Origin of the sequence: Zobellia sp. OII3, assembly GCF_002211465.1 — a bacterium.
GTDB lineage: Bacteria > Bacteroidota > Bacteroidia > Flavobacteriales > Flavobacteriaceae > Zobellia > Zobellia galactanivorans.
The window spans coordinates 519,041-634,383 of sequence record NZ_MWRZ01000002.1; the positions used below are offsets into that span (position 1 = coordinate 519,041).

The 115,343-nt window shown below is 42.0% G+C and carries 110 protein-coding genes (2 of these 110 running past the window's edge); 56 read left to right on the forward strand and 54 right to left on the reverse strand.

The window, feature by feature from the left end:
- The 5 genes from B4Q04_RS09445 to B4Q04_RS09465 form a co-directional block, all read left to right on the forward strand.
- A protein-coding gene (locus B4Q04_RS09445; RefSeq protein WP_088696651.1) for a WG repeat-containing protein crosses the window boundary here: on the forward strand, positions 1-1,507 show its 3' portion. The gene continues 80 nt to the left of window position 1, outside the view; the window shows 1,507 of its 1,587 coding nt (coding positions 81-1,587); the start codon falls outside the window, past its left edge; its stop codon occupies positions 1,505-1,507.
- Between the two features lie 198 nt (positions 1,508-1,705).
- Positions 1,706-3,022, forward strand: coding sequence for an IPT/TIG domain-containing protein (locus B4Q04_RS09450; protein ID WP_161496061.1), 1,317 nt, complete (start codon positions 1,706-1,708; stop codon positions 3,020-3,022).
- 377 nt (positions 3,023-3,399) lie between these two features.
- Complete coding sequence (locus tag B4Q04_RS09455) at positions 3,400-5,508, forward strand: Ig-like domain-containing protein (RefSeq protein WP_088696653.1); 2,109 nt, start codon at positions 3,400-3,402, stop codon at positions 5,506-5,508.
- Positions 5,509-5,539: 31 nt separating this feature from the next.
- Positions 5,540-6,712, forward strand: a complete 1,173-nt coding sequence (locus B4Q04_RS09460; RefSeq protein WP_088696654.1) for a polysaccharide lyase — start codon at positions 5,540-5,542, stop codon at positions 6,710-6,712.
- Positions 6,713-6,915: 203 nt separating this feature from the next.
- On the forward strand, positions 6,916-7,656 hold the full coding sequence (locus tag B4Q04_RS09465) for a hypothetical protein (protein ID WP_088696655.1): 741 nt from the start codon (positions 6,916-6,918) through the stop codon (positions 7,654-7,656).
- Positions 7,657-8,056: 400 nt separating this feature from the next.
- Here the strand turns inward: B4Q04_RS09465 and B4Q04_RS09470 are convergent, their stop codons facing one another.
- On the reverse strand, positions 8,057-10,147 hold the full coding sequence (locus B4Q04_RS09470) for a helix-turn-helix domain-containing protein (RefSeq protein ID WP_088696804.1): 2,091 nt from the start codon (positions 10,145-10,147) through the stop codon (positions 8,057-8,059).
- A 219-nt stretch (positions 10,148-10,366) separates the two neighbouring features.
- Between B4Q04_RS09470 and B4Q04_RS09475 the strand changes: the two genes are divergently transcribed.
- The 5 genes from B4Q04_RS09475 (at position 10,367) to B4Q04_RS09495 (ending at position 14,764) form a co-directional block, all read left to right on the forward strand.
- Positions 10,367-10,954 (forward strand): ankyrin repeat domain-containing protein, encoded by a 588-nt coding sequence (locus B4Q04_RS09475; RefSeq protein ID WP_236630994.1) that lies wholly within the window; start codon positions 10,367-10,369, stop codon positions 10,952-10,954.
- Positions 10,955-10,981: 27 nt separating this feature from the next.
- Positions 10,982-12,046 carry an acyltransferase family protein gene (locus tag B4Q04_RS09480; protein ID WP_088696656.1) on the forward strand — a complete coding sequence of 355 codons (1,065 nt, stop codon included), beginning with the start codon at positions 10,982-10,984 and terminating at the stop codon, positions 12,044-12,046.
- Between the two features lie 312 nt (positions 12,047-12,358).
- Positions 12,359-12,766 (forward strand): dual specificity protein phosphatase family protein, encoded by a 408-nt coding sequence (locus B4Q04_RS09485; protein WP_088696657.1) that lies wholly within the window; start codon positions 12,359-12,361, stop codon positions 12,764-12,766.
- 127 nt (positions 12,767-12,893) lie between these two features.
- Positions 12,894-13,892: a hypothetical protein gene (locus B4Q04_RS09490; protein ID WP_088696658.1), complete on the forward strand. Its 999-nt coding sequence runs from the start codon at positions 12,894-12,896 to the stop codon at positions 13,890-13,892.
- 104 nt (positions 13,893-13,996) lie between these two features.
- Positions 13,997-14,764 carry a hypothetical protein gene (locus tag B4Q04_RS09495; protein WP_013995663.1) on the forward strand — a complete coding sequence of 256 codons (768 nt, stop codon included), beginning with the start codon at positions 13,997-13,999 and terminating at the stop codon, positions 14,762-14,764.
- An 18-nt stretch (positions 14,765-14,782) separates the two neighbouring features.
- On the opposite strand, the gene B4Q04_RS09500 is transcribed toward B4Q04_RS09495, so the two are convergent.
- From B4Q04_RS09500 to B4Q04_RS09530, 7 genes are read right to left on the reverse strand one after another with little or no spacing between them, the layout of a single operon-like run.
- Positions 14,783-15,904 (reverse strand): ABC transporter permease, encoded by a 1,122-nt coding sequence (locus B4Q04_RS09500; protein WP_088696659.1) that lies wholly within the window; start codon positions 15,902-15,904, stop codon positions 14,783-14,785.
- Entirely contained in the window at positions 15,904-17,010 is a 1,107-nt protein-coding gene (locus B4Q04_RS09505; RefSeq protein ID WP_088696660.1) for an ABC transporter permease, read from the reverse strand. Before B4Q04_RS09505 ends, B4Q04_RS09500 begins: the two co-directional genes overlap by 1 nt.
- Positions 17,007-17,735, reverse strand: coding sequence for an ABC transporter ATP-binding protein (locus tag B4Q04_RS09510; protein WP_013995666.1), 729 nt, complete (start codon positions 17,733-17,735; stop codon positions 17,007-17,009). Before B4Q04_RS09510 ends, B4Q04_RS09505 begins: the two co-directional genes overlap by 4 nt.
- Positions 17,732-18,634, reverse strand: a complete 903-nt coding sequence (locus B4Q04_RS09515; protein ID WP_088696661.1) for an ABC transporter ATP-binding protein — start codon at positions 18,632-18,634, stop codon at positions 17,732-17,734. Before B4Q04_RS09515 ends, B4Q04_RS09510 begins: the two co-directional genes overlap by 4 nt.
- Positions 18,631-19,527, reverse strand: coding sequence for an HlyD family secretion protein (locus B4Q04_RS09520; RefSeq protein WP_088696662.1), 897 nt, complete (start codon positions 19,525-19,527; stop codon positions 18,631-18,633). Before B4Q04_RS09520 ends, B4Q04_RS09515 begins: the two co-directional genes overlap by 4 nt.
- Positions 19,528-19,538: 11 nt before the next feature.
- On the reverse strand, positions 19,539-20,786 hold the full coding sequence (locus B4Q04_RS09525; RefSeq protein WP_088696663.1) for a TolC family protein: 1,248 nt from the start codon (positions 20,784-20,786) through the stop codon (positions 19,539-19,541).
- Between the two features lies 1 nt (position 20,787).
- Positions 20,788-21,402: a TetR/AcrR family transcriptional regulator gene (locus B4Q04_RS09530; RefSeq protein WP_088696664.1), complete on the reverse strand. Its 615-nt coding sequence runs from the start codon at positions 21,400-21,402 to the stop codon at positions 20,788-20,790.
- A gap of 304 nt (positions 21,403-21,706) precedes the next feature.
- On the opposite strand from B4Q04_RS09530, the gene B4Q04_RS09535 reads away from it, so the two are divergent.
- The 3 genes from B4Q04_RS09535 to B4Q04_RS09545 all read left to right on the forward strand — a co-directional run bounded on the left by B4Q04_RS09535 (position 21,707) and on the right by B4Q04_RS09545 (position 24,820).
- Positions 21,707-22,633 carry a hypothetical protein gene (locus B4Q04_RS09535; protein ID WP_013995671.1) on the forward strand — a complete coding sequence of 309 codons (927 nt, stop codon included), beginning with the start codon at positions 21,707-21,709 and terminating at the stop codon, positions 22,631-22,633.
- Positions 22,634-22,691: 58 nt separating this feature from the next.
- The gene (locus B4Q04_RS09540; protein WP_013995672.1) at positions 22,692-23,387 is read left to right on the forward strand and encodes a hypothetical protein; all 696 of its coding nucleotides are present in this window, start codon (positions 22,692-22,694) and stop codon (positions 23,385-23,387) included.
- A gap of 158 nt (positions 23,388-23,545) precedes the next feature.
- Complete coding sequence (locus B4Q04_RS09545; protein WP_088696665.1) at positions 23,546-24,820, forward strand: hypothetical protein; 1,275 nt, start codon at positions 23,546-23,548, stop codon at positions 24,818-24,820.
- Between the two features lie 144 nt (positions 24,821-24,964).
- Here B4Q04_RS09545 and B4Q04_RS09550 read toward each other — a convergent pair whose 3' ends face one another.
- The 7 genes from B4Q04_RS09550 to B4Q04_RS09580 form a co-directional block, all read right to left on the reverse strand.
- Positions 24,965-25,645 (reverse strand): hypothetical protein, encoded by a 681-nt coding sequence (locus tag B4Q04_RS09550; protein ID WP_123772353.1) that lies wholly within the window; start codon positions 25,643-25,645, stop codon positions 24,965-24,967.
- A 125-nt stretch (positions 25,646-25,770) separates the two neighbouring features.
- Entirely contained in the window at positions 25,771-26,388 is a 618-nt protein-coding gene (locus B4Q04_RS09555) for a hypothetical protein (RefSeq protein WP_088696667.1), read from the reverse strand.
- Positions 26,385-27,488 (reverse strand): glycosyltransferase family 4 protein, encoded by a 1,104-nt coding sequence (locus B4Q04_RS09560; RefSeq protein WP_088696668.1) that lies wholly within the window; start codon positions 27,486-27,488, stop codon positions 26,385-26,387. Before B4Q04_RS09560 ends, B4Q04_RS09555 begins: the two co-directional genes overlap by 4 nt.
- Complete coding sequence (locus B4Q04_RS09565) at positions 27,488-27,793, reverse strand: hypothetical protein (protein ID WP_123772354.1); 306 nt, start codon at positions 27,791-27,793, stop codon at positions 27,488-27,490. Before B4Q04_RS09565 ends, B4Q04_RS09560 begins: the two co-directional genes overlap by 1 nt.
- 107 nt (positions 27,794-27,900) lie before the next feature.
- Positions 27,901-28,854 (reverse strand): hypothetical protein, encoded by a 954-nt coding sequence (locus B4Q04_RS09570; protein WP_088696669.1) that lies wholly within the window; start codon positions 28,852-28,854, stop codon positions 27,901-27,903.
- 1 nt (position 28,855) lies between these two features.
- Complete coding sequence (locus tag B4Q04_RS09575; protein ID WP_088696670.1) at positions 28,856-30,010, reverse strand: glycosyltransferase; 1,155 nt, start codon at positions 30,008-30,010, stop codon at positions 28,856-28,858.
- 2 nt (positions 30,011-30,012) lie between these two features.
- Entirely contained in the window at positions 30,013-30,567 is a 555-nt protein-coding gene (locus B4Q04_RS09580) for a LemA family protein (RefSeq protein ID WP_013995680.1), read from the reverse strand.
- A gap of 241 nt (positions 30,568-30,808) precedes the next feature.
- Here B4Q04_RS09580 and B4Q04_RS09585 point away from each other — a divergent pair, with 241 nt between their 5' ends.
- Positions 30,809-31,408, forward strand: a complete 600-nt coding sequence (locus tag B4Q04_RS09585; protein WP_013995681.1) for a DUF6642 family protein — start codon at positions 30,809-30,811, stop codon at positions 31,406-31,408.
- 48 nt (positions 31,409-31,456) lie between these two features.
- On the opposite strand, the gene B4Q04_RS22705 is transcribed toward B4Q04_RS09585, so the two are convergent.
- Together B4Q04_RS22705 and B4Q04_RS09595 are read right to left on the reverse strand one after the other, a co-directional pair.
- Entirely contained in the window at positions 31,457-31,603 is a 147-nt protein-coding gene (locus B4Q04_RS22705; protein ID WP_161496062.1) for a hypothetical protein, read from the reverse strand.
- Between the two features lie 40 nt (positions 31,604-31,643).
- On the reverse strand, positions 31,644-32,084 hold the full coding sequence (locus B4Q04_RS09595) for a DsrE family protein (protein ID WP_088696672.1): 441 nt from the start codon (positions 32,082-32,084) through the stop codon (positions 31,644-31,646).
- A gap of 610 nt (positions 32,085-32,694) precedes the next feature.
- Between B4Q04_RS09595 and B4Q04_RS09605 the strand changes: the two genes are divergently transcribed.
- Complete coding sequence (locus B4Q04_RS09605) at positions 32,695-33,582, forward strand: ABC transporter ATP-binding protein (protein WP_013995684.1); 888 nt, start codon at positions 32,695-32,697, stop codon at positions 33,580-33,582.
- 32 nt (positions 33,583-33,614) lie between these two features.
- Positions 33,615-37,259 carry an ABC transporter permease/M1 family aminopeptidase gene (locus B4Q04_RS09610; RefSeq protein ID WP_088696674.1) on the forward strand — a complete coding sequence of 1,215 codons (3,645 nt, stop codon included), beginning with the start codon at positions 33,615-33,617 and terminating at the stop codon, positions 37,257-37,259.
- Positions 37,260-37,479: 220 nt separating this feature from the next.
- Here B4Q04_RS09610 and B4Q04_RS09620 read toward each other — a convergent pair whose 3' ends face one another.
- On the reverse strand, positions 37,480-38,787 hold the full coding sequence (locus tag B4Q04_RS09620) for an FAD/NAD(P)-binding oxidoreductase (protein ID WP_088696806.1): 1,308 nt from the start codon (positions 38,785-38,787) through the stop codon (positions 37,480-37,482).
- A 299-nt stretch (positions 38,788-39,086) separates the two neighbouring features.
- Here B4Q04_RS09620 and B4Q04_RS09625 point away from each other — a divergent pair, with 299 nt between their 5' ends.
- From B4Q04_RS09625 to B4Q04_RS09635, 4 genes are all read left to right on the forward strand, one after another.
- The gene (locus tag B4Q04_RS09625; protein ID WP_088696676.1) at positions 39,087-39,596 is read left to right on the forward strand and encodes a hypothetical protein; all 510 of its coding nucleotides are present in this window, start codon (positions 39,087-39,089) and stop codon (positions 39,594-39,596) included.
- Between the two features lie 299 nt (positions 39,597-39,895).
- The gene (locus B4Q04_RS22835; protein WP_201723388.1) at positions 39,896-40,033 is read left to right on the forward strand and encodes a hypothetical protein; all 138 of its coding nucleotides are present in this window, start codon (positions 39,896-39,898) and stop codon (positions 40,031-40,033) included.
- Positions 40,034-40,423: 390 nt separating this feature from the next.
- Positions 40,424-43,705, forward strand: a complete 3,282-nt coding sequence (locus B4Q04_RS09630; RefSeq protein WP_088696677.1) for a P-loop NTPase fold protein — start codon at positions 40,424-40,426, stop codon at positions 43,703-43,705.
- 139 nt (positions 43,706-43,844) lie between these two features.
- On the forward strand, positions 43,845-44,108 hold the full coding sequence (locus tag B4Q04_RS09635; RefSeq protein WP_088696678.1) for a hypothetical protein: 264 nt from the start codon (positions 43,845-43,847) through the stop codon (positions 44,106-44,108).
- A gap of 866 nt (positions 44,109-44,974) precedes the next feature.
- Here B4Q04_RS09635 and B4Q04_RS09640 read toward each other — a convergent pair.
- The gene (locus B4Q04_RS09640; RefSeq protein WP_088696679.1) at positions 44,975-45,349 is read right to left on the reverse strand and encodes a winged helix-turn-helix transcriptional regulator; all 375 of its coding nucleotides are present in this window, start codon (positions 45,347-45,349) and stop codon (positions 44,975-44,977) included.
- 123 nt (positions 45,350-45,472) lie between these two features.
- Between B4Q04_RS09640 and B4Q04_RS09645 the strand changes: the two genes are divergently transcribed.
- The 9 genes from B4Q04_RS09645 (at position 45,473) to B4Q04_RS09685 (ending at position 53,267) form a co-directional block, all read left to right on the forward strand.
- Positions 45,473-46,558: an alkene reductase gene (locus B4Q04_RS09645; protein WP_088696680.1), complete on the forward strand. Its 1,086-nt coding sequence runs from the start codon at positions 45,473-45,475 to the stop codon at positions 46,556-46,558.
- A 26-nt stretch (positions 46,559-46,584) separates the two neighbouring features.
- Positions 46,585-46,983, forward strand: coding sequence for a DoxX family protein (locus B4Q04_RS09650; RefSeq protein ID WP_088696681.1), 399 nt, complete (start codon positions 46,585-46,587; stop codon positions 46,981-46,983).
- Positions 46,984-47,006: 23 nt separating this feature from the next.
- Positions 47,007-48,083: an L-dopachrome tautomerase-related protein gene (locus tag B4Q04_RS09655; protein ID WP_161496063.1), complete on the forward strand. Its 1,077-nt coding sequence runs from the start codon at positions 47,007-47,009 to the stop codon at positions 48,081-48,083.
- Positions 48,084-48,197: 114 nt separating this feature from the next.
- Positions 48,198-48,650, forward strand: a complete 453-nt coding sequence (locus B4Q04_RS09660) for a nuclear transport factor 2 family protein (RefSeq protein WP_088696683.1) — start codon at positions 48,198-48,200, stop codon at positions 48,648-48,650.
- 46 nt (positions 48,651-48,696) lie between these two features.
- Positions 48,697-49,791, forward strand: a complete 1,095-nt coding sequence (locus B4Q04_RS09665) for an L-dopachrome tautomerase-related protein (protein WP_088696684.1) — start codon at positions 48,697-48,699, stop codon at positions 49,789-49,791.
- Between the two features lies 1 nt (position 49,792).
- Complete coding sequence (locus B4Q04_RS09670; protein WP_088696685.1) at positions 49,793-50,854, forward strand: L-dopachrome tautomerase-related protein; 1,062 nt, start codon at positions 49,793-49,795, stop codon at positions 50,852-50,854.
- Between the two features lie 5 nt (positions 50,855-50,859).
- Positions 50,860-51,579, forward strand: a complete 720-nt coding sequence (locus tag B4Q04_RS09675; protein ID WP_088696686.1) for a 3-ketoacyl-ACP reductase — start codon at positions 50,860-50,862, stop codon at positions 51,577-51,579.
- A 36-nt stretch (positions 51,580-51,615) separates the two neighbouring features.
- The gene (locus B4Q04_RS09680; protein ID WP_088696687.1) at positions 51,616-52,620 is read left to right on the forward strand and encodes an NAD(P)-dependent alcohol dehydrogenase; all 1,005 of its coding nucleotides are present in this window, start codon (positions 51,616-51,618) and stop codon (positions 52,618-52,620) included.
- A gap of 140 nt (positions 52,621-52,760) precedes the next feature.
- Positions 52,761-53,267 carry a peroxiredoxin-like family protein gene (locus B4Q04_RS09685; protein WP_088696688.1) on the forward strand — a complete coding sequence of 169 codons (507 nt, stop codon included), beginning with the start codon at positions 52,761-52,763 and terminating at the stop codon, positions 53,265-53,267.
- An 892-nt stretch (positions 53,268-54,159) separates the two neighbouring features.
- Here the strand turns inward: B4Q04_RS09685 and B4Q04_RS09690 are convergent.
- On the reverse strand, positions 54,160-54,996 hold the full coding sequence (locus B4Q04_RS09690; RefSeq protein WP_236630995.1) for an AraC family transcriptional regulator: 837 nt from the start codon (positions 54,994-54,996) through the stop codon (positions 54,160-54,162).
- 228 nt (positions 54,997-55,224) lie between these two features.
- Between B4Q04_RS09690 and B4Q04_RS09695 the strand changes: the two genes are divergently transcribed.
- The 6 genes from B4Q04_RS09695 (at position 55,225) to B4Q04_RS09720 (ending at position 60,075) form a co-directional block, all read left to right on the forward strand.
- Positions 55,225-56,286, forward strand: coding sequence for an L-dopachrome tautomerase-related protein (locus B4Q04_RS09695; protein WP_088696689.1), 1,062 nt, complete (start codon positions 55,225-55,227; stop codon positions 56,284-56,286).
- Between the two features lie 27 nt (positions 56,287-56,313).
- Positions 56,314-56,604: a putative quinol monooxygenase gene (locus B4Q04_RS09700; protein ID WP_088696690.1), complete on the forward strand. Its 291-nt coding sequence runs from the start codon at positions 56,314-56,316 to the stop codon at positions 56,602-56,604.
- Between the two features lie 56 nt (positions 56,605-56,660).
- On the forward strand, positions 56,661-57,446 hold the full coding sequence (locus tag B4Q04_RS09705; RefSeq protein WP_088696691.1) for a glycine betaine ABC transporter substrate-binding protein: 786 nt from the start codon (positions 56,661-56,663) through the stop codon (positions 57,444-57,446).
- 17 nt (positions 57,447-57,463) lie between these two features.
- Complete coding sequence (locus B4Q04_RS09710; RefSeq protein ID WP_088696692.1) at positions 57,464-58,477, forward strand: zinc-binding alcohol dehydrogenase family protein; 1,014 nt, start codon at positions 57,464-57,466, stop codon at positions 58,475-58,477.
- 145 nt (positions 58,478-58,622) lie between these two features.
- A complete protein-coding gene (locus B4Q04_RS09715) occupies positions 58,623-58,967 on the forward strand; it encodes a cupin domain-containing protein (protein WP_236630996.1) in 345 nt (114 codons plus the stop codon).
- A gap of 1 nt (position 58,968) precedes the next feature.
- On the forward strand, positions 58,969-60,075 hold the full coding sequence (locus tag B4Q04_RS09720) for a major royal jelly family protein (protein WP_236630997.1): 1,107 nt from the start codon (positions 58,969-58,971) through the stop codon (positions 60,073-60,075).
- A gap of 951 nt (positions 60,076-61,026) precedes the next feature.
- Here B4Q04_RS09720 and B4Q04_RS09725 read toward each other — a convergent pair.
- Together B4Q04_RS09725 and B4Q04_RS09730 are read right to left on the reverse strand one after the other, a co-directional pair.
- Entirely contained in the window at positions 61,027-61,365 is a 339-nt protein-coding gene (locus tag B4Q04_RS09725; RefSeq protein WP_013995701.1) for a hypothetical protein, read from the reverse strand.
- Positions 61,366-61,811: 446 nt separating this feature from the next.
- Positions 61,812-62,129 carry a hypothetical protein gene (locus B4Q04_RS09730; protein ID WP_013995702.1) on the reverse strand — a complete coding sequence of 106 codons (318 nt, stop codon included), beginning with the start codon at positions 62,127-62,129 and terminating at the stop codon, positions 61,812-61,814.
- A 149-nt stretch (positions 62,130-62,278) separates the two neighbouring features.
- On the opposite strand from B4Q04_RS09730, the gene B4Q04_RS09735 reads away from it, so the two are divergent.
- The gene (locus B4Q04_RS09735; protein ID WP_088696694.1) at positions 62,279-62,791 is read left to right on the forward strand and encodes a YceI family protein; all 513 of its coding nucleotides are present in this window, start codon (positions 62,279-62,281) and stop codon (positions 62,789-62,791) included.
- A gap of 118 nt (positions 62,792-62,909) precedes the next feature.
- Positions 62,910-63,866 carry a TerC family protein gene (locus tag B4Q04_RS09740; protein WP_088696695.1) on the forward strand — a complete coding sequence of 319 codons (957 nt, stop codon included), beginning with the start codon at positions 62,910-62,912 and terminating at the stop codon, positions 63,864-63,866.
- A gap of 42 nt (positions 63,867-63,908) precedes the next feature.
- Here the strand turns inward: B4Q04_RS09740 and B4Q04_RS09745 are convergent, their stop codons facing one another.
- The 11 genes from B4Q04_RS09745 to B4Q04_RS09795 form a co-directional block, all read right to left on the reverse strand.
- Positions 63,909-64,337, reverse strand: coding sequence for a hypothetical protein (locus tag B4Q04_RS09745; protein WP_236630998.1), 429 nt, complete (start codon positions 64,335-64,337; stop codon positions 63,909-63,911).
- Between the two features lies 1 nt (position 64,338).
- Positions 64,339-64,593 carry a phosphopantetheine-binding protein gene (locus B4Q04_RS09750; protein WP_013995706.1) on the reverse strand — a complete coding sequence of 85 codons (255 nt, stop codon included), beginning with the start codon at positions 64,591-64,593 and terminating at the stop codon, positions 64,339-64,341.
- A gap of 36 nt (positions 64,594-64,629) precedes the next feature.
- The gene (locus B4Q04_RS09755) at positions 64,630-65,904 is read right to left on the reverse strand and encodes a beta-ketoacyl-[acyl-carrier-protein] synthase family protein (RefSeq protein WP_088696696.1); all 1,275 of its coding nucleotides are present in this window, start codon (positions 65,902-65,904) and stop codon (positions 64,630-64,632) included.
- On the reverse strand, positions 65,897-66,337 hold the full coding sequence (locus B4Q04_RS09760) for a 3-hydroxyacyl-ACP dehydratase FabZ family protein (protein WP_088696697.1): 441 nt from the start codon (positions 66,335-66,337) through the stop codon (positions 65,897-65,899). The genes B4Q04_RS09755 and B4Q04_RS09760 overlap by 8 nt, the downstream gene beginning before the upstream one ends.
- A 53-nt stretch (positions 66,338-66,390) precedes the next feature.
- A complete protein-coding gene (locus tag B4Q04_RS09765) occupies positions 66,391-67,167 on the reverse strand; it encodes an enoyl-ACP reductase (RefSeq protein WP_013995709.1) in 777 nt (258 codons plus the stop codon).
- Positions 67,168-67,200: 33 nt separating this feature from the next.
- Complete coding sequence (locus B4Q04_RS09770) at positions 67,201-68,256, reverse strand: type III polyketide synthase (RefSeq protein WP_088696698.1); 1,056 nt, start codon at positions 68,254-68,256, stop codon at positions 67,201-67,203.
- Positions 68,257-68,272: 16 nt separating this feature from the next.
- Positions 68,273-68,977 (reverse strand): methyltransferase domain-containing protein, encoded by a 705-nt coding sequence (locus B4Q04_RS09775; protein ID WP_013995711.1) that lies wholly within the window; start codon positions 68,975-68,977, stop codon positions 68,273-68,275.
- Positions 68,978-70,099 carry an NAD(P)/FAD-dependent oxidoreductase gene (locus B4Q04_RS09780; protein WP_088696699.1) on the reverse strand — a complete coding sequence of 374 codons (1,122 nt, stop codon included), beginning with the start codon at positions 70,097-70,099 and terminating at the stop codon, positions 68,978-68,980. It lies immediately after the preceding gene.
- 90 nt (positions 70,100-70,189) lie between these two features.
- Positions 70,190-70,885, reverse strand: a complete 696-nt coding sequence (locus tag B4Q04_RS09785) for an OmpA family protein (protein WP_013995713.1) — start codon at positions 70,883-70,885, stop codon at positions 70,190-70,192.
- Positions 70,886-70,895: 10 nt separating this feature from the next.
- Entirely contained in the window at positions 70,896-71,378 is a 483-nt protein-coding gene (locus tag B4Q04_RS09790; RefSeq protein ID WP_013995714.1) for a lipocalin family protein, read from the reverse strand.
- A gap of 140 nt (positions 71,379-71,518) precedes the next feature.
- Complete coding sequence (locus B4Q04_RS09795; RefSeq protein WP_088696700.1) at positions 71,519-73,495, reverse strand: thiamine pyrophosphate-dependent enzyme; 1,977 nt, start codon at positions 73,493-73,495, stop codon at positions 71,519-71,521.
- A gap of 129 nt (positions 73,496-73,624) precedes the next feature.
- On the opposite strand from B4Q04_RS09795, the gene B4Q04_RS09800 reads away from it, so the two are divergent.
- From B4Q04_RS09800 to B4Q04_RS09825, 6 genes are all read left to right on the forward strand, one after another.
- Complete coding sequence (locus tag B4Q04_RS09800; protein WP_013995716.1) at positions 73,625-74,575, forward strand: isopenicillin N synthase family dioxygenase; 951 nt, start codon at positions 73,625-73,627, stop codon at positions 74,573-74,575.
- Between the two features lie 2 nt (positions 74,576-74,577).
- A complete protein-coding gene (locus B4Q04_RS09805) occupies positions 74,578-74,907 on the forward strand; it encodes a translation initiation factor (RefSeq protein ID WP_013995717.1) in 330 nt (109 codons plus the stop codon).
- Positions 74,908-75,025: 118 nt separating this feature from the next.
- Entirely contained in the window at positions 75,026-75,958 is a 933-nt protein-coding gene (locus tag B4Q04_RS09810; protein WP_088696701.1) for a DUF1835 domain-containing protein, read from the forward strand.
- Positions 75,959-75,962: 4 nt separating this feature from the next.
- Positions 75,963-76,835 (forward strand): nucleoside phosphorylase, encoded by an 873-nt coding sequence (locus tag B4Q04_RS09815; protein ID WP_088696702.1) that lies wholly within the window; start codon positions 75,963-75,965, stop codon positions 76,833-76,835.
- Positions 76,836-76,960: 125 nt separating this feature from the next.
- Positions 76,961-77,818 (forward strand): substrate-binding domain-containing protein, encoded by an 858-nt coding sequence (locus tag B4Q04_RS09820; RefSeq protein ID WP_088696703.1) that lies wholly within the window; start codon positions 76,961-76,963, stop codon positions 77,816-77,818.
- A gap of 74 nt (positions 77,819-77,892) precedes the next feature.
- Complete coding sequence (locus B4Q04_RS09825) at positions 77,893-78,324, forward strand: hypothetical protein (protein WP_013995721.1); 432 nt, start codon at positions 77,893-77,895, stop codon at positions 78,322-78,324.
- Here B4Q04_RS09825 and B4Q04_RS09830 read toward each other — a convergent pair.
- Positions 78,314-78,979: a uracil-DNA glycosylase gene (locus tag B4Q04_RS09830; RefSeq protein ID WP_013995722.1), complete on the reverse strand. Its 666-nt coding sequence runs from the start codon at positions 78,977-78,979 to the stop codon at positions 78,314-78,316. The genes B4Q04_RS09825 and B4Q04_RS09830 overlap by 11 nt on opposite strands.
- Positions 78,980-79,118: 139 nt before the next feature.
- Here B4Q04_RS09830 and B4Q04_RS09835 point away from each other — a divergent pair, with 139 nt between their 5' ends.
- The 3 genes from B4Q04_RS09835 to B4Q04_RS09845 all read left to right on the forward strand — a co-directional run bounded on the left by B4Q04_RS09835 (position 79,119) and on the right by B4Q04_RS09845 (position 82,397).
- Positions 79,119-79,628: a DUF3124 domain-containing protein gene (locus B4Q04_RS09835; RefSeq protein WP_013995723.1), complete on the forward strand. Its 510-nt coding sequence runs from the start codon at positions 79,119-79,121 to the stop codon at positions 79,626-79,628.
- Between the two features lie 78 nt (positions 79,629-79,706).
- Entirely contained in the window at positions 79,707-81,881 is a 2,175-nt protein-coding gene (locus B4Q04_RS09840) for an endonuclease MutS2 (RefSeq protein ID WP_088696704.1), read from the forward strand.
- Positions 81,882-81,989: 108 nt separating this feature from the next.
- A complete protein-coding gene (locus tag B4Q04_RS09845) occupies positions 81,990-82,397 on the forward strand; it encodes a thiol-disulfide oxidoreductase DCC family protein (protein WP_236630999.1) in 408 nt (135 codons plus the stop codon).
- Between the two features lie 45 nt (positions 82,398-82,442).
- Here the strand turns inward: B4Q04_RS09845 and B4Q04_RS09850 are convergent, their stop codons facing one another.
- The gene (locus B4Q04_RS09850; protein WP_046287630.1) at positions 82,443-83,768 is read right to left on the reverse strand and encodes a dicarboxylate/amino acid:cation symporter; all 1,326 of its coding nucleotides are present in this window, start codon (positions 83,766-83,768) and stop codon (positions 82,443-82,445) included.
- 98 nt (positions 83,769-83,866) lie between these two features.
- A complete protein-coding gene (gene aroC / locus B4Q04_RS09855; RefSeq protein ID WP_013995727.1) occupies positions 83,867-84,937 on the reverse strand; it encodes a chorismate synthase in 1,071 nt (356 codons plus the stop codon).
- A gap of 354 nt (positions 84,938-85,291) precedes the next feature.
- Between aroC and B4Q04_RS09860 the strand changes: the two genes are divergently transcribed.
- Positions 85,292-86,152 (forward strand): UDP-2,3-diacylglucosamine diphosphatase, encoded by an 861-nt coding sequence (locus B4Q04_RS09860; RefSeq protein WP_013995728.1) that lies wholly within the window; start codon positions 85,292-85,294, stop codon positions 86,150-86,152.
- Between the two features lie 5 nt (positions 86,153-86,157).
- On the opposite strand, the gene B4Q04_RS09865 is transcribed toward B4Q04_RS09860, so the two are convergent.
- Positions 86,158-89,067 (reverse strand): FAD-binding and (Fe-S)-binding domain-containing protein, encoded by a 2,910-nt coding sequence (locus tag B4Q04_RS09865; protein WP_088696706.1) that lies wholly within the window; start codon positions 89,065-89,067, stop codon positions 86,158-86,160.
- 129 nt (positions 89,068-89,196) lie between these two features.
- On the opposite strand from B4Q04_RS09865, the gene B4Q04_RS09870 reads away from it, so the two are divergent.
- Positions 89,197-89,673, forward strand: a complete 477-nt coding sequence (locus tag B4Q04_RS09870; protein ID WP_236631000.1) for a hypothetical protein — start codon at positions 89,197-89,199, stop codon at positions 89,671-89,673.
- 100 nt (positions 89,674-89,773) lie between these two features.
- Positions 89,774-90,892, forward strand: a complete 1,119-nt coding sequence (locus tag B4Q04_RS09875) for a TlpA disulfide reductase family protein (protein ID WP_013995731.1) — start codon at positions 89,774-89,776, stop codon at positions 90,890-90,892.
- Between the two features lie 76 nt (positions 90,893-90,968).
- Here the strand turns inward: B4Q04_RS09875 and B4Q04_RS09880 are convergent, their stop codons facing one another.
- Complete coding sequence (locus tag B4Q04_RS09880) at positions 90,969-92,609, reverse strand: hypothetical protein (protein WP_013995732.1); 1,641 nt, start codon at positions 92,607-92,609, stop codon at positions 90,969-90,971.
- Between the two features lie 179 nt (positions 92,610-92,788).
- Positions 92,789-93,439, reverse strand: coding sequence for a rhomboid family intramembrane serine protease (locus B4Q04_RS09885; protein ID WP_013995733.1), 651 nt, complete (start codon positions 93,437-93,439; stop codon positions 92,789-92,791).
- Positions 93,440-93,495: 56 nt separating this feature from the next.
- On the opposite strand from B4Q04_RS09885, the gene B4Q04_RS09890 reads away from it, so the two are divergent.
- Positions 93,496-94,383, forward strand: coding sequence for a lysophospholipid acyltransferase family protein (locus tag B4Q04_RS09890; protein WP_013995734.1), 888 nt, complete (start codon positions 93,496-93,498; stop codon positions 94,381-94,383).
- 172 nt (positions 94,384-94,555) lie between these two features.
- On the opposite strand, the gene glmM is transcribed toward B4Q04_RS09890, so the two are convergent.
- Positions 94,556-95,944, reverse strand: a complete 1,389-nt coding sequence (glmM, locus tag B4Q04_RS09895; RefSeq protein WP_013995735.1) for a phosphoglucosamine mutase — start codon at positions 95,942-95,944, stop codon at positions 94,556-94,558.
- 75 nt (positions 95,945-96,019) lie between these two features.
- Between glmM and B4Q04_RS09900 the strand changes: the two genes are divergently transcribed.
- From B4Q04_RS09900 to B4Q04_RS09920, 5 genes are all read left to right on the forward strand, one after another.
- Positions 96,020-96,604, forward strand: coding sequence for an ACP phosphodiesterase (locus B4Q04_RS09900; protein WP_013995736.1), 585 nt, complete (start codon positions 96,020-96,022; stop codon positions 96,602-96,604).
- A gap of 61 nt (positions 96,605-96,665) precedes the next feature.
- Positions 96,666-98,369 (forward strand): gamma-glutamyltransferase, encoded by a 1,704-nt coding sequence (gene ggt, locus B4Q04_RS09905; RefSeq protein ID WP_088696707.1) that lies wholly within the window; start codon positions 96,666-96,668, stop codon positions 98,367-98,369.
- A 10-nt stretch (positions 98,370-98,379) separates the two neighbouring features.
- Positions 98,380-99,096: a hypothetical protein gene (locus B4Q04_RS09910; protein ID WP_088696708.1), complete on the forward strand. Its 717-nt coding sequence runs from the start codon at positions 98,380-98,382 to the stop codon at positions 99,094-99,096.
- A 342-nt stretch (positions 99,097-99,438) separates the two neighbouring features.
- Complete coding sequence (locus tag B4Q04_RS09915; protein ID WP_088696709.1) at positions 99,439-100,179, forward strand: DUF2185 domain-containing protein; 741 nt, start codon at positions 99,439-99,441, stop codon at positions 100,177-100,179.
- 119 nt (positions 100,180-100,298) lie between these two features.
- The gene (locus B4Q04_RS09920; RefSeq protein ID WP_088696710.1) at positions 100,299-100,859 is read left to right on the forward strand and encodes a hypothetical protein; all 561 of its coding nucleotides are present in this window, start codon (positions 100,299-100,301) and stop codon (positions 100,857-100,859) included.
- Between the two features lie 118 nt (positions 100,860-100,977).
- On the opposite strand, the gene B4Q04_RS09925 is transcribed toward B4Q04_RS09920, so the two are convergent.
- From B4Q04_RS09925 to B4Q04_RS09965, 7 genes are all read right to left on the reverse strand, one after another.
- Complete coding sequence (locus B4Q04_RS09925) at positions 100,978-102,111, reverse strand: MBL fold metallo-hydrolase (protein WP_088696711.1); 1,134 nt, start codon at positions 102,109-102,111, stop codon at positions 100,978-100,980.
- A gap of 4 nt (positions 102,112-102,115) precedes the next feature.
- Positions 102,116-102,934, reverse strand: coding sequence for an oxidoreductase (locus B4Q04_RS09930; RefSeq protein WP_088696712.1), 819 nt, complete (start codon positions 102,932-102,934; stop codon positions 102,116-102,118).
- A 201-nt stretch (positions 102,935-103,135) separates the two neighbouring features.
- Positions 103,136-103,780, reverse strand: coding sequence for a hypothetical protein (locus B4Q04_RS09935; protein WP_088696713.1), 645 nt, complete (start codon positions 103,778-103,780; stop codon positions 103,136-103,138).
- A gap of 505 nt (positions 103,781-104,285) precedes the next feature.
- Complete coding sequence (locus B4Q04_RS09945; RefSeq protein WP_201723389.1) at positions 104,286-104,687, reverse strand: DinB family protein; 402 nt, start codon at positions 104,685-104,687, stop codon at positions 104,286-104,288.
- A 676-nt stretch (positions 104,688-105,363) separates the two neighbouring features.
- Positions 105,364-105,813: a hypothetical protein gene (locus tag B4Q04_RS09955; protein WP_013995755.1), complete on the reverse strand. Its 450-nt coding sequence runs from the start codon at positions 105,811-105,813 to the stop codon at positions 105,364-105,366.
- A 54-nt stretch (positions 105,814-105,867) separates the two neighbouring features.
- Positions 105,868-106,401: a dihydrofolate reductase family protein gene (locus B4Q04_RS09960; RefSeq protein ID WP_088696715.1), complete on the reverse strand. Its 534-nt coding sequence runs from the start codon at positions 106,399-106,401 to the stop codon at positions 105,868-105,870.
- Between the two features lie 152 nt (positions 106,402-106,553).
- Positions 106,554-107,672, reverse strand: a complete 1,119-nt coding sequence (locus tag B4Q04_RS09965) for a histidine decarboxylase (protein ID WP_088696716.1) — start codon at positions 107,670-107,672, stop codon at positions 106,554-106,556.
- 158 nt (positions 107,673-107,830) lie between these two features.
- Here B4Q04_RS09965 and B4Q04_RS09970 point away from each other — a divergent pair, with 158 nt between their 5' ends.
- On the forward strand, positions 107,831-108,283 hold the full coding sequence (locus B4Q04_RS09970; RefSeq protein ID WP_013995758.1) for an Lrp/AsnC family transcriptional regulator: 453 nt from the start codon (positions 107,831-107,833) through the stop codon (positions 108,281-108,283).
- Between the two features lie 68 nt (positions 108,284-108,351).
- On the opposite strand, the gene B4Q04_RS09975 is transcribed toward B4Q04_RS09970, so the two are convergent.
- The 7 genes from B4Q04_RS09975 to B4Q04_RS10005 all read right to left on the reverse strand — a co-directional run.
- Entirely contained in the window at positions 108,352-109,152 is an 801-nt protein-coding gene (locus B4Q04_RS09975; RefSeq protein WP_013995759.1) for a DUF695 domain-containing protein, read from the reverse strand.
- Between the two features lie 223 nt (positions 109,153-109,375).
- Positions 109,376-110,260 (reverse strand): DUF4261 domain-containing protein, encoded by an 885-nt coding sequence (locus B4Q04_RS09980; RefSeq protein WP_088696717.1) that lies wholly within the window; start codon positions 110,258-110,260, stop codon positions 109,376-109,378.
- Between the two features lie 188 nt (positions 110,261-110,448).
- Entirely contained in the window at positions 110,449-111,000 is a 552-nt protein-coding gene (locus B4Q04_RS09985) for a hypothetical protein (protein ID WP_013995761.1), read from the reverse strand.
- Positions 111,001-111,145: 145 nt separating this feature from the next.
- Positions 111,146-111,922: a LuxR C-terminal-related transcriptional regulator gene (locus B4Q04_RS09990; RefSeq protein WP_013995762.1), complete on the reverse strand. Its 777-nt coding sequence runs from the start codon at positions 111,920-111,922 to the stop codon at positions 111,146-111,148.
- Between the two features lie 115 nt (positions 111,923-112,037).
- Positions 112,038-112,955, reverse strand: coding sequence for an NAD(P)-dependent alcohol dehydrogenase (locus B4Q04_RS09995; RefSeq protein WP_088696718.1), 918 nt, complete (start codon positions 112,953-112,955; stop codon positions 112,038-112,040).
- A 280-nt stretch (positions 112,956-113,235) separates the two neighbouring features.
- On the reverse strand, positions 113,236-113,952 hold the full coding sequence (locus B4Q04_RS10000; RefSeq protein WP_088696719.1) for a peroxiredoxin: 717 nt from the start codon (positions 113,950-113,952) through the stop codon (positions 113,236-113,238).
- Between the two features lie 430 nt (positions 113,953-114,382).
- On the reverse strand, positions 114,383-115,343 hold the 3' portion of the coding sequence (locus tag B4Q04_RS10005; RefSeq protein WP_013995765.1) for a zinc-dependent alcohol dehydrogenase family protein. The gene runs 77 nt beyond the window's last position; only the last 961 of its 1,038 coding nucleotides appear in the window; its start codon lies beyond the right edge, outside the window — the gene reads right to left on this strand; its stop codon occupies positions 114,383-114,385.

Here is a 115,343-nt window from a genome sequence, read left to right on the forward strand (position 1 = left end):
AACGTACGATAGAGTACCAGATGAATTGCTTCAAAAAGTCAAGGACAATGGTTTTGAAAGCTCCGGAATCTATTTTATAAATGGCTATTTGAACGTCAATAAAAATGACCAGTCTACCTTCATGGACACCTCTGGGAATATACTGAATCAGCTATACGATTTTAAAACCGATATGTCTTCGGCCAAAATATTCTTTACAGGCCAACCCGTGACCGGTATAAACGATATCGGTAAAAAAGAAGAACAAAGGTATATCAACATTAAGGCCTTTAATGCCATGGGTGAGCCCGTACAAACAGAAATCGGCGCCACGGGCGATTACTACTTTTCTTCGAACATGGCCAGTGTCTACGATCACTACCTAAGTGCCGATACGGACTATTTTACCGTTCATTACGACAAGCCCGATGCCAGTAAAAGTGGCGGATACTCCTTACAAGAAGGTTTGATTAACGGAAAGGGAGCAATTGTGCTCAAAGCGAAATATAAGAGCGTAAGACAAATAGCAAACGATTATTTCCTTCTTAAAACGGAGGATGGGGCTTCTGAAATAATGAATGTGATGGATAGGGTTACCTTGCCCGTAAAAATTGGTCGTATTTTACTTTTTAACGAAGTGCCCAATGTACAACAGGTAAACACCTTTGTCTCTTTTAACGATAAAATCATTGCTACCGATGGCGATACCGACAAATGGGGAGTTTACGATATGGCAAACAAAAAATGGAGTATACCCGCAACGTATGAAGAGCTAAAACCATTCAACACCTTCAGGCAATTGGGAGAACACATGAAACACATCTTGTTTACCGATACTTTCTTTGTTAAAAAAGAAGGGAAATGGGGCGCCGTAGATTCCAATAACACCACCGTTATTCCCTTTAAGTATTCTAAAATGGATTACAATGGCGCCAGCTTTATCGTATATGACGAAAATGGCCATATGAATCTTTTTGATATAGCCACACAAACAGAACTTTTTGACCATTTCTACGATCAAATAAACTTTGATAACGACCATCCTGAATTGGCCGTATTGGTTTCCAACGGGTCGGTCGGAATATATGATTATGCCAATAAATCATTTATTGTAGATCCATCGGAAGGATACAAAACCTATAACAGCGTCAATAGAAACCAGAATCATTTGCTAAAACGTAAAGATGCCGAAGGCAAAGACGATATGGCGCTATTCTCTATTAAGTATAAAAAAGTGATTGCCTCCGGTTTTAGGGATTATTACGTATTGCACGAGACTAAATTCGGAAAGATACGTCATGTCGACGGCACCAATTCTATCATAGATATGGAAGGAAAAACAATTATACCTCCAGGAAAATATATGGGCAAGGCCGGATACCAAAAGGGAATCTTGTTTTTCTACGATAGCTATGGAAAGCGCAAGAAACCCGTTCATTGCTACAAACCTAGCGGGGAAAAGGTAGATACCGCCCTTTGCCAAGAAACCTTAAGCCCAGACAATAAAAAGAAAAAAAAGAAAAAATAACAGCCGTCTGTAGATTCTACCTAAAAAAGCAACTACTGGAGGGGTAATTGCTTTTTTATTTGAAAACCAAGTCTGTTCAAAAAAACCTATATCAAAATCTTAGCGCGCCCTCCCTTTAGTTTTAAGGCAGGCTGCAATTTCGAATGTGAAGGCATACAATCATTCGATATGACGTTAAGCCCTCTTAAACACCGTACTATGAATTATAATTCTTTCAAATTATTCTTTTCCGTAAGCCTGTTTTTTTCACTTGTAGCTTGCTCTGAAAACGAGTCGCCAACAAATGAACCGACTACCGATACCGAGCTAGAAGTAGCCAATGTTCAATCTTATTCCCAAGACTTTGGTTATAACGGCGACATCGTAGAGATCACCGGAAGCAATTTTGTTGAAAGCAGTAGTGATGTCGAAGTTCTTTTTGATGGTGTAGCTTCAGAAATCATATCCGCCGGTAAAACCTCCATTCAGGTCAAATTGCCTTTGGTCGAAAATGGCATTCCCAAGCTAGAGATCAACATGAAAGACCGCAAGGTCGTTTCGGAAGTAGCCAATGCCTATGAAGGGAATATTGGCGTACTGGCCAAAGTGCCCGGAGAATGGGCCCTGACCAAATTAGAAGGAGCCTTGCCAAATGCAACCATATGGACCTCACAATTGGTTTCTCCCGAAAGATTGTATTACGGACTCGTTAGTGGCTCTAACGGCAATACAAGAACCACATGGCGAAGTCTTGATGGGGGACTCACATTTAAACGCTGGGCCTACCAAGGGTTTTCCAATGTCTTTCAAGCGACCTCAACCGATGAAGGATGGGCCGAAAGTCTACGCCTGTTGAAAATACCCGCTGGCGGAAGTGTCAATGAAAAGGAAGAGATCCTCTTTACCACTACCGACAAATCAAACAGCAATATAGCGGCAATCAGCGTGAGCGACGACCTAAAGACCGGAATGCTTATTACAGGCTCGAAAACAGTATATAAAACTACCGATGGGGAGAACTTTGATGTTATCTATGATCCCGATTATGAGTACCTGACCATCCGTACCGGTTTTCGCTTAGACGATGACCATTTCTGGGCCGGTGGCGGCAATACTACGTACGGATTAAAACCTTCGTTGTTGTTTACCCACGATGGTGGTGCCACATGGAACGACCTTGAACTTACTTTCGATGAAGACGGTAAAACCACCGTAGGTAAAATTCAATTTGTCGATTCTAAAAATGGTTTTATGCTAACCTATTACGATATCTATTCCCCCTTCCGTTTGCGAAAAACAACCGATGGCGGATTCACTTGGGATACCGTAGAGACTTTACTGCCCAACACAAACTTTGTGTTTTTAGACACTAAAACCGGATGGTCATTTTCAGGCAATACCATTTATAAGACCACTGACGGTGGACTTACCTGGAATGAAGACCTAAAAGCCGAAAGCCGTGTAGACCGTATAGATATTAAAGACAACGTGGTCGTTGCCAAAATCGAAAACGGCATCTTACGCTATTTTCTGTAATGTAATGAAATAGAAGCGCACCCTATTTTAAGATAACTTCAAAAAAAACTCCAAAGGCACATTATTGTGCCTTTTTTCGTTGGTAGCAAACACAGATAGTTCAAGCGTTTTCCCTGCTTTTTACTACATACTGGTCCTTTCCCCTAAAACCGAATTTCCACGCTTCCTAAGGCGGATATCAAGAAAAAGCCTTTAGATGTTTTTTAGGATGTCTTGGTACGGATGGATAAAGTAGCAACTCCTTTAGATTTTCCTACTGGGACACCCCTAAACAAAAAATAACTTTTATATTTGTAGGTTTTATATTACGTATTAATTTAATTTAACACTCCTATTGTAAAAATTCACTACTAGTTTTTATCCCAAATCTACATTCTATGAACACTTATGTATATTATTCCAATATTTTTAAAGCACTTTGCCTTTTAACGGCATTCTTTACTCAAACAAGCTACTCCTTTAACACGCCTGAAACGGCCTCTAAAGTGATAAACTGTAATACGGTCGACTGTATTCTAAATGCGATGATAAACGCCTCGCCCGGAGATGAAATTGTCATAGCCGCAGGTACTTATACCGCCTTAGAGAAACTCGACTTAAATAGCGATGGAAGGGCCGCAAGGTTTTCATCGAATCGCAACGGTACCGCTTCGCAACCTATAATCATTCGAGGGGCAAGTACCAGCAATAGGCCGGTGCTCAAAGGACCTAACGGTATTTACGATGGCTATGTCATGCGGATTTTAGGCGACCATTGGATTATCAAGGATTTGGAACTTGAAGAGGGTTCCAAGGGATTGGTCCTCGATCACTCAAGCCATAGCAGAATCGAAAACGTATCGGTGCACGATATCGGGGAAGAAGGTATTCACCTGAGGGACGGCTCGAGCAATAATTTGGTCACGGGCTGTCAAGTCTATAATACCGGACTTAACAAACCGGGCTTCGGGGAAGGCCTTTATGTCGGTTCGGACAAAAGCCAACATCAAACCGAGGACCAACCCAACAACCCCTATAGTCCCGATTGTAACAACAATACCATAGAATTCTGTACCGTAGGCCCAAACGTAGCGGCAGAAGGGGTAGACGTAAAAGAAGGCACAAAAAACACCATCATTCGAAACAACACCTTTTCTGCGGAAGGAATAGCAGGGGAGGACAGTAATAGTGCCGATGCCTTTATCGATTTAAAAGGCGCTTATGCCTTTGTATATAACAACACCTTCAACCTAGACGGCTCCGAGCTTATCAATGCCTGTATTGATTTTTTAGATCGAGGTACAGGCTACAACACAGGTTTTAGAAACGCCGTTTTTAATAATACTTTTAATTTAGGAAGTAGGGGCAACAGTATCAATACCGTTAGAAAGAAACAAGGCGCCCCTTCGGAAATCCATGTATGGAATAATACCCGAAACCCCAACACGGATGATTTTCCCGTTTCGGATGGTACGCTCGCATTTGTAAGCCAATCTTGTCCGAGCTGGAATATTCTTCCCTGTTCTGATGATGGAGGCAATACCTCTCCTTCCGTAAGCATCACTTCTCCCAATAATAATTCCCAAGTAAATGCGGAAAGTAATCTACAGATCAGCGCGTCGGCAAATGACCCCGATGGCTCCATTAGCAAGGTGGAGTTTTACAACGGTAGCGTTAAACTAGGGGAAGCCCCTTCCTTTCCCTACAACTACACCATAAACCAAATAGCCGTGGGAACCTATGATCTTACGGCCGTGGCGATCGATAACGAGAACAATAGCACAAGATCGTCAATGGTACGGCTCGTGGTGATTGACGGTGATACCGACGGTCCTGCCGACTGCGCTTTTGGAACCCCAAGTAGCAATGCCCTGCCCCAATACGATGGAGTGACCTTTAACAAGGTTTATGTTCTAGGCTCGGGCGGCCCCGACGCCTCGAACATTAAAAAACTTAAGATCAAATGGATCCCCAGTGCCAACGGGCTCTATGTTTTTTCAATCAATACCCATAACGGGCAGCCATCCTCTTACATCGACCTTAGGGGCAAGAGCAAGGCAAGCTTTAACAGCGAGCGGCCCGAGCTTAGCATTTCAGGCTCCGGCTTTCCCGGACTCGACGGGGAATACTGGGTAGCCGATGACCAGGGCAATTTTGTGATGGTCTCAAAATCCGGAAGCTATACCGTATACTGTAGCAATGAAGACCAGGCCCCAAGTTGTGATGCGGCAAATCAGGTTGACGCCAATAAGACCGAACATATAGCGCATAGCATAAAGCTCTATCCCAACCCCGTTACCCATGGGGAATTGACGCTTGCCAATCTATACTCCGAGCAAACGGTAATATCGGTAATGGACCTCCAAGGCACTATCCTTAAAAGGGAAGAGGTTAGCATCGAGGGAAGTACCTTTAAATTTATTGTGGACGGTATCGACCAAGGTATCTATTTCTTACGTGTAGAGAATGGGTCGACCGTAAAAACGATTCCCTTCAGTATTAAATAAACCCCAATCTTAAAATAATAACGACATTCTTATGAAAAGAAAATTATCGATAGTATCACTATGCTTTGTTCTTGTGCTATTCACCGTAACAAAAACAAAGGCCCAAACAGCAGATGTATATCATTTCAATTTTGACGAACTGCCCACCGGGCCATATGACAAAGACCAAATTAAGGATGCCTTAGGGGTTTCATTTTGCAAAGGTGCAGATGAAGGCCGTGTTTCCATAGAAAGTTTTCCCGGTCAGGGCAAAACGCTAAAGGTCAAATATCCTAAAGGACAGGTGAAAACCGGTGAAAGCGGTATCCATACCAAGGTCTATTTTAACGACGGACAGTTTCACGATGAACTATATATGAGTTACAAGGTCTATTTTCCGTCGGATTTTGAATTTAGGGCCGGGGGGAAATTACCGGGACTATCGTATCAGACAAGTGACAGGAATATGTCATTACGGCTAATGTGGCGAAAAAACGGACTCGTTGAAACCTATGTGCACTACAATACAAAACCGACGCGACCTGATTACAAGGCTTCCATCAACTGGAGCCTAACAGACCCTATAGAGGAAGCCAATGGAGGGCCGCAAGCCGATCAGGTCAAGTTTACGAAGGGCACTTGGCAGCATATAGAAATGTATTACAAATTAAATACGCCCGGAAAGCAAGATGGTATTATGCGAGGCTGGTTAAACGGACAGTTAGCTTTAGAGATAACCAATGTTGAAGATTTCCGACAAGTAGGGGAAGGCGATATAGGCTTAAATTCCTTCTATTTGTCTTCTTTCTTTGGGGGCTCTGACGAAAGCTTTCAGCCCACAAAGGATGTCTACGCCTATTTTGACGATTTTAAAGTATCGACCCACCGAATAGGTCCGCCATCCCGAACAGGAAATGAGCTACAGATCGGCGCGTCGGCAAACGAAGCACAGCAAAGCCTTCAAAACCCTAGTGATACTAGCGATACTGAGGTTAAAATATATCCAAATCCGGTACTAGACGGCATTTTATACCTCGAAGGAATTGATGCGGACACCAAGAACATTTCCATATACAGTATGATGGGGTATCGGGTTAAAAGTTGGGTGCCGGATACCAGTACAAAAACACCGAGCATTGACCTAGGCCAACTCGATACGGGAACATACATCATGGTCATTGAATCGAATAAGAGGAAGATTACCAAAATGATTTATAAAGTTTGACCATATCTTTTGATTCACTTCGTCCTGGACTTTAAAGGGAATCATGGTGAATAAGGCCTAAATCATCATGATTTCCTTTGTTCAAAAGTGTCGCACTAGACTTATCATCCTAAAAAAACAAAGAATATTCTTACAAATCAACGTTAACCTTTCTTCTTTCCTCCCATAAAACCTCTAAATAATGTTTAACTAAATCATATGTTATGGGAATTGGAATCAGATTAAGCGAATTACGATGTGAGGAAGAAAGTACTTCCGGATTTTCAAAAAGGAGGCGAAGGCTAAGAAGAAAGCGTCACTCAGACGAAATTCAATTATTGATTGCGGTGATAGATAATGCTTCCGGAGAATTAATCGACACCTTCAATTACGTAAGGGGAGAGGTAGACAGTGGAGATGTATTCCGTCCTGATGAGTTGTTTTTAAGTACCACGGAAAACAGTTCCCTAGAGGTAAAACTCCGAATAATGCTTTTAGAAATTGATGGAGTCCGTCAATTAAAAAAAATCACGGATAAAAATTACAAGACGTGGGAAGGCAATCAATCCATTGCTTTTCACAGTGAAGGCAACCAAGACAACACTGCGATTGGCTTAGGTTTTGGATCTCCTTTTTTGATTGCGGCCTTTAGGCATATCGCCGATGCCGATCTTTTGGCCTACGATGAGGTTATCGTAAATCGAGAGCAGATATCGGGGTCTAGGCCTATTGATAATGTAGGCGAGGAGGCCTCCCCATTTGCAAGGGTCTTTTCTGAAGGTGGAACCACTATATCGGCATCAGGCGGGACCGTTCCCGTAACGGGAGTCCGTAGAGTCCCTATCAAATTGACCCGTCGTGTTGACTTCAGTAGACCTGCAGCAAACCGTTTATTGGCTTCGATGACCTATAATTCAGAAGAAGCCCTAAGTAGATACAACATTAGGGTAACTTTTTCCATCTAAGCTAAAGTATATTAAAAAACAGAGCCCCATCAGGGGCTCTACGTTTATCCCAAAATGAGTAGTCATATAAAAAAACTATGTTGACTTACCCAACAGTTTTATCCCACTTTAAAAAGTTCCTATTTACTAAACACAAAGAAGCATCCCAAATAAAAACCCTCCGTCTTGCCTATCTCTGTATTTATAGTACGGCTCAATGTGTAGAGTACCCGTTTTGATCCTTCTTTCATCGGTCTCATTGTTTTTTTTCTTCCTTACCTAGCAATTTAAGATCTCCGTAGAAAAAAATATCGGCTAAAAGCAAACAAGGGCGGATTGAGAGACCAAGTTGCCATCCTTTTTTGCGATATTTTTTCATTAAAGGTTAATGATTGGCACAATGGGAAACCCTAATTATGGTTTAAAGCAATTCCTTCGTTTTTAGGGAGCTTTTTAGTCGCTCATGGTTTTCCCAGAACCGATCTTCGATTTTTTGCATCACCCCTTCAAATTCCGGATGCTTTTTTAGCGGCGCAATGGCCGGATCCAATTGCATGAACAAGAGGATCCAGTACTGAAAATGGTTTTTGGCAGCAAATTCCTTGAGTTGTTCGATGGCCAGATCCAATTTTCCCTCATGGGCGTACTTTACCGCCATACTGGCCGGTTTATATATGGATTGATCGTGTTCGCAATAATCCGCATACGACGCGAACAAGCGGTCCGCCTCTTTAAAAAATCCCTTCTTTTCGTATACGAAGGCAAGTTTGATATCTTCTTGGGGATAGACCTCCAAGCCTTTCACCCTTCTAATTTCATCAAATTGTCTGTAATAGTGGTAGGCACTGTCGTATTCCCTTTTAAAGTAATGCAATTTGGCGGTTTCCTGTAGGATATCAAGACGGGCAGTATCTTTTTGCAATTCCCTTTTAATTCGGGTCAACGTCTGTCGCAAATCCTTATCCCTTGCATATAGAATATAGGCCTTTAAGTACGGGGCATAGTAATTCTGTGGATCAAATTCAAGGGACTTGTCAATATAGTCCAAGGCTTCATCCACAAAACCCGATTGAACAAAGGCATTGCCCAAATTTAAATAGATATAACTCTTGGCTACGGAGTCATTGGCGGCAATATCCAATTGAATTCCCTTTAAGGCATACTCCAGGTATTTGCCGGTATCGGGAATGAAATTGGAATATAGGAGGGCCAGCATTTGTACAACCGATGAAGAATTCGGATTGTATTCCAAGGCTTTTTGAAGGTGGGGCACGGCCAATCGATAATCGCCCGTATGCTGGTAGTAAAGGGCTTTAGCCATAAGGCTCTCGGCAAGCTTAGGGTCGTAGAGTAGGGCCTTGTCGGCATAATTGTTAATTTGTTCCGTGTATTTTTTCTCCTTTTTGAACAGGTCCAAATAATAATAGGCAATGGCCAGATCGGCATAGACCAAGGCAAATTCGGCATCCTCTTCCAGGGCTTTTTCAAATAAGGGAATAGCTTCTTGCAATCCTTCTTCCGTTCTCGACAAAAATGGCCCTTGTGCCTTGAGGTAGTAATCATAGGCCACTAGGTTATCGGTAGGTTTTTTGTCTATCCGCTCCAATTCGGAGGGAGTCACATTGGCCTCAACGGCATGGGCTATCTTTTTTGCCACTTCGTTTTGTAGGGCAAAGATATCCAACACCTCGTGGGTATATTGCTGTCCCCAAATACGCGAATCGGTGGCGGCATCTATCAACTGTATGTTCAACAGCACTTGGTCGCCCACTTTCTGTCCGCTTCCCTCCACAATATAATTGACACCTAGGTCGTGGGCTATCTCTCCAATGTTCTTGTCGGAGTTCCTGTATTTTTCTACAGAAGTACGGCTGATAACCCTTAAATCCTCAATTTTTTGAAGGTTGCCCAAGGCCGCTTCCATCAAACCGTTTACAAAATATAGGTTGGTGGCGTCATTGCTTTCATTTTTAAAAGGAAGCACGGCTATAGACTTTTCTATATCGGTTTTCACGGGAGCCTTTGAAGTAGGGGAGAAGGGCTTCCAAATAAAACCCCCTATTAGCAACAACAAGAACACCACCGCCAAGGGCCATTGGTAGCGTTTTGGAAAAGGAAGGGTTTCTACTGTGGCTTCCTTGGGAACAATGGGCTTATTTTCCTCCATCTCCTTCTCAACCTGTTTTCCCGTTTCGCCGGGCGGATGGCCGTAATGCTCCCTAAAACATTTAATAAAATAGGAGGTACTACCAAAACCTACCTGATGGGAAACCTCCGAAACCGTAAGATCGGAATCCTTTAAAAGCTCCATGGCCTGCTTTAGGCGAACCTGCCGAATAAACTGACTGGCGGAAAGTTGGGTCTGCTTTTTACATTTTCGCAAAAGGTTGGAGCGACTCATGTGCATGGCCCCGGCCAGTTCCGATACCCCAAAATGCTCATCGCTTAAATGGGCTAGAATCAAGGCTTCGGCCTGGTCGGTAAACGGACTTCCTTTTGACGGGTTCGGCATGATATTTTTTTGGTGGCTGGCCACTGGTTTTAACAAATATAATGAATACTCCCCAAGATAAAAATAAGGGGGGTGCGTCATAATTTATATGTCTGCGCCATAATTTTTATCACTTCCGCAAGGCTTATATACATTGCCCCATAGGTAATTAGTGCTGCGTCAACGTTCGGGGGACCTTTGGAATATCAAATAAATTATAAATCACTAAAAATTGAAATCATGAAAACATCAATGAACAAACCCGAAAAACAAATGAGCTATATACTACTTATTATAGCTTTGTGCTTTTCCGCCTGTGGACAACAAAAGCAGAAGACCAACGACAAAGCCATGGGCAAGACCGAAATAAGTGCACCCGAGATTCCCCTAACACAGGCCGTGGTAACCGGCAACCTCGAAGCCGTTAAACAACATATCGAAGCCGGCACCGATCTTGATGAAAAGGATGCCCTAAGTGGTGCCACCCCATTGATGTCGGCCATTACTTTTGATAAGACCGAAATCGCCACGGTTCTTATCGATGCCGGTGCCGATCTGGAAATAAAAAATAATGACGGCTCCACCGCCCTTCACGTAGCCGCATTTTTCGGCAGGGTAGAACTAGTACAATTACTTATAGATGCCAAGGCCGACAAAACGGTAAAGAACAACTATGGGGCCACCGCCCGGGAATCCGTCTCGGGACCTTTTGAGGACATGAAGCCCATCTATGAAATGATGCAACAGCAACTGGGGCCTATTGGATTGGATTTAAACTTGGCCGAGGTTGAAAAGGCACGTCCCGTTATCGCTATAATGCTACAATAAGAAATAACAATTCAAAAAACGACAGTCATGAAAACCCTTCGACGTTACGATATAGACTGGCTACGGGTCATCGCCATAGCCTTGCTATTGATCTACCATATCGCCATCGTTTTTCAGCCCTGGGCCATGTTCGTTGGCTTCGTGCGCAGCGAAAATGCACTTGAGGGATTGTGGATTCCCATGACCATGCTCAATGTGTGGCGCATTCCGATTCTGTTTTTTGTATCGGGAATGGGACTCTTTTTCGCCATGCGGAAGCGCAACTGGAAACAACTGATCGGGGAACGTAGCCAACGAATCCTTGTGCCCTTCCTGTTCGGCATTATCGCCATTTCGCCCCTGCACATGTATCTTTTTCAAACCTTCTACAAGCAGCCTTTGAGTTACTATCCCCATACGGGCCACCTGTGGTTTTTGGGCCATATTTTTGTCTATGTCCTTATTTTTCTACCTGTTTTTCTTGTATTGAAACATCGTGGGGCAAGACTTAAAAAACTATTGGAAAAATTGATGGGTACCGCGGTCGGACCTTTGACCGTTTCCCTTTTCTTTGTGCTGGAGGCTATTTGGGTAAAGCCGCAGATTTACTCCCTCTATGCCGAAACCTGGCACGGTTTCTTTTTAGGGGCTCTGGCCTTCTTTTTCGGGTACCTGTTCGTTTATATCGGCAGTCCGTTCTGGACTACCTTGAAAAAATGGAAATGGACCTATTTGGCCATCGCGACCGCACTCTATGCCCTACGCTATATCGAATATGCTATGGAAGCCCCAAGCTATTTAATGGCCTTGGAATCGATCTGTTGGATATTCGGCATTTTCGGACTCTTCTTCCACTACCTTAACAGGCCCGGCCGACTGTTGGCCTATTTGGGCCCGGCGGCCTACCCGGTATATATCATCCATATGTTCGTGCTGTATATGGGGGCTTGGTTGATACTGCCCTTGGATATACATCCGATAGTACAGTTCATTGCCGTTACCGTCTTTACGTTTACGGTCTGCTTTGTCCTCTACGAGTTTTTGATCCGGAGAATTGCGGTTTTACGCCCCTTGTTCGGACTACGGATGGAAAAGTCCAAAAAGGCCATATAATAGGCATATTGAAATCCGGCCCTAAAGAAATATTGGAACTGGATTTTTTATAAAACACCATGGGAGCATCAAAAATAGGCGGGTGGGTTTAAATAAAATTCTCCTAGCTTGCCTATCTTTGTTATTCTTGTAGTACAGTACAATGCATAAAGTATCCGCTTTTATCTTCCTTTCACTGATATCCTTGGCATTTTCCTTGCCCAACAAAGCACTTCAAGAGGGAGTGTCAGAAAAAATAGCTTCCAATCACTTTCATAACTTATACCAAGTAAGTGATGGTTTATACCGCTCGGAGCAACCCTAAAAAAAGGGATGAAGGAGGTGGAGGCCCTGGGCATAAAATCAATACTGAACCTCAGGCGCCACAAAACGGACGAAAAGAAACTAAAGGACAGCGACCTGCATTTAGACCGTATCCCCTTAAAGGCCGCCCTCTTGAACGAAGAAGATGTCTTTACGGCCTTATCCCTCATAGACCAAGCGGAGAAACCCCTTCTTGTCCATTGCTGGCACGGTTCCGATAGAACCGGGGCCATCGTTGCGGCCTATAGGATGGTTTTCGACAACTGGAGCAAGGAGCGGGCCATTGCCGAATTTACCGAAGACCGCTTCGGCTACCACAAGTCCCGATTTCCCAACTTGATCACCCTGCTCAAGGACTTGAACGTTAAGGCACTACAAAAGAAACTGGGGCAGGAAAGCAGGTCTGGCCGAGAATAACAAGGTTTGGACGAAAACAAGTAAAGGGTACCGTCGAAAAGAGACGGTGCAGGTTTTCGCAGGTATTGCCGAATAGAGCTTTTTTCAAGGTAATCGATTTAAATTATGATTATCCTTTCCAAGGCAAATGTGGTACCTTTACAGTGGGAATGACAGGACAGAAAATCCCTTTCTTGACCAAGGGGAGGAAGTGCTCGATACGGTGATTGCCAACGTGAACAGAAGCTTGAAAATGAAGGAAATACCCAGAAAGACCTTAGGGAATAATTTCAGTGTTCGCCTGATAGGTTTAATGTGTGCCGGCCTTGTGGGATGGGGCTGTACATCGACCAAACGGCATGGGCAAGAGCCCGCCCCCCAAGAGCCCATGGAAAAAACCGTGCAGGTGCATGCCAATCCCGGGGCGGATGTGGCACAAGACTATGGCTTTCATGTTCACGAGTATATTAACTTAGGAACAAGGCCAACACCCTCCGAGCTCGATTCCCTGCTCCCAAAGGACAACATTACCGAAAAATTAAAGGAGGCCGCCTGGAAGGCTTTTTTTGAAAGTGCGAGTCCCGTTGCCCAAAAAATCGTGGAAAATTACCTGGCCAGCAAGAACAAGGAGCCCGGAGGGCATTGCCTTGCCATCAGCAAGCGACGTATTGAAGAAGCCTATAGGCAAGTCCACGGCCATTCCCTTTACCAAGACCTGCCCGAGCGTATGGCTACAAAAATGTATCGTCCGAAACAGGTATTCGACCTACTGTACGTCTCGGCCTCGGATACCGATAGGGATTGGAAAAGCCTTCCGGAAGCCTATCGGGGCAAGGGCAACGCAGGGGCCCTTGCCTATGCGGGCATGGGAACTTTGGTCGATTCGACCGGTATCTGGGGCGGGGAGTTAAGACCCGGGGCGCCCATGCAGGTATGGCGGTACAAGGAAGACTACGAGCAAGTGGTCAAAGGTACGGACGTGAAAAAACTGGACCCCTACGGCCATTCCTTTATCTTTATCGACTATGTACGGGACGAAAACAATAAAATTGTCGGACTTAAAATAGCCGATCAGGGCTTTCAAAGCTATCGACCCTTGATCCCCAGCGATTACGATGTTTGGTGGGCCGTAAACCTCAATGTCTAAGTATTCCGCATCATAGGGGGAAAAAATTAACACCCCAGGTGTAATGTACTACCGATTAATACGTTATCTTAATAAGCCCCGACACCTAAAAACGATATAAGAACATGTTCCTTTTTTCCCTACTTCTTGGTTTAGGACTTGCCTCCGAAATGCCCCCTACGGCGGAAAAGGTGTCGAGCTACGGATTTACCGTCGAAACGGTCTTGTCCACTGCGAATACAAAGAATTTTAGGAAGCTTGATAAAACAGCTTCGGACAGTATCGTCGCCTCGTATACCCATACCAAGATAAGTGCAGGCCAACTTCGTCTGCGTTTAAAGGAAGGACTTCGTCAGGGCACGGTTTCCCTAGAAACCATAAAAACCGCCTTTACCGATCAGTTGGTAGACAAGATCATTCCCCATTGGTACGGCACGCCCTGGAGTTTTGGGGGACATACGACCATACCCAAGGAAGGAAAGATTGCCTGTGGTTATTTTATATCCACCACCTTACGCGATATGGGCCTAAACCTCGATCGCTATAAACTGGCCCAAAAATCACCTATTGACGAGGCCAAAATGATCAGTTGTGGCTCGGCGATCAACAAGGTGGTACAGAATACCCCGGAAAAAGCCCATGAAGAGATCGATAGGCTGACCCAAGAGGGACTCTATTTTATAGGTTTTGATGAGGGACACGTAGGCTACCTCTTAAAAAGGGAGGGCGAATTGTTTCTGATCCATTCCAACTATCTGGCCCCGGTATCGGTTTGTATGGAGACCCTCCAAGAATCACGGGTCTTTAAAAAATTCGACACCTTTTACCTTGTGCCTATTTCCCATAACGAAAGCCTTTTGCAACGTTGGCTGGACCAAGAGACAGTGCTCTAGATTAGATATACGGCCCAATCACGATGTTTTCCTATAACTCCAAACCGCCAATCCGTTCATAATTACGGCATAGAGCAGGGTTTTTAATAGCTGGGGAAGAATATCCATAAATCCCGAGCCCTTCAGCATCACCATACGCATGACTTCCACAAAGTATTTTATGGGATTGAATTCGGTAAGGGCCTGGGCCCATTTCGGCATGCTTTCAATGGGGGTAAACAATCCGCTCATCAAAATAAAGATCACCGTAAAGAACCAAGCGATGAACATGGCCTGTTGTTGGGTATCCGTAAAATTTGAAATGAAAAGGCCGATGCCCAGCACCACCAAAATATAAATGGAGGTGTAGAGGTACATAAGGGGCAAACTCCCCAACATGGGCACATCAAAAATGAGTTTGGCAATAAGCAAGCCTACGGTCAGCAGGCCCATGCCTATCACCCAAAAGGGAAAGAGTTTACCAACGATAAACTGTCTTTTTTTGATCGGGGTTACATTGATCTGCTCCAAAGTGCCGATTTCCTTTTCCCGTACAATGTTCATTCCCGAGAGAAAGAGGGTAATCATAGTGACCAGCAAAACCAATATGCCCGGTACCATAAAGGTTTTGTAGTTCAAGGTCTCGTTATACCAGAACAGGGGAATGGTTTCTATCGCCATAGCCTGCACCTGTTGGTCCGTAATTTGCCGCAAATCGACCCTTAGCCCTTGATTAAAGGTTTGGATGACCTGGGTAAGGTATACGTTCTCGACACCGGCCGCGGCACCGTCGATGGCATTTATAGTGACGCCCAGTGCCTTGTACTTTTCGTCTTGCAGATCCCGTTCGAAATGTGGGGGAATGTTTAGCACGACATCGACCTCTCCCTTTAGCATGGCGGCACTGGCCCGGGCTTCCGAAGGAAAATCGGTCAACACCTCAAAATAGGTAGATGCATTGAACTTTTCGACCAAGGCCCGGGATGTGATACTGTGGTCGCCATCGATATACCCGAATTTGATGTTCTTGACTTCAAAAGTGGCGGCATTCGATAAAATGACGAGTTGTAATACGGGCATTACAAAAATAATCGGAAGCATCCCCTTGTTTCTAAAGATCTGCTTGAACTCCTTTTGTATGATGTATAGGATGGTCTTCATTATTCTAGCCTGATTTTATATTTCCTTACGCTCAAGGCGATGAAGAACACCGTCATCCCCAATAAGATCAAGGTTTCCTTCCATATAAACTCAAGGCCGACCCCTTTGAGCATGATGCCCTTAATGATGATGATGAACCATTTGGCGGGAATGATATTGCTGATGATTTGAAGGGGCACGGGCATACTGGAAATGGGAAAGATAAAGCCCGAAAGCAGGATTACCGGAAGCATGAGTCCCATTAAGGAAATCATCATGGCCGTCTGTTGGGTGGCCGAAATCGTTGAGATCAATATGCCCAGGGCCAGGGCCGAAATAATGAACAGGATGCTCTCCATGGCCAATAAAAACAGGCTTCCCTGTACCGGCATGTTAAAAATAAAAATGCTCAGTACCACGATTACGACCGCGTTGATTACGGAAAGGAAAATATAGGGAAACACCTTGCCCACAATCACCTGAATGGGCTTGAGGGGGGAAACGAGGAGGATTTCCATAGTGCCCAATTCCTTTTCCCTGGTGATGGAAATCGATGTCATCATCGCCGAGACCAGCATCAAGATAATGGTCATGACCCCGGGCACGAACATGTACACGCTTTTTAATTCGGGGTTATAGACCATGCGTGACCGAGGTACGATCTGATAGGCGATCACCGCATCCTTGTTCAAGGATTTTTGGTACTTCTGAAGAATGGCATTTACAAAATTAGTAATGGTGTTTGCCGTATTGGGGTCGGTGGCGTCGGTTATGATCTGTATCGTAGCCTTATGGTCTTTGATCAGGTTCTTGCTAAAATCCTTTTCAAAATTTAAAACCGCTTTTACCTTTCCTTTTTTGAATATGGATTCGATATCCGATTCCTTTTCAATAAGCTGTTTGATGCTAAAGTATTTTGAAGCGGATATCTTATTAATGATCTCTTCCGTAACGGCATCTTTTGAATGATCGAGAATGGCGATGTCGACATTGTTGATCTCATTGGTGATGGCGAAACCGAACAGTAAAATCTGGGCAATGGGCATACCGAAAAGGATGAACAGGGAGCGCCTATCCCTGAAAATATGGTAGAATTCCTTTTTTATAAAGCCTATGAACCGTTTCATCCCCTGGCCAGTTTTAAAAATACATCGTTCATGTTCGCCGCCTGAAACTGTTTCTTTAGTTGCTTCGGACTGTCCAAGGCCTCTATTTTTCCATTGACCATAATCGACACCCGATCGCAGTATTCGGCCTCGTCCATATAATGCGTGGTCACAAAAACGGTGGTTCCTTCATGGGCCGCCTTGTAGATCATTTCCCAAAACTGGCGCCGGGTTATGGGGTCTACGCCTCCGGTAGGTTCGTCCAAGAACACGATTTTGGGGTCGTGGATCAAGGCCACCGAAAAGGATAGTTTTTGCTTCCATCCCAAGGGCAGGGCACCCACCAACTTATTGGCCGCCCCTTGCAATCCCAATTCCTCGATCAGGGCATTTGATTTTTGTTTGATCCGCTCTCTCGACAAGCCGTAAATGCCCCCGAAAAACCGAATGTTTTCCCTAACCGTCAAATCGTCGTACAAAGCAAACTTTTGGCTCATATAGCCGATGTTCTTCTTGATGTCCTCGGCATGGGTAAACACGTCGAATCCCGCCACCTTGGCCTGGCCCGATGTGGGATTTGAAATACCGATCAACATCTTCATGGCCGTGGTCTTTCCCGCGCCGTTCGCCCCCAGAAAACCGAATATCTCCCCCTTGTACACGTCAAAACTGATGGCGTCTACGGCGGCAAAATCGCCGAACATCTTGGTCAAGTCCGTTACTTGTATGACTTTTTCCTGCTTCATTTCGCTAGTTCCATAAAGGTGTCCTCAATCGTGGCCTCGGTCTTTTCTATGACCACGTCCGATAAGGATTTGGATTCCAGGTATTCCTTCAATTCCGAGGGATTGAAATCGTCCCGTTTGTCCGTGTAATGCACAAACTCCCCAAAAGGGTAGACGCTGTGCTTGTTTTCATAGGCCTTTAAGGCCTTTATAAGTTGATAGGTCTTGTTCGCCTTAACGTTATAAATGGGTTTGGGGTAGTGCCTTACAATGGCCCGGGGCGTGTCGATCTGCAAAATTTTCCCGCCTTGGATCAATGCGATCCGATCGCAAAGGGCGGCCTCGTCCATATACGGGGTCGACACCAAAATGGTAATGCCTTTTTGCTGCAGTCGCTTTAGCATCTCCCAAAACTCCTTTCTCGAAACCGGGTCCACCCCCGTAGTGGGTTCATCCAAGAACAACACCTCGGGTTTGTGGATCAGCGCACAGCACAGGGCCAATTTTTGTTTCATTCCCCCGGAAAGCTTTCCGGCCCTACGGGCTTTAAAAGGTTCTATTTGCACGTAGATTTCCTTGATCAGGTCGTAGTTCTCCGCTATGGTCGTTCCGAATATGGTAGCGAAGAAAGTCAGGTTTTCCTCGACCGTTAAATCTTGGTAAAGCGAAAACTTCCCCGGCATATAGCCGACGCTGTTCCGGATCTTTTTATAATCTGAAACCACGTCAAAGCCGGCGACCCTTGCCCTGCCTTCATCGGCGAGCAAAAGCGTGGTCAGGATTCTAAACAAGGTCGTCTTTCCGGCGCCGTCGGGACCAATGAGTCCGAACAACTCGCCCGCCTTCACTTCAAAGGAAATGGCCTCCAAGGCCTTTAGTCCCTTGTACGATTTTGATATGTGGGAAAGGCTAATGCTCATGGTTTATCGGATATCCACATTTCGGCAGGCATGCCTATTTTTAGGCTACCGTCATTGGCGACGTCTACTTTAACGGCATAGACCAAGGCCACCCGTTCTTCCTTGGTCTGGATGATCTTGGGGGTAAATTCCGCTTCCGAGGCGATCCAGCTAATGGTACCGTCGTAGGACTTCATGGTATCTTCGGCATCAATTTTAACGGTCACCTGCTGTCCTATCCTTACGCTTCCCAATTGGGGCTCGCCGATATAGACCCGCAATTGCATGGTGCTTAGGTCCGCAATTTTATAGAGGGGCTTGCCGAATGCCGTAATTTCATTGGGTTCGGCATATTTGGTCAAGACCGTGCCGTTGATGGGGTTGACGATCTTGCTTTTCTCAATTTGGTCATCGATTTGCTTTAACTGTACGTCAATGGACTTCAGTTCGTTGACCACGGGGGCGTTCTGGATCTCGATGCTTCTGATCTGGTTTTGGATCACGTCGATTTCCCCGGTAACATCGTCCAACTGCTTTTGGGTACCCGCGTTGTCCTTGATCAGGTTTTCAATTCGTGCCTTGTTGGTGTGTGCCGTTTTTAATCGGGAACGCAAAACCGCTATTTGCGAGAGTACGCCCTTCGACTTTGAGGCGACCACGGCCTTGGACACTTCCAGTTGCTCCCGCTTTAAGGCAAGCGGAATGGTATCGATATAACCGATCAACTGTCCTTTTTGAAGCAGGTCGCCCTCATCGATATCAAAGGCCATCAGTTTGCCGTTGTTTTCGGCCGAAATGGTGATTTCGGTAGCCTCAAAATTTCCGTAACCGTCTGCTTTTCCGTTGGAATCGCCACAGGAGAATAGGGTAGTGGCCGCAAGGCCCAGGCCGAGTATGTAATTGAACTTTTTCATTTCTGTATGTATTATCCTTTAATGACCTTGTAATTGGCCTTGGCCAGTTCCAATTGGATCTTATGCCGTATCAAGGTGTTTTCGTCTTCGTATAGATGGGTTAGCTCCGTGATGTATGCCGATGCGGTGATCACCCCGTTTTTAAGTTGCGAATCGGCCGATTCAAGCACTTCCTTTCTAAGCTGTATGATCTCTTGATCCGAGGCTATAAAACTTTCGATTTTTTCAATTTCCCTTTGTTGTCGGTTCAGTTCGATGGAGGTGTTCAGTTTAAAGGTTTCGCTTTCCGTTTCTACAATATCCCTATTAATGGCCAAGGCCACGCGTTGCCTTTTGTTGGCATTCCAATCGAAGACCTTCCAATTCAATTTAACGCCGACCGTATAAAATTCCTGAAAGGAATTATCGAGCATGTTCAGTCCGGGATTACCATAGCCACCAGTGGCAAAGCCCAATAGTTTAGGCGCATTTTGCTTGGAAAGCACGTTTTCGGAAGTTTCGATCTCCTTCTTTTTAAGTTCGAACAATTCGAGTTCCGGCCGGTTTACATCGGTTTGTAGGTCCGTTTTTACAAGGGGACTTTCAAATACCGTTTCCCTATTCAAGGGCTTCCCGATGAGGCTCGAAAGGGTTTCGACCAAGGCCCTTTTATTGCTTTCCGTCTCTTGAAACTGCTGCTTCAGCTTTAACAGTTCGGCTTCCAACACCTTGTCCGAGGCCGGTAAGAGCACTCCGTATTTGATACCCGATCGCACTTCCTTGAGTTTGGCCCGTAATTGCTTTTCCTTTGCCTGTAACAAGGCCTTGGACTCCTGCGCCAACAAAACGGAAAAGTAAAGCTGGTTGATTTGTTTTTTGAGTTGGTACAGGCCGACTTCCACTTCTTTCTGTTTGGCCTTTAGCTGTACCGACTTGAGGTCGAGCGAAGCCTTTGTGGCCCCACCGTTGTAGATCAATTGGTTGACCGAAACCGTAGCCCGGTATTGGTCCTTGTTCAGGGGTTCTATGCCCGACATGGCCAAGGGAAACTCGATTACGTCCGACAGGTAGGTCGCATAGGCATCCAGGGCGATCTGGGGCAATTGGGCCGTAGCCACTGCCTCCGATTCCAATTGATTTTGCGCCTCGAGCAAGCCGGTTTGTTGGGCCAAGGGATAATTGCGGTCTACCAACCGATAACATTCCTCGAGCGATATGCTTTGTTGCGCCACGCTGGGCACGGCGGTTAAAATGGCGAAGAGGATTATAAGGTGTCTCATGTTAGGAAGTCTTAATGGAATGGATGATAAAGTCCGCCACCTCGGTCTTTCGGGCTTCCAAAAGTTGCCGGTAGGCCTCTTCCCCCGTATTGGTAAAAGCCTTGAGCAAGGGTTTGGCCACAAAGGGAAAGACGTTTAAAGCCATTATATTGATGAACAATTGTTCGGCATTAATGGGCTTTAGGAGGCCTTGTTTGACCTCCTCATCCACCTGTTTTTTAAATTTATCGATGTTGGGAAAGCTCGGGTTGTCCTTGAGTTTGAGGATAAAATCCGGATTCCTATTGAGTTCCTGAATGATAAAGTTGGGGATGTAGGGATAGTCGACGATAAAGGAAATATAGTTGGAGGTAAAGTGCCTGATCTTCTTCTCGATGGGGGAATCATCGTTAAGGATGGCCTTCAATTGTGGGGCCAATAAGGAGAAGGCATGGGTAAAGACGGCCTCGAACAGCAGTTGCTTATTTCTGTAGTAGTAATGGAGCATCGCCTTGTTGATTCCCGCCTTATCGGCTATTTCCTGCATGCGGGCGCCGTCCATTCCCTTGGCCTGGAACACAGCTTTTGCAGCTTCTAAAATTGTAGCTTCGGTATTTTCGTCTTTCTTTTTCGCCATTTTAAACCGTATAGTTTAACCATTTGGTTAACAAAGTTACACTTTTATTCAATAGGCAACCAATTGAAGTGCCTAAAACTTTGGTTCAGACAGGGGAGAGTGGGCATAAAGGAATAAAATTCAATAGACTAAGATAGCATACTGAACTAGGTCGAAGTTATCTCCTAGAAGCATTTTAGGGAATTTCTTACAACATATTTACCCTGTTTAACCTCCATTTATTACCAAATCGCAACAAAAAATACTACGCGGTCGGTTTTGTTTTTACCTTCACTTTATATAACTCCCTAGAACACTTCCATTTATGAAATATGTCATTTTCATAGCCCTGGTATTTTATACGTTCCTCACGTTTGGGCAGGTGAAAATAGGCGATAATATTAGCACCATTGATGAAGCATCTATATTAGAATTGGATAGCCAGACCAAGGCATTCGTTCCTACACGCATTACCGATGCCCAAATGAATGCAATGGCCCCACTGAAAGGGGCTTTGGTCTATAATACCGATCATGATTGCATATTTGCTTTCGACGGAGTCATATGGAAGAACCTTTGTAATTCAGGAGTGCTTGTAACTACCGCTTCCTCAAGCCCCATAAATAATTTTGCGGGAGATATTTGGATCGAGGAATTGTCACATAAAGTACACATATGGAACGGTTTAGAGTGGATTTTAACCAATACGAACCCCACAAGCGGGGATGGGCCACCAAGTAGTGTCTCTATGAACACCCCTATAGCGGGGGATATTTACGTAGACCGTATCTCTGGAAATATATTTGCATATAACGGTAGCCTGTGGAAAGAAAATGGTATCTACAGCGTTGAAAATGGCCTTACCCTTTCTTCTTCAAATAGTATAGAACTGGGCGGAACCTTAACGCGACCGACGGTCATCACAACCAATACGGGCAACACCTTGGCTATTGAAGGGCTTTCTGAGGCGGCCCACAACAACGTAAAAATTCTTACCGTAGACGAGACAACGGGAGTATTGCATAGCACTGCGTCCAATACATTTCTACAAAGGGAAGAGCTAACGATCATCGCAGTCGATGGGCAACAAGAGTTTACCACTCCACTTGCGATTACCGATTCAAAAAAGATTGCCGTTTACCGAAACGGGATCAAAATCGATTTTGACGCCTTAGGAGTCAATCTTATAAAACTGGAAGCTAATGTTATATGCTATGAAAACGACGAAATTAGAATCGTTCAATTCTTTTAGATAATTATTTACACACGTATAATTCAATAGTAATATTCACTTTTTAAAAATCAACATTATGAAAAACGCTACGTATCGCAAGGCCTTGAAAACAGGGGTGTTTGCACTTATTTTAATGACCTTCGGGCTAACTAACGCACAACAAACTACCGGAGACACGGCCAAACAGGGAGATATTGTTCCCGGAACTACGGTTACCGGCGGTGCCGTACGGGTAGTGGACAATAAGGGAACCATTAAGTACCTACAATCCAAAAACGGTATAACCATGCTTTCCAATACTACAGATGACGTAACTACAACAACCTGGCAATTGGGCGGAACACTTACGGATGATACTTTTATAGACGCCAACGGAACTATTTTTGGCATTGACGGCATAGAATTGATCACCACGGAAACCGCTTCCACGGACGCCACTACAGAATCTGACCATGGCACAGGTACGGGGTATACTATTTTGGTAAGGGACGAAGCTACAGGGGCAACCAAAAAATTATTGGCTTCAGATTTACTTCAAAGCGGACAAGAGAGTTTTACGGCTACAGCTGCCCAAGTAGCGTATCCTTTAACCGGCAGTCCCGTTTTGCCTGCTTTCAGTCAAGTGTGGGTATACAGAAACGGAGCCAAATTAATTGCCAATGTAGATTACACCATTGCGGCATCTACCGTTACATTGGTACCAAACACTACAGTTCCAAACGATTGGTCTGTTTACGCAGGTGATATTGTAGAGGTACAGTTCGTTCGATAAGATCAGGGTCTTACCATCTGATTTAAGGCTCTAAAAACAATAACTCGTCATCAACCTATACGGATAAATAAATCGGTATCATATCGCGTATCACATATCGTTGGAGTACACTTATCATCATTTTGGTTCTACAAACCACAGTGTATGCCCAAGAAACTATGGCCATTAATCATAAGGGAACTCAAGTAAGCGTAAGAAATACCGTTGTTACTACCGCCGATAGTGCTCCAAGCGACCCATTGCAAAACGATATTTGGTTCGATACGGTGGCCGACGTAACAAAAGTATATAATGGTACGATTTGGTTAACGATAAACCTTGATGCCTTGGCAAAAAAGGAAGATAGCACCAATAAATCCACGGATATCAATTTGGCGGATGTAACGAATACCAAGTTTCCAACAGAACTGGCCGTAAAAACCTATGTTGATACGGAATTAGCAGCACTGGTCGACGATGATATTACCAATGTTTCCTTTGATGGCACCCTTTTGAGAGTGGATGAAGGAACAACGAACTTCTCCGCCAACCTGTCCGCATTGGAAGAGTCTGCCGATATCACCGCGAACACCGCCCTGATCAACAACCATATTGCTGCCGACGACGATTTGAGCGCTACCAACGAGTTACAGAATGCAGCTGAGGTGAGCATTGAGGATACGGCCGGAAATTACACCGCTACAAATGTAGAAGCCGCTTTGACGGAACTGGCAACTGCCCCCGGTAAAAACATATATTCCGATAACGGAACATTAAATGACAATAGAGATATTACCCAGAGTAATTTCGACCTCAATTTCGATTCCAATACGTTAGTGATCAGCGGAGACGATGACAGAATTGGTATTGGAACGGCCTCACCATCTACAAAATTAGATGTAAACGGCACGACAAGAATACGGACCCTGCCCGCAGGTGCCGGATCAGATGAATTGGTGACGGTAGATACCAATGGTAATTTAAAAAAATTACCGATCAGCAGTATGGAAACAAAAACGTCAATAGCCCAGAATACAGGCACAGGGGTTATTACCCACAATAGTGAAGACGGCACCTCACAAGCCGTAAACCTGGTGAGCACCAACACCAATAACAGTATTTCGGTAGGTTCAGATGGAGGGGCATACTACAATAGCCCGATTAAAGCATATGGAATACTGATTCCCGCTTCAAACACATATAACGCAAGTGGTATTTCCAGTGCCGTTAAAAATGGCACGGGCAGATATACTTTTACGATGTCTACCCCCAGATCAAGCGCAGACTATCCTATCCAATTAAGTCTTTTAGAAACAGGATCCGATCGTATTAACATCTACGTAACGGCCCAGACAACAACAACATTTAGCTTTTCAATAATTAAGGAAGGAAGTACATTTTTGACGTATAGCTATGTAGACCGAACGTGTTATTTTACCATACTCGATTTTTGATGTGCCTTGGTTTACTGCTTATTAAAAAAGGCCATTGACCCTGTACCGGAAGAAAGAAAAACTCCTTTGTTGTCAATGACCGATACCGTAAGGGTAGGCCAAAAAATAAAACATGGTTTCAACGGGACGGCAAATGCCCGTTTTTTAAAGCAGTTGTTTTCTCTTAAACTGATTGTCATACCTTCTTTTAAAAGGGAGGATATGCTGTTTTTTTCTATACTTTTTAGTTTCTAGGATAGTGTTAAAACCACAGCCCGTAAAAATTTTGGCAGCGTTTTCCAAAGTCTTTTCATCAATACCCACGCCATTTATACTACTGGTGTTTTCACCCATCCGATCTTTTGGGATTTCCGCAAATGAATGGATATAAATATATTCATCGGTGCGATATAACAAGGCCTGTTTGTACAATAGCAAAACCTCTTCGAGGGGTGAAGAATGCATGACCAAAAAAAACGGCCGTTTAAGCTTTAAGGCTTCTGAGCCTTCTCTCGGCCGTATCTGCAAAGTAAACGGAATTACCTCTTTGTAACGATAATCCGCTAAGGCAATTCCGTTTTCAAGTGTGTATACAATTTCATAAACCGGACACGAATATTTTTCAAAGTAACCCTCGTTTAAAATTCGGGCCAGTAATATGGTCTGTATTGAATTAAGAAGGGGAATGCTTTTTTCAAGTTCTCCGTAAAAACCTGCGGGAAAAACATCAACCACCAATGTGTTTATCTTATACGATTTTATACAGTCAAGTAAAAAAAGGGTGAAATTCACCTGGTCTTTAAAAAAACCATCTTCCTTGTGTAGGGTTTGTATGGCTTTTGGCACCTGATCATTAAAAACAGAATTAGTCAATAGCACACATTTCCTCAAGGGTATTTCTTGCGTGTATATAAAATTAAGGACCCTGTTTATATGCCCGAAGCCGGCACCGTACACATAAAATAAATACACTATATCTTATTTAATAATTCGGCTATGATGAACAATTTATGCTCAGCAGGTATCTCTTCTATGGCCAAAATAGCATAGACATAACTCTCTTGGGCCGAAGAAAGTTGATAAGCTTCCTTGTCATTTACTTTAATAATATTTCCTTCTAGGTTCACCCTATACAATTCCTCATCATCACGCTTTATCTTGATCTTATCATCATAAGGTCTTACTTCAAAGGCATTTTCATTCTCCTCATTATCTGAAATTTTCACCTTGTCCGGGTATATTTTAACCTTCCACAGCAATTCGGAATCCTCGTCGCGTAATTTTAAACTTTCTTCCTTGAATTTTACCTCATACTTCATTCTTCCATTGGCATAGAACTTATGCTTGTCAGGTTTACTTTTAAAAGTATAGTTTGTGTTGTTTGCAACGATTTTTATGGGAGACAGGTCAAATCCGCCCAATACAGCTCCGTCAGCGGTTGTAATAGTAATATCAAGCTTATCTGTGCTTGCGCTGACAGACGTGCTTGTAGTGCTGTCTATGGTCGCTTCGGTTGGGTTCTTGGTTTCTGTTTTACAACTTACCAGCAAAAATAGGGTCAGTACAAAAAGTAGGTGTGTTTTTCTCATGGTTTTAAAATGTTTATGTAGTTTGATATTTCTATTTCTTCGGTGTAGTCAGTATTAATCTTCTGGAACAATGCCTCACACATCCGTTCTTTTTCGGAAGGGGACATTTTATGTATTTGCAATAAAACGTCTAACAGTTCATTTGACTGCAAAGGATTGTATAAGAACCCGTCTTTCTTATGGCTGATTACATCTTTTATCCCCCCGACATTGGCACCGATCACAATATTTTTAGTGGCGGCAGCTTCCAATAATACGTTCGGCATTCCATCATAAAAAGAGGGTACGGCCACGATATTGATGGCATTGTAAAACAATATCAGTTCATTCTGGTTCGCGAAAGAAAAAAACCGAACGTTGATGTCTAAATTAAGGATATAGGTTTTGGTTTCTTCGCTTACGTCACCTATTAAACACAGTACAAAATCATTTTTATAAGGGAATTTCGCGAAGGTTTCTACAAAATTGACAATTCCCTTTTTGGCTTTCAATTGCCCTATAAAAGCAATCGGGATTTTAGAATTGAACGACTTTTTTAAACCTTCAATACCTTCTAAGTGGCTTTTAGCGGGTTTCCAATACGCGGTATTGATTCCGTTTTGAGTAAAATAGGTGTTGTTATGCGATACAAGGCTGTCTATCTTTTCCCTTTTCTCCCTAGTTACCGTAAATATATACCTAGAGTTTTCAAGGGCATATAATAAATGACTTCTCTTTTTCGAAAAAATACCTTCATCAAAATCATTGCCCCTAATAAAGGTAATCAAAGGTTTATGTATCCATTTAGATAAAACAGGCCCTAAATTAATAGGCAGGTTTCCCCCAAATATGCCAATATAGCTAAGCGTGTCTAAAAAGGGGAGTTGCTGAATAAATTCGGCAGCTAAGGATAAGGTAAACTCCTCCGAGCTTTCAATCGGTACGGCGGAATAGGTGCCGTTAACAACGGTTTGTGTGCTGAATTTCTTCTTTCTGTTCGTAAAATGGATGATATGCACCCTTATTCCGTTTCTTTTGAAGTTGCGCACCAATCGATCACAGGAAACGGCCATACCACCTTTATTCGGTGGGTAATTTTGAGTGATAAGCAGTACATTCATTAACTGTCAAAATAAGATCCATCATCAGAATCATCATGTAAAAATATAGTAGAGCTCCTATCGAATAAACTACCGTAATCTTCGGCCAAAAATACCATGTATGGGTATTCGGCATGGAATCGATGTATCATTTTTCTTCTCCAAACCGACCTGTCCTTGGAATAGAGTTCTATATCATTGGTAAGTCGTGCATCGAACTCTACAAAACAACTAATGCATAAAATGGAATTATTTTTTTTATAGACCGCGTGTTCTTTTCCCGGGTTGACAATTTGGTTGGCTTTAAAGGCATGTGTATTACACACATTTTTTTTGCATTTATCACAGACTATGGTTGCGTAACTTTCACAGTTTCGAACCACAAAAAGCCCTGTAAATTCTTCGCAACGTGTTGTTTTTTCTTCCATAAAAATTAAGCGCTAGGGGTTACACAACTGTAGCAAGTATTAATGAGGTTAATGACTTCCAAGGAAAAATAATCTACCGCAAAAGCAGTAATACTACTTTGCTTATAGGGATTGTATTGCTCAGGGTTTTCCTTTTTAACATCGAATTTTCGGCTTACTTTAAAAACATAATAGGCATCATCTTCAACAAAACTTATTTCTTTCGTATCGATAGACGGGTTCAATTGGTATTTGTGTTTAGGTATCTTCATTTTAATGGTAAACGGATATGCCGCCCTATACTTGTGTTTGGTTTTTCTTTTACCGCTACTACCTCTTTTTAGGATAATCCGTTTTCTCGTTCTTTCGGTAAATTGAAAGAAGACTAACGATTCGTCATACAACAAACACGACCCTTTACTTATTACCCGTTCATAATGCTCTTCTTCCCCTTTAATAAATCCCCTAGTTTCGCTAGTATAGGCCTCGTTTTTAATAAGGTTTTCCTTTGTTATCGTATGTTTTAAGTTGGCCTCTAAGGCTATTTTTGATTCTACCTGCAAATCTTCTTCGATTAAGGTAAACAGGGCCGAAAAGTAATCGGCAAAAAAGTCAAAACCTTCCGCGAAATTCCTTTTGAATTTTTTGTTCGTTCTATAGGTCATGATAATCGCCACTATCAAACCGGGAAACACCAGCATACCCAGCGTGACGGGTAGTATTTTAAAAGCAGGGGAAATGTTCGTTAGCGGAGAGGTTATAAAAGTACCTATGAAAACGCCCAAAAAGATAAACCATATCTTTTTTATTTTTTTCTTCTTTTTCTCTTGGGCTATTTCCCTTTGCAATACACAAGCCCTAAAAAACCGAATCCATTTAACAGGTGTTTTTTTAGAATTAAAACCTCTGTGCAAATGGGCTCTTTCTATAGGGGCTCCTATATATTGTTCCTTGTTTAATTCATTGCCTTGTCTGTCCATATCAGAGCATTAAATCTTGGTAAACTTTTTTCAATTTAGCTTTTTGATCCTCCCATAAAAAATCACCTTGAACCTTTTTAAAGGCACTGGCTATATAGCTTTCCTTTCTTTCCGGCTCATCCAATATAAACCGGATACACCGGGCCAGATCTTGTTCTCTATCGGGCTCAAAAAGTAGGGCTTCTTCTTCGGTGACCAACTCGGAAACCACAGGTAATTCCGAAGCGATTACCATTGTTTTACAAGCCATACTCTCTAATATCTTAAGCGGACAACAACCTTGTGTAATGTTTCTGTCACATGCTTTTAATGGGGCTATGGAGGCCTCTGCGTAATGAATATAGTTGTACAACTCCTTTTTAGGCAATCGAGACTTTAGAATAACGCGGTTTTGCAAACCTAGTTTTTCCAATAGTTTTCTATAAGGTTTAAAGGCTTTTTCCTTTACGGCCAAACAAATGACCAGTTTTAGGTCTTTAAAATCTTCTAAGTAAGTCATTGCCTTAAGCAAAACCTCTAAACCTTGCCAAGGTTGTATGGCCCCAAAATAAATGAGGTATTGATCTGGGGCATCGATTGGCCTTTCAAAGGAATCGGGTATATGTGCCCCGTTCGGTATCACTTTTATCTTATCGGCATCGACCGAAAAATTGGTTTCCAAATAAGTTTTGGTAACCTCGGAAGGGGTAATGATTACGGTCGATCTGTGTAAACATTGCAACTCCAGCTCCTTTAATTTCCGTAGAAAGGAAGGGGTTAGATCAGGATACCTATAAGGGAGTTCCACCGATGTTAGGGCATTGACCTCAAAGATGGTTTTTATACTCGGTTCGGCGATTAATCCCATGCCGCTCCAAACATCCCTAAAATGACCTATTTGAATAGATTCCTTATGCTTTTGGATATCGATAAATAGTTGCTGGGAAAAAAGGGAAGCCTTTTCTAGATAGTTCAGCTTTTCTTCGTTGTAATAACGCTTTATAAAAATATTGCCCTCCGTCTGTACGGCAGGGTAGGAGCTATTGCCCCGTAAACAGAATAGTTGTAATTGATCACATTGCCCTGACGAAACCAAGATCATCTCCCTGATATGGGTAGAAGCACCTTTTGCGCTTGGAAACACATCGTAGGTAGCGTAGATATTTCTTTTCTCCAAAATTAGAAAGAGAATTTAACCGGTTCTTTTTCTGCCGCGTTTTCAACTTCAAAAAACTCACCCTTTTTAAAAGTGAACATATTGGCAATGATATTTGACGGAAAACTATCTATGGCGATATTGTTTTCTTTTACCGTGGCATTGTAATACCTACGTGCCATTTCAATATCATCTTCCAATGAGGTCAGCTCGTTTTGTAGTTCTCGGAAATTTCGATCGGCCTTTAAATCCGGATAATTTTCGGCGATGGCAAAAAGATTGACCATAGAATTTTTCAAAACACTTTCCGCCTTACCCAGCTCATCGACCGAAGAAGCGCTTTGAGCTAGATTTCGAGCCTTGGTTATGTTTTCAAAGGTTTCTTTTTCATGACTGGCATAGCCTTTTACGGTTTCTATCAAACCCGGAATCAAATCATATCGTTTTTTTAGAAAAACATCGATACTGCTCCAGCCTTCTTCCATTTCTACTTTCTTCCGAACCAATCCATTATACACCGAAATGACATAGAAAACCAAGATACATACAATACCAATTAGCACAATAGATATAACCATAAGGATAGTTTTTATGCTAATTTAACAGAAAAATCTGATTATTATTATAGGAATTAAAATGATAATGTAAACTAAGTTTATGCTTTAGATGGTGGTTTTTACCGAATATCAGAATCTTAGGCACAAGGAATCGCTTTAAAGGTTTAACCATAATTAGCATGTATTTTATCTGAAAACGCTAAAGGGAATAAAAGAGTTCCCTTAATTTTGTGCCTCATACACTTTACATAATTAAAGAGACTTGCTAGAGAAAAGACGACAATTACCCCAAGAACAAAATATAGATACCGATTATTTCATCTATTGTTTGGAAGCGGTTCAAGAGATAGAAACGGACAAGCTTACCGAAACACAGGAAAACTTGGGGCAATTGGCCATGAAATACGGGGTAGCCAGCATTTATAAAACATGTGACACCATTGAAGGGCTCGAATCGAGCTTAAATGCCCTGGTCTTGGATGACCATAATTTTAAAGACTACGAAATTATTTATTTGGTCATGGCGGGGGAAGCCAATAGTATTTGCCTGAATGGCTACTACTACAGTTTACAGGAAATCGCAGAGCTGTTTGAAGGCCGATTAAAAGGTAAGATTCTACATTTCTCCAATGAAAAAATCCTAGACCTGGACGAAGACGAAGCTCAGTATTTCTTGGATATCACCAACGCCAAAGCGATTTCTGGCTATGGCAATGCTTATAAGGGAATAAGCAGTGTCAATCTAGACAAGGCCTTCTTCAACTTGTTTAAGGAAGACGATAATATGTTCGATGTGGTAGAAGAGCTCCACCAAAGGCATTACACTACCTGTAAATTACTTGATTTTAGGTTGTATTATTAAACCGAGACAAATCGGTCGATGATTGCTTTTTTTGGCGAAAATGTGCGTTTAGACACCGGCGTATCTACCGCAACCCAGGATCACCAACTGCAATTTCCGGCCTTCCTGCTGTTCGTGGGCCTTTTTTATGATAAATCGGGCCGCCTCGGAGTCTTGGGGAGTGTCTTTGGCCTTTATTGGACGGTTACTGCCCAAGGGAAAGGGGACTTAAAAAAACGTTTTCCCGGCACTTGTTTTATAGGCTTATCGTTTTAAACCCATTTTCCTGTAAGCCGAAGAAATAGGTAAATCCATTGGAAGTGGTTTCCACATAGGAAGGATAGTCCGATTTTTTGACGCCCAATTTATTCATGGCAAATTCACAGACTACAATACGGATCCCTAGTTTTTGGGCTTTTTCGACCAAAGGCGCCAACTCCTTGTTGGTAGCCAGGTCCTTTACGACCTTTCCGATCAATACAATTTCAAATTGAATAGCCTTGCTCTTGTTCTTATATTCCTCGCCCGTCATTACCGATGCCATAAAATGATTGGAATTTTGGACTAACAAGGCATATTTACCATCGTTTTTGATCGAGTTTTCTATCTCTTGTACACTTTGCACTTGGGCCATGACCGACACTGAAGTCGTTAAACTTAAGGCGAATAAGGCGATGATTAAAAATTGCTTTTTCATTTTTTAAAATTTTTTAGTGTTGTTCAAAAAGAGTGATTTTGCAAAAAGTACCAAATTTTAGGCAAAGGTATCGTCCAACTTTTTTTTGGAGCGTAACTTTTGTTACAAGGGGCAAACAAGGCATTACGCCAACTATCGACATGTGTCCTTGCAAAATACGGGTGTGGCTTTTTTGTGAACAAAATGCTAACAGGCGAAGCCGTGGTAGGCGGGAAGGGCAAGTTATGTGGATCGGGTTTATAGTCAAACCCACGCTAAAGGAATGATTAATAATCTTTAACTTCATGGTAAAAACCTACAATTGACCTAAAATATCGATATGGATATTCGATGCTCCTCAAGTAAATCATTCTTGTGGAGCGAAAAACTTAACTCCATTTGCTTTTATTGTAATTAAAATATTTATTTTAATCGAATAGAAAAAGTAACTATTCGATCAGTCGCGTTAACATCGGTTAAAAGCACTGATGGTAAACGTAGTTTTAGCTCCCCCTTTATAGTTTTTTTCGTGCATACTAGAAAAATCATTCCGTAATCGAAGAATGAATTTTTCAACCCCCTGAAACCAATGCATCGAGTACCCATAATAAACCAACCAATATTGAAAAACATGGAGTTAGAAATCAAGAATTTAAGTAAAACGTATTCCAATGGCGTTCAAGCCTTAAAAGATGTTACCTTGACCATTCCCCAAGGAATGTTTGGTCTACTAGGCCCAAATGGTGCAGGTAAATCGTCTTTAATGCGCACCTTGGCAACATTACAACAAGCCGATTCCGGCTCCGTTACACTTGGCGAAATAGATATTTTAAATGATAAGTCCGAGGTGCGAAAAATTCTTGGATACCTTCCCCAAGAGTTCGGGGTATACCCAAAAGTGAGTTCGTACAACATGTTAAACCATATTGCCTCCTTAAAAGGGGTGTCAAGTAAAGGTGAGCGTAAGGACTTGGTAGAATCCTTACTGACAAAAACCAATCTTTGGCATGTGCGGAACAAAAGCTTAGGCACCTATTCCGGGGGTATGAAACAGCGGTTTGGTATTGCCCAGGCCCTAATCGGTGATCCCCGTTTAATTATTGTAGATGAACCCACGGCCGGTCTCGACCCTGCCGAACGTGTTCGATTCCATAACCTATTAAGTGAAATTGGTGAAAATACCATTGTAATTCTATCTACACATATCGTTGAGGACATTTCCAATTTATGCAACAATATGGCCATTATTTGTCTTGGTGAAGTTGTTGCAAAGGGCAATCCGGCTGTTTTGACCGAAGCCGTTAAAGGTCGCGTTTGGAAAAAAGCTATTGAGAAAGTAGAACTGGAAAGCTACCAGTCTGGGATGCAGGTCATTTCTACGCATCTAAAAGCGGGGCAAACTATAATCCATGTTTTAAGTGATGATAAGCCAGATGCTTCCTTTGAAGCTAGTCCGGCCAATTTAGAGGACGTTTACTTTGCTGAAATTACATCTCGTATGGAGACTGTTTCTGCATAATTGCTTCATTCATTCACTTAAATCATTCAATTATGCTTAAAGAAATTTTTCTATTCGAAATCAAATATAGATTAGGTCGGCCGGCAACTTGGGCCTATTTTGGAATCCTGATAATTTTCGGACTTTTTGTGGCTATCGGGGGTAATGGCCCTGCATCGGAAAAGGTTTTTGTAAACTCCCCAGTGGCCATTGCAACCGTGCTGTCCACTATTAGTGTTTTTGGTATTATGCTTTCAAGTGCGATTATGGGAGTCCCCGTTTATAGGGATATTGAGCACAAAACGGAAAATTATTATTTCTCTTTTCCCGTAAGCGAAAAGGGGTACTTGCTAGGTCGTTTTTTAGGCTCTATGTCCGTACTTTTTTTCGTCAGTCTCGGGCTGCACCTAGGCTTGATCATCGGTTTTTTTATCGGCCCGTATGCGGGCTATGAGGAAGCGGAGCGATTTACCGATTTTAATCTGTGGCATTATGTGCAACCTACCTTGATCTTGTACTGGACGAACTTTTTCTTCGCAGGCTGTATTTTTTTCGCCTTGGTGAGTCTAACCAAAAAGGTAATGTTAGCCTATGCGGGTGGCGCTATTCTTTTTATTGTCTACCTCGTTACCATAACCCTTACGCAAGACATAGAAAACAAGGATTTGGTAAGTTTAATAGATCCATTTGGCCTTGGAACTTACGAAAATACCATTCAATATTGGACGCCTGAGGAACAAAATACCCAGACGGTTCCTTTTAATGGAATGTTGTTATGGAATCGCATCATTTGGGTCGGGGTAGGATTAATGACCCTTTTCTACACCTTGTTTAGATTCGACTTTCAGCGATTCTTGAACAAGAATTATACCTCCAAAAAGAAAGACGACAATTTAGATACGCCCAAAGCCTCAGCTGCATTAACGAAAATACCTCGTGTGGCAAAGGTATTTTCCGGAGCATTGAACTTCAAATTGTTGTTTCGGTTGGCGGGAATAGAGTTTAAAAATATCATTAGGGATAATTTTTTCAGGGCCATACTTATTGCCGCGGTTTTATTCTTGTTTTTTGATGCTTGGTTTGGCTTCCCTACCTACGGAACTCCCTCTTTGCCGCTTACTTATTATATGTTGGAAGTCAAGGACTTCACCTATATCATTCTCATATTCATCCTTATCGTGTTTATGACCGGCGAAGTGTTGCATCGGGAACGCAATGTCAACTACGATCAAATTTTCGGCTCATTACCTATACCCAATCGCATTGTTTATGGTTCAAAATTCTTGGCATTGGTGATGGTGAGTTTTATTCTTGTAAATATGGTTTTGGTCAGTGGAATGCTCAACCAGGTTATAAAGGGCTACTTCAATTTTGAATTTGACAAGTACTTCACCGACTTGTATTTAATAGAATTTCCAAAGTACATCATATTTGTTATGCTGGCCTTTTTTGTGCATTCATTGGTCACAAAAAAGTTTATGGGCCATGTCATTGCCATTGCCATATGGGCCCTGCTTTTTGGTTTAAATAGTTTGGCCGAAGTTGATAATAATCTATACCTCTATAGTTACGCCCCACGTTATATCGTCTCCGATATGAACGGTTTTGGGCATTTTGGAGAAGCCTTGTTATGGTTTAGGATGTATTGGTTGGCCTGTGGGGGCGTTTTAACGGTCATTGGTTACCTCTTTTGGAAACGGGGCACGGATTCAGGCATAAAAGCAAGGTGGCAATTGGTAAAGGAACGCCTAAACCTAAGGACTATGGGTATGGGCCTGGCCCTGTTGGCCGTATTTATTGGTTCGGGCGCATTTATAAATTACAATACCAAAACGCTCAATAAGTACAGAACGGATAAGGCAGGCACCATCAAATCAGCCGATTATGAAAAAAACCTAAGTAAATATGACAAAATAGCGCAACCCAAAGTTATCGATGTTACGGTTGATGCGGATTTAGTGCCCGAAGAACGTTCTGCCACCATCAAAGCCAGGTATGTAATGGTAAATAAAACGGAGGAAGTAATTGACTCCCTCCACTTAAACTGGGGGGCGGAAGGCTTGCTTAAGAAAGAAGTGAAGTCATTTACCATAGACGGCAAGGTCCCCAAACTGGGAAAGCGTTATGACGATTACGGCTATGAAATCTATGCCTTTGACACCCCCTTGCAACCTAAGGACACCCTTACATTGACATTAGAGGTAGTGGCCTCTTACCAAGGTTTTCCCAATGAAGGTTACGGTTCGGATATTGTCTATAATGGTACATTTTTAAATAATGACTATTTTCCATCTTTCGGGTACAGTCCGGACGGGGAATTAACCAGTGACCAAGATCGTAAAAAGTATGGTTTGCCCATAAAAGACTATCAGTATCCGGAACAAACGGATGCATGGGGAACAAGCAATTTGCTCTTTACCGATGATGCGGATTATGTGACTTTTGAAGGCACTGTGAGTACCGCTCCCGATCAAATTGCCATAATGCCCGGCCAGTTACAAAAAGAATGGAAAGAAAACGGTCGTAACTATTACCGGTATAAAATGACGGGAGAACTGGATTTTTTCTATAATATTTCCTCTGCAGCGTATAAGGTACATCGCGAAGTTTGGACAGGTAAAGGCGGAGAAAAAGTGACTATTGAAATATTCCACCATCCAACGCATACCTACAATATTGATCGCTTCGTAAAGAGCGTAAAACACTCCTTGGATTATTTTTCAGAAAATTTTGGAGCTTATCAATATAAACAACTTCGTATCCTGGAGTTTCCCCGCTATCAATTTTTTGCCCAATCGTTTCCCAATACCGTTCCTTTTTCAGAGAGTTTCGCCTGGGTGGGCGATTTTAATGATCCCAATGATGTCGATTACCTTTATTTCGTCACCTCCCATGAGGTGGCACACCAATGGTGGGGGCATCAAATCTCTCCATCGGCGACGCGAGGTGCAAATCAAATTTCAGAATCCATGGCGGAATATGCGGCACTGATGGTAATGAAGGAAGCATATGGTGATGATGCCATGCAAAAATTTCTTAAAGATGAATTGGATACCTATTTAAGAGGCAGGGCCAATGAAAGTAAATTTGAAAAAACGCTTTTGGACAATGACAGTCAAGCCTATGTCTGGTATCAAAAAGGAGGTTTGATACTGTACGGACTTCAAGATTTAATAGGTGAGGCCAACTTAAACAAAGGGTTCAAAGCCTATACCGAAGCAGCGCGTTTTAGGGCTGAAGCCCCGTTTACAACGACCATGGAATGGTATGGGTATATGAAATCGGTGACTCCGGATTCGCTCAACTATTATTTGGAGGACAGTTTTGAAAAGATAACATTGTATTCCAATAAGGTGACCGGGGCGAACTATAAAAAACTAGCCGATGATAAGTATGAAGTGACTATAAACGTAGAAAGCGTAAAGAATTATTTTGACGGAAATGGTAAATTGTTAGCCGCAGGGGACCGGCCCAATTTGCTCGATATAGCAGTGTTTGAAAATGACATTGAGAACAATCAGGGCATGACCGTTAAATCGCCTTTGGTAGTAGCACAAACATGGGTGAAACCCGGAAAATCAACGCATACCTTTATAACCGATAAGGAACCCCTTAAAGCGGGGATCGATCCATATAATAAAATGATCGACCGTGTTCCTGATGACAATATCATGACGATAGATGAAATTTTGGACTAGTATTTTTCATCGGGTATAGTACAGCCCGCCCGAACCTTCCCTTCATGCCGGAACGATTTATCGGGCTGCTTCGGTACGGGCCGGCTTATGGTGCGAACAAGGTAGGAGGGGAGAGCCCAACCCAACCCGGGCATCCATAAATCCCTATGGAGGGCTTCGTCAATGCCCCCAAGGGATTTTTTAACCCAGTCCGTTCTTTTTCCCAAAAAATGGGGTACCGTTAGACATCCTTGCCTTTCATCATCTTGTTCCAATACAGATAGGGCAAACCGTATTTTTTGAGCATCCAAAGCCTCCAATGTTCCTTTGAGCTGTCCTTGATCAACAGGTTTTTGAGTTTTGGATCTGGAGTAAAATTGTTATTGTAATCAAATTCCGCCAAGACCATTTTTCCATAGTCGGTTACCAAGGGACATGAAGAATACCCATTGTAAGACTTAGTGCCCTTGTGCTTGGTCTTGATCAAGGTATCGATATTGTCGACGACTATCGGTGCCTGTTTGCGAATGGCGGCACCCGTTTTGGCCGTTGGTAGGGAAGAAACATCCCCCAAACTGAAAATATTGGGGTATTTCTTGTGCTGCATGGTCTTGGGATCGACGTCGACCCAGCCCGCTTCGTTTACCAAAGGGGACTCCCTAACGAATTGGGGCGCCACGGAGGGAGGGGCGGTATGCAGCATATCGTAGTGAATGCCATACCGATCGCCGTCTTGGCTTACCTCTACATCCTTGTAATTGTATTGAAACGATTCGTCCAGGCATTCGCTGTCGTCTTCTCCGGACATGACAACACATCCGCCCGCGGTAATATCCTTTCCCATTTCGTACCAAGCAATTTGCTTTTCGCCATCTACGGCAACCAGTTTATGGTAGAACCTTAAATTGATGTCCTTTCTATCCACCACCTTCATTAAGGTTTTGGCCACCTGCTTGACCCCGAAAATTACCGTACCTGAGGTGGCAAATAGCACATCCGTTTTCGGGCGTACACTGCTCTTTCGAAAATAGCTTTCTGCCAGGTACATGATCTTTTGGGGCGCCCCGCCACATTTAATGGGGGTTGTTGGCTGCGTAAAAAGCGCGGTACCCCCTTTAAAGTTTTTAATGACCTCCCAGGTGTGTTTTGGATCGGTGTAATTGCTGCAGACCACCCCTTTGTCGATGGCGTCCCCCAATCCGGGGACGAGACTGAAATCATAGGCCAGTCCCGGGGCCACCACCAGATAATCATAGGTAAAATCACCTTGCTTCGCTGTATGTACCGTATTGTTTTCGGGGTCGAAACCCGTGGCCCTGTCCTTGATCCAAGTGGCCTTTTTCGGCATGACGGACGACATGGGCCGGGCCGTTTTGTCATAATCATAGGTCCCGGCACCTACCAAAGTCCAAGCGGGCTGATAATAGTGGGTGTCCGACGGTTCGATAATGGCGACATCCTTGGCCTTTTTTTGTTCTATTAACTGTGCGGCTACCATAATTCCGGCGGTACCGCCACCAATGATAAGAATTTGATGATGTATGCTCATTTGTAGTATGATTTTAGGAATTTCATAAATATAAGCGTAATTGTGTATCATTTCGGTAACATTGGTTACACAAGCGGCATTCCAAACCACTTGACGAAGCCATACGGCAAAAGGCCTTACCATGTTGTGCTTTACAGCCGTACAAGTCGCGCCGTCTATGGCCCGTTACGAATGTGTTTTGGGATAAGTCGGGCTTTGATTGGTGGGGCAAATCAGGTAAATGCGCGTATAGGTAGCCCTCGGTCGTTAACCTTCTTCCTTCATTTTCATAAAAGGATATATCATCAAAAAAAATAGGTATGGGAACCAAAAATATGTTCATTTTGTTAGTAATTGCCTTTGTAGTATCTAGTTGTTGGAAAGACAATTGTGACCAGTTTGGCGACACCTTTATTTCGATAAATATCGACAAAGTGGAAAAAGACGCGGCTGGAAACCTGATTATAGAATTTGCCACGAATACTATGAACGACTTACCTGCAAGTTATTTTGAGGAGGTAGTCTTATGGAATACTTTAAGGGATCCGAGTACAGGGGAAGCCATGGAAGTTACCGAAAGTGTCGAGGCGACCAAGACGACCCTAAGGCTGGTAGTACGATCGGCATTTGTTCCCGGCCCCGGAGAGTTTTTTACTTATGCCCCTGTACTGAACTTTCCGGATCGGGAAGGCTACGTAGATTGCAGCCATCCCGGCAAAAGTGATGACTATCTACTTTATTTAGAAATGAATATTCAAACCATTGACGGTAGCGAATACGAATTAGATGATTTTGTTTGGCACGAAGCGGTCCGTAAAGGGGCCTTTTAAACCAAAAAGAAAGAGAGTGCCTCTTTTTTTATGAGTATCCCCATAGCCGCTATTGGGACTATATCCATTGTTCTAATGCCTGCGAGAAATGCCTGGTATTCATGGGCACCTATAAGAATCTTGCGAATAACCCCTTGTCAACTGACCGACGAGCTTGTCGTGGGCCAAGTCGAAGGATAGGAGGGGAGTATATCCTATGTTAAGCACTTAAATTTTAATCAATTACAGGATCCCGTAAAATACCCTCCGTAGTTTCAATTATTTTTGAGTAACAGATGAATAATTAAAATTTACATGAAATGAAAATTGAAGCAATTAAACCCGGACCCAAGCCCAAAAAGAAAGATGGCACCCTTGATAAACGAAGAAGGGACAATAAGAATATCCCTGGTAACAAACCTTCTTTAAAACCCAGTAAGTCAACCAAAGAGAAATAGTTGACTTACACCGAAAAACAACAGAAGAGAACCCTATTAGCAATTTGGAATCATAGCACATTGTTCCGCGTTATTGTCTGTCCCGCATTTAGTTCGGGATTCCTTGAGCTTTGATTAAAAGCGAAAGTTTAATACCGTATTTTCTTTATTTTTTTCTTCTAAGAAAGTTTCTTTAAAAATGTAATGAAATCGAAAAGCAATTTCGCTTTGAGATTCATGAATACCGTTAAAAAACAATAAACTAGCAATGAATAAACACTTTTTACACGACGACGTAGGAGGGAAGTGTAATGTGTGTGGAATAATATTTTTGTAATATTTATATTGTTAACATTTCGTAATTTTAAAGACCCCCGTAAACTTAATAACCATCTAACCAATAACTTTTAAATGAATACGGAATACCCTAAGTTTTTATCTAAAATTGCTAAAGGTGAAGACAAAATTGAAGGTGAAGCGCAGGATTCTCTTGCAAAAGTAATTGCCAAAATCATAAAAAAGGACGACCTCGAAAAAAAAGTAATCGGTCTAGAAGGTGATTGGGGTTCAGGCAAATCAAACTTAATTAAAATTATCCAATCGAAATTAGGTGAAGAATACCACACTTTTATTTTTGATGCATGGGGAAGTCAAGAGGATTTAACTAGAAAATCCTTTTTGGAGCAACTTTTAAATGAGTTGTTTAACGAAGAGTTTTTGACGAATAAGGAAGAGTGGAAATCCCTTAAAAATAGGCTCTTATCTAAAACTTCCACCACGCACACACAAAAATTTCCTCAAATAAAACCTCATTGGTTGATTCTTTCTTTATCCTTTTTGGTATTAACTGTTCTTGCTGGAACTTATGAATACATAGGTAAGGAATTTGATATAATTAACTCGATTTATTTTGGCTTTTGGAAACCAATTCTATGGATTTACCTTATTCCAATCGCCATAATGATTTGGGGAATGAATTTAACTAGAATAGAGTATCTATCTGAAAGAAGTAGAAATGCTGAAAAAGATCCAATCGATCAAGATACCAAATGGGTGACGATAGGTAAGTTATTTTATTGGTTTAATGGTAGCGAAATAGACTCAGAAGAAGTTCAAAATATCATTGAAAATGATCCATCGGTTAAACAATTTCGAGAATATTTTAAAAAAATTGAAGATGAAATTGAGGGAGGGGGTAAGTTAATTATTGTGTTTGATAATCTTGATCGATTAGATAATGATAAGATTAAATCCTTGTGGTCATCAATACATACATTTTTTGCAGAAGATAACAATTCGTTTAAATCCTGGGTTATTGTTCCCTATGATAAAAAGAAACTTGGTGAGCATTTGAAAGATGATGGTTTAGAGGGGTTTATAAGCAAAACTTTTTCTCTCAATTTTAGAATAACTCCACCTGTTGTAACACAATGGGAAGGGTTTCTTAATGATTCGTTAGATGAATCGTTTGGTAAAAGTATAATTGACAAGGAGGAACATGAGTATCTGGTCAAGCTATTTGATGTATTTTCTTCAAGTAACTCAATAAAACCAAGACAAATAATCAATTATGTAAATGACATTGTTGCTCTGTATGAACTTTGGAGAGAGGATATAAATCAAGGCAATCTAAAACTTAGATATGTTGCCTTGTTTGTTCTGATTAAAGATAATCTTGCCAATAATATTCATAAATCAATTTTAGATAGGGAATATTTAGCAAAAGGTTCGATATTTTTTGAGAATGATGAAGACTTGGATACTAGTATTTCGATGCTGGCATTCGGTGTGAAAAAACATCTTGCAGATGAAGTTCTTCTAGCAAGACAATTGGAATCTGCGCTTCGTGAAGGGAAAAAAGAAATTATTGAATCCTCAACAAAACATAAGGCGTTTCAAAATCATTTTTTCAAAGCTCATTCAGCTATTCCCTTAAAAGAACGAATTAATGGTTTGATTGAAATTTATGACATCATTAAAAGTAAACTTCCAAAATTTGTAATGGAGACATTTTGGGAGAATTTCGGGAAAGAAATAATGGCAATTGAGAATCAATTTCAAGAATTTAATATGAATCATCAAGCAATTTTAACGAATTGCGAACCAAGAATTGGTAAATCAGTCCTTTCAAAACTCTTGAATGAAATGAGAGAAAATATTGATATAGATGATAAACAAGAAAAGTATTATTTTGAAGTATTGAAAATTGAAAAATATATTAATGAGGAAGACATAAATATTGATTTGAAATCGATGTTGACTAAAACAGAATTCAATGCGATACCATATTTTGGTTATGTGAATAAAGTTCAGAAAAACTTCAAAAATCATAAAATAACTTGTAGTAGCGAAACTATTGATAAATGGTTTTTTGACGAAAATCAAAATCTTGACATAGACAAAGTTGATACGCATTTAAGCGAGTTGACAATACTTAAAAAGGAATACAACGCGAATAAGATTATTGATAATATTATTCTTCAACTTAAAGGCCTGTCTTATAATCAAAAAGATAAGTTTTCAAAGTTCTTAAGAATTTTAAAAGGTCTCAAATCAAAACCGTTGGAGCTAGAACTTTCAAACCAATTCTATGCACAATTAACTTCTGCTAGGCTTCAAGAAGATAATATTTACGTTGATGCATATTGTATTGCTATATCAAATTTTACTACCGCCCATTCTCAATCCGCTAATTTCCAAAGTTCTCTGAGAAGTTTAACAGATGAACAAATAAAGAATATTTCCAGGAGCATTGAATGGTACTTTTCTTATGGTGACTTATTAAAACTACTTACTACGAATGTAACTGCAAATGGTTTCTCTAAGCTTAACGAGATTGCCTACGATCTTACTACCAATAATTATGGAACTCAAAGATTAAATGTAAACTGGACTACCAAAGAGTTTGACAAAATAGTAGAGAAAGTCTTTGGGAATGACGAAAAACGTAGCAAAGATTTTATAGAGAAGATAAGTATTTGGCACATGTATTTTGATGCTGAAGTATCAACAGTTTCAGACGGTGTATTTGGATTTTTGGATCGAAATGATTTAAAACTGGTTGAACTAATAATTAATAAATCAAAAGAGCATTTTAATGAAATGTCAAAAGAGGACATAATGATATCCTTTAGGGAAAAGAACAAAAACTATCTGATTCTAAAAGCTTTAGTAGAAAATAATCACTTAGATAAATTTTCTAATGCATTTTACAGTGCTTATGATGATTTCATTAAAGGCGTTGCAATGGAAAAAGAGGAAGTTCCAGAAATAGGGTTTTGGGATGATTTAATAGACGTAATGAATGGAAACAAGCTAAGAAGTACCTATACATCTGTAAGAGATATTTTTATTAATGAAAGAGGAGAGTTAAGAGATGACGAACTTTATTTTCTAGAAAAAGGCCTTATAAATTTTGGTAATCTAGCTAAAAAACCAGAGAGTGCTACCCTTAAAATAATAATACCGTTGATTGAATCAGATGATAACTTCGAAAGTGTCTTTTTGAGCAATCGAAAAGTTCTTATAGATGTAATAAATAGTTCAAAGGAACATAAAGAAACAGCAGTCGGAGAACTTCAATTAAAATATAATTCAGAAAAATATGGTAGTAATGACAAATTGGAAGAAGTGGCAAAATCTCTAGGGCTGAAGAAAGAAAAAGAAAGTAAGGATGAGGAAAGCTTAAAGTGATGGGGCGAAGAAAATGCGGGCGAGTAGGGGAGTGAATTTATTCATGTAGTTGTTTATTGTTATTTAAAGGTATTCATGAATGCTTCGCATTTGTGGCTAAAAGGAATATAATTTCGACTACTAATTAAAAACTGGTTAAATGGACGATTCTACTATAGTTAAAATGGGTTATGCTATCCAGAATTACTTGGAAAAATCAGGTATAAAATCAGCTAAACCTGCTGAATTAATGGAACCGTTGATAGAACTTGGTTTTTTTGAAAAAGACCAGAGTAAAGGACTTCCCCTTCGTAATATATTGAGAGATTTGAACAAAGCCAATAAATTATACTTATTACCACAAGTAAAAAAGGAATTGAAAACTCAAAACATTTGGTGGAGTTTTGAACCTCTTAAATTCTAACTACTTACCAGTCAACATATCCTAACATTATGTCAAATAGGAACAGAAAAGAGATTTCTTTGGAATACGTAGGGGTAGCAAGTGCACAGAAATTTTATTTCGGAAATTTTGAGCTTTTGCGGGATTCTGACGAGAATCCTCTGAAAAATTTACTAACGAGCAGTTTCTCATAAATCGCAAAATTCAAAATATCTAAAAGGTTTTGCTTTCCCGCCCGTACCGAAAAGGCACGTTCGGGCGGGTTTCGGCGAGATGGCGCGTTGGCAATCCCGATGCAAGATCGGGACGGCGATTGGCTGATGCGTTGCTATCCAATTCTAAGAAGTATTCCAGTAAAACGGCTTTTACATACGCGAGAAAAAGTGATTACCCGGTGGGTGATCGCTTTTTTCGGCGAGAAGATGCGGCTGCAATGATATAGAACACTGGCGTGTCACTATATCCGCAATTATGTAAAATGCAAGCATGCGCTGTTTTACGCATTCCCAGCCGCACAGGTCTCGCCGCCAATCTAAAAAGTCTACTAGACTTTCTAGATTGTCACGTGTACTATAATGTTCCGCGTTATTGCCTGTCCCGAATTTATTTCGGGATAACTTGAGCTTTGGTTACGGCATAATAATAAAGATTGAGAATCTTTATTATTTGAGCGAGATGGTGCGTAGGCAAAGTTGTTACAATCTTCCTTGTTTTTTTCTTTCTAAAAACTTTCTTCTCAAAAAGTAATGGAATACGCTTTGCCCAAGCGACGATAGGAGCGAAGTGATAATGTGTATGAAGTGGGATTCTCCACTTAATTTTTTTAATGGAAAAAGAATTTTGTAATAATCACATATTAAAACCTAACCACAAACAGCAATTTGCTTCTACAATTCTACATCCTCAATACACTTTTTATCATACTGTTCTTCTACGTGTTTATCAATTACAAAATTACCCCAACCCACAATAGAATTTATAAGAGGAATGAGTGTTTTTCCATATTCGGTCAATGAATATTCAACCTTTAACGGTGGCTTTGTATTATAAGCTTTTCGGCTAATCAGGCCATCGTCTTCCATACTTTTTAACTGAATACTTAACGTTCGTTCAGTAACTCCGTCCATTTTTTTTCTTAACTCATTATATCTTAATGGCCCTTTAATCAAGTGAAATAACATTACCACTTTCCATTTACCGCCAATGATTCCCATGGTTACGCTTGCCGGACAAGGGTATTCCTTATTGTTTATTGTGTACATCTTTTTCCTTAAATATTTCTTAAAAGTTAAACTATCCAATTGGATCGTTATTGTGCAGCTCCTATACAACCCATAATTTTGGGCACTATAAAAATTATAGTACAAATATAAAAAAATAATTTAATGAAACTATTAGAAACATATCAACTAGGAAAAATCACTCTAAAAAACAGGGTGGTAATGGCACCTATGACAAGGTGCAGAGCCATCAATAATATACCCAACGACCTTATGAAAGAATATTATGCGCAAAGAGCTGGCGCAGGTTTAATCATAGCAGAAGGAATAGCTCCATCTCCAAATGCACTTGGTTATGCAAGAATACCGGGAATATTTAATCAAGATCAAATACAAGGCTGGAAGAAAATAACAGAAGCGGTTCATGAGCAAGGCTCAAGAATATTTGCGCAGTTCATGCATACGGGTAGAGCATCACATCCTGATAATATGCCTGATGACGCAGTGGTATTAGCACCTTCTGCCGTATACCATAAAGGAACCATGTGGACAGACCAACATGGTAATCAGCCCTTTCCTTTAGCTAAAGAAATGACCGCTGATGATATTCAAAATACAATTGAAGAATTTGTACAAGCCGCCAAAAATGCAATAACCTCTGGGTTTGATGGTGTAGAAATTCATGCGGGCACGGGATTTCTTATAGATGAATTTATCAATCCGCATACCAACCTTCGTACTGATGAATACGGCGGCTCTTTGGAAGGAAGAATGAAGTTTGCCTTGGAAGTAACACAAAAAATAGCAAACGCTATCGGTAAAGAAAAGGTAGGAATTAGAATTTCCCCTAATGGCATCTACAATGATATGATACCATTTGAAGGAACAGACGAAGCTTTCCTGTATTTGGCATCGTCACTTAAAGATATGGGAATCGCTTACCTACATATGGTAGATCACGAAGCTATGGGAGCTCCTCATGTTTCATCAACTCTTAAAGAAAAAGTAAAAAATGCATTTGGGGGAACCTATATAGCTAGCGGTGGATTCAATGGTGAAACAGCTGAAGATGCCATAAATAATGAACACGGAGATTTAGTAGCATTTGGCAGACCATTTATTGCTAACCCTGATCTTGTGGAAAGAATCAGAGATGGAAAAGATTTTGCGATTTCTGATCCGCAGACGCATTATTCAGCTACTGAAGTGGGATTTACAGATTATCCAACACTTGAAAAAGTAACGGCTTAAAACAAAAGAATTTTTAAAAAGAAATCATGAAAAAAAACAATGACTTAGGATTATTGATTGTCCGAATTTCGGTAGGACTTTTAATGCTATTACACGGAATAGGTAAAATGCAAAGTATAGATTTTGTGCAGCAAAAACTTCTAGAAGGAGGCTTGCCCAACTTTTTATCTTACGGCGTTTATGTTACCCAAGTTATAGCGCCCATACTACTACTTATAGGTTACAGAACCCGTATAGGAGCTGCCCTTTTTATTTTCGGAACACTGTTCGCCATGTTTTTAGTACACTCAACAGAGATTTTTACATTGACCCAACATGGTGGTTGGAGTGTGGAGTTATTAGGATTGTACACTTTTGGAGCTGTGGCACTACTATTTACAGGTAGTGGTAAATACGCAGTATCATCTACACATCAATGGGATTAATTAAAATCAAAAAAATATATCTAATGAAAAATTATAGAATTAAAAATAAGGGAATCGTATTATGGCTGGCATTTTCGCTGTTTTTATACAATAGCGTACAGGTAGCAGCCCAAGAGATAGCAATTGGCACACTTGAAATTGTAGCCGAAATGGATGTAAACCCAGGGAATGTAGCGGTTTCAAAAGAAGGTCGAGTGTTCTCTACCATACACCCCTTAAGACCATACAAATTTCAATTGGTAGAGATTACCGGTAAAACTAGCTATGTTCCTTTTCCTAATAAGGAGCTACAATCTACAGAAGACACCAAATCAGATTCCAAGTTTGATGCACCTCTAGGTGTGTTATTTGATAACAAAAATCGTCTTTGGGTGGTGGATCTGGGCTTCAAAATAGGGTACACCAGACTCTTCGCTTATGATATTGACACCAAGGAAGAATTAATGCGTTTTGATATTCCTAAAGAGTTAGCGCCAAACGACAGTTTTCTCCAAGATTTTGCCGTTGATGAAATAAACGAATTTGTATACCTGGCAGACCCTGTTAAAGCTGTAATTATAGTAATTGACATCAAGAAAAAGGAATACAGAAAAATTGTAGACGTACCCAGTATGCAATCCGAAGATATCGATATTGTTATAGATGGTAAAGTACAAACCTGGATGGGCAATCCTGCCCGAATTTCTGTAGACCCCATAACACTTTCGGCAGATAGGGAGACCTTGTATTACGGCCCTATGAATGGTTATACATGGTATCAATTACCCACCAAAAATATCAGGGAAGGAGAATCGAATGATGAACTCGTAAAACGTGTTTCCCTCGTTGGCGAAAAACCGTTTTCCGATGGTGCTGCTACAGATGATAATGGCAATCATTATTTTACCAATATTCAGAACTATAGCATAGACATGCTTTCTAAAGATGGGCAGCTTACTACATTAATTAAAGACCCTCTTTTAGATTGGCCGGATAGCATAAGAATACATGGAGATTGGATGTTTATTGCTGCCAATCAGATAAATAAATCACCTGCCTTTACTACAGGTGTAGAATTGTCTACCGCACCTTTTCTAGTGTTAAAATTAAAGTACAGATAACACAAAGTACAAACATACAAAGCATCAATAGTTCCACTTTACCTAAAATAAATTTAACAAGTCTTTCTTTTCAAATCACTAAAAGCAGGGCATAACATTAAAAATTAAAAACAGATGAAAAATTTTAGTATCCTATTAATAATCACACTTACAGCATTTTCTTGTTACAGCCAAAAGCGTACGGTTAACCATAGTTCAAATCTCGAAATCGTAAAAAGCACGTACGAAGAAAATAGCAATACACTTCAAAAATATTTAGCGGAAGATGCCACTTGGACGGAGGCCAAAGGATTTCCTTATGGAGGCACCTATACAGGCTATGATGAAGTCGTTAGCAATATATTTTCCAAAATAGGGGCAGAATGGACCGGCTTTAAATTCAATGTAGAAGATTATGTGGCTAGTGATGATAAGGTCATTGCCTTTGGAACCTATTCGGGAACGTATAAAAAAACGAACAAATCATTTACCGCCCGCGTCTCTCACATATGGAAACTAAAGGACGGAAAAATAATAAATTTTGAACAGATTGTGGATAGCAAACCCGTGGTAGATGCCATGCAATAGTTCTGTGAAACGCTATGCACATATTAATTAATCACAAATATAGATTATGAAAAATATAAAATATAAAAGTATAGGTCTCCTATTATCAATCAGCTTTTCACTGTGCTTCTTTATAGGGTCTAGTCAACAAAACAAATTGGCGAAAGCAGAAAAAGATAAACCAATAGGTACACTAGAAATAGTAGCCGAAATGGATATTAACCCAGGTAACGTGGCGGTTTCAAAAGAAGGCAGGGTGTTTTCTACAATTCACCCTATGAGACCTAATAGTATAAAATTGGTTGAGATTACCAGCAAGACCACTTATGTTCCTTTTCCAAGTGAAAAATTACAACCTAAAACTGCGTCTGCATCTGATGATACATTTGATACACCACAAGGGTTAATCTTTGATAATCAAAACCGACTTTGGGTTCTTGATGCAGGTTTCAGTATTGGGCGTACTCGATTATATGCTTTTGATATTGACTCTAAAAAAGAACTCATGCGGTTCAATATTCCTAAGGAATTGGCTCCAAGCAACAGTTTTGTTCAAGATTTAGCGGTCGATGATAAAAACGGATTTGTGTATCTGGCCTGTGTAACTAATCCTGGAATCATTGTGGTGGATATCAATAAAAATGAATTCCGTAAAATTATTGACCTACCCACTATGCAATCTGAAGATGCCGATATGGTCATAGATGGTAAAGTGCAATACCTAAATGGTGAACCTGCCAGAATCGCTTTAGACCCCATTACCATTTCTGCGGATAAAGAAACCTTGTATTATGGTGCTATGAATGGTACAAAATGGTATCAATTACCCACAAAAAACATTCGTAATGGAGCAACTGATGCTGTAATAATTAAACAGATTTCCGTCTTGGCAGACAAGCCATTTTCTGATGGTGCCGATACCGATGAGCATGGTAATCATTATTTTACCAATATTCAAAACTATAGTATTGATATCCTTTCAAAAGAGGGCAAATTAAGTGTCTTGAAAAAAGACCCATTACTAGATTGGCCGGATAGCGTTAGAATACAAGGAGATTGGTTATATATCGCAGCTAGTCAAGTGCATAAAACACCGGCTTTTGCTAATGGCAAGGAGTTGTCAGATGGACTTTTTAGAATTCTGAAATTAAAATTCAAATAGTATGAAGAGTATATGCCTAAAATTATCCATACTATTTTCATTGTTTTTCTTAAAAAGCATCGCTATAGTAGCGCAAGAAAAAGCAATAGGAACCCTTGAAGTGGTAGCGGAACTAGAAGTTACCCCAGGAAATGTAGCGGTTTCTAAGGAAGGACGAATATTTTCTAGTATTCATCCCTTTAGACCTAGCAACTATCAATTAGTAGAAATTACGGGTAAGTCAACTTATGTACCTTTTCCTAATGAGCAGGTACAATCCACTTCAGATAACAAATCAGACAATAAATTAGATGCTCCCCTAGGTATTATTTTTGATAACAAAAACCGACTTTGGGTGCTTGATGTAGGTCTAAATATTGGGCATACAAGGTTGTTTGCCTATGATATTGATACCAGAAAAGAAGTGCTTCGTTTTGATATTCCTTTAGAATTTGCACCCAGTACTAGTTTTGTACAAGATTTGGTGGTGGATGAAATAAATGGCTTTGTATACTTAGCCGATGTTAGAAACCCCGGAATTATTGTCATTGATATTCGTAAAAATGAATTTTCAAAAATTATTGATATCCCAAGCATGCAACCGGAAGATATTGACATCATCATAGACAATAAGGTGCACTATAGAAAAGGGAAACCTGTGCGTATTGCTTTAGATGCAATTACTATTTCTGTTGACAGGGACACGCTGTATTATGGTCCAATGAATGGCACCAAATGGTATAAAGTACCCACGAAGCAGATAAGGGAAGGTGCAGAAAATGAGGAAATCATAAAACATATTGCTGTGGTAGGCAAAAAACCAATTTGTGATGGTGCTGCTACAGATGAAAACTACAATCATTATTTCACCAATATTCAAAATAATAGCATTGATGTGCTTTCAAAAGACGGGACCTTGAGCACACTTAAAAAGAGTCCTTTTTTTGATTGGCCAGATAGTGTAAGAATCCAGGGAGACTGGCTATATATTGCAACCAATCAGATACACAAGTCACCTGCTTTTGGAGAGGGTATTGAAAGGTCCACGGGACTATTTAGAATATTGAAACTAAAATTTAAATAAAAAAGATGAAAGATTTAAAAGGTAAGAAAGCCATAATTACAGGTGGCAGTAGAGGTTTAGGTAGAGCTACCGCCATAGCACTGGCTAAAGAAGGTGTAGAAATAGCCATTACGGGTAGAAATGAAGAAACCTTGCAACAGACCGTTGCCGAGTTAGAGGCAATCGGCGTTAAAGCGATGTATTCCGTTTTTGATATTAGTAAGTATGAGGAAGTAAAAAATAGTATTAAGGAAATTTTGAATACCCTTGGTGATGTAGATATTTTAATCAACAATGCTGGTATTGCTACTTTGGGATCCTTTAATGATATGGAGGTTGATGTATGGACACAAATGATTGAAACAAATGTGCTGGGCACCTATTTTGTAACCAAAGAAGTGCTACCGTTTTTATTGAAAAAGAATGAAGGAGATATCATAAATGTTGCATCTACTGCAGGATTAAATGGTAATGCAAACGTATCTGCCTATTCCGCATCAAAATTCGCGGTTATTGGTATGTCAGAATCTTTAATGAAAGAGGTTCGTAAAAACAACATTAGGGTGTGTACACTTACACCTAGTACCATTGTAACCGATATGGCTATAGAAGCTGGTATTGTAGATGAAGAAGACAACGACCAGGTTTTAAAACCAGAAGATTTTGCCGCCCTAATAGTTGCTGGTTTGAAGCTTCCGGGAAGAGCCATGTTGGTCAATGCATCTTTATGGTCTACAAATCCTTAAATCAATTAAAAAAATGGTAATTATTAAAACACATATATGAAAGTAAATGCATATGCAGTTTCAGAGCCCAAGGGAAAATTAAAGCCTTACACCTATGAATTAGGTATGTTAGGCTCAGAGGAGGTAGATATAAAAGTGTCCTATTGTGGGGTTTGTCATTCAGATTTAAGTATGATGAACAATGAATGGGGAATGACGCAATATCCCCTTGTTCCTGGACATGAAATTATTGGTGAAGTAGTAGCGGCAGGTAATGCTGTAAAAAATATTAAAGTTGGAGATAAAGTCGGTTTAGGGTGGCTATCTGCCTCCTGCATGAGTTGCCAACAGTGTATGGAAGGTTCACATCATCTATGTGAAAATTCCCAATCTACCATAGTAGGAAGACATGGAGGTTTTGCAGATTATGTTCGTGGTCATTGGTCATGGGCAATTCCTCTTCCCCAAGCAATAGATTTAGGTAAAGCCGGACCTTTGTTATGTGGTGGCATTACCGTATTCAACCCCATTATACTTGCAGATGTGAAACCTACGGATACGGTAGGTGTCATTGGAATAGGAGGTTTGGGACATATGGCTATTAAATTCTTAAAACACTGGGGCTGCGAGGTTATCGCATTTAGTTCAAACCCTGCTAAAAAAGAAGAGATTTTAGCTATGGGTGCCACCAAAGTGATTAACTCCAGAGACCCTAAGGAATTAGAAACTATTGCAGGAAGTCTAAATTTCATTCTAAACACCACCAATGTAAGTTTAGATTGGAATTCTTACCTAACAACTCTAGCTCCTAAAGGTAGATTGCATACTGTTGGTGCAGTATTGGAACCCATGGCTATTCCAGCATTTGGCTTAATTGGAGGAGAAAAAACAGTAGGAGGGAGCCCTATAGGAAGTCCGGCTCTAACCAAAACAATGTTAGAGTTTTGTGTACGACATACTATCTACCCAACGGTAGAGGAGTTTCCTATGGAAAAAGTTAATGAAGCAATAGAACATCTAGAAAAAGGAAATGCACGATTTAGAATCGTCTTAAAAAATTAGACGAAATTAACTTTAGTGTATAAATCTAATTAGCGCAAGTATAAAGGAAAGAATCTAGTAGACTTTATCGGAACATTTGTGTCAACCATAATTCATTTTTACGCCTAAATTAAGTTCAAATAAAATATAATAATAGAAGCATGATAAAACCGAGACAAAAAGCACCCGAGTTAGCAATTAAATTAGTGAATGATACCACGTGGGAATTGAGTGATCAATCACCTGAAAATTTTACCATGATATTGTTTTACAGGGGTAAACATTGCCCTGTATGTAAAATGCAGTTAGAAGAGCTACAGAAAAAGTTAGATAAGTTTATACAACGTGGCGTTTCTGTAATAGCCATTAGTACAGACACTGAAGAAGTTGCCAAAGCCACGTATGGCGAATGGGACATTTCAGATATTCCATTAGGTTATGGCTTACCTATAGAAGAAGCCAGAGAATGGGGTTTATTCATTTCTGAAGGTATTAACAACGAGCCTAAACATTTTGCCGAACCTGGATTGTTTTTGTTAACTCCAGAACAAACAGTTTATTGGGAATCTATACAGTCTATGCCATTTGGCAGACCTAGTTTTAACGATGTTTTAGGTGGTATCGACTATATCTTAAAAGCAGATTATCCTGCTAGAGGGGAAGCATAGTTTTTTTATTAAATAGCTAACAAAACTAAAAGGTTGATGAAACTCATGTTTACATCAACTTTTTAGTTTATAATAAATAGCGGTTTAAAATTATGGGCAGTTTGTTACTGTAAGAAAGTGTTTTAAAACATTTCAGTAGAAACTAAACCCGTTGACAAGCGTCTGGAAATTGTGTTTAAAATACGAGTGAATAAATTGATTGAGAATCAAATTTATATAGCTGCGAGTAGATGCAGCTGGCAAAGAAATTTGATTTTAAAAAGCAATCAAGCGCTTGGCAGCGGCAAATGCGTAGCATTCACGAATACCTTAAAAAACAATAGAAATTACATGAGTAACTTTACATAACGACAAATTATAGATACAGCTACAAGGTTTCTCGCTGGGTTCTGAGAATTTGAAATTTTCTAAAAAGTTTTTTTTGTGTACGAATATTGAAGCTACGTAAATTAAAAAGGTTGATGACCCTGTTGGTAATTCTCTTATAAGCGATAAACTTAAGGGATATTTTACATAATAGAATTATAGCTACTGATATTTTAAACATTCCAGTAAAACTGCTTTTACATACGCGAGAAAAAGTGATTACCCGGTGGGTGATCGCTTTTTTCGGCGAGAAGATGCGGCTGCAATGATATAGAACACTGGCGTGTCACTATATCTGCAATTATGTAAAATGCAAGCATGCGCCGTTTTACAATTTAAACATAAGTGTACTATAATGTTCTGCGTTATGTAACTTGAGCTTTGGTTAAAAGCGAAAGTTGTTACTACAGTTTATTGAAAAAATTTATTCTAAAAGTTACTTCTGCAATGTTAATGTAACACTTTTTATGCGACGACGTAGGAGGGAAGCATAATGTGTGTGGAATGGAATGTTTTAATAATTTATCTAGCTAGCACAAACATTACGTTTTAAAAGCATGTACTCACCTTTGTTTTTAAACTCGCGAATGGAAACACCAACATACTTTTTAAACGTTCTTGAAAGATGACTTATATCTGTAAACCCCAATTCATCAGCTATTTCACTTAAACTATAATCAGAATTTAACAACCGAATTTCAACAAGTTTCAATTTCGCCTTTATGATATATTCTCTTAGCGGCATTTTTACTTGTTTCTTAAAAAACTCACTAACATAAGTTGGTGACATAAAAAACACTTGAGCTAAGTTTTCAACTTTAAGTAAGTTAGTTTGATCAATATTCTCATTAATATAGGTGAGCATTTTTGTTATCCTATCATCCGTATTGTTTTCGGAGACCTCATAAATATCACCCTTTTTAATATTTCTAATCAAAATTTCTAAAATACTGGTCATTAAACTTCTTATTAGAGAAATAGACTCTTTACTATAGTTTCTAGATTCTTGTAAAATCATGGTAATCAGGTTTTCCAAGTATTGCCTATCCACTTCACTTTTAATAATATCTCCTGGTAACTGATTGTAATTAGAAAGAATATAAGCAGCTTCTTTAAACCACTCATCTCTATCAATGGATACTTTGTTGACTCCCTTAAAAAATGAATCGGTGAATTTTAGAAACACAAATTTTGAAGGCGTTTCAATATCAAACTTATGACATTTTAAAGGTGGAAGTAAGAACATACTACCCGAACTATATTCATAATCATTGTAATTAATACATTGTGTCCCGCTACCTTGTTTTACTAGAACTAATTCAAAAAAGTTGTTTTTAACGGCTCTAGGAATCCATTTTGACAATTCTAATTCTTGTATTTCAAAAGGTTTGTATGCTTATAAAACTTCCATATTTCATTGGTTTTTATACAAATCTATGTAAAATAATATAATTTAAACCGAAAAACTAACTATAAACCTCTAAAAATACATAAACAACCATTCGTTGTACAAAGATAGGATTTGATATTGCCTGTAACTTTGCAGTGTAATTAAAAATGAAATTATTAATCAACTTTAAAAATTATAAAAATGAAAAAATTAGTATTAATAACTGCCTTATCTTCATTAGTACTAGTGATGTGCAAATCACCAAATGAAAAAAAGAATGTTCAATCTGAAGGAACAACAACTCAAATCGAAAAAGTTACACATGAAATAAAAACTGCTGAAACCGTATTTTCCAGTCAAGATATTAGACCAGGAAATTTAGCAGTAACAAGCAATGGAAGACTATTCGTTACTATGAACCCTTTGGTTGCACCAACAACTAAAGTATTTGAATTAAACAAAGATGGTAAAAATGTTTCATATCCTAATGATGAATATGCAACTGGAGTCAATTCAATCTTAAAAGCTGTAATTGGTATTAGAGCAGACAGTAAAGACAATCTTTGGTTATTAGATATGGGAGCAAAACAATTTGTGATTTGGGATACTAAAAACGAAAAATTAGTAAAAACTATTGCCATTCCAGAAGCTGTGATAAAGCCAGCTAGTTTTTTACAAGATTTTATTATTGATGAAAAACACAATCGAGTTATCATTGCTGATATGACTCAAGGCGATTTAAAAAGCGCACCAGAACCTGCTTTTATTGTTATAAACACTGAAAATGGCGAAGCTAAAAGAATGGCACAAAACCATCCATCAATGATGCCAGAAATGGAAGGTGGTTTTGCATTGAATCCAATTGCTATCGATCCCAAGTTTAATTGGGTATATTTTGGAGCATTACATGGAAAAACAATGTACAGAGTACCTGCAAGTAGTTTCAATTCTGATGAAGAATTAGTGAATACCATAGAAAGATTTGGTGTTAAATCTTTTTCTGATGGAATGGCTGTTGATAAAAACGGAAACGTTTATGTAACTAATGTTGTAGATGGTGAAATAGGATTATCCACAAAAGAAGCCTATACAACGCTAGCTAAAATTCCAGAAGGACAATCATGGCCAGATGGTTTATACGTTGCTGACGACGGGTTTATTTATGGTACAGTAGATCAATTAAACAGAACTGCTGCTTTAAACAATGGTGAAGACGTAAGTACTGGACCTTATTTAGTTGTAAAAACAAAACTTTTAAAATAACATAAAAACATTTTAAAAATAATAATCATGAGCAAGTTAACAGTTGTAGCCAGAATAGTAGCTAAAGAAGAAAAAAGAGAATTTGTAAAAGCAGAATTATTAAAATTAATTCCAATTACAAGAGCCGAAAAAGGAAATATAAATTATGACCTACATCAAGATAATGAAAATCCAAACCTATTTTTATTTCATGAAAATTGGGAAAGTAGAGAGCTATGGCAAGAGCATATGAATAATGAACATTTAGCTGAATACTTAAAAGTTACTGATGGTGCTGTTGAAGAATTTATCTTAAATGAAATGACCGTTATTGGTTAATAGTTGTACGAGCGTATTCATAATCGGATACGTTTTTACTTTCAATACTAAATATCATGATATCTAATAAAAAAATAACCATTGGCGTAACGAATTTATCTTTTCACAGAATAGCGGCTTCATTAGTAACAAATATTCTCCTGGATATGGGTTTTGAAGTAAATCGTATTTATGAGCACCATGAAAAAAACTTCCAAAACCTAAAAGAAGGAAAAACAGACCTTTTAACATCTGCTTGGTTACCTTCTAGTCATGGTGGATATAGGGCAGAAGTTCAAAAAACGGTTCCACTTACAAATTTAGGACTTCATTACAAGCCTTATGCCTTATGGGGAGTTCCAGAATATGTTTCAAAGAAAGCTGTTACTGAAGTGAAAGATTTATTAAAACCAGAAGTATTAGCAAAAATGAATCGTAGAATTCAAGGTATTAATCCTGGAGCTGGTATAAGTCGTTTTTCTGCTCAAATGATTACCGATTACAATTTAGGTGAAGCTGGATACTCTTTTCATACAGGAACAGAAGAAGATTGTTTCAGTGCTTTTGAAAACGCCGTTGCTAATAAAGAGTGGATTGTTGTGCCTTTATGGAAACCACAATTTTTACATTATAAACACAAAATTAGAGAACTTAAAGACCCAAAAGGTTTATTAGGAGTTGTGGACGAAGCTGTTTTATTAATTAGAGATGATAAAAAAGATTTATTCTCTTCAGAGCAATTAAAAGTTTTAGACAGCCTTCGTTTTGGCAATGATGTTATCGCTGAATTGGATTATAAAGTAAGCGTTGAAGGTATGGACATAGATAAAGTAACCAAAACTTGGTTAGAACAAAATAGATAATTTAAAAAAAACATATAATGAAAGCAATAGGATTTAAACAATCATTACCAATACAAGAAGAAAATAGTTTCATTTTATTTGAAACAGAAAAACCAAGTCCAACAGGATTTGACATTTTAGTTAAAGTTCAAGCAAACTCTGTAAATCCAGTAGATTTTAAAATTAGAGAATCTGCTGCAAAAGATGCAGTTTTAGAAACACCAAAAGTTATTGGGTGGGATGCTGTAGGAATAGTGGAAGCTGTAGGTGAAAAAACATCAAAATTTAAAGTAGGTGATGAAGTTTTTTATGCAGGTGACATTACACGAAGCGGAAGTAATGCTGAATTTCAATTAGTCGACGAGCGTATAGTAGGTCGTAAACCAAAAAACCTAACAATTGCTGAAGCTGCAGCAATGCCTTTAACAAGTTTAACTGCTTATGAAGCAATATTTGATAGAATTAAAATTAATCCAGAAAAAGACCAAGGCAAAACCGTTTTAGTTTTAGCAGGTGCTGGAGGAGTTGGTTCTATTGCTATTCAATTGGCTAAAAAACTAGGAAATTTAACCGTAATTGCCACAGCTTCAAGACCAGATTCAATTGCTTGGTGTAAAGATTTAGGCGCTGATTTTGTGGTAAATCATCACAACTTAAAAGAAGAATTAGAAAAAATTGGGCATTCTCAAGTGAACTATATTTTGGATTTTGTGGACTTAGAAGGCTATTGGGAAACAGCTGCAGAAATTATAAAACCACAAGGACATATTGTTTCAATTACAGAAAGTAGTAAACCGTTAAATTTAAACATTATGAAATCTAAGAGTGTTACTTTTTCTTGGGAATTAATGTACACACGCTCTATGTTTAACACAGAAGATATGGATAGACAACACGAAATTTTAAATCATGTTGCAGACTTATTAGACAATGGCACTTTAAAATCAACTTTAACAACCACACTTGAAGGGTTTACAGTAGCGAATTTAAAGAAGGCACATGAAGTACAAGAATCAAGTAAATCTATTGGAAAAACAGTTATTTTATTTTAATCAAAATAAGTATATAAAATGAGTACAAAAAAAAGTATTAGTAGCAGTAATCATTTCTTTATTATTTATAATAAATACAAATGGACAGGTAACAACCATTGATTCTGTAGCAACCTCTAAAGTCCAACATTTCAATTTTGATGACATGCCATCTGAAACTATTGGCGAAGGTATCAAGCGTAAATGGTTTCATGGAGAAAAAGGTCAAATGACCATTTTTAATTTAGAAAAAGGAGCACATATTCCTTGGCACAAACATCCAAACGAACAGATTACTTACATCATGTCTGGTAAAGTAAAAATTAAAACCATAATTGATGGAAAAGAAACTATTGTTGAAGTTGGAGCAGGAGAAGTTATCGTGTTCCCTGAGAATGTACCACATGAATTTTGGGCTTTAGAAAAAACGGTTGATTTAGATGTACATGTTCCTGTTCGTCAAGATTGGTTAACTAAAGAATTACCAGATTATTTAAAAAAAAGCAAGTAAAATGAAAGATTATATAATCACTTTAAGCCTAATTATAACAGCTATGACAACAAATGCTCAAACAGTAATAACAGATTCTGAAGTTTTTGCAACTACAGAACAGGCAGTTGGTAATATTACATTTACAAACTCCGGAGATTTAGTGTATAGTCATCATCCTTTTTTTGCACCAGAAAACAGAGTCATGATTATGGATGCTAAAACCAAGGAAAGCAAACCGTTTCCTAATAAAGCATGGAATACACCAAGAGACACAGACGATAATTTTTTAAGTAATGTCCTCGGAATAAGAAATGATAAAAATGGCATTGTATGGATGTTAGATATGGCACAACGTGATAATGTAACACCAAAAATTGTAGGTTGGAACACTAAAACTAACCAATTAGAGCGTATATATTACTTACCAAAATCTTCAGTTCCAAAAGAATCACAACCTAATGATATGGTTGTTGATACTAAACATGGATTTTTTATTATTGCTGATGAAGGCATTGGAAATGGAGGAGATGGCAGTAAAGGGGCTTTCATTATTGTGGATATGAAAACAGGTAAAACACGTCGTTTACTGGAAGGTACACGCACAACCTTACCAGAAAACACACCAACAATAATTAACGGAAAACATTTAGCTGTAAATGATAAAGATTTATTGGTTGGTAATGATGGTATTACTGCAGATGCTAATTTTGAATATGTCTACTACGGACCATTAAATGGTACAAAAATCTACAGAATTAAGACCTTAGATTTAGTAAATGAAAACTTAACCGAAGTAGAATTAGACAGTAAAATCGATACCTATTCTGAAAAACCAAACAATGGCGGAATGAGTATTGATACTGCAGGAAACCTTTATCTCACTGCTTTAGAGACTAAAAGCGTAGCTGTAGTTTTGACAAAAGATAGAAGTGTAAAAACCATGACTAAAGATAAAAACATGGTATGGCCAGATGGTGTAAGTTACAACCATGTAGATGGCTATATGTATGTTTCTGCAGCACAAGTAAACAAAGGTGCAGTTTTTAATAATGGTACAGATCAGTCAACAAAACCGTTTTACATTTTCAGATTTAAGCCATTGGTAAAAGGAGTTTCTTTTAGATAATTATGTAAAATAGAAACTCGATTTTAACTCGGCCTCATAAAATTTTGGTAAAACAATAAGGTGAAGTGAGCGTGCATATTTTAGGGGTTTAGTAATACGGTTTCTTAACAGTTTCAATTGTACAAGGTATTTCTAAGCGCTGTTAACTAGCTACAATGGTTCCTAAAATATAGCGAATAAGCCGTAAATTGTTTCCAAAAGTTTATGCAGCCTTGAATTTTTGTTTCTTTTGTTTCAAGACAAAAGATAATGAAAGTAAAAAAAAAAGATTAATTGAAAGATTAAATATAACAAGTGCATAGAATTTTATTTTTCTTAAAATTTATGCTCTTGTGGCAATCCACGAGAATCGTCTAAAATTTTTTATTACGTACATTTTATCAAATACGCGATTTTTAATAAGAGCAAAAAAAGGTTAGCTTTTATTTTGGCGTTGGCAAGCGTTGGAAAATTGTGTGTAAAATAAATTGCCAGAGCAATTTATTTTATAAAACAATCGAGCGGTTGGTAGCGGCTATTTTACATAACGGCTAATTATAGATACAAATGTTTTTTAAACGCTGCGAAGCAAACCGCTTATTAGTTTAATGACCCAAGTTCCAATTATTCTTATGAAAACGAATGCTTCTGGGATATTTTACATAATACTACATTATAGCTATCAAATGGATAAACCACTCTTATTAACTAAACAATATATTTGTATTATAATTTATATTATGTAAAATAGAATATTTGAGAGGCCCTACTGTTAGGAGAATTCAAACTTTTGGAATGTTTTATAAAATTTAAAAGATGTGTGCTAAAAAAGTCCTCTCTTCTTCTTGTGATGACTAAGCCGGTCAGACGTATATGAATAAAACAATAATGTTTGGTTAAATCCAGGTTTCCCCAAAGATCCAACCAAACATTACAAACTAGCGTAAACGCTTAAGCAAAATAGGCAAATAGTTAATGGCTTGAACAAATGTTCAAATATTCATCGACACCTTCGTTAAGTCTTCGAAACTCCGCCAATTGCTTTTTAGCGCGCTCTAGGTGCGCGTTTACAGCTTTACGGGTATCTTTTAACGAGGAAATAATTTCACGGTTGGTATGGCTTAAAGAATCCATTTTAGAGCGTAGGTTCTCTATACTTTCGTACAAACTGTAGGTTTTAGGCTCGCATCGGTAGGAATTCAATTTCGTACGTAACTGTATCAAATCCTTTTGATTGCGTTCTAACCTAACAACAATTGCATTTTTTTCATTTTCTTCTAATCTGGGTCTGCTTCGCTCGAGTGTTGTCATAGTACAAAGATTTTTAGGGTTGATGAGATGCTTTCGTGTTCCTTACTAAGTTAAGAAAAATCCCTCAAAAAAACACGCTTAACACCCACATAATCAACATTTAACATGAAATTTATATTCTTTGCTATACTATGTCCCAAGCCAAATATTCATTTTTTATACAGAAGTTATCAACCGATAATCAACTGAAAAATAAGCTCTTATGTTAAGAATTTACTTACAGTAAATCCACCTACATCACCGCCAGTAGCTCCCCTGATTTTTTCGCATATTTTCCTAGAATTCTACTAATCAGTACCATAAATCCTCCCGAATCGATAAAAACACCTGTGTTTCTCAATACTAAAATGTCAGAATTTCCTCCAGTGCTTCCTGAAAATTTCAAAAAAAATACCCCTAAAAAGCACTGGGCTCCTTAAGGGCATCTCCTGTTTAGGTGGTTATGTTTATTCTTCGTCCTCGAACTCGATTTCTGCCATGGTACGTGACAAACGGTTCGAAAACGGGTCCTTGATCAAGTCTTGTAACAATCGCTCCCTCTTTCTTTCCGAAATGCTAAGGGTATCTAAAATTTCCCGGCGGCGTTTTACTTCGGCAATACGCTCTTCCTTTAATTGTTCCCGCTCCTTGGCACTCAGTATCAATTCGGGCTCAAAGCGCTCCATTACCGTGTACTTGGTAACTTCCGCTGGCTTCTCTTGGGCCGATACTCCCCCTGCGTACATACAGACACAGGCAGTAATCAGCAAAAGATGATTTTTCATAACTGCTTCATATAGGTTCTTTTACGAAGATAGTAAATTGTTTGACAGGGTTCCTATTTCTCCCCTTACATTCATATTGGGCGGTATTTCCCGCCCTTTTACCGATATATTGAAATAGTTTATCTTTATATACCGCTATTTTCTTCCTTATGAAAGCACTTCTTATCACCTTCGTTCTCTGCACCACCAATCTCTTTTGCCTTAGCGCACAGACCACCGAGATCGTATCGGCCGATATCGGCTTTACCTTCGTTTCCAAAGATGTCGAAGGCAGCATTTCAGGCTTTAAGTCCACTTCGCACATAGACCTCGACCATATCGCCCAATCAAAACTCCAGGGTTCGGTAAGCGTGGCCACCCTAAAAACGGGTAATTTTTTAAGGGACTGGTCTCTAAAGGGAAGTAAATATTTCAATGCGGACGAATTTCCGGAAATTACTTTTGAAAGCGAGACGATCCGCGAAACCGAAAAGGGCATTACGGTCACCGGAAAGCTTACCTTAAAGGGAGTCTCCAAAACCATCCAGATCGACTTTATAAAAAAGGAGGCACAATGGGTGGGTAGCACTACCCTATTTTCCTCCGATTTCGGTATTGCCATAAAAAAGGAAAGGGCCGACAACAAGGTCCTTGTTCAAATCAACCTTAACCTAGCCCCATAAATCCACACGTCCATCACAATTTCGGCACTCGCCTTGAAATGGATCAAATCCTTTCGCTTTTGCGCATTTCAACAACCGTAAAAATGAATTATCTTCGCAGCCGTAAAAATTATGTATTATGTGGGTTTGGATCCTTTTTATTGCTCTGATCATCTTTTTTCTGGCACTTGACCTCGGTGTGTTCAACAAACACGAACACGTTATAAAAAGCAAGGAAGCGGCTATATGGACGGCCATTTGGGTCTCTGTGGCCCTAGCCTTCAGCGGCGTCATCTATTGGCTGTTTTCCAGTGGCATAGTCGAAAACCCCACAAATCTCACACCCAACAAGGCCGTTCTAAAATATATTACCGGCTACCTTATAGAGCTATCGCTCAGTATCGACAACGTTTTTGTGATCGCGGTCATCTTTTCGTCCTTTAAGATACCGGCCCTCTACCAGCACCGGGTCCTCTTTTGGGGAATCTTGGGGGCCATCGTTTTTAGGGGCCTGATGATTTTCTTCGGCGTGGCCCTGATCACCAAATTCGAATGGATCATCTACGTCTTCGGCCTCTTCTTGTTGTGGACGGCCTATAAGATGCTCAAAGGGGACGATGAGGACTTCAACCCCAAAGATTCCTGGGTATTCAAACAGATCAGACGGGTCTACCCCATTACCTCTACCATGCACGGCCATGATTTCTTTATCAAAAAACGGGGACTCAAAGCGGCAACACCGCTTTTTGTGGCCTTGGTTGTCATAGAACTGACCGATGTATTATTTGCGCTGGATAGTATTCCCGCCATTTTGGCCATCACGGCAGACCCTTTTATCGTATTCAGTTCCAACATATTGGCCATCTTAGGTTTGCGTTCCATGTACTTCTTGATCTCTAGGATGCTGGCGAAATTCAGGTTTATCAACTACAGCCTTGTGGTCATTCTGGCCTTTGTAGGCCTAAAAATGCTGTTCTCCCATCAAATCGAACTTCCGGAATGGTTATCCCTCGCAGTGATATCCGTCTCCTTGTTAGCGGGTATAGCGGCCTCCCTCCTTATTCCTGTCAAGGAGGAAGAAGCGAATGAGGAATAGATCTATTGGTCGGGATAAAGGAAAAATCGGGAGCTTGACCCATCAGTTTTTGAACAAGGCCCCGTACAACTTGCCTACGCCCCAATTTCCCAAGGGAAAGTAAAGCGCAAAGAACAAGGCCATCGCCAAACTGAAGTTCCGAATACCAAAAAATCGGTCCATTAAATTATCGGGATAGGCATAGGAAGTCCCAAAACAATAGCCCCCGAATTCCAAAAAGCCCATCGCTACCAGTCCGTAGGCATACTGGGTATGGAAGGGAAGCTTTCTAAGCAACAAGGATATGGGCACCATATATAGAAGGTAACAGCTGATTACCTGCCACCAATAGGTAAACTTGGCGATTTCCATCGCAGTACCAAAGCAGTTCATCCCCATGCCCCAACTGAAATAAACGATACAATAGAGTACCCATAAACGCCTATCTACCAAAAGTTTGGGTTTTGCCCAGGCCAAAAACTCAGCTATCATGTTATTTGGCTTCAAGTTTGGCGTCGATAATACCGAGCGCATCCTTTACGGTTTGCATTTTGTCCATGTCGGCATTCTCCAACATAATATCGAACTCGTCTTCCACATCGAGTACAATATCTACCAAATTGGCCGAATTGATATTGAGCTCACTGATAAAATTACTTTCCAAGCCAATGGCATCGACAGAAACATCTTCGGGCAAATACACCTTTATAATGTCTTTTAGCTTATTGTACTTTGTCTCTTCCTCCATAATTTTCAAGTCGATTCTATTTCTTTACGTTTCGTTTTAATCCGTATACCGTTTAAAAATAACACAAGCATTGACATCGCCAAAACCAAAACTGGCTTTTGCCAAAATTGAAGGCTTATAAGCCCTACTTTTTTGGGGGATGGCCCTCTGGTCTATAATCTTGGATATTTCAGGATGCACGTCTTCGCAATTCAGGTTTCCGAAAAGCACTTCCTTTTCAAACTGAAGCACGGCCGCCACACATTCGATACTGCCCGCGGCCGACAGACAATGTCCGAAATAGCCCTTGAAAGAATTGACATAAGGGAAATCCGTCCCCGAACGCCCTAATGCGGCACTCCAATTGGCGATTTCCAGGGCGTCCTTGCCCGTGGCCGTCAAATGTCCGTTGATCGCATCGATATCGGCGCTATCGATACCCGAATTGCCGATCGCCTGTAAGATGCAGCGTTGTACGGCTTCGCTATTGGGGGCGGTCATACTGCCATCTCCCCTTTGGCCACCGCTGTTTACCGCACCGCCCAGGATTTCGGCATAGATATGGGCACCGCGGGCCCGGGCACTTTCCAAGGATTCCAAGAGCAAGGCCCCTGCCCCACTGCCCGGTACGAATCCCGCTGCGGTGGCACTCATGGGCCTACTCGCCACTTCCGGACGGTCATTGTACTGCCGGGGAAGGATGCGCATGGAATCAAAACCGGCCCAGACATAGGGACCGCTATCACTGCAGCTTCCGACCAACATACGTTCGGCCTGCCCCTGCGCGATACGTTCATAGCCCATAAGAACGCCTTCGGTTCCCGTGGTACAGGCCGAGGAATTGGTGGTGACCTGATTCCCGCATCCCAAAATACCGCCCAAATAGGCGCTGACCCCACTGGCCATGGTCTGTATAACACTGGTACTGCCCAATCGGCGTACGTTCTTTGCATCGATTTGATGAATGGCTTCCCGAAACTTGGCCACGCCCAAGGTCCCCGACCCGAAAAGGACCCCACTGTCCCAATCCGGCGCTTCCTTTTCGGCTATCGCCAAGCCGGCATCTTTCCAGGCATCGCTTCCGGCGATTACCCCGTACATAATGCCCGTAGCATTCAGGCCCCGTAATTGTAAAGGCGTAAAGTATCGGGCGAGCAATTCCTCGGTAAGTTCCGGTTGGGCCGCGATCTGACAGCCGAATTCCAGCTCTTTTAACCCGGGCTGAAAGCGGATACCACTTTTTCCGACGGCCATGGCCTCGGCAAAATCCCCTAGGCCTATTCCGTTGGGTGCACATACGCCCATTCCCGTAATCACTACTCTTCTACGCATGGGTATGGGTTTTGAGCATTCCTGATATTTCACCTTTACAGACCAGCTTCCCTTCGGAATTATGCATTTTTACGCTACACTTCAGTTTATTGAACCGAAAATATAGTTTTTGGGAGCTTACGCTTACCTTTTCATTCGGAAAGACAGGAAGCAAAAATTCCATTTGGCTACTGCTGAGTCCGATTTCCACTCCCTTGGAAGCCTCCCCCAATAAAAAGATACCCAGGCACACCAAGCCGATCTGCGCACAGCATTCGGTCAAGATAACACCCGGGGTTACGGGAAGGTCCTTAAAGTGCCCCTTATAGAAATACGAATCCCCATAAAAGGTATAACTGCCCGTAGCTCCGTTTTCATCGACCGCGATCAGCTCGTCAACGAACAGAAAGGGTTCCGCATAGGGCAATTGGTCTATGATATGGCTATGATCCATTATTTGATGGTTCTATTATGTTTTGATCTTTACTATTTACGCTTCGCCCTAAACTACCTTAAACTCTCCCCGCCATCTACCTTGATGACGGTACCGGTAATCCATTGGGCCTCATCGGTACTTAAAAGATAGACCACCTTGGCGACGTCTTCCGGCAGGGTCAAACGCCCGTTCGGATTGCGCTTCACGGCATTTTCCTTCAACACCTCACTATGGGGAATCATACGAAAGGCCTTGGTATCGGTAGTACCGGCCTGTATGCAATTCGCTTTGATGCCTTTGGGGGCGTATTCCAAGGCGATGTTCCTTACCAAGGCCTCCAAGCTAGCCTTGGCCGCTGAAACGGCTGCATAACCCTCCCAGGCCCTGCTGCTACCTTCACTGGTAAAGGCCAAGATACGGGCGTCTTCGTCGAATAGGCCCGCACCGTACACCTCCTTGGTCCAATCGTAGAGGCTTAAGGCCATGGCGTTTAAGGTAATCTCGATATCCTGACGGTTCAAACCGGGACCTTCATCGGAAAGCATGGGTTTCAAGCTTCCCTTGGCAATACTGTGCACCATCACCTTAATCTTTCCGGAAGTGGACAATACCCGTTTCATTTCCTCGACCGTCTCCTTTCTTCTTTCCGCATTTGCAACGTCCACATTAAAACTCAAGAGTTTCACCCCCGTTGAAGTAATTTTTTGAAAATGGGAGTTAACTTCCTCTAAATCAATCTTCCTGTCCCTGTGTACGATACAGATAGAATAGCCATGGGCGGCCATTTTTTTTGCCGTGGCCAATCCCAATCCACTACTTCCCCCAAGAATAAGCACCCACTGTTCCATGATCAATTTTATTTCGTTTATGTTCGTGATTCCCTACCATTCCAACAAGACCCGCTGTGCCGAGAATCCCGGCCCAAAACTAAGGATAAGGCCTTGTTCTCCCGGCTTCAGTCCCTTGTCCATAAAGCGCTCCAATACGTAAAATACGGTCGCGCTGCTCATATTCCCGTATAGCCGCAGTACCTCTCGGGTATCGTCTATATTTTTTCCCATGGACCCAAAAAGGGCTTCCACCGTTTGAACGATTTTCTTTCCCCCGGGATGGAAAATCAGATGGTCTACGGCAGCTATGGAGGTGCCATGCTTTTCCAAAAAGGGGTGGACGATTTGAGGAAAATGCTCCGCTATGGTTTCCGGCACCGCAATATCGAGGATCATTTTGAGTCCGTGATTCGTCAGGTCGAAGCCCATGAGATGGGTAGCATCCTTAAAATGGTACATTTCGCCCCCTTTGATCTTTGGCCCCTCGGCCTCGGCCTCGGAAGACAAGAGCACACAAGAGGCCCCGTCGCCAAAGATGGCCGCACTTACCATATTGGCCATGGAAAAATCGTTCAACTGAAAGGTGGCGGTAGGACTCTCAACGGCAACGACCGCGGCCCGTTTTCCGGGAAGGGACTTCAAAAAGTTATAGGCATAGATCAGGCCCGATACCCCGGCGGCACAGCCCATTTCCGTTACCGGAAGCCGAACGACATCTTGCCGCAGGCCCAGGTCGTTGATCAAATAGGCGTCCAAGGAAGGGATCATAATACCCGTGCAGCTCACGGTGATGATATAATCCACACTATCGGCCTGCCAATCGCTGGCCTTTAAGGCCTTTTCCAGAACCTTCTTTCCCAGTTTTTTTACCTCACGTACGTAAATGGTGTTCTTATCCTCAAAGGAAGTGGCCGTAAAGACCTCCTCGGGTGCCATAATGCTGTAGCGTCGGTCTACGGCCGCCCCTTCAAAAATCTTTATCACCTTACGCCTAAAACGGTCTTCTTGTCCCGAAAGCCACAGGTTGACAAGGGGCAATATTTCTTCCGTAGGCTTGCTATAATCGGGCAATTGCTTGGCCGCTTTTACTATTCGAACTTCATTCATATATCTAAGTCGGTCATTAATGTTGGGCCAGCCATAGGTACCTAAAAGCCCATTTTTGTTCAATACTATGCCTCATTTGGGGCAATTTTTCGGCAAAGGCCTCCAGTTCCCCCTTGACAAACCCACTCTTAATCGAGGTGAGTCCGTCTTGCTTGGCAATATCCGTGCGTATAAAAATAGTACTAAAGAGTTTAAAAAGGTAATACGCCCAAACGCTACGCTGTAAATCGTTAATAATAAAACCGATTCGGCCCAGTTTGGAAAATTGATCCAAAAACCGGGGAATCTCTTCGTCCTTAAAATGGTGCATGGTGAGCGTACAAAGCAAAATATCGCAAGGCAATTCATCGGGTCGTAAGGCCAAAATATCTTGTTGTAAATATATGATTTCAGGAAAATCACGCGATTGTTCCCGAGCGAGGGCCAGGCTCTTCCCGTTCAAATCCACCCCCATACATGCTATGGAAATTTTTCGCTTTCGCGCCCATAAAACCACGGAACGAAGCATACTTCCGTTGCCGCAACCCATATCTAAAATCGTATATGATTCCTTTGGATGTTCCGATATTAAAGCTTCTACGGCTTTTATGGTCAAGTTATTCCCGTTCAGCAGGCGATTGGCCCGATCAATATCCAATAACACCGCATTAAGACGTGTTTCGTCTAGGGACAGATCGTCCATTAACTCGGTTTCCCTATTCCTTTTTAAAAAATCAGCCATCTAGTGTATCGGTTTCCCATGTGTAAATCGAATCATCCGTTTCAAGAGCCAGGGCCATTTTACAATATATGCAATCGCCCTTTCCGACAACGTAGGATGCAAGAGCAATCCCTGCAACTGCCTACCGGCCCACAATCTTTTCCTAAAGGTACGGTTCCAGGTCGTTCTATAGGCCCGCTCCAAAGCTTTACGACTCAAGCCTTGCCTTAAAAAGGCATCGATGAGCTCCGAAGCTATTTTGGCGCTATGAACGGCCATCGCCATGCCGTTACCACAAAGAGGATGGATCAAGCCCGCCGTATCGCCACACATCAAAATATGGTTTTCTACGGGTTGCTTCGGATGGAAGGAAATCTGGGCAATGGTCAAAGGCTGCTCGAACAAGGGAAGGGCATCGGCGAGAAAATCGCGTAAAAACGGATTGCCACTTACCACATTGGCATTGAACTGCCCAATATCCTTTTCCTTCCGAAAACTATCATAAGACGTGAGGTAGCAAAAATTCACCGCTCCCGACTCCGTCTTTGATACCCCCCCATAACCCCCCTTAAAATTATGGAGCCCCACTTGGTTCCCCGGAAAGCCTTCAACTTGATAATGTGCCTTGACGGCCAGCCAAGAGGATTTTTGCCGAATGAACTTTCGGTCCAGCTGCTTATCCAATACGTTCCGCTTGCCGTAGGCCCCTATCACAATATTTGAAGTATAACTTGAACCTTTTTCCGTAACTAACTTAAATATAGATTTTTCAAACTCAATAGAAACCACGGCCTCAAAAGCAAAAAACACACCACAGGCCACCGCCCTTTGGTAGAGCAAATGATCCAGGGCATAGCGACTAATACCGGTGCCGCCCAGGGGCAAGCGGACCTCTAACACCGCCCCATTGGCGGTGGAAAACTTCAGTTGATCAATAGCGACCGCACCAAAATCGTTGAGATCCACTCCTAGGCGCCTGAGGTAGGGAAGCACTTCATTGGAGACATATTCGCCACACACCTTGTGATGGGGATAGGGCTTCTTTTCAAAGACAGCCACCTGATGACCCGCCTTTGCCAAATGAATGGCGGCCGTTAATCCGGCCAGACCTCCCCCAACAATGATGACGTCAAAATGCTTCACTAATGGAAGATAGTCATTTTAAACAAAAAAAATACCGACAGGAGCTGCCGGTATTTTTTCTATAAATGGAATGGGTTAAAAGAGAGTCTGTTACCCTTTTACCTTTTGTTTTGCTTCTTGCTTCAGCGCCTCACTGGCCACGATAGCCAATTCTACCCTTCGGTTTTTGGCCTTTCCCTCCTTGGTATCGTTATCCGCTACCGGTTGGGTCTCACCATACCATTTGGTTTCGAGGCGACTCCTATCGATACCTTGTGAAATCAAGTAATTGGTTACCGAGGTAGCCCTTTGTTTCGATAGGTTCATATTGTAATCTTCGGGTCCCGCACTATCGGTATGCCCTTCGATCAATACATTTGATTTAGGATATTCCTTCAAGATTTTGGCCATACTGTTCAAAGTCGTTCTTGAAGTACCTTGTACGGCAGATTTATTGGTTTCGAAATAAACCCCGGCATCTTCGTTAAAGGTTACGTTGATCCCTTCACCGACACGGCTTACTTCCGCCCCGGGAATCTCTTCCTCGATACGTTCCGCCTGACGGTCCATTCGATCACCGATATAACCGCCGGCAACCCCACCTATGGCAGCACCAAGAATTGCGCCCAATACGGTGTTGTTTCCGTCCCCGACGTTGTTTCCGATAATTCCACCGATGGCGGCACCACTACCGGCGCCTATTACGGCTCCCTTTTGCTTGTTATTGGCATTCTGTATAGTCTTACACCCTACGACCATAGTCATGGCCATGATAATGTACGCTGATTTTATTACGAGCTTTTTCATATTGCTGATCTTATTGTTTTACGAAATTATAGATAACCGAAACCGGACTCCCATCGACATTTACATCGGACTTCAACCTCATTTGCGAATCCGAGAGGGATAGGATCTCTAGACGATACCCCGTTCTCCCATATAAGTCCTTTTTCTTTTCATCGATAAACTTGAATTGCAACTTATCGTTGCCGTTTTCGTTTTCAAGCACCGACCACCTGATGTTTCGGGCACCTCCGGGACAGACACTGTTGCTTGTGGGTATGGTATAACTCCCCGTACTATTGTTTTCTAAAAAAGACCATTTACTGCCTTCAAAACAAAACCCGTTGGCATCGTTAAAAAGCATAGATTTAAAAGAGCCTCCATCACCTTCATAGCCAACATCCTCTAAAAGCCATGTACCATTAATGGTCTTACGTTGTTCACGCACTTCTTTTGATAGGGAACATGATGCCACTACCAGAGCCAGTGCGAGCATCAATACACTATTTTTGATCATAATTTTGATTTAAGGTTTGCCTATATACGTTTAAGACTATCGATTTGTTGCCTTAAAAGCGTTAAACAATTATTAATACTGCAAAAATAATGTTCCAAGGGCTTTCCTACAGCCGTAAAACCTAAGATTTTTATCTTGTATCAATACGCCAGAAGTTCTTGTAGCGCCTTTTCAAACCGGGATTTCGGCAAATAATTGTCCTCTAGGTTTTTAGCGAAGGGAATCGGCGTTTCCAAGCTCGCCACGCGCCTGATCGGCGCATCTAAACAGGTGAAGCGGTTTTCGGTGACCATGGCCGAAATATCACTGGCTATACCCCCGAACAGGCTGTCTTCTTGAAGAATGATAAGTTTTCCGGTTTTCTCTACCGAGGTGTATACCGATTCCATATCCAAGGGCGCCAAGGTTCTTAGATCGATCAGGTCGGCACTGATGTGGGCTTGCTTTTCCAGAGTGGCCAAGGCCCAATGCACACCCGCACCATAGGTAACGATGCTTACGTCCGTACCTTCCTTTAAGACACTCGCCTTTCCAAAGGGAAGCGTATAATAATCCGTCGGCACATTTTGGTATACACTGCGGTATAAGGCCTTGTGTTCGAAGAAGAGTACGGGATTGGGGTCGTTTACAGCGGTGGCCAGCAAGCCTTTTGCGTCATAGGGAAAGGCCGGATACGCCACTTTGAGTCCCGGAGTCTTGGTAAACCAGGCCTCGTTCGTCTGCGAATGGAAGGGTCCCGCCCCCACATCGCCCCCACAGGGCATACGAATGACCACGTCGGCCTTTTCGCCCCAGCGGTAATGCGATTTGGCCAAGTAGTTGACCACGGGATTAAAACCACTGCTTACAAAATCGGCAAACTGCATCTCGACCACGGCCTTCATGCCGTTAATGGAAAGTCCCATAGCCGTTGAAACAATCCCCGATTCACAAATGGGGGTATTCCGAACGCGTTCTTTCCCAAAAGCCTCCATAAACCCTTTGGTAATCTTAAAGACCCCTCCGTAATCGGCTACGTCTTGCCCCATAATGACCAGATTGGAGTGTTTTTCCATAGACTGTCGCAACCCGTTTGAAATGGCGTCTACCAAGCGAATCCGCTCAACGACCTTCCCCGGCTCGACGGCTTTCTCCCTAAAAGGCGCATAGACATCGGAAAGTTCCTGTGCTTCTTCCGATTCCACCTCGGTTTCCGCAAAGGCGAGTTTTAAATGGTCGTTGATTTGATTTTCGATTTCGGTACGTAGGTCTTCAATTTTTTCGGGGGTCAATACACCCTCATCCAAAAGAAAGGCTTCGTAATTTGAAATGGGATCCTTCTTTGCCCATTCCGCCATCAATTCCTCCGGCACGTATTTGGTACCACTGGCCTCCTCGTGTCCACGCATGCGAAAGGTCTTGAACTCGATCAATACGGGGCGCGGGTTTTCCCGAATATCTTCGGCGATGGCCTTTAGCTTGGTATACACCTCTATAATGTGGTTGCCATTAATCGTATACGATTCCATTCCGTAGCCCACACCCCTATCCACTAGGTTTTTGCAGTTGTATTGCTCACGGGTCGGGGTGGAAAGTCCGTATCCATTGTTCTCTATACAGAAGATTACGGGCAGGTCCCATACCGAGGCAATGTTCAGGGCCTCGTGAAAATCGCCCTCGCTCGTACCGCCCTCACCGGTAAAGACCGCGGTAACGGTTTTCTTTTGTTGCAGCTTAGCCGCTAAGGCTATTCCATCGGCCACGCCCAATTGCGGACCGAGATGGCTGATCATCCCTACAATCTTGTACGCTTGGGTCCCGAAGTGAAAACTCCGGTCACGCCCCTTGGTAAAGCCGCTCATTTTGCCCTGCCATTGCGCAAACAAGCGGTGCAAGGGAATATCGCGAGTGGTAAACACCCCGAGGTTTCTATGCATGGGCAACACATACTCGTCTCGGTTCAAGGCGTTCACCACCCCTACGGAAATGGCTTCTTGACCGATACCGCTGAACCATTTGGAAATCTTGCCCTGTCGTAACAGGACCAACATTTTCTCTTCGATCATTCGCGGCCGCAACAGGTCTTTGTACAGCTTAAACAAGGTCTCTTCAGTAAGTTGATGCTTGGCATAATGCATAATGGAGGGGATTTCTTTTTGGATTTCAGCAGCTAAATGTAGCAAAAATACCACATCTGGCGCTCGATTTGTTATATATAATAGTTGGCCATATTTTACTAACTTTGATAAAAATTATAAAGCAATCACATGAGTGCAATACCTAGCGTAGATTTAAGGGATTTTGTTTCGGATAGCAGCGAAAGAAAAGAGAAGTTCATAAAAGAAATAGGCGCCGCTTTCGAGAACATCGGCTTTGTGGCCCTTAGCGGTCATTTTCTATCGGAAGACCTGGTAAAGAACCTATATGACGAAATAAAGAAATTCTTCGACCTTCCGCAGGAGGTGAAGGACAAGTACGAAATAGAGGGTATCGGCGGGCAACGCGGATACACCTCCTTTGGCAAGGAACACGCCAAGGGACGCAAAGAGGGCGACCTTAAGGAGTTTTGGCACTTTGGCCAATACGTTGAAAACGACCCCAAGCTCGAAGCGGAATACCCCGACAATGTTGAGGTTGCCGAACTGCCCAAGTTCAATGAGGTAGGCAAGGAAACCTATAAGATGTTGGAAAAAACCGCCAAATACGTACTACGGGCCTTGGCCCTCCACCTCGGTCTGGAGGAAAACTACTTTGACGAATTTATCAAAAACGGGAATTCCATACTCCGCCCGATTCACTACCCTCCCATAACTTCCGAACCTAAAAATGCGGTACGTGCCGCCGCCCACGGCGACATCAACCTTATCACCTTATTAATGGGTGCCCAGGGAAGGGGACTCCAGGTGAAGAACCACAAGGGCGAGTGGGTAGATGCCATTGCACGGCCCGACCAGCTCATGATCAACGTAGGCGATATGCTATCGCGCCTCACGAACAACAAATTGAAGTCCACCATACACCAAGTGATCAACCCGCCAAAAGAACTTTGGGGCTCTTCACGCTATTCCATTCCTTTCTTTATGCACCCGATAAGCGGCATGCCCTTGAACTGTTTGGAAAACTGCATTGACGAATCGCACCCGAAACAATTTGAGGATATCACCGCCGGGGAGTTCCTGCACGAACGTTTGATCGAACTCGGACTTATAAAAGGTTAAGCATGGATTTACAGGACCAACTCAAGAACCTATTTCCGGACCACGAGCCCGAAACCCCGGAACCGACGGCTGCGGAAAAAAGCGACATCTGGCTTCAAGACGACCCGATCATCTGCAAATACGAAAAGCGAAAAGGGAAACCTATCACGATTCTAGAAGGCTATAACGGCGCCGAAAGCGATTTTAAGAAATTGGCAAAAGAGCTTAAGACCAAACTCAGCGTTGGGGGCTCTTTTAAAAACGGACAAATCATAATTCAGGGCGATTATAGGGACCGTATTATGACTTTGTTGAAAGAAAAAGGTTTTTCGGTCAAACGCGTTGGCGGATAAACCCCGTAAACACGGGCCTTGCCATGGCATATATGACAAGTCCGTAATTGTGTTAATTATTTTTGCTTTTTTTTCAATAAATAGTACTTTTATTGACTAGAACCTAATTATACCTTAAATGAGTTCCCTTTTGCACATCACCAACGGAGATAGCTTTACGGAAAGACTTAAATCATTAAAACTTAAGGGGGACATCATCACATGGCGTGAGATGCTCTGCGAAGGAAAAACGCTGACCAATGTGGGAAGCGAACCTTTCTGGAAAGCCCGTTTTGAGTTTTTGAACAAGAACTATAAAGTTTCAAAATCTTGGTTTATAGAGAAAACCTTAAAGGAATATCGTTCCCTCTGTAATCACAAGCAACAAGATGAAATTGTTCTTTGGTTTGAGTATGACCTTTTTTGTCAGATCAATATGATCGCCGTACTAAGCTGGCTAAAGACCAACCGCAAGTATGCCCAGATTTCACTGGTCTGCAGCGGAAAGGAAGACAACTCCAACAAAATGTACACCCTCAACGAGCTGAACGACGAGCAGCTGTTGAAACTATACGAAAACAAAATAGAATTAAGTCAAGACGATATAGAGTATGCCGATTACGTATGGCAACTGTATTGTAGCGACAACCCCATCCGCCTTGAAAACCTTACCGATTACGGTGAGTTTCAGTTCAACTATCTTTCCGACGCCATACATTCGCACCTGCACCGTTTCCCAAGTATCAAAAACGGCCTGAACGAAATGGAAAACAGAATTTTACAACTGGCAGTGGAAAAGAAACCGAAATCAAAAGGCGCCTTTGTTACCGAAATCATGGAAAACCAAAAATTCCTAGGTTTCACCGATAACCAGTTCGATAGGGCCTTGGGGCGCTTAAAACCCTTGTTCACCAGCTTTAACCCGGTGCGATTATCGAAAAAAGGAAAGGAAATCCTCGAAAACAAGACCAGCTACTACTCGTGCATCCAAGATAACGACGTGTATTTAGGCGGGGCCCTCAAGTACAACTTTCTATACAATACCGAGGCCAATAGGATCTTAAAACTCTAACCGCATGCAATTAAGACCCTCTGAGCTTGTCTTAAATGCGGATAAAAGCATCTATCATTTAAATTTACGCCCCGAGGATATCGGACGCACCATCATTACCGTAGGTGACCCCGATCGCGTAGGGGCGGTTTCCAAATTTTTTGATACCGTAGAACTAAAAAAAGGCAAACGGGAATTCCACACCCATACCGGAACCCTGAACGGCAAACGCCTTTCGGTAGTCTCCACAGGTATAGGCACCGATAACATCGACATTGTCTTCAACGAACTCGATGCCCTTGTCAATATCGATTTCGACACCCGAAGTCCAAAAGAAGAGAAAACGGTATTGGATATCGTAAGAATCGGTACATCGGGATCTATCCGACCCGACATTCCCATAGATTCCTTTTTAATGAGCGAATACGCCATAGGTTTTGATGGCCTATTGCACTTTTACGATAGCGAACACATACAGGAAACCGATATATCAAAAGCCTTCGTCACACATGCCGATTGGTCGCCGAACAAATCAGTGCCCTATGTGGTAAAATACGATAAAAACCTTGGCGACCAGCTTATGTCAAATCGTATACGATTAGGCACTACCGTAACGAATATAGGCTTTTACGGACCACAAAGTCGTGTTTTAAGACTCCAACTGAGCGATCCGGAACTTCAGGCCAAACTCGACTCTTTCGAACACAAGGGCATACATATTACCAACCTTGAAATGGAGACTTCGGGCATTTACGGACTTTCCAAATTACTCGGACACCGTGCCGTTTCCATGAATTGCATTCTGGCCAATCGGGCAACCGGCGCGTTTAGCACGGAGCCTACCAAGTCCGTTGAAAACCTGATCCAGTACACCTTGGAAAAATTGACCACCGGTTAATTGGACATCCAGTTCGACTTTTCCCATATCCCAAAAAGACCACGCTGTAACATCCATTCGTTTTATCGTATTGCCAAGGCGTACTTTTTTTTAATTTTACCGCTACAAGCAGAATTATAGCAATTATGAAGAAAGTGAGAATCATAGGCGTTCCCGAACATTTCAACCTTCCCTGGCATATGGCCATGGAAGAAGGGGCTTTTGAAGAAAGAGGTATAGACCTTGAATGGACCGATGTGCCCGAAGGAACGGGTAAAATGTGCCAAATACTCCAAAACCAGGAAACCGAACTGGCCATTATCTTGACCGAAGGCCTTGTAAAAAGTATTACCGAAGGGAATCCCACTAAAATTGTTCAAGAATACATTTCCTCCCCCCTACAATGGGGCATTCACGTAGGCGCCAAAAGTCCATATAAGTCCATAGCCGACCTCAAGGACACCAAGGCCGCCATTAGCCGACTGGGTAGCGGAAGTCACTTAATGGCCTTTGTAAATGCCAAAAACGAAGGATGGGCGACCGACTCCCTCTCCTTTGAAATCATAAACAACCTTGACGGGGCCGTTACCGCCCTGACAGAAGGCCGGGCGGACTATTTTATGTGGGAACACTTTACGACCAAACCTATAGTAGACCAAGGGCTTTTTAGACGCCTGGGCGACTGCCCTACCCCATGGCCCTGTTTCGTGGTAGCCGCTACACAGAAATTTATAGACGAAGAGGCAGCTACCCTAAACCATATTTTGGAGGTTATCAACAACTACACTTTGGAGTTCAAGGAGATACCGAGTATCGACCGCACCCTGACCAATAGGTACGGCCAACAACTTGAAGATATTAAGGAATGGTTAAAAATAACCCGCTGGGGACAGACTCAAATAAACCCACAAACCATTGAAAAGGTGATAGATACCCTATTTGACCTAAAGTTAATCGACAAAAAGTTGAAACCGGACGAAATTTTACAAACTTTTAGCAATTGACCCCTTGATTTGAATTGGACTGTATTTTAATTTTATACTAGATTAAACCAAAGTTCAATTTATTCTTATTCAAAATGAAAACCAAACCAGCAAGAACATCACAGTTTTTAGTTGTGCTTGTATTTTTCTGTGGTATTCTTTTTGCACAAGCACAAACCTTTTACGCGCTTCAAATCGACCGTAACATTCGCGAAAAAGCCAAGGACATTACGGCCGAATATCAACCAAGCCTTGTTATGGGCGCCGAACAGGCATTGGATTTCCAAAGTACGGTAGCCAAATACCTAGTGAAGCGAAAGTCCATTGAAGACAACGCCAACATGTCAGAAGGGGAAAAACGCCATCACCTAAAAACCATATCGAAGCACGAAAGCTTTGAAATGGCAGACGTACTCTACCCCTATCAATATCAGGAATATTTACGCGTAAAGCCGGAGATACAGCCCCTCCCGCCAAAAAGCATAGGATTTGAAGACGCCATTGCCGATAACCAAACTACCAATTAATAGGCTTTAGCCCTTTCTTTTCAAGAATTTCATTGGTCTGGCTAAAATGTCGGTTTCCGAACCAATAGCCACGATTGGCACTTAAGGGCGATGGATGTCCCGAAGTCAAGATATGGTGTTTGTTCTTATCGATCAATCCCGCTTTTTTCTTTGCGAACCCTCCCCAAAGTAGAAAAACAAGGTCTTCTTTTTCTTTGGATAGCGTTCTGATGACCGCATCGGTAAACCTTTCCCATCCTTTTTTCTGATGGCTTCCCGCCTCATGGGCCCGTACGGTAAGCGTCGCATTCAAAAGAAGCACCCCTTGATCGGCCCAACGTTCAAGGTTTCCACTTTGGGGATAGGGTTTCCCTAAATCGGTTTCGATTTCCTTAAAAATATTGATCAAGGATGGCGGATGGGGCACCCCGTCCTTTACCGAAAAACAAAGGCCGTTCGCCTGGCCGGGGCCATGGTAGGGGTCTTGACCGATAATGACCACCTTGGTCGCATCAAAAGGACTATGATCAAAGGCGGCAAAGATGTCCTTTCCCTTGGGATAACAGGCATGTCGCGTATATTCTTCCTTAACGAAGGCCGTCAACTCTTTAAAATAAGCTTGCTCAAATTCTTCGGAAAGCGGTCCTAACCAGCTTTTATGTATTTGTACTGTCATTTATTATTATCATTTTTGTATTACGGTGATGACAGCCGAAAACCGGACCAAGCCTCGAAATCTTTTATCATCGGCTTCAAAAATACTTAAAAAATACAGTGCGCCCTCCCAAGAAGCGTTCCTTTAAATACCGAGAACAATGAAAAAATATCTTTTGACCCTATCAACCCTAAGCCTGCTGTTCAGCTGTATCGAGGAAAAGGAAATAAGCTCGATAGACCCCGTTAACTGGTCTAAACGAAAGGTCGACATCTCAATGAAGGATTCTTTGGAGTTTGGCAAAACCTACCTTTCCATCTATTCCCAGATCTATAGCATCTCGGAACATAAAACCCACAACCTGACCGCGATGGCCAGTTTGCGAAACACCAGCGACAAGGACACGGTCTACCTGACAAAGGCTGAGTATTTTGATACCCACGGAAAGGCCGTACGCACGTATTTCGACCACCCCATTTACCTTGCCCCTATGGAAACCACCGAAATCATCATTGACGAAGTCGATATCGAAGGCGGGACCGGCTCTAATTTCCTCATTGAATGGAAAATACCCAAGGGCTGCCCCGAACCCTTGTTCGAAGGTATAATGAATTCGACCATGTCACAACAAGGGCTATCGTTCACCACACAGGGAAGACGGATTGAATAAAACCCCCTTTATCGCCCAAGCCCAAGGATTTCACATCTCGTCGCCAATGCCTACCTTTGCCGTCGCAATAAATTAAGAATGGCAAATATTCACGCTAAAACCGTACAAGACCTAGAATTTCCGACTGTTTTAAAGCAGGTTTCGGCCCGCTGCTCTACGGAATTGGGAAAAGAACGCGCATTGGAAATCGGCCCGATTGACGACAAGGCATCCATTGTAACCATTCTAGGGCAAACGGCGGAGTATCTATCCTCCTTTATCAGCGAAAACCGCATCCCGCCCCATGGTTTTGACGCCATAAACAAAGAGCTCCAACTCCTCCGTATCGAAAACACTACCCTCGAGGTGGGCAGCTTTAAAAAGATTGCCACCATTTGCACCACGGTAGCCACCCAGAAAAAATTCCTTAAAAAGTTCAAGGAGTACTACCCCTTGCTTTTTGAAGTTTCCGATAAAATTGAATTGAACACCGATATCCCCAAGCAAATCGACCTAGTGATCGACCGTTTCGGGGAAGTCAAGGACAGGGCATCGAACAAACTTTTCGATATCCGCCGCCAGATGAACCAGGTAAAGGGCAAGATCGGACAGAGCTTTGCCTCGGCCCTCAACACCTATCACGGCTCCGATTATCTCGACGACATCAGGGAATCGGTAGTCGAAAACCGAAGGGTCTTGGCCGTAAAGGCCATGTACCGTAGAAAGGTAAAAGGTACCGTAATGGGCACCTCCAAGACCGGAAGCATCGTATACATCGAACCCGAGGCCACCCTAAAGTACAGCCGCGAGCTCAACAACCTGGAATACGACGAAAAAGAGGAAATTCAACGCATCTTAAACGAATTGACAGACCAAATACGGCCCTTTGGCTGGTTATTGGCGGAGTACCAGGACTTTCTCGCCCACATGGACATCACGGCCGCCAAGGCTTCTTACGCCACGGATACCAACGCATTACTGCCCGAAATCAACAACGACAAAAGGCTGTATTTGCGGGATGCCTTCCACCCCTTGTTGTATTTGAGCAACAAATTACAGCATACGGAAACCTATCCACAGACCATTGAACTGCATCCCGAAAACCGGATTATCGTCATTAGCGGTCCCAATGCCGGGGGAAAAAGTATCACCCTAAAGACAATTGGATTGCTTCAAGTAATGCTTCAATCAGGACTCCTAATTCCCGTACACGAAAGGAGTTCCGTTTGTTTATTCAATACTATTTTGACGGATATTGGGGATAATCAATCCATAGAAAACCACCTCAGTACTTATAGCTACCGCCTAAAGAACATGAAAAACTTCCTGCGGATTTGCGACAAGGAAACCCTATTCCTTATCGATGAGTTCGGTACCGGAAGTGACCCTGAATTAGGCGGGGCCCTGGCCGAGGCCTTCTTGGAAGTTTTTTACGAAAGGGAAGCCTATGGGGTCATCACCACCCACTATGCCAACCTTAAAGCCCTGGCCGACGAACTGCCACATACCACCAATGCCAATATGGTATTCAATAGCAAAACCCTGGAGCCCACCTTTCAATTGGTCTTGGGGGAAGCAGGTAGCTCCTTTACTTTTGAGGTCGCACAGAAGAACGGCATCCCCTACAGCCTCATAAACAAGGCAAAGAAGAAGATAGAGCGCGGTAAGGTCCGTTTTGATGCCACCATAGCCAAGCTACAAAAAGAACGCAGCAAAATGGCTAAAACAGGCTCTAGACTGCAAGAGGAAGAATCGAAGGCCAGGGAAGAAGCCGCCCGACTCGAAAAGTTGAACGCCAAGATAAAGAGCAAATTGGAGAATTACCAAGAGCTCTACGACCACGACCAGCGCATGGTACAACTGGGCAACAAGGTCGACAAGGCCGCCGACCGCTACTTTATCGACAAAAAGAAACGCGTGCTGGTTTCCGAACTGCTACGCATAGTAGAAACGGAAAACAGCAAGCGCAAGAAAAAGACCGCCACACAGGCCAAGGCCGAACGCGCCAAGAAGGCCAAAGTAGTACAGGAAGTACAAAAAGAGGTCAAGGTCATTCGCGAGAAAAAGATCGTCGAAAAGAAAAAGGCGATCATCAAGGAGAAGAACAAGCCGCGCCCCGTTTTTACAATAGGCGACCGGGTACGCATGCAAGACGGGAAATCCGTTGGTACCATAGACAGCCTCGAAAAGAACAAGGCCATTGTAAACTACGGTATATTCACGACAAACGTAAGCGTTGACCAACTGGAATTGGTCGAACGAACGAAGAAGTGATGCCAGTACCTTCCTAAAAAAAACTTACACCCAAGGACCCATGCTTGACAACTTCTTAAATCTCTTGTAAATTTAGGTCTTGACCAAATAGCACATTACCTTTACAACGTGGAAAATTCAAAACAAATCATTCTTTTTGACGGCGTTTGCAACCTGTGCAACGGCGCCGTTCAATTTGTCATAAAGAGGGACACCTTGGATGTATTCCGCTATGCCCCGCTACAAAGCGAACTTGGAAAGAAATTGATTGCGGAACGAAATATCGACTCCGACAGCATAGATTCCATTATTCTAATCGACCCAGGTGTCGCCTACTACATCAAATCCGATGCCGCCCTGGAAATCGGGAAACAATTGAGGGGATACAAAACCCTTTCGTCCATCTTACTATGGATTCCAAGGAGCTTACGTGATATCGTATACGATTTTATCGCGCGGAACCGCTACAAATGGTACGGCAAAAAAGAGCATTGCATGGTGCCTACCCCCGAATTAAGGGCCAAGTTCTTAGAGTAATACACCTCCTTTAAAAAAGATGGTCCGCAAGAAAGGCTTAGGGAATTATTTCACCTCGTCGTAATGATCGTCCCAATTCTGAACTTTGGGCTTTCCGAGCTTTCCGACCGATTTGGCGACCATCATGGCCACACAGGCGTCACCGGTAACGTTTACTACCGTACGCAACATATCCAAAGGTCGGTCTACGGCAAAAATCAAGGCTAGACCAATCGCCAGTTTATCCTCGGGAAAACCGATGGCCTCTAAAACAATGACCAACATAACCATACCCGCTCCGGGTACGGCGGCCGAGCCGATAGAAGCCAACAGGGCCGTAAGCACAATGGTCAACTGGGCGGAAAACGGCAGATCAAAACTCAGGGCCTGGGCAATGAATACAGCGGCCACCCCTTGGTAAAGGCTCGTTCCGTCCATATTAATCGTAGCCCCAACGGGCAGCACAAAACTCGATACTTCCTTATCCACCCCAATATGCTCCTCTACCCTTTCCATAGTAACCGGCAAGGTTGCAGCACTGGAACTGGTCGAAAAGGCCAAAAGCTGGGCGGGACTCATTTCTTTCAAGAAAGTCCAAGGATTATAACGGGTAAATGTAGCCACGACAACGCTGTAGAACACGATCATCAAAACCAAGCCCAAGGTGACGACCCCGGCATACTTCAATAGTGCAAACAGCAAATTGGAATCGCCAGAGGAAACCACTACGTTGGCCAATAAGGCAAAAACGGCAACAGGTGCGGTAAGCATGATCAAATCGACCATTTTCAGTACCACATCGTTCATGGCATCGAAGAAGTTCTTTAAGGGCCGGGCCTTTTCTTCCCCTATAAGAAGCATAGAGATACCCATAAATATCGTAAAGAAGATGACCTGAAGCATTAAGCTATTATCTCCCAAGGCCTTAAAGGCGTTATCGGGCACCATATCTTCCAAAAACTGAAGCGGACCACTATCCTTTTGCTTAGAGGCCTCCTCCAGCTTCGAGGTAACCCCGCTGTCGTTCGAATAGGTTTCCGTGAGCTGGGTAATGGTATCTTCCGATATCCCGATACCCGGCTTTAAAAGATTGACCAAAATGAGTCCGATGGAAATAGCGACCACCGTAGTACCGATATAAATGGCAATGGTGCGCAAACCGATATTTCGGAATTTAGATATATCCTTTAGGTCGGATATCCCTTTTATGAGCGAAGCCAAAATCAGTGGAATTGCAATAAGCTTCAAGAGTTTTACAAAAATGGTTCCGAGAGGATTTATCCAATCTAATACAAAATCCTTCCCCCAATCCACATTAGTCATTCCAAAGCCAAAGAGAATACCCAATATCATTCCTATCAGGATCCTCCAATGTAATTCCAATTTTCGCATGCATCAAAGTTTAAGCAAGTAATATACTGTTTTTGACCCGAAAGCTGAAAAGCAACCTACAAATCGCCTCCGGATTTAAAGAATTGCCAATAATCTCATTATGAATTTGCCTTAATGGTGCGATTTAGCAAGCTAAAATCCGCCATTACCAATGCGGCCATCGCCTCAACAATAGGCACGGCACGCGGCACCACACAGGGGTCGTGACGCCCCTTGCCCTTGGTCTGCACGAAATTGCCGTCCTTATCTATGGTCTGATACGGCTGAATAACGGTCGCTACGGGCTTAAAGGCCACGTTGAAGTAAATATCCATTCCGTTGCTGATACCCCCTTGTATGCCGCCGCTATGGTTGGTCTTTGTAGTGCCATCTTGATTGAACTGATCGTTATGTGCACTCCCTTTCATGGCTACCCCGGCAAACCCGCTACCATATTCAAAACCTTTTACGGCATTGATCGAAAGCATGGCCTTGCCCAATTCGGCATGTAGTTTATCGAAAGCGGGCTCACCCAGGCCTATAGGCACATTTTGGATTACACAGGTGATAATACCGCCTATGGTATCGCCTTCCTTTCTCACCTCTTTGATATATTCCTCCATCTTTGCCGCCATGTTCGGGTCGGGACAACGAACGGGATTCGATTCGATCAGCGAAAAGTCGAGTTCTTGGTACGGGGTTTCCATTTTCATAGCACCTACCTGCGATACATAGGCGTTGATTTTCATGTCGGACAAAAACTGCTTGGCTATGGCTCCCGCCACTACCCTACTTGCCGTTTCCCGGGCCGAACTGCGCCCCCCGCCGCGGTAGTCCCTAAAACCATATTTCTTGTCGTAGACGTAATCGGCATGGGAAGGACGATAAGAATCCTTGATATGGGAATAATCATGTGATTTCTGGTTGGTATTGTGAATGGCAAAACCAATGGGGGTACCCGTAGTCTTTCCCTCAAAGATCCCCGAATAGAATTCAACGGTATCAGGCTCCTTTCTCTGGGTCACAATGGCCGATTGCCCCGGTTTTCTTCGGTCCAACTCTTTTTGAATGGCTTCAAAATCGATTTCTATTCCCGACGGACATCCATCTAAAACACCTCCTATGGCCGCGCCATGGGATTCTCCAAAAGTTGCGACCTTAAATATGTTACCGAAAGTGTTTCCTGCCATTCCTGAAAATTAAGAGTTATTAAATCGTAAAAAACATTCCTAAAAATAAAGCTTTCATGTATCCGTATGGATGTTTAAGCTATTTTCTCCTTGTTTTTCTTGCCGACCAAAGGTAAATCTTAAATTACTGTCCACCAAAATTCAGTTTTCCCTATTTACCCCTATCCCAAACAAAGCTTACTTAATGTTTATTTAATGGTTTCAAAATATATTATTATCATCTATTTGACATTCCCTTTACATCCATGGGTTTTATTTGTATAAAGTCCTCACAACAAACAAATTGATCATCAAATCGATTGCCATGACTTCAAAGGTAAAGGACTTTTTTTCTACATCAAACCACCAGAGCACATGAAAAAACGAAAATTAGATATCGTAGTAATTTCCGATGTTCACTTGGGCACACAAGCGTGCCATGCCGATGAGCTATTGACCTATTTGAGCAGCGTACAGCCCAAAATGTTGGTACTCAACGGGGATATTCTTGAGGTTCAACGCCACAAAGAAACCTTCTTCCCCCCTATCCATTCCAAAGTACTGCGTAAGATCATCACCCTCTCCATGAAGGGCACGGAGGTGTATTACATTACGGGCAACCACGATGATACGATGCGTCGTTTTTCGGGCGTGGCCCTGGGCAACCTAAAAATTGTAGACAAATTGGTGCTGAACCTGAACGGTAAAAAGACATGGTTCTTTCACGGTGATATTTTTGATATTTCGATAAAAAACACCAAATGGCTCACCAAATTGGGCGGATACGGATACGTCTTGCTCTTTGCCGCCAATAAAACCTTCAATTGGTCGCTAAAAAAGATAGGGAGGGAAAAATATTCCCTATCAAAAAAAATCAGGGACAACACCCATAAAAGCCTTCAGTATACCGCCAACTTTGAACGCTCGGTAGCGGAGGTCGCCATTGAAAACGACTATGATTATGTGGTATGCGGACACATACACCAGCCTAAAAAAATCGTATACGAAACCAAGAAAGGAGCCTGTACTTACCTCAATTCGGGCGATTGGGTCGAAAATTTGACCGCCTTGGAGTACTCCTTAAAACGCTGGAAGGTCTACCGGTACAATCACGATAAACTTTCCCCGTTTTTTATGGATGAAGAACTGAAAAACATGAACATTCAAGACCTGATCGACTCCATTGCCGATAAGGCCGAGCAACGCGAAAGGGAAGGCGAACCTCCCCTATCCTAGGTTCCCTATGCCAAAGCGTTCTTCAATATGGTTACCGGGTGCTGGGCCTCACGTTTGGTACCGTCGTAGATCTGATGCCGACAACTCGTACCGTTAGCGGATATGATCGTATCTTCGGGTGATTTTCTTACGGAAGGAAAAAGCTTGAGCTCGCCCACCTTCATACTTACCTCGTAGTGCTCCTTTTCATAACCGAAGGAGCCGGCCATACCACAACAGCCTGAACTGATAATGGAAACCTTATAGTTCTCGGGAAGATTAAGCACATCAAAAGTCACTTTTTGGTTACTCAAGGCCTTTTGATGGCAATGTGAGTGAATCTTAACGGTCTTGGCCTCTTTGGTGAACAGTTCGGAGGAAAGTTCCTTGTTCTCTATTTCCTTTGCCAAAAACTCCTCTACCAAATAAGTATTGCTCGCTATGGCATTGGTTACCGCAGGGTCTTGCGAGAAACGCTTGTACTCATCGCGAAAGGTCAAAATGGCAGAAGGCTCCAAACCGACAACGGGAAGTCCCGCATCGGCAAATGCCTTCAGCTTGGGGATATTCGCCAACGCCAATTTTTTGGCCTGTTTTAAAAAGCCCTTTGACAAGTAGGTACGTCCACTTTCCCCATAGAACAATTGAACGTCATAGCCCAATGTCACCAACAAAACGATGGCATCTTTTCCAAGCTCAACATCGAGGTATTGACTGAACTCATCAATATATAAAACTATTTTTTTCTTACTTACAGTATACTGTCCTTTAATCGATTGCAGGTAGTCATCGAAATTAAAGCTATAAACCTTGGGCAGGTTTCGTTCGGGAGCGACCCCCGAAGATTTCTTTAATAGCCCCCCTAAAAATTTCGATTCGTAAACGGCATTGGTCAAGCCCGGCACCTTACTTCCCAATTTGTTCAACCGGGTATTATAGGCAAACAATTTGCTCCTCAAGGGGTAGCCGTTCGCTTCTTGGTACTGATACAAAAACTCGGCCTTTAAGGTTGCCACATCCACATTACTCGGACATTCCGTAGCGCAGGCCTTACAGCTCAGGCAGAGGTCAAAAACCTCTTTGAGTTCCTTTTGGTCAAAGTTGTTTTTCTTCTCCCCGACCGTCAAATATTCACGAAGGGCATTGGCCCTTCCCCTTGTCGTATTCTTTTCGTCCCTTGTTGCGTGAAAGCTTGGACACATGGCCCCGGCCGCATTTTCGGTTTTCCTGCAGTCTCCGCCCCCGTTACATTTTTCGGTAGCTTTAAGGATACCTTCCGAATCGGAAAAATCCAATAAGGTCTTGATTTCAGGTTCCTTGCGGTCCACTTCATAGCGAAGGGACTCATCCATGGGGTAGGCATCGACAATTTTGCCGGGATTAAAAATGCCCTCAGGATCAAAAAAGGATTTTATCCGTCTCAGCAACTGATAGTTTTCCTCCCCGACCATGATCGGTATAAATTCGGCACGTACGATTCCGTCCCCGTGTTCCCCACTAAAGGAGCCTTTGTATTTTTTGGTCAATCGGGCCACATCGGTGGTGATTCCCCTGAACATGGCCACATCATCTGATTTTTTCAGGTTCAAGATCGGCCGCAAGTGCAATTCCCCCGCTCCGGCATGGGCGTAGTAAACGGCCGATTGTTTATAGCCGTCCATGATTTTCGTAAACTCCGAGATAAAGGGCTTTAGGTCATCTAGGGCTACCGCAGTATCCTCGATACAAGCGACCGCCTTACGGTCACCGACCATGTTTCCTAAAAGTCCTAGTCCCGCTTTCCGCAGTGCTACGGCCTTGTTTACATCGGCCCCATAGAGTACGGGACTGGCATAACTCAAGCCTGAGACCTCGATAGTAGCGTGCAGTTCTTTCAACTGTCGCTCCAAATCTTCTTCGGTATGCGCCTTTACTTCCAACATTAACAATGCCGCCGGATCGCCTTCCACAAAAAACCGGTTCTTCAGCTGCTCCCTGTTGTTCTTTGTACAGTCCAAGATCACCCTGTCCATCATTTCACACAGGTGCAGGTCGTGTTTCATAACGGGGACCACATCCGTTAAACAATCCTCCAAGGTCCTGTAATGGGTGACCACCATAGCCTGCAACTTGGGCGGTATCTCATCAAGGCTTAAGGTGATTTCCGTAGTAAAGGCCAAGGTGCCCTCACTACCGCTCAACAATTTACAGACATTTATTTTTTCCTCGGTATCGCCAAATACGTTGGTATTCAACAATTCATCTACCGCATAGCCCGTGTTCCTTCTGTGTATCTCAGGCTTAGGAAACTCTTCAAGAATACGTTCTTGCACCTCTTTGGGTGACAATTCCCTATAAATCTCCCTATAGATGGTCCCCTCCATGGTATTCAGGCTCTTTTTCTCTTCGAATTCCGAGGCGGTAAGGGCCTTGAATTCCACTTCACTGCCATCAGACAATATGGTTTTTAAGGAAACCACCTTTTCGCGTGTAATACCGTACTTGATGGAGGTCGTACCCGAAGAGTTGTTTCCTACCATTCCCCCGATCATACATCGGTTGGCCGTAGAGGTATTGGGGCCAAAGAACAGGCCGTAAGGTTCCAGGAATTGGTTTAGCTCATCGCGAATGACGCCGGGCTGAACCGTAACCTGTTTGTTTTTCTCATCGACACTAACGATTTTTGTAAAGTGCTTGGAGGTATCGACAACGATTCCCTCCCCCACTACTTGCCCTGCCAAGGAGGTACCTGCGGTTCTAGGAATTAGGCCTATTTTATGCTTGTTGGCAAACCGGACCAAGGTTTTTAGGTCTTCTACGGTTTCCGGGAAAGTAACGGCCGTAGGAATTTTTCTATAGACCGAAGCATCGGTGGCATATAGGGTTTTTGTTAAACTATCCGATAAAACACGACCTTGTAGCGAGTCAGCTAATTCTTGAAGTAAATTTTTATTCAACGGTAGACAATTTAGAACGCTAAATTAAGTTTTTATGCTTGAAAGACGAACGTAAAACGCCTTTTTAGAACCAAAAATCACAAGAATATGAAAAATTGGAAATTTTTATTTTTTATTTGCTTTTGCTCTATGGCACTTTCCCTACAGGCCCAAGAAATATCCGACAACGCATTAGGTTTAAGGCTTGGCGATAGCGATGGTTTCGGGGCGGAAATCTCCTATCAAAGATTAATAGGCCGGTATACCCGTGCCGAATTTGACCTGGGTTATCGCGATAGCCGCGAGTTCGATGCGATCAAACTTACCGGAGTCTATCAATGGCTCTACAATATCGACAGGGGATTCAACTGGTTTTACGGTGCCGGTGCCGGATTGGGCAGTGTAGATTTCGCCCCCGTTCCCAACAGAAACAACCCGACCATTGCCGAAGATCCCGATGGGGGACTTTTCGTTTTCTTGGCCGGTGATGTCGGTGTCGAATACAATTTTGACCTTCCGATAGTAGTGTCTTTGGACTTTAGACCCGAAATCGGACTAATCGGATTTTCCAATTTTGACAATCGCTTTAACTTTGATATCGCACTAGGTATTCGATACCAGTTTTAGAAATCGTACCGCAAATACACCTAAGCTCTTGACACATACCGTCAAGGGCTTTTTTTTGTACCGATATATACCTACATTTGTTCAATCTTAAATAAAAGGAATGAAAAAAGTAGTATTGTCAGTTTGTATTTTAGTGGGTCTTTTCGCCTGTAACCAAAAACCGGAAGGCTATAGTTTTACAGGAAACCTTAGAGGTGAAGTCGAAAACGGCACCAAAGTGTTTCTTAAGGCCATGGGCGACAACGGTCAACCTGTTGATATAGATACCACCACCGTGGAAAACGGGAAATTTGTTTTTACCGGTCAGGCCGACACCCCAGAAATGCACTACGTGTTTGTAGACAAACTAATGGGCTATACTGCTGTGATCCTAGAAAACGGCGAGATTGAACTCAATGCACAGAAAGATAGCTTGGGCTTTGCCGATGTAAAGGGTACGGCACAAAACGATGTGTTCATGGATTATATGGACAAATCAAAAGAGATTACCGCCCGCGCCCAGTCGATCCAACAAGACATGCAAAAAGCGGACGAGGCTACGGCTTTGGCCCTAAGGGATGAAATGATGGAACTTCAGGAAGAGTACAAGAACTTTGAGATCACTTATATCAAAGAGCATCCGGACGCCCTTATAGCGGCCTTGCTTATTGACCGTGCCACCAGTGCAAGGGCGATTACGGCTGCGGAGGCACAGGAAATGTACGATGCACTTTCTCCCGAGATCAAAAAGACCAAGGTTGCGGCTACCATCGTAAAGAAATTGGAAGACCAAAAACAGGCCGAGGAAAATGAAAAGAGCACGGCCATTGGCGCAAAGGCCCCTGAGTTTTCGGCTCCTAACCCCGAAGGCAAAACAGTTGCCCTAAACGAGGTTCTTGGCAAAGTGACCCTTATCGACTTTTGGGCCGCATGGTGCAAACCTTGTAGGGCCGAAAACCCCAATGTTGTAAAAGTCTACGAAAAATACCATGACAAAGGACTCAACATTGTCGGTGTTTCATTGGACAAGACCGAAGATGCCTGGAAAAAGGCTATCGCCGATGACGGATTGGCTTGGCACCAAGTATCGAACCTAGCCTATTTCAACGATCCCATTGCCAAATTATACAATGTCGATGCCATTCCCGCTGCATTCCTTTTGGATGAAAACGGAGTAATCATCGCCAAGAACCTTAGAGGTCCGGCCTTGGAACAAAAAGTAGCGGAGCTTCTAAAGTAAAATTACCTATACCTATAAAAAAAGCCCCGACCAGTTAAGGTCGGGGCTTTTGTTTTACAAGCCATGGGTTAATTCCTTAGAACTTTCCCTGTAAGTCTTTAAACGTACCTTTTACTTTGGCGTTTTCAAGGAGCTTTACACTTCCGAAAATATTAGCAACGGAATCGTCACCTATGAATTCTACAGTGGCGCCCTCATTCAAGATCAGATCACCATAGATATACAGGTTGCCCTCTATCCTAAGTACGGCATCCTTGTTTACGACTATATTTTTTCTCTTATTGTTTCTTCCCACAACCAAGGTACCGTTCATCTCGAAGCGTCCATTGCTGTTCACATAACTGGTGCTGTTCACCGTCCACGTACCACAAAGCAGTAACGAACCGTCTACTTCAAGCTTATTGAAGCGCTTAGACCCGTTATATTCCTTTACATCGCCTTCACTCACATAGAGGTTGGCGCTACCGTAGTAAGGATCAAGATCCGAACAACGGTTTTCCAAACTTTGATCCGGTCGGTTTAGTTTTACGATTTGGAGTCCCGCTTTACCCGAAGCCGCAAAAATATAATCTCCTTTTGAGGCCACATAGTTGATCGACCCATCAAGGTCTACCACCCCCACTATATTGGTTTGCCCATCTACATCTTCGGAAAGACAGAGTCCCGCACCCCCATTGGCCATTAACAAAATATCTTCGTTCATCGCCACGGCATTGGTAACGATATTCTCGGTTTCGGTGCCTACAGGGTTTAAGAGGATGGGGATATACTCGATCAAGCTACCACTGTCCATATTATAGACCCCAGCGCCTTTGGCACCTTCCGATACGATTATTTTTTCCCCTGAAAAATCCAAGGTCCTTTTGCTACTCTGCCCAAAATCGGAATCGATAGCAATGATTTTACGTTCTACAAAATTTTCGTCCATGATGCTTACGCCTTGGCTCGCATCCAAAACGGCAATAACCCCGTTATCATAGGCTACCGAACGCAAGTCGGAAAATGAAACGTCGTTTTTGGTCGATAGATCGGTTTTTTTATAATAGGTCAACAGGCCATCTTTTCCACTTGTGACCAATATACCATTTGTGGTTACCTCTACATCATTGGCGGTAAATCCTTCTTGAAAGCCATAGATCAACTCCCTACTGACATCCAATATACCACCTGAAGCAGGTATTTTAACTATAAAGGAATTGGAAGTGGCCCTAACGGACTTTTCCGAATCTACCCCGCCCACAGCGTAAACATAGCCGTTATCGTACTCTACCGCATTGATATCGGCATTGCTATAATAGAGTCGCGAAGTAACTTTAGGATTGTTCGGATCGCTTACATCAATGATATCGATACCCCCCGCATAACCGTCCTCTACCGTATTATACGATACGTAGGCATAGTTACCGTCTACATCTATATGTGAGGCCGTAAGGTTGTCTCCGCCCGTATACGACGGCGGATCAACCCGGGCCACTAAAGTCAAGGGGTAATCGCCAGCCATCTCCTCAATGGTTTTGGAAGTCTTTCCGGTGGAACCGTCCGTTTTTTTAATTTCAAGAACACCGGCGTCGTCAAAGAGAATACTATTCTCTAAAACCGATGCCTCGGCTTCAATGGAAATATCATCTTCGGTATCTTTGAAGACCGTGGTTTCGTCACTACACGATAGTATAATTGTACTGGCCGCCAATGCGACGAGGGATAGCTTTTTCATCATAAGTAGGTTTAAGCCCTATTAGCTTTGGGTGTTAACCTAACGCCTAAAGACCGTTGAAGTGTATAAACGATTCGTTTTTTTTCGACAAATCGCACTCAATTACGATAAATACGGCATTTTAGCCCCTGTTCAAGAAGAATAACGTGAAAATTCAGGGAAGCAATAGACAAAGGTCGGGGCTAAATTTTGCCCATTTTTGCCATAATGAACAGTATGATGATCGGTATGGCCAACAAGCCCACCATAAGCGGCTCTTGTACCAATAGTTGAGGCATAAAAAGCAGGGTTCCGACATAGCCCCCTATAGCCCCTCCAAAATGGGCGGTATGCCCAATATTGCCCATACGGCTTTTCATACCATAGATGGAATACAACAAGTAGCCTATACCAAATACATAAGCGGGTACGGGAAGGGGGATGAACATAATGCCCAATTGCATATTGGGCTGCAGGAGAATGGCGGCATAGAGCACCCCTGTTACCGCACCACTGGCCCCTACGGCACTATAATAAGGTTCTTTTTTGTGAAAATACACAGCTAAAAGGCTTCCTGCCAATAAACTGAGAAAGTATATGGCCAAGAACTTTCCTGAACTGAACCAATTGACCACCACCGGTGCAAAAAAGTACAAGGTGAACATATTGAAAAAAAGGTGGGCCACGTCAACATGTAAAAAACCGGACGTCAGCATACGTTCTTTCTGACCGGCCTGTATCTGCCCAATCCCAAACTTATAGCGCTCAAAAAATACGGTATCGTTGAATCCTTTTAAGGAAACCAAAACGTTGGCAGCGATTACTACGATCGTAGCAATATCAAGGTTGTTCATACAGCACAGTTAATTTAGCTTCAAATATAGCTATATTTGTGGATTAAAAGGTTTCAATGCAACTGCTTGTTTTTATTTTGGCGTATCCCTTATTATGGCTCATTTCCATTTTGCCCTATCGCCTTTTTTACGGTTTTTCAGACTTTGTATTCTTCTTGGTCTACCATGTGGTAGGCTATCGGAAAGATGTGGTCAAGACCAATCTGGAACTGGCCTTTCCTAACAAAACGGAAGAAGAAATCTTAACCATAAGAAAAAAATTCTACCATCATATGTGCGATGCCTTCCTAGAGATGGTCAAGACCATGAACCTATCCAAAGCGGAAGTTGCCAAACGCTATGCCATTCAAAATATTGAGGTCATACAGGAAATAGAAAAGGAAAAGACCATTTTGGTGGTCTGCTCCCATTATGCCAACTGGGAGTGGAACGTAAGCATCAACAACCACGTAACATCACAGGGCTATGCGGTCTACCAAAAGATAAGCAACCCCTATTTTGACCGATGGGTCAAAAAGGTACGTGCCCGATGGAACACCATTCTCATTACCAAGGAAGAAACGGCCAAAGTGGTACTCAAAAACCACTTGAACAATAAGATCGGGATTTTCGGCATGGTAAGCGACCAATCGCCACAACGGAGCAGGGCGCAGTATTGGACGGAATTTATGGGAGTTAAGGTTCCCGTCATCAACGGGGCGGAAAGTTTTGCGCGGAAAATGGACTTGGCCGTGGTCTTCCTAAAGGTTTCCAAGGTAAAAAGAGGCTATTACTCCGCAGAATTCATCCCCATTACCACTTCCGGAAAATCGACCGAGAAAAACGAGATTACCGATACCTTCTTACGTTTGGCGGAACAGCAGATCCGCGAAAAACCCGAATACTACCTATGGACACATAGGCGTTGGAAGCACAGGAACAATGTTCCCGCAGAGGTTCAGTAGCCCCCTCCCTTCGACTACGCTCATGAAGTCCCCTGAAATTTGATACGATTTAGGGAAACGCATTTTCAATTTAAACAGAAAAACGCCCGGAATGAAAACGAGAAGGATCTCGATCATTCCGAGCGCTGTGTTTTTAATACCTCCCTTCGACCGCGCTTAGGGGCAGCTTATGTTATAAACCGGCTACCGCTTTAATCTCATCGATAATACGGTCGGCCAAGGCATCGGCTTCCGATTGGCTTTTCGCTTCGGTGTATATTCTGATGATGGGTTCGGTGTTGGATTTTCTCAGGTGGACCCAATTTTCGGGAAAATCGATTTTCACCCCGTCAATGGTAGAAATTTCCTCATTCTTATACTTTTCGGCCATTGCCTTAAGAATGCCATCGACATCAAGACCCGGGGTCAACTGTATTTTCTTCTTGCTCATAAAATACGAAGGATAGCTTGCGCGAAGTTCCGCAACGCTTCCTCCCTTTTCGGCCATCAACATTAAGAACAAAGCGGTACCGACGAGCGAATCACGACCATAGTGGCTTTCAGGGTAAATGATACCCCCATTTCCCTCACCACCAATAATCGCCTTGTTCGCCTTCATTTTGGTCACTACGTTCACTTCGCCAACAGCTGAAGCTTCATACGTACCCCCATGCTTTTCGGTAATGTCGCGTAAGGCACGTGAAGAAGACAAGTTAGAAACGGTATTTCCTTTGGTCTTGCCCAAAACGTAATCGGCACAGGCCACCAAGGTGTATTCTTCCCCGAACATCTCCCCGGTATTGTCGATAAATGCCAAACGGTCTACATCGGGATCGACCACAATTCCAAAATCGGCCTTTTCTTCTACCACCAAGGCACAGATATCGCCCAAGTGCTCTTTTAAGGGCTCTGGGTTATGCGGAAAATGTCCTGTGGGGTCACAGTACAATTTCACCACTTCCACACCAAGCTCTTCGAGGAGTTTAGGGATGGCAATCCCTCCGGTAGAGTTTACACCATCGACCACCACCTTAAATTTGGCCTTACGGATGGTATCGGCATCTACCAAGGGTAGGTCCAATACTTCATCGATATGAATATCTATATATGAATCGTTTCGGGTAATGCTTCCCAAGTCATCGACTTCAGAAAAATCAAACTCTTCCTTTTCGGCGATATCTAAAATCTTAGCCCCTTGCGCCGCATCCAAAAACTCCCCTTTTTCATTCAAAAGTTTAAGGGCGTTCCATTGTTTCGGGTTGTGGCTGGCGGTCAAAATAATTCCCCCGTCCGCTTTTTCCAAGGGAACCGCTATTTCAACCGTAGGTGTGGTCGACAGATCCAAATCGATAACATCTATACCAAGACCTACCAATGTGGATACGACCAAGTTTTGGATCATTTCACCGGATAGGCGGGCATCTCTTCCGATAACCACTTTTAGTTTTTCCTTTTTAGAATATTCCTTTAACCAAATACCATATGCCGCGGCAAATTTAACCGCATCTATGGGGGTTAAGTTATCTCCTGGGCTACCTCCGATAGTGCCTCGTATACCTGAAATCGATTTTATTAATGTCATGTTTATGTAAAATAGTTTCTGCAAATATACAGGTCTAGGGCCAATACTATGTTTGCAATTTGTAAATTCGGACCTATGAATTTTCTAGCGCATATTTATCTTTCCTTCGATGACCCCGAAATTACCTTGGGAAATTTTATTGCGGACAGCATTAGGGGCAATAAATTCAAGCATCTACCCGAACGGGTTCAAAAAGGGATCATGTTGCACCGTGATATCGACACCTTTACCGATACGCACGAGATTCCCAAAATCAGCAGCAAGCGCCTACACAAGAACTACAGCCATTACAGCAGGGTAATCGTAGATATTTTTTACGACCACTACCTGGCCAAAAATTGGGATACCTATAGTGAAACCCCTTTGGATATTTATGTGGATAATTTTTATGACCTATTGGAAGAAAACTACAGCATTTTACCCGTAGGCGTACAACGTATGATGCCCTATATGATTTCCGACAACTGGATCTACAACTACTCCAAGATGGAGGGTATCGCCAAGGTCTTAAAGGGAATGAACCGTAGGACCAACAATATCTCTAAAATGAACTTTGCCATTTTAGACCTTGAGGAGCATTACGAAAAATTCGAAGAAGAGTTTACGGCCTTCTTTGACGAACTTTTGGTATTTTCAAAGCAAAAATTTATATCACTCTAATCGACATAGCGTATACGACCTACTTTAAAACCGTTTTTAAACCTTAGTAATCCGACCACTTATGAGACCCGTACGATTTGTTTTTCTTAAGACCCTTATCCTTCTCTTTTTCCTAAGTTGTAAAAGCGAACCTCTTAAACCTGCAAAACCTACCGGCGTCGTTGTCGAAAAGGCCATGGTAGTCTCTGCGCGCGAGGAAGCCTCGACCATTGGCGCAACCATTTTAAAGCAGGGCGGGAATGCCTTTGACGCCATGGTGGCCACGGAGCTGGCCTTGGTCGTTTCCTATCCGTTTGCCGGAAACATAGGCGGTGGCGGTTTTATGGTCTACCGCAAGGCGGACGGCTCCGTCGGGGCCTTGGATTATCGTGAAAAAGCGCCTTTATCGGCTACCAAAGACATGTATTTAGACTCCCTGGGAAACGTTATTCCGGGTATGAGTACCAAAGGGGCCACGGCAGTCGGGGTTCCCGGTACGGTAGCAGGAATTATCGAAGTACATAAAAAATTCGGCTCCATGCCCTTAGAGACCATTCTTGAACCGGTCATTGCCTTGGCCGACGAAGGGGTTATCATTACCAAAAAACAGGCCGAACGGTTTAAAAATTATAAGGATATCATCTTGGAAGTGAACGATAGCGTCACCACCTTTCCCATTGGTTGTGAAGCCGGGGACCTCGTAAAGTTCCCCGCCTTGGCCAACACGCTACGCCGTATTGCGAAAGAAGGGCGTGACGGGTTCTACAAAGGTAAAACTGGAAAAATACTAGCTTCATTCATTCAAGAAAAGGGAGGCTTCGTTACCGAAGAAGACCTCGCACAATACGAGGCCCAATGGCGTCAGCCCATCGTTTTCGACTACAAAGACCTGAACATCATATCTATGAGTCCGCCTAGTAGCGGTGGGGTTACCATGAACCAAATCTTAAAGATGATGGAACCTTACGATGTTGCCAAATTCGGACATAATTCAGAAAAGACCATACAGTTGTTTACCGAGGCCGCACGCCGTGCCTATGCCGACCGGAACTATTGGTTGGGCGACCCCGATTTTGTGAGCATCCCCTTAGACGAGCTTTTAAGCGATGCCTATTTAAAGGAACGTATGGAGGATTTTTCATTTGACAAGGCGACCAAGTCGGAAGACGTCCGTGAAGGAAACATACAAATGGCCGAAAGTATGGAAACCACCCACTACTCCATTGTCGATGCCGAAGGCAATGCCGTTTCGGTAACGACGACCTTAAACGGGGCCTACGGTTCAAAACTCTATTGTGACAAGCTCGGTTTTTTCCTGAACAACGAAATGGATGATTTTAGCGCCAAGGCCGGTGTTCCAAATATGTTCGGTCTGGTAGGTGCCGAGGCCAACAGCATCGCGCCCGGAAAACGTATGCTGAGCAGTATGACCCCGACCATTGTAGAAAGGGAAGGCCAACTTTGGATGGTAGTAGGGACGCCCGGAGGCTCTACCATAATCACCGCCGTGGCCCAGACCATTCTAAATGGCTATGAGTTCAATATGAGCATGCAAGACGCCGTAAGCGCGCCGCGTTTCCACCACCAGTGGTTGCCCGATATGGTGGTCTTTGAACCCAAGGGCTTTTCAGAAGAGCTCAAGGCCGGACTCAAATCAAAAGGATATAATATCAATGAAGACCGCACGCCCATTATTGGGAAGGTAGATGCCATTCGTGTATTGCCCGACGGCAGTCTCGAAGGAGGTGCCGACCCCCGTGGCGATGATACGGCCGTAGGCTTTTAATGTATTTGAAATGATAAGGAAACTGTTCAAAATTTTAGGAAAGGGCATACTATTCCTTGCCGCCCTCCTTCTTGTGGGTTTCGGCGTTCTGTATATGATATACGATGAAGCCTTGCCCCAAGGCGTTCCCGGAGAAAAGGCCGATGCCCTTGCGCTTAAAATGCTAAAGGCCATCAATAACGATGCCTATACCCAAACCCAATACCTGGAATGGACTTTTGCCAAGGGTTCGCATCGCTACAAATGGGACAAAGCCAATGGCGAAGTAGATGTGGAATGGGACAATTACCGTGTACTCCTACATTTAAACGCCCCGTTAAAAAGTAAGGTATTCGAAAAGGAGACCGAAGTGCTGGGCGAAGACCGAAAAAAGCGCATTGACCAGGCCATAGATTTTTTTAACAACGATTCTTTTTGGCTGGTCGCCCCCTTTAAAGTATTCGATGCCGGTACGGAACGCAGTGTAGTGAGCCTGGAAGACGGTTCGCAGGCTTTATTGATCACCTATTCCACGGGGGGCAGTACCCCTGGAGATTCCTACCTCTGGCACATAGGGCCCAACGGGTTGCCGGAAAGCTTCCAAATGTGGGTCAGTATCATCCCCATTGGGGGACTCAAAGCGACTTGGGACGATTGGCAAATCATGGAAAGTGGCGCCTTCTTGCCCACCTCCAACAAACTAGGGCCGATAACCTTGGATATGGGGGAAGTTAGAGGGTATGATTAAGCGCAAAAAAATCTGTTTTAAACCCTCTATGCATCTTCCAACATTGTAGTGATCCAATCCCATGTCAAAATGTGCGTTTGAGCTTCGGCTAAACCTTCTACTCTAGCGTGACCAGAATAAGGTTTATTTACTCCAAAACGAATCGCTTCAAAATCTTCTTGCACTAAGCTGTTCGCAGCGTACCGAAAACCGATTTCCACCATGTACTTTATCTTCAAGTTATGATGGGGTTCCGATGAAGAGAGCACAAGGCGAAAGAAAATAACGCTGATAATCTGGCGTTACATACATAGTTGTGGAGTTTACACTGTAAAAATACTTTGTTCCCTTTAAAAAAATGAAATGAGAGAGTTTGAAATAGATAATTTCCCTAGTATAGGCGGTGTTATATGTTCAAAAATGATAGTTGAAGAGCATTACAAACCTTTGTTCATTTTCAGAGAAAAACCATTTAATGAAAATGATAGTGGTTGGCGTCTATTTTCTGGGTTTGAAAGTGATGAATACTCTGACAATTCCGATAACTTCGGTATTTATGACCCAAAAACTATTTTGAAAATCGACAATTCAATTTCAACGCTACTGCTATATAAGGGAATCGGAACCGTATGGGAAAGAGAACCTGATAACGAATGGAAGGAAGTCTTCGATTATCCATTACAAGATGATTTCACAGTTGAAAACCAATTAACCGACAATTGGAAACTGTCAATTAACAATCTCTTTATTAAGAACAAAGATCAAGATGGTGTGATGTTTACCACTAACGACAAAACATTACGTTTAGATATTTGGACTTATATTGGAAAAACCAAAGAAGAAATCGTAATGGAAAAGAAAGAGGCAATAAGCGAAAGAAATGCTGATAATGAGATCATAAAGAAATATCAGTTCGACCAAGGAAATCAAATTAAAATTGGCTATCACATAAAAGAATATAGCCAACAAAAGGATATAGAGTATAATTTAATTTGCGGCTTTTGTATTGTTGATTTCGAAGTGTTAAATGCTTTCTTTTATTTTGACAATGAGAATGATGTGGAATGGGCTTTAAATACTTGGAAAATGATTGAGTACAACTAACTAGCACAGCATAAATAATCCTTTATACCTCCACAAGGGTTGAAACTTAGAATTACTACAACGCTCGTCTAATAATGCAACGCTTTTTACAAATAATTCCGTTCCAAAAAAATACAAGGATGAAAAACATTTTAATTATAACAATATTATTCACAGTTCATACAACCTACGCCCAAAATAACTTTTACGAATCTACATGTGATTGTATTAATTTAATCAAGGATAAATCCAATGAAAGTGAATTAGCTTATAAAACCAAAGATTGTTTAAAGCAATCGACTACCAATCATCCTGAAAAAGTCAAAAAGATTTTCCAAGACTACGTGAACGACCATCCTAAAACAAGTATTGAATTCACAGAAAACAATGTTTCTGTAATATTAACCGAAAAGCTAAGTGAAAAATGTCCTGAATTCGCAAGAATTGATTCTTTTTTTAGAACACGGCGAAATAATTCTGAAAATATTATAGTAACCGTGGCCGATGAGATTTGTGCTCAGGCGAGAAATGAGCCCGAATTATCAGGGCAAGTCGTTAACAGAATCAGAAAAAAAAGTTTCGAAAAATACTTAGTCAGTATTTATGCGCAGTATAATCTTAATGATAGTTTAGACTTTAAACGATTTGAAGATGATCTGAGATCGGAACTTGAGAAAAACTGTGATGTTCCCAATAAGTAAAAAATCAACGTTTCATAACCGCTTTTGTTTTTTGGGATAGCCGAGAACACGGCTAAACCTCTTTTTGAAGGACTATCCCATAAAGTGTGTAAGTTAAAAATAAGGGAGGGAAGTTACACTAAAGGTCTTTCCACCAGTTCGGATAGGTGCCAAGGGAATCGGCAACCATGATTTCTTGCCCTATTCTTGGTGCAATTACCTTTACGTTCAGTTCAATAGCCTTTTTCCGTACCCGTATAATAGGGTCTTTCCAATCATGGAGGGCCAATTTGAAACCGGCCCAATGTATGGGCATGATTTTTTTCGCCCTGACATCCAAGCCCGCCTGTGCGGTTTCTTCGGGCATCATATGTATATCGGGCCACATCTTATCGTATTGACCACATTCCATTAAGGCCAGGTCAAAAGGACCGTATTTCTCTCCTATCTCCTTGAAATGTGGGGCGTATCCGCTATCCCCGCTAAAATAAATGCTTTCAGAAACCGATTTCACCACCCACGAACCCCACAAGGTACTTTGGCCATTGTTCAATTTCCTACCGGAAAAATGTTGGGCAGGTGTACACACCAAGGTTATATCACCTAATTCTTTCTCTTGCCACCAGTCCAGTTCCGTTATCTTGTCGGAAGAAATCCCCCAAGCTTCCAAATGCACTCCTAAACCAAGCGGCACAAAATAATGCTCTACTTTATCCTTAATACCTAGAATAGTTTCGTAATCTAAATGGTCGTAATGGTCATGGGAAAAAATGACCGCATCAATTTGGGGCAGCTTTTCAATATCCAAGGGCATTTCCTTATTGAACCGTTCATCTCCCAACCAAGGGTGAGGCGCCGGAACCATACCGAACATGGGGTCTAAAAGAATATTTTTACCCTCCATTTGCAACAAAAACGATGAATGTCCGAACCATACCATTCTGGTTTGGCTTTTATAGGCCGCTACACGGGCTGAGTCCAATTTAAGGACTTCCAAGTCTTCTTTAGGCCTTCCATTTTTGACTTCGGTCGTAAAAAATTTATAGGCAAGATCCAAGGTTTCCCCAAAACTTAAATCTTTTGGAACAGCTTTGCTGTTATTGAATTTCCCGTCTTTGAACTGTGGCGAAACTTCATAATCCTGCCGGCGTTCCTTAGAGACATCACCACCAAGGCTTGGATAGAAATTGTTGAACAAGAGGTAGGCAACGATCAGTAGCCCGATCAGTATAACAAAGGCCCCTAGCACCTTCCTTAAAATTCGTTTTAGCATGCCTTTATTTAAATTGTGCCATTATTATTTTATCAAAGACCTTATCGCCGAACCATTTCCGAAGGGCCATGGCAGGTTTGGCCATATACCCTTTGGCGTATCGTGTTTTTGGCTTGGCCACCGTAGCCGCTTTGGCAATGGTCTTCGCCAATACCCCTGCCGGGGTCAAACCAGGCTTTGTATATAAGTTTTTCATCCCTTCCGCCACCTTATGGGCAAATGTAGAATAGGCACCGGTTGCTGAAGTTCTTATTAAGTTTTCGGCCGCAATGCTTCCCCAAGGGGTCTGTATGCCACCGGGTTCGACCACTACTACGTCTATCCCAAATTCCTTTACTTCCAAGCGTAGGCAATCGCTCCAAGCTTCAAGGGCGTGTTTGCTGGCAAAATACCAAGCCCCAAGGGGCATATATATTTTTCCGCCCATGGAAGAAATGTTTACTATTCTCCCCGATCTATGGGTCCTCATTTGAGGCAGGACCAATTGGGTAATACGTGCCAATCCGAACAGGTTTACTTCAAACTGTCTTTTGGCTTCCGCCATGGATACATCCTCGACGGCACCGTAGGAACCATACCCGGCATTGTTGATCAGTATATCTATTCTACCTTCCTTATCTAAAATCGTATTTACGCACGTTATAATGGAAGCCTCTTGGGTCAGGTCCAAGGAGACGACGGACATCCCTCCCTCCTTCAGGTCCTGCATTTCTTCCAAGCGTCTTGCCGCCCCGTACACGCTGTACCCTTGTTTATGTAAGATTTGCGCCGTAGACTTCCCCATTCCCGAAGACGCTCCTGTAATCAAGACCACTTTGCCCATTTCTTTGTTTTACGATTGATTATTGCGCAAAATTAAGCTAATGTGGGAGTCTGCTTGTATTTAATTGATGTAAGTTGAATATTTTTTACGGAAGTTTTGGCAGGGGCGACCACTGTTATGGCCCTTCGTTTTTTTCTATTGTAGATAAAACTTTAACCTTACGCGAAGCCCGTATTGCTTATAGGTTTTGGCAAATCGTTTTTATTTGTTTTTTAAGCTCCTATCAAGTTTCTTCTCGATAGGTTCCTCCATTCCTAAAAGACAGATTGCTGCCCATAATCTATTTTTAGGAATATTAAAATCAAAATTCGTGAGTCTTTTTATAAAAAGCATATTATATGTACCTGCTGACACATTTCCAATATTCACGAAATCTCTGTGCAAGTTGTTGAAAAAGGGATCTTCTTTCCCAATTTCTTCCAAATAGTCCATGTATTTGCTAGTAGTACTTACAGATAACAATTTTATATCCTCAAGATTACGGTAGACAGTATCGCCCTTATTTATTGTGTTGTAATGATAATCGAAAGTCCAGATGGAAGAGAATTGTATGGAGTCCAAACTTTCTAAGAATTCGTATTTTGGGTTTTCTTCAAAAGGGAGGATATATTCTTGAGTTTGTGCGATATCTTTAAAATAAAGATGGTAGGCTTTATTCGCCTCGGTCGTATTCTCTCTATTTAAAACCATGTCATCAACGTATTTTATCATTGATTCCAAGCCTTGAATTTCAGTTTCGTTAAAAACTTTTGTTAGGGCTTTATCGCTTGTTAAGTCAATCTTTTTTTGACTCAAAAGTTGTGATGTTGCCAATAAAAATGAAACAATAATTATACTTTTTTTCATGATTTTAAACTTTAGCGGAAATGTTTGCCAACGTCAGTCTGTCTTAAAAAACCCCTATATTTTAGGAATTATGGACTTGTGCAACGCTTACCGGTGTTGGCAAATGGCGTTTTATCCGCTGGTAAATTCAGTTCTTTCAGAATACTATTCAATTCGGTAAGTGAAGTTTTGTCAATTAATTCCGTGTTGATTTTTAATTCCTTCGTTTCTGTTTTCAGAGTATAATCTCCAGCGAACTTTTTAATCCAATTTATTTCATTCAAATTTATTTTTTTTCCGTAACCGTTAAGTCCGTTTTTACGAATAGTCCCGTTTTCAATTCTCAGATATTGATTTGTTAAATCGTATAAATAATGTCCTATATATAAAAGTCCAATAACTAAATAACCATACTCTGACCATCGTAAATTTTCGTCTTCTAAAACATTGAAAATCCCAAGTCCAGTCCAAACTATTCCGAGTATTAGACTAGCAATTAATTTTATACGGCAATTGCTTTATTTTCTCAACGTTTTAAATATAAATCTTCTATTATTTTAATATGATGCAAATCGTGTCCGAGAATATGATATCCCAAAGCTCTTGCACTCGCTTTATTTCCATTTGCAATTCCGATACGTTTTAATGATTTTTCGGAAAGTCCATTAAAGAGTGTAATGGTTGATAACCTTAAAGCTTCATATTCTTCCATAATACTCTCAATCGTTCTCTCTGAGGTGTCAGAGTTAAGATTATAATCATCTTGTTCAAATCCCGGAAAATTTGTTTTGTCGTTTCTAGCAAAGGAAAGCGCTCTATATCCGTCGATTCTTTCATCATCGATTATATGGACCAAAACTTCTTTAATTGACCATTTATTCTTTTCGTATCTATAGTCTAATTGTTCACTCGATAAGCTATTAATCAAGTTTTTTGTTCTCTCTTAACTAGTTTTCAACTGTTCGATAAGGCTTCCATCTTTTTTTACCAATTACACATTCATCTCTGCATAAATAGGGTACTCATTTTGTGATGGAAATTCAATATACTTGGTCATTTAGTTCTTCTTTTTCAGCTTGTTGCCAATAACGGGATATAGTTAGTAATACTATCCTGCTTATAACATCCGAAATGCTATATCCTTCTTTTTAACACTTCTAATATACCACCTTTATGAAGACCTACCTTACAGGTTTACGTAAGGCTTTTAAGAAAGTTTTTAACAGGTGCTACCTAAGGGTGGGCATGGTCTGTGTTCCAGGACTTCTTGTACTTGCTGTAAACCGGCTATTTTTTGCAAAAAACCTTTTGCTCTTCTGGTCGGGCCTAAAAAAAGCCCCTGAAAGAGGCTTATTCGGATCCGTTTTTTGGGGGAATCAATGGTTTGTGCAACGCTTACTATTGTGGGCTGTAGTTGTAAGGCTACAAAAAAAATTTAGGAAAAAACATCCATTTTTATTGTTGACATAAAACATTAGACTTACAATACTTTTTAATTCTGTTGGCCTGTCAGATACCATTTCAAAGGGTTTATTCTTGCGAGTTGTTTTTCAGCTGACGCACAACGTAAATCTATACGTACTAATACCCTTTTTGCCTTACCCTCAATTCAACTTTTTATAAATTTCGATATTCTTAAAGACCGTATCGTTTCGCTCATAGGTATTTACTTGCTTGTAGGTATTTTTACTACGTTCAATGGGTATCACATAGGTATTCACGTCGCTCTGCATCGATTTGGACATGGAGGTCAGGGTTTCCGTAATGGTATCGTTTTTAAAAGTGTAGGTACCATAACCGTGCCACTCGGAAGCATCGGGTGCCGGGTCGGTGTTCCAGATAACATGCCCCTCTAGATAGATTTTGTGCTGTACCTTGCTCGTATCCACACTTAGGGTATCGCCGTTTGCAAGATGGTAGAAATGGCTCAACTCCCATACCCCATCAATGGGATGGCCTGTTTTGGCGCTTTTGTCGTCGGGAAGGGAATTACAGCAGACACAAAGGAGGGCGCTGGCAAAAACGAGATACAAGAGAGCAGCTTTTTTTTTCATGATCGGGCAATGGTTTAAATGGGTTTCGCCCTAAAACACAAGGTTTCCTAGGGCCTACGATTTTAAGTCGTAAGTAAGTATTTGTAAGCCGTCATCAAAGGCTTCCTTTTCAATCAGCTTTCCGACCGATACGGTTTTTGAGCTTCCAAAAAGTGGAATCCCCTCCCCTAGTATTATCGGGTTCAACTTGAGTTTCAATTGATCGATCAGCCCATGGTCAAGAAGCCATCCCGCAAATTCGCCACCGCCGCAGAGATATACGTCGGTTGGGGATGCCTTGGCGATTTCCTTGACCCGTTCTACCGACCTGTTTTCAATTCGAACCTTATCGGCAAGCTCATCAATTTTAAGCGTTTCGGAAAAGATATGGTGATCCATGTTCAGGTAGGCCGGTTGTCCTGGTTCAAGTCCGTATTGATATCCGAATTCATAGGTTTTACGGCCCATAATCACGGTTTCAAACTCCGCCAGGTCAGCTTGGTATTTTTCAACGCCCTCCCCTTCCATAATAAACTCGCTTATATCGCCATTTTTTCCCGCGATATATCCGTCCAAAGAACTTGCTACGTAATAAATTATCTTTTGCATCACTCGCTTTTACCGTGGTTGAACATACTGTAAAAGCCCCCCTTCTAGAAGACTTACTTATAGCAAGATAACGAATATTAACAAAACCTGCCCTACATAGTTTTGTAAGATGTACGACAGCTTTGGTAAAAGCGGCTCGTCGGCCACCCTTTTTAGGCCATGCTGGCCACCGGTTCCTTCTCGCTTACCATATCTACAATAAACTCGTCTATCTGCCTTTTCGTGACATTGGGCATACAAATGATATGGGTAGCCTCATCGGTAGCCAATTGCCATTTCTCTTTAATGCAAGGGGACACCTTGGGAAACACAACGGTAATGGCCCCTTTATTCGTCCATGCCGGTATGCCTATGTTATTCAATTCCTTTTTACAATATTCGGCGGTTTCAAGACTATGGCGATAACGCGCCTCAAGCCCTTTGATTCCCATTTTCTTTATGGCGTACCACAAAAAGAGCGCACTGTGCCCGTTTCTAGACCCTGTGATGGTCGTATCTAACGAACCGATATAAGAAATACTCCGGGCTATTCTATCCCTTAAGGAACGCTTGGCCAAGATCACCCCCGAAGGAAAGGGCGATCCAATGAATTTATGGCCGCTAATGGAAATACTGTCCGCCCCATCTTCAAAGTCAAAAGGGATACGGGGTTCGATAAAGGCACCATAGGCCCCTGCCAAGGCGGCATCGCAATGTATATAGTGGTTTTGAATGGCCAATTTCTTTAAAATCCCTTTTACTTTGGAAACATCGTCTTTGGCCTCGGTCATTGTGGTGCCGAAGGTAGTAAGCACAATAGCCGGTTTGTCGCGGTTCAGTTGCAGGGTATTCTCAAGGTCTTCATAGTCGAGTTCCCCATTTTCCTGCGACCTGATGGTAATGCTCGAAAGGTTGAGCAAATGGATGTTTTTTCTAACACTGTAATGGGTAGATTCAGAAAAATAGACCATGGCCTTTGGATAGAGTTCCCTCGCCAGATATAGTCCGTACAGATTGCTCTCAGAGCCCCCGTTGGTTACATAGCCCCAATAATCTTTTGGCGCTGCCCGAAACAGTTGGGCAAAGAAATCGACCACTTCCCTTTCCATTTCATGGGTTTGCACCTTATAGGTATTGGCTTCATAAGGATCCCCGACATTATTGATAGGATACGCTAAAAATTTATATAAGCTGGAGTAATCAAAGTCTTTGGCCACGGGGTAGCCGATAACCCTATCCTTTTCTTGGATAAGTTTCGCCCGTAACTCCTCTATTTGTTGCTCATTATCCATATCTAACAATTATTTTTATTCTACAAATTTACGAGTACTAATAATTTATTTCTACAACGATAGAAATTACAGAATATAAAACTACTATATTTACTATTTCAGTTTAAAATAACTGATATTCCTTTTTATAGGATGGAATAACCGAAAAATAATCTGCCATGGATGGAATCGATCGTAAAATACTGATGCAACTTCAAGAAAATGCAAAACAGAACACCAAGGAAATTGCCGGTAAAGTGGGACTAAGTGTAACCCCTACTTACGAAAGAATAAAAAAACTAGAACAAGGGGAAGTGATAAGTGCCTATGTGGCCTTATTGGACCGGGCCAAAATCGGCAAAAAGCTAATTGCCTATTGTCAGGTTACCTTGACCAAGCAACAAAAGAAATTGGCGGACAATTTTAAACGGGAAGTACTTTTGCTTCCGGATATTATGGAGTGCCATCAGGTCAGCGGAAATTTTGACTACCTATTGAAGATTGCCGTAGATGACATTGCGGGATTTCATGAATTCATCAACGAGCAGTTGTCGATCATCAATGGCATCGCTACCATACATACTTCTTTTGTCTTAGATTCAGTAAAAGACAGCACGGCTTATAATCTGTGATGGAAGGGTGCTTCCCACGCTTGCATTCCTTCGTCCGCGAAAGGACATTCCGCCCTACAAAGGGGGGATTATAACTCTACCGAGGTTTCCCAACCATCGTAATCACCATTTAGCTCAGCGGCCTTTTGACTCAACTTAAGAGTGTAGTCGTCTATGTCATTATACCCCACTTTATCGATTCGCGCTATTGAAATAACGAATTTGTATTCGCTCGGCTGTTCTGTATTTTCCTTCGTCAAAGTCTTAAACCCCAGACTATTTGTATAATCTTCAAACTGGTCCAATTCATTTTGGGTTTTAAAATAGATCCAATGAAAGACTTCCCTTTCCTTCGTCAGTTGATCACCCGCTTTTTCTAGTTGCGCAAGTACTTTTCTGTTTTGAATGGATTGCATTTGTTGGGGCAAAGGGTATAAAAAGTCAAAGTAGCCACTCCATTCCTTATCCAACTTATGTCCATAATCAAATTTATGATTCGGGAATGCGATCATTGCCGCGGAAACTTCCTTTTCCATTAAAATAGTATTCTCTCCAAAAAAGTATAAATCCCTATACCCGTCTGAAGTCAGTCGGCCCACAAAAGTATAATTCAAGTTATTTTTGTCAAACCGGTCTATTATTTCGTCCTCAATTTTCCATAACTCGTCGGCATCTTCATTACTCGACAGACCATTGTCTCTCGGATTGGGCATTTCGATGGACACATAGACTACATTTTCTTGCCCCTTAATTGGGGCAACGCTCTTTAAGTTCAAATCGGTTGCAATCGAACTCAATTTATCATTTACATTGGAGAAGTAAAATGTCCAATCAGGTTGATATTCATTTTTTGGCGCAGATTGCCCGAAGGTGTTACCTAAAGATCCCATAATAAAAATAAAGGTTAGTACTTGCTCGCGTTGGTTTTGTTAATTGCGACAACACATTAGGTTGTAGTATTGACGTTATTATAACGCCTAAAACAACAAATCCTTATACCCTATTGGAAAAATGAACGTGATACCTGCTCCGGCCAAGGGCCACATTCCCAGCCCTGCGTCCTGCTCCTTTGAAAGGAAACCAACACAACCCCGTATGGTTCAATAAGTTGCATCAATCACCTTTATTTATTTCGATTACGACTCTTTTTGGTTCAAGTTGTGAATGGTTAAAATAACACTTCAATTTTTCATTGGCTTCAACTCCCTCAATCGTATTTCCGTGCTCAATTACAACTCCGTTTTCAAAAATATAAGCCCCATAATTGAATAAAAGTCCCGCTATTTCTTGCGGGCTATAATCGGCAAATCGAAATTCAAAGTCAGGAAGCCCTAGTGAGCTTAAACCAAGGGTATCCATCATCATTTCGTTTTGTGTTTCTTGAATATTGAACAAGCGAACATTCATAAAGGCATTTATATTTTGATAGTTATTCTGGCTACTTCTTTCGAGAAAATCCTCGGGTTCCAAGATAACTTCACTGTTTCTTATCCATACCGCACTCGGCTTTATTGCGGAAACTATACTTGCTACGAACTTTTGAAAAAATTCGATTCTTTCCTTATACCCTAAATTTCGTGACATCAAGTCCGTCAACAAGATTTCATAGGAACATTTTTTGACCGTTTCTTCGGCCTCTTGCCAATTCCAAGATTGCCGGAAAGAATTCTCTAATTCGGCATATTCAATTTTATTTTCGTCAGGTATTAAAATCGTTGCTTGGGCGGGAATATTGCCCTCGGCAAATTCCACTTCATAATCTTTGAAGAAATACTGCCTGAGATTTTTAGTTTTACCGCTAGCATCTGGAAACTCTATTGTTTTAAATCTATTTTTCAGCTCTTTTTCGATAAGTTCATCATTAAGTACGGGCTTATCCTCAAAGAACAATTTCACCATTAACAATTCAGGTGGATTTTCTAAGGATTCATTTTCAGGAATATCTGCTTCGTTTTCAAGCTTTGGCTCATTTCCGAATATTTTTTTGAACAGACGCATTGGCTTCTATGGTTTTTTATAAAGGAAGTTAACAATTGGCTATTGCCCCGATGGAAGTAGAACGCCTAAAATAATAAATCCTTATGCCCTTCTTAGAGAAAAGAGGGTGAAGCTTGGGCCGGCCAAGGGCCACATCACTCGGCTTACGCCCCCATTAAGCGTGTAGATAGTCCGCTTCCCCCGCGATTCTACGCTGATTTTATGGGTTCAAAATCAATACCGATAAACCTTGGTTCACATTGCTCCGTAAACATTTTAATGGCCACGTCATAATGCACCATGATCGTACTAGGCGACTCATAAAGACGGAAAAGTAATGTGCCTTCCGCTTTTTGGACATCAATGACGAGTTTTTTAAAATTATAACCTCCTAGGAGTTTATTCCCCTCACTTCGGTCCAGGTCAACACATTGTAATAGGCCAAATATATTTACAACAGAAAAACCTTCCCATACGAGACCTAGGTCCGGGTTTTTTAAGGTAACCGGATAGGTTTGCAGATTATCTACACCTGCATTTTTAAGGGCGAGGATAAACCGTTCGGACATCAGGGGTATATACAATGATATCAGGTCACCGGGAGGGTTCTTTTCCGTAAAATTAACTTCTAGGGTGAATTTTTCATGGATTAGCGTCTTGTTGTATGCCCCGGCCGTAAAACGGTCCGCATTGTCACTAAGGCTTCCCCATTCAGTTACACCAAGATCTTGTGAAGGCAAAATATTCAAAGTATAATACATAGGCTTTTCGTTACATATCGGGCATTTGCTGTTTGGCAGGCTATAAACCTAAGGCATCGACAATTGGGCCAATGAAAAATCCGCCTTATCCAAAACAAAAAACATTAAATATTTTTGATACGGCAACACTCAATGTTGAGTGTTTTTAAAATAATTGATTTAACAAACAGTATTGCACCAGCTTTTGTGTGGAATCGAAATTCAGCTTTTTAAGTATATTCCTTCTATGGCCGTCTACCGTATGTGAGCTAATAAAAAGCTTTTCGCCTATTTCCCTACTGGTCTTGTTCAGGGCCAATAAACGAATTACATCGTGCTCCCTATTGGTCAATGAATTCGTGTTTATGAGCTTTTGGGAATAGTTTTTATGGTACAATATTTCATACTCATTGTTTTCGTTTAGTTTTTTTATCAAACATACGATGGGCCTATATTCACCCTTGCCGGTAACCGTACAATGGGCAATACCAATAATAGGCTTACCGTTTTCATCAAAATAGGTAGGTGTTTGATGTTCTAAAATGTTGCAATACTTTCCTTTACTATTTTTTACCCTAAAATTCCAGGTATAGTTTAACTTATTACGATCCTCTTGTTTCACTTTTGTCATCGTAAAATGCATTAGATCTTCCAAGGCACCCATCCAAACAGCTAGGTCATCGGGATGAAAATAAGACAGCCAATATTTGGCGCCTATGTCACACATTTTAATTCTATCCAAGCCCAAGGCATACTCAAAGTTTTTACTGACAAAGGCATACTTCTGTGTCGTGGTATTGGTTACAATAAAAAAGGACTCATTGTGGGGCAAGTACTCATCTAGCTCCCTTAATTTATTGAGATGATTTTCTATTATGGTATTTTGATACTCTTTATTGGTATTGAATATTTCTTTAAATAAATCAATGCTTGTTTTGGTCATTCGTACATCATTCTTAGCTTTAAAAAAATAGTTTTAGGTTCGTTAAGGCTTATATCCTATAATGCCCTTCCTCACGCGACCGAAACTATCGGCAAGGACAAAAGACTTGGGTCTTTTAGGAAATTTCAATGACTACGTTCCCTCTTTTTCGCCCCTTATCCACATATTCGTGGGCCTTTACGATTTCTTCTAGTTGAAAACGTTGGTCGATAAAAGCTTTTAGTTCTTCTCTTTCCGCCATTTCCCTGATGAGCTCAAGGGTTTCGTCTTTTTCTTTGGTCATCATTTTTACCGAAACGAAAGTACCCCCGGGGTTTAGTACCTTTTTGGCCTTTGATTTGGTGGTCTTTCCAACGGCATCAAAAACGATATCGAATTTTTCATCGCCAGCGGAATAGTCCTCTTTTTTATAATCGATCACGCTTTGCGCCCCCAAGGATCTTAGCATTTCAAAATTGGAAGTGGAACACACCCCTTTTACCGTGGCGCCTTTTTGACTTGCGATTTGAACGGCATAGCTTCCTACACTGCCGGAAGCCCCATAGACCAATACGTTTTGTCCTTTTTTTAATTGGGTTTTCCCTAAAAGGTAGATGGCCGTCATTGCCCCGATCGGTAGGGCCGCTGCCTCTTGATACCCCAGGTTTTTAGGTTTTAGGGCAACAACGCCGCTTTTCCATTTTTGCGGCAAGCATATATATTCGGCATACGAGCCTTTACTCAGCATAGTTGTCGTACCGAATACGCTGTCCCCCACCTTAAATCGCGTGACTCCCTTTCCTATTTCTTCTACAACCCCGGCCAATTCATGGCCTAAAATTTTCTTTTTCGGTTTAAAAAGTCCGAATATCAATCGGGCAGGAAGCCAAAACAAAGGAGGGAAGTCGGAACTACGAAGCCGTGCATCTCCTGAAGTAACCGTGGCCGCATATATTTTTACCAAAATCTCATCGTCTTTTGGTATCGGTTTTTCTACCTGTTTTAGGGTAAGGACATTTGGGGGACCATACGCTTCGTAAATAACTGCTTTCATATTGCCTTTGGTTTTCTGGAAATTACGAACAACAGTCCTATAGGTCCTATATCCCGCATATTTCTTTTACTTCCCCTAATATATAAATAATCCTCTTTCCCCCTATCATACTGTCTACATAGATTGCAGGCCCAGCCCTGATTTTGAGGGAGCGGAAAGGAATTCCCTAAAAAAAAGGGCTAGCTACACTCGTGTCAGCTCGGGACAATTACCTTCAACAAAAAAAGCGGATGCCGGTTATAAAACCAGCATCCGCCCTCAATATATCCATCACTGTTCCTTATTTCTTTCTCAGCACACGGTCCAGTACCATCTCCTTATCGAGTTTCTTGGTACAGAAAAACCAATCCTTACAATCGATATCGCCATCTTCCATTCGGTCCTTGGCCGTACCGCAGGAGCCTGCGGGGCCTACGATGACGTCGTCTCCGGGCCTCCAATCGGCTGGGGTGGCCACATCGAATTCATCGGCGGCCTGCAAGGCGATGATCACCCGGTACAATTCGTCAAAGTTCCTGCCCAAGCTCAAGGGGTAGTAGATAATGGTCCTGATAATTCCCTTAGGGTCGATAAAAAAGACGGCCCTGACCGCTTTGGTAGTATCTTCGTTAGGCTGTATCATGCCGTATTTTTTGGCTACATCCATGGTAATGTCCTCAATCAGGGGAAAGTTGACCTCAATGTTTTTCATTCCCTTGTACTCGATCTTTTCCTTGATGGTACGCAACCAGGCAATATGGCTGTAGAGCCCGTCAATCGAAAGGCCTACAAGCTTACAGTTGGCCTCGGCAAACTTCTCTTCCATAGAGGCGAAGGTCATAAACTCCGAGGTACAAACAGGGGTAAAATCGGCTGGGTGACTAAAAAGAATGACCCAACTTCCCTTATAGTCCGCCGGAAAATTAATATCTCCTTGAGTGGTTACCGCTTTAAATTCGGGGGCAGCATCGCCTATTCTTGGCATGCTGGTTACTTCATATTCTTTACCTTGTTCCATTACTCTATTATTTAGGATTCATAATAGCAGCAAGGTATTCGATATACGCAGCATCCACAGTTACCTATGTTACAAAAACCCTTTTTCTACGGCCTATTACAAAGGTGAGTTCTGCCTTGGCTACCGCCTGCCCGTAGCACTCAGGACATTTTACATTTAATCAAGTACATGTTGCAACTACGCTTTGTCGCACCCAACTAAATTTGGCCTAAATCGCTATAGTGGCTATTCGCATACAGGCCCTAAAAATGTACCGTACCGATCTTTTCAAAAAACCAAAAGGGCCCGGTTAAAAACCGGACCCTTTCTTCGCTAATTTATACACTTTTATGATGGTCTACAAAAAAAGTGTATCGGTCTACATATGAGAACCTGCTTCTAAACCGACCGTAAAATGGCACCGGTCGACCTAGTCTTTCTTGATGCTAGTTTAATCAACATCAATAATAAGCTTCATGGCCTTTTCTTTTGAGGCGTTCAAGAACACTTCGTAGGCCTTTTCCATTTCACTTAGTTTAAAGTGGTGCGTAATCAGTTTGTTTACCGGCAACTTGTTGGTAGACACGGCCTTCATCAACATAGGGATGGTGTTGGTATTTACCAGTCCGGTTGTAATGGTCAAGTTTTTGATCCACAGGTCTTGGATCTCAAAATCCACTTTTTTACCGTGCACCCCAACATTGGCGATATTTCCGCCCGGTTTTACTATTTTTTGGCATACATCCCAGGTTTGAGGGATACCAACGGCCTCTATGGCCACATCTACCCCTTCCTCGCCAACAATTTCCGCCAGCTCTTCCTGTAGGTTGTCGGAAGGTTTTAAGGTGTGGGTGGCCCCCAATTGCTTGGCCATCTCCAACCGGTTCTCGTCGAGGTCGATTACCACGATTATCGCGGGCGAATAGAACTGGGCGGTCAAGAGAACGGAGATCCCTATAGGCCCGGCACCCACAATGGCAATGGCATCACCCGGTTTTACCTCACCGTATTGCACCCCGATTTCGTGCCCCGTAGGTAAAATATCGCTGATCATTACCGCCACCTCGTCATCGATAGAGTCGGGTATTTTGTACAGGCTATTGTCGGCATGGGGAATTCGCACATATTCGGCCTGTACCCCATCGATCATATGACCTAGGATCCAACCGCCATCCTTACAATGCGAATAGAGTTGTTTTTTACAATATTCACACGAGCCGCATGAGGTAATACAGGAAATAATGACCTTGTCCCCCACTTTGAACTGGGAAACGCTGTCGCCTACCTCCTCTATGATTCCCACACCTTCGTGGCCCAAGGTAATACCGTCCCTCATATAGGGGTTCTTCCCTTTGTAAATACCGGAGTCGGTTCCACAGATGGTGGTCTTTACGACCTTTACAATGGCATCG

What these genes read in the sequence shown, in the direction of transcription:
- B4Q04_RS09785 (WP_013995713.1), bottom strand. Translation starts at nt 70,885, where the DNA reads ATGAAAAAGCTCGTAATAAAATCAGCGTACATTATCATGGCCATGACT.
- B4Q04_RS22835 (WP_201723388.1), top strand. Translation starts at nt 39,896, where the DNA reads ATGAAAATTGAAGCAATTAAACCCGGACCCAAGCCCAAAAAGAAAGAT.
- glmM (WP_013995735.1), bottom strand. Translation starts at nt 95,944, where the DNA reads ATGACATTAATAAAATCGATTTCAGGTATACGAGGCACTATCGGAGGT.
- B4Q04_RS09725 (WP_013995701.1), bottom strand. Translation starts at nt 61,365, where the DNA reads ATGACAACACTCGAGCGAAGCAGACCCAGATTAGAAGAAAATGAAAAA.
- B4Q04_RS09990 (WP_013995762.1), bottom strand. Translation starts at nt 111,922, where the DNA reads ATGACCAAAACAAGCATTGATTTATTTAAAGAAATATTCAATACCAAT.
- B4Q04_RS09465 (WP_088696655.1), top strand. Translation starts at nt 6,916, where the DNA reads ATGGGAATTGGAATCAGATTAAGCGAATTACGATGTGAGGAAGAAAGT.
- B4Q04_RS09825 (WP_013995721.1), top strand. Translation starts at nt 77,893, where the DNA reads ATGAAAACCAAACCAGCAAGAACATCACAGTTTTTAGTTGTGCTTGTA.
- B4Q04_RS09610 (WP_088696674.1), top strand. Translation starts at nt 33,615, where the DNA reads ATGCTTAAAGAAATTTTTCTATTCGAAATCAAATATAGATTAGGTCGG.
- B4Q04_RS09955 (WP_013995755.1), bottom strand. Translation starts at nt 105,813, where the DNA reads ATGAAAAAAAAAGCTGCTCTCTTGTATCTCGTTTTTGCCAGCGCCCTC.
- B4Q04_RS09655 (WP_161496063.1), top strand. Translation starts at nt 47,007, where the DNA reads ATGAAAAATTATAGAATTAAAAATAAGGGAATCGTATTATGGCTGGCA.
- B4Q04_RS09680 (WP_088696687.1), top strand. Translation starts at nt 51,616, where the DNA reads ATGAAAGTAAATGCATATGCAGTTTCAGAGCCCAAGGGAAAATTAAAG.
- B4Q04_RS09835 (WP_013995723.1), top strand. Translation starts at nt 79,119, where the DNA reads ATGAAAAAATATCTTTTGACCCTATCAACCCTAAGCCTGCTGTTCAGC.
- B4Q04_RS09755 (WP_088696696.1), bottom strand. Translation starts at nt 65,904, where the DNA reads ATGCGTAGAAGAGTAGTGATTACGGGAATGGGCGTATGTGCACCCAAC.
- aroC (WP_013995727.1), bottom strand. Translation starts at nt 84,937, where the DNA reads ATGGCAGGAAACACTTTCGGTAACATATTTAAGGTCGCAACTTTTGGA.
- B4Q04_RS09880 (WP_013995732.1), bottom strand. Translation starts at nt 92,609, where the DNA reads ATGATGAAAAAGCTATCCCTCGTCGCATTGGCGGCCAGTACAATTATA.
- B4Q04_RS09890 (WP_013995734.1), top strand. Translation starts at nt 93,496, where the DNA reads ATGCAACTGCTTGTTTTTATTTTGGCGTATCCCTTATTATGGCTCATT.
- B4Q04_RS09765 (WP_013995709.1), bottom strand. Translation starts at nt 67,167, where the DNA reads ATGGAACAGTGGGTGCTTATTCTTGGGGGAAGTAGTGGATTGGGATTG.
- B4Q04_RS09935 (WP_088696713.1), bottom strand. Translation starts at nt 103,780, where the DNA reads ATGAAAAAAAGTATAATTATTGTTTCATTTTTATTGGCAACATCACAA.
- B4Q04_RS09750 (WP_013995706.1), bottom strand. Translation starts at nt 64,593, where the DNA reads ATGGAGGAAGAGACAAAGTACAATAAGCTAAAAGACATTATAAAGGTG.
- B4Q04_RS09660 (WP_088696683.1), top strand. Translation starts at nt 48,198, where the DNA reads ATGAAAAATTTTAGTATCCTATTAATAATCACACTTACAGCATTTTCT.
- B4Q04_RS09480 (WP_088696656.1), top strand. Translation starts at nt 10,982, where the DNA reads ATGAAAACCCTTCGACGTTACGATATAGACTGGCTACGGGTCATCGCC.
- B4Q04_RS09980 (WP_088696717.1), bottom strand. Translation starts at nt 110,260, where the DNA reads ATGCGTCTGTTCAAAAAAATATTCGGAAATGAGCCAAAGCTTGAAAAC.
- B4Q04_RS09820 (WP_088696703.1), top strand. Translation starts at nt 76,961, where the DNA reads ATGAAGAAAGTGAGAATCATAGGCGTTCCCGAACATTTCAACCTTCCC.
- B4Q04_RS09900 (WP_013995736.1), top strand. Translation starts at nt 96,020, where the DNA reads ATGAATTTTCTAGCGCATATTTATCTTTCCTTCGATGACCCCGAAATT.
- B4Q04_RS09735 (WP_088696694.1), top strand. Translation starts at nt 62,279, where the DNA reads ATGAAAGCACTTCTTATCACCTTCGTTCTCTGCACCACCAATCTCTTT.
- B4Q04_RS09485 (WP_088696657.1), top strand. Translation starts at nt 12,359, where the DNA reads ATGAAGGAGGTGGAGGCCCTGGGCATAAAATCAATACTGAACCTCAGG.
- B4Q04_RS09810 (WP_088696701.1), top strand. Translation starts at nt 75,026, where the DNA reads ATGAGTTCCCTTTTGCACATCACCAACGGAGATAGCTTTACGGAAAGA.
- B4Q04_RS09560 (WP_088696668.1), bottom strand. Translation starts at nt 27,488, where the DNA reads ATGAATGTACTGCTTATCACTCAAAATTACCCACCGAATAAAGGTGGT.
- B4Q04_RS09840 (WP_088696704.1), top strand. Translation starts at nt 79,707, where the DNA reads ATGGCAAATATTCACGCTAAAACCGTACAAGACCTAGAATTTCCGACT.
- B4Q04_RS09470 (WP_088696804.1), bottom strand. Translation starts at nt 10,147, where the DNA reads ATGCCGAACCCGTCAAAAGGAAGTCCGTTTACCGACCAGGCCGAAGCC.
- B4Q04_RS09570 (WP_088696669.1), bottom strand. Translation starts at nt 28,854, where the DNA reads ATGGACAGACAAGGCAATGAATTAAACAAGGAACAATATATAGGAGCC.
- B4Q04_RS09730 (WP_013995702.1), bottom strand. Translation starts at nt 62,129, where the DNA reads ATGAAAAATCATCTTTTGCTGATTACTGCCTGTGTCTGTATGTACGCA.
- B4Q04_RS09695 (WP_088696689.1), top strand. Translation starts at nt 55,225, where the DNA reads ATGAAAAAATTAGTATTAATAACTGCCTTATCTTCATTAGTACTAGTG.
- B4Q04_RS09630 (WP_088696677.1), top strand. Translation starts at nt 40,424, where the DNA reads ATGAATACGGAATACCCTAAGTTTTTATCTAAAATTGCTAAAGGTGAA.
- B4Q04_RS09455 (WP_088696653.1), top strand. Translation starts at nt 3,400, where the DNA reads ATGAACACTTATGTATATTATTCCAATATTTTTAAAGCACTTTGCCTT.
- B4Q04_RS09850 (WP_046287630.1), bottom strand. Translation starts at nt 83,768, where the DNA reads ATGCGAAAATTGGAATTACATTGGAGGATCCTGATAGGAATGATATTG.
- B4Q04_RS09985 (WP_013995761.1), bottom strand. Translation starts at nt 111,000, where the DNA reads ATGTATTATACTTTGAATATTTTGCCTTCACAAGATCTTGGTGTAACT.
- B4Q04_RS09640 (WP_088696679.1), bottom strand. Translation starts at nt 45,349, where the DNA reads ATGTACACAATAAACAATAAGGAATACCCTTGTCCGGCAAGCGTAACC.
- B4Q04_RS09685 (WP_088696688.1), top strand. Translation starts at nt 52,761, where the DNA reads ATGATAAAACCGAGACAAAAAGCACCCGAGTTAGCAATTAAATTAGTG.
- B4Q04_RS09745 (WP_236630998.1), bottom strand. Translation starts at nt 64,337, where the DNA reads ATGATAGCTGAGTTTTTGGCCTGGGCAAAACCCAAACTTTTGGTAGAT.
- B4Q04_RS09490 (WP_088696658.1), top strand. Translation starts at nt 12,894, where the DNA reads ATGTGGTACCTTTACAGTGGGAATGACAGGACAGAAAATCCCTTTCTT.
- B4Q04_RS09605 (WP_013995684.1), top strand. Translation starts at nt 32,695, where the DNA reads ATGGAGTTAGAAATCAAGAATTTAAGTAAAACGTATTCCAATGGCGTT.
- B4Q04_RS09645 (WP_088696680.1), top strand. Translation starts at nt 45,473, where the DNA reads ATGAAACTATTAGAAACATATCAACTAGGAAAAATCACTCTAAAAAAC.
- B4Q04_RS09520 (WP_088696662.1), bottom strand. Translation starts at nt 19,527, where the DNA reads ATGAAAAAGTTCAATTACATACTCGGCCTGGGCCTTGCGGCCACTACC.
- B4Q04_RS09910 (WP_088696708.1), top strand. Translation starts at nt 98,380, where the DNA reads ATGATAAGGAAACTGTTCAAAATTTTAGGAAAGGGCATACTATTCCTT.
- B4Q04_RS09555 (WP_088696667.1), bottom strand. Translation starts at nt 26,388, where the DNA reads ATGAGAAAAACACACCTACTTTTTGTACTGACCCTATTTTTGCTGGTA.
- B4Q04_RS09495 (WP_013995663.1), top strand. Translation starts at nt 13,997, where the DNA reads ATGTTCCTTTTTTCCCTACTTCTTGGTTTAGGACTTGCCTCCGAAATG.
- B4Q04_RS09650 (WP_088696681.1), top strand. Translation starts at nt 46,585, where the DNA reads ATGAAAAAAAACAATGACTTAGGATTATTGATTGTCCGAATTTCGGTA.
- B4Q04_RS09580 (WP_013995680.1), bottom strand. Translation starts at nt 30,567, where the DNA reads ATGGTTATATCTATTGTGCTAATTGGTATTGTATGTATCTTGGTTTTC.
- B4Q04_RS09700 (WP_088696690.1), top strand. Translation starts at nt 56,314, where the DNA reads ATGAGCAAGTTAACAGTTGTAGCCAGAATAGTAGCTAAAGAAGAAAAA.
- B4Q04_RS09510 (WP_013995666.1), bottom strand. Translation starts at nt 17,735, where the DNA reads ATGAAGCAGGAAAAAGTCATACAAGTAACGGACTTGACCAAGATGTTC.
- B4Q04_RS09975 (WP_013995759.1), bottom strand. Translation starts at nt 109,152, where the DNA reads ATGGGATCTTTAGGTAACACCTTCGGGCAATCTGCGCCAAAAAATGAA.
- B4Q04_RS09740 (WP_088696695.1), top strand. Translation starts at nt 62,910, where the DNA reads ATGTGGGTTTGGATCCTTTTTATTGCTCTGATCATCTTTTTTCTGGCA.
- B4Q04_RS09505 (WP_088696660.1), bottom strand. Translation starts at nt 17,010, where the DNA reads ATGAAACGGTTCATAGGCTTTATAAAAAAGGAATTCTACCATATTTTC.
- B4Q04_RS09830 (WP_013995722.1), bottom strand. Translation starts at nt 78,979, where the DNA reads ATGACAGTACAAATACATAAAAGCTGGTTAGGACCGCTTTCCGAAGAA.
- B4Q04_RS09915 (WP_088696709.1), top strand. Translation starts at nt 99,439, where the DNA reads ATGAGAGAGTTTGAAATAGATAATTTCCCTAGTATAGGCGGTGTTATA.
- B4Q04_RS09775 (WP_013995711.1), bottom strand. Translation starts at nt 68,977, where the DNA reads ATGGCTGATTTTTTAAAAAGGAATAGGGAAACCGAGTTAATGGACGAT.
- B4Q04_RS09795 (WP_088696700.1), bottom strand. Translation starts at nt 73,495, where the DNA reads ATGCATTATGCCAAGCATCAACTTACTGAAGAGACCTTGTTTAAGCTG.
- B4Q04_RS09875 (WP_013995731.1), top strand. Translation starts at nt 89,774, where the DNA reads ATGAAAAAAGTAGTATTGTCAGTTTGTATTTTAGTGGGTCTTTTCGCC.
- B4Q04_RS09790 (WP_013995714.1), bottom strand. Translation starts at nt 71,378, where the DNA reads ATGATCAAAAATAGTGTATTGATGCTCGCACTGGCTCTGGTAGTGGCA.
- B4Q04_RS09535 (WP_013995671.1), top strand. Translation starts at nt 21,707, where the DNA reads ATGAAATATGTCATTTTCATAGCCCTGGTATTTTATACGTTCCTCACG.
- B4Q04_RS09885 (WP_013995733.1), bottom strand. Translation starts at nt 93,439, where the DNA reads ATGAACAACCTTGATATTGCTACGATCGTAGTAATCGCTGCCAACGTT.
- B4Q04_RS09800 (WP_013995716.1), top strand. Translation starts at nt 73,625, where the DNA reads ATGAGTGCAATACCTAGCGTAGATTTAAGGGATTTTGTTTCGGATAGC.
- B4Q04_RS09815 (WP_088696702.1), top strand. Translation starts at nt 75,963, where the DNA reads ATGCAATTAAGACCCTCTGAGCTTGTCTTAAATGCGGATAAAAGCATC.
- B4Q04_RS09965 (WP_088696716.1), bottom strand. Translation starts at nt 107,672, where the DNA reads ATGGATAATGAGCAACAAATAGAGGAGTTACGGGCGAAACTTATCCAA.
- B4Q04_RS09930 (WP_088696712.1), bottom strand. Translation starts at nt 102,934, where the DNA reads ATGGGCAAAGTGGTCTTGATTACAGGAGCGTCTTCGGGAATGGGGAAG.
- B4Q04_RS09460 (WP_088696654.1), top strand. Translation starts at nt 5,540, where the DNA reads ATGAAAAGAAAATTATCGATAGTATCACTATGCTTTGTTCTTGTGCTA.
- B4Q04_RS09595 (WP_088696672.1), bottom strand. Translation starts at nt 32,084, where the DNA reads ATGAAAAAGCAATTTTTAATCATCGCCTTATTCGCCTTAAGTTTAACG.
- B4Q04_RS09675 (WP_088696686.1), top strand. Translation starts at nt 50,860, where the DNA reads ATGAAAGATTTAAAAGGTAAGAAAGCCATAATTACAGGTGGCAGTAGA.
- B4Q04_RS09540 (WP_013995672.1), top strand. Translation starts at nt 22,692, where the DNA reads ATGAAAAACGCTACGTATCGCAAGGCCTTGAAAACAGGGGTGTTTGCA.
- B4Q04_RS09715 (WP_236630996.1), top strand. Translation starts at nt 58,623, where the DNA reads ATGCCATCTGAAACTATTGGCGAAGGTATCAAGCGTAAATGGTTTCAT.
- ggt (WP_088696707.1), top strand. Translation starts at nt 96,666, where the DNA reads ATGAGACCCGTACGATTTGTTTTTCTTAAGACCCTTATCCTTCTCTTT.
- B4Q04_RS09635 (WP_088696678.1), top strand. Translation starts at nt 43,845, where the DNA reads ATGGACGATTCTACTATAGTTAAAATGGGTTATGCTATCCAGAATTAC.
- B4Q04_RS09720 (WP_236630997.1), top strand. Translation starts at nt 58,969, where the DNA reads ATGAAAGATTATATAATCACTTTAAGCCTAATTATAACAGCTATGACA.
- B4Q04_RS09960 (WP_088696715.1), bottom strand. Translation starts at nt 106,401, where the DNA reads ATGCAAAAGATAATTTATTACGTAGCAAGTTCTTTGGACGGATATATC.
- B4Q04_RS09970 (WP_013995758.1), top strand. Translation starts at nt 107,831, where the DNA reads ATGGATGGAATCGATCGTAAAATACTGATGCAACTTCAAGAAAATGCA.
- B4Q04_RS09525 (WP_088696663.1), bottom strand. Translation starts at nt 20,786, where the DNA reads ATGAGACACCTTATAATCCTCTTCGCCATTTTAACCGCCGTGCCCAGC.
- B4Q04_RS09760 (WP_088696697.1), bottom strand. Translation starts at nt 66,337, where the DNA reads ATGGATCATAGCCATATCATAGACCAATTGCCCTATGCGGAACCCTTT.
- B4Q04_RS09665 (WP_088696684.1), top strand. Translation starts at nt 48,697, where the DNA reads ATGAAAAATATAAAATATAAAAGTATAGGTCTCCTATTATCAATCAGC.
- B4Q04_RS09920 (WP_088696710.1), top strand. Translation starts at nt 100,299, where the DNA reads ATGAAAAACATTTTAATTATAACAATATTATTCACAGTTCATACAACC.
- B4Q04_RS09450 (WP_161496061.1), top strand. Translation starts at nt 1,706, where the DNA reads ATGAATTATAATTCTTTCAAATTATTCTTTTCCGTAAGCCTGTTTTTT.
- B4Q04_RS09620 (WP_088696806.1), bottom strand. Translation starts at nt 38,787, where the DNA reads ATGAGCATACATCATCAAATTCTTATCATTGGTGGCGGTACCGCCGGA.
- B4Q04_RS09925 (WP_088696711.1), bottom strand. Translation starts at nt 102,111, where the DNA reads ATGCTAAAACGAATTTTAAGGAAGGTGCTAGGGGCCTTTGTTATACTG.
- B4Q04_RS09500 (WP_088696659.1), bottom strand. Translation starts at nt 15,904, where the DNA reads ATGAAGACCATCCTATACATCATACAAAAGGAGTTCAAGCAGATCTTT.
- B4Q04_RS09770 (WP_088696698.1), bottom strand. Translation starts at nt 68,256, where the DNA reads ATGAATGAAGTTCGAATAGTAAAAGCGGCCAAGCAATTGCCCGATTAT.
- B4Q04_RS09870 (WP_236631000.1), top strand. Translation starts at nt 89,197, where the DNA reads ATGGCACTTTCCCTACAGGCCCAAGAAATATCCGACAACGCATTAGGT.
- B4Q04_RS09670 (WP_088696685.1), top strand. Translation starts at nt 49,793, where the DNA reads ATGAAGAGTATATGCCTAAAATTATCCATACTATTTTCATTGTTTTTC.
- B4Q04_RS09545 (WP_088696665.1), top strand. Translation starts at nt 23,546, where the DNA reads ATGGCCATTAATCATAAGGGAACTCAAGTAAGCGTAAGAAATACCGTT.
- B4Q04_RS09860 (WP_013995728.1), top strand. Translation starts at nt 85,292, where the DNA reads ATGAAAAAACGAAAATTAGATATCGTAGTAATTTCCGATGTTCACTTG.
- B4Q04_RS09710 (WP_088696692.1), top strand. Translation starts at nt 57,464, where the DNA reads ATGAAAGCAATAGGATTTAAACAATCATTACCAATACAAGAAGAAAAT.
- B4Q04_RS09530 (WP_088696664.1), bottom strand. Translation starts at nt 21,402, where the DNA reads ATGGCGAAAAAGAAAGACGAAAATACCGAAGCTACAATTTTAGAAGCT.
- B4Q04_RS09625 (WP_088696676.1), top strand. Translation starts at nt 39,087, where the DNA reads ATGGGAACCAAAAATATGTTCATTTTGTTAGTAATTGCCTTTGTAGTA.
- B4Q04_RS10000 (WP_088696719.1), bottom strand. Translation starts at nt 113,952, where the DNA reads ATGGAACAAGGTAAAGAATATGAAGTAACCAGCATGCCAAGAATAGGC.
- B4Q04_RS09475 (WP_236630994.1), top strand. Translation starts at nt 10,367, where the DNA reads ATGAAAACATCAATGAACAAACCCGAAAAACAAATGAGCTATATACTA.
- B4Q04_RS09995 (WP_088696718.1), bottom strand. Translation starts at nt 112,955, where the DNA reads ATGAAAGCAGTTATTTACGAAGCGTATGGTCCCCCAAATGTCCTTACC.
- B4Q04_RS09705 (WP_088696691.1), top strand. Translation starts at nt 56,661, where the DNA reads ATGATATCTAATAAAAAAATAACCATTGGCGTAACGAATTTATCTTTT.
- B4Q04_RS09515 (WP_088696661.1), bottom strand. Translation starts at nt 18,634, where the DNA reads ATGAGCATTAGCCTTTCCCACATATCAAAATCGTACAAGGGACTAAAG.
- B4Q04_RS09805 (WP_013995717.1), top strand. Translation starts at nt 74,578, where the DNA reads ATGGATTTACAGGACCAACTCAAGAACCTATTTCCGGACCACGAGCCC.